Origin of the sequence: Pseudomonas sp. URIL14HWK12:I6, assembly GCF_000514195.1 — a bacterium.
Lineage (GTDB): Bacteria > Pseudomonadota > Gammaproteobacteria > Pseudomonadales > Pseudomonadaceae > Aquipseudomonas > Aquipseudomonas putida_A.
Genome location: NZ_AZVL01000012.1, coordinates 113176 through 216802 on the forward strand (window position 1 = coordinate 113176; position 103627 = coordinate 216802).

Annotated in this window: 96 protein-coding genes (1 of these 96 cut by a window edge); 49 read left to right on the forward strand and 47 right to left on the reverse strand. The window is 61.8% G+C overall.

What is annotated here, in order from left to right; genetic code table 11:
* Positions 1 to 2231: the 5' portion of a hybrid sensor histidine kinase/response regulator gene (locus H043_RS0117205; RefSeq protein ID WP_027612882.1), read on the reverse strand. It extends 124 nt beyond the left edge of the window; only the first 2231 of its 2355 coding nucleotides appear in the window; it begins with the start codon at positions 2229 to 2231; the stop codon falls past the left edge of the window.
* A gap of 304 nt (positions 2232 to 2535) precedes the next feature.
* On the opposite strand from H043_RS0117205, the gene H043_RS0117210 reads away from it, so the two are divergent.
* The 4 genes from H043_RS0117210 (at position 2536) to H043_RS0117225 (ending at position 6054) form a co-directional block, all read left to right on the forward strand.
* Entirely contained in the window at positions 2536 to 3333 is a 798-nt protein-coding gene (locus tag H043_RS0117210) for a hydroxymethylpyrimidine/phosphomethylpyrimidine kinase (protein ID WP_007960553.1), read from the forward strand.
* 18 nt (positions 3334 to 3351) lie between these two features.
* Positions 3352 to 3975: a thiamine phosphate synthase gene (thiE, locus tag H043_RS0117215; protein ID WP_007960555.1), complete on the forward strand. Its 624-nt coding sequence runs from the start codon at positions 3352 to 3354 to the stop codon at positions 3973 to 3975.
* 15 nt (positions 3976 to 3990) lie between these two features.
* Entirely contained in the window at positions 3991 to 5274 is a 1284-nt protein-coding gene (gene hemL / locus H043_RS0117220) for a glutamate-1-semialdehyde 2,1-aminomutase (protein ID WP_003228515.1), read from the forward strand.
* 225 nt (positions 5275 to 5499) lie between these two features.
* Positions 5500 to 6054: a tetratricopeptide repeat protein gene (locus H043_RS0117225; protein ID WP_003228518.1), complete on the forward strand. Its 555-nt coding sequence runs from the start codon at positions 5500 to 5502 to the stop codon at positions 6052 to 6054.
* A 124-nt stretch (positions 6055 to 6178) separates the two neighbouring features.
* Here H043_RS0117225 and H043_RS0117230 read toward each other — a convergent pair whose 3' ends face one another.
* Positions 6179 to 6508 (reverse strand): DUF1820 family protein, encoded by a 330-nt coding sequence (locus H043_RS0117230; protein WP_003185742.1) that lies wholly within the window; start codon positions 6506 to 6508, stop codon positions 6179 to 6181.
* Between the two features lie 133 nt (positions 6509 to 6641).
* On the opposite strand from H043_RS0117230, the gene miaB reads away from it, so the two are divergent.
* The 5 genes from miaB to lnt all read left to right on the forward strand — a co-directional run bounded on the left by miaB (position 6642) and on the right by lnt (position 12317).
* Positions 6642 to 7970, forward strand: a complete 1329-nt coding sequence (miaB, locus tag H043_RS0117235; protein WP_027612883.1) for a tRNA (N6-isopentenyl adenosine(37)-C2)-methylthiotransferase MiaB — start codon at positions 6642 to 6644, stop codon at positions 7968 to 7970.
* Between the two features lie 215 nt (positions 7971 to 8185).
* Positions 8186 to 9184 carry a PhoH family protein gene (locus H043_RS0117240; protein WP_027612884.1) on the forward strand — a complete coding sequence of 333 codons (999 nt, stop codon included), beginning with the start codon at positions 8186 to 8188 and terminating at the stop codon, positions 9182 to 9184.
* Positions 9177 to 9671 (forward strand): rRNA maturation RNase YbeY, encoded by a 495-nt coding sequence (ybeY, locus tag H043_RS0117245; protein ID WP_027612885.1) that lies wholly within the window; start codon positions 9177 to 9179, stop codon positions 9669 to 9671. Before H043_RS0117240 ends, ybeY begins: the two co-directional genes overlap by 8 nt.
* Positions 9672 to 9676: 5 nt before the next feature.
* On the forward strand, positions 9677 to 10516 hold the full coding sequence (locus H043_RS0117250) for an HlyC/CorC family transporter (RefSeq protein WP_027612886.1): 840 nt from the start codon (positions 9677 to 9679) through the stop codon (positions 10514 to 10516).
* A 277-nt stretch (positions 10517 to 10793) separates the two neighbouring features.
* Complete coding sequence (gene lnt / locus H043_RS0117255) at positions 10794 to 12317, forward strand: apolipoprotein N-acyltransferase (RefSeq protein WP_027612887.1); 1524 nt, start codon at positions 10794 to 10796, stop codon at positions 12315 to 12317.
* A gap of 172 nt (positions 12318 to 12489) precedes the next feature.
* Here the strand turns inward: lnt and H043_RS0117260 are convergent, their stop codons facing one another.
* Both H043_RS0117260 and H043_RS0117265 read right to left on the reverse strand, forming a co-directional pair.
* On the reverse strand, positions 12490 to 13251 hold the full coding sequence (locus tag H043_RS0117260) for a YdcF family protein (RefSeq protein WP_027612888.1): 762 nt from the start codon (positions 13249 to 13251) through the stop codon (positions 12490 to 12492).
* 105 nt (positions 13252 to 13356) lie between these two features.
* Complete coding sequence (locus H043_RS0117265) at positions 13357 to 13680, reverse strand: hypothetical protein (protein WP_027612889.1); 324 nt, start codon at positions 13678 to 13680, stop codon at positions 13357 to 13359.
* A 256-nt stretch (positions 13681 to 13936) separates the two neighbouring features.
* On the opposite strand from H043_RS0117265, the gene leuS reads away from it, so the two are divergent.
* The 5 genes from leuS (at position 13937) to H043_RS0117290 (ending at position 20062) form a co-directional block, all read left to right on the forward strand.
* The gene (leuS, locus tag H043_RS0117270) at positions 13937 to 16543 is read left to right on the forward strand and encodes a leucine--tRNA ligase (RefSeq protein ID WP_027612890.1); all 2607 of its coding nucleotides are present in this window, start codon (positions 13937 to 13939) and stop codon (positions 16541 to 16543) included.
* An 88-nt stretch (positions 16544 to 16631) separates the two neighbouring features.
* Positions 16632 to 17237, forward strand: coding sequence for an LPS assembly lipoprotein LptE (lptE, locus tag H043_RS0117275; RefSeq protein WP_007960576.1), 606 nt, complete (start codon positions 16632 to 16634; stop codon positions 17235 to 17237).
* Between the two features lie 39 nt (positions 17238 to 17276).
* Complete coding sequence (gene holA / locus H043_RS0117280) at positions 17277 to 18314, forward strand: DNA polymerase III subunit delta (protein ID WP_003228535.1); 1038 nt, start codon at positions 17277 to 17279, stop codon at positions 18312 to 18314.
* Positions 18315 to 18513: 199 nt separating this feature from the next.
* Positions 18514 to 18678 (forward strand): alternative ribosome rescue factor ArfA, encoded by a 165-nt coding sequence (gene arfA / locus H043_RS0117285; protein WP_027612891.1) that lies wholly within the window; start codon positions 18514 to 18516, stop codon positions 18676 to 18678.
* 61 nt (positions 18679 to 18739) lie between these two features.
* Positions 18740 to 20062 carry a lytic murein transglycosylase gene (locus H043_RS0117290; RefSeq protein ID WP_027612892.1) on the forward strand — a complete coding sequence of 441 codons (1323 nt, stop codon included), beginning with the start codon at positions 18740 to 18742 and terminating at the stop codon, positions 20060 to 20062.
* A gap of 125 nt (positions 20063 to 20187) precedes the next feature.
* On the opposite strand, the gene H043_RS0117295 is transcribed toward H043_RS0117290, so the two are convergent.
* The 13 genes from H043_RS0117295 to H043_RS0117355 form a co-directional block, all read right to left on the reverse strand.
* On the reverse strand, positions 20188 to 21138 hold the full coding sequence (locus H043_RS0117295; RefSeq protein ID WP_027612893.1) for an LD-carboxypeptidase: 951 nt from the start codon (positions 21136 to 21138) through the stop codon (positions 20188 to 20190).
* A 129-nt stretch (positions 21139 to 21267) separates the two neighbouring features.
* Complete coding sequence (lipA, locus tag H043_RS0117300) at positions 21268 to 22266, reverse strand: lipoyl synthase (protein WP_160768663.1); 999 nt, start codon at positions 22264 to 22266, stop codon at positions 21268 to 21270.
* A gap of 25 nt (positions 22267 to 22291) precedes the next feature.
* Positions 22292 to 22939, reverse strand: coding sequence for a lipoyl(octanoyl) transferase LipB (gene lipB, locus H043_RS0117305; protein WP_027612894.1), 648 nt, complete (start codon positions 22937 to 22939; stop codon positions 22292 to 22294).
* A complete protein-coding gene (locus tag H043_RS0117310) occupies positions 22939 to 23214 on the reverse strand; it encodes a DUF493 domain-containing protein (RefSeq protein WP_027612895.1) in 276 nt (91 codons plus the stop codon). The genes lipB and H043_RS0117310 overlap by 1 nt, the downstream gene beginning before the upstream one ends.
* Positions 23215 to 23299: 85 nt before the next feature.
* Complete coding sequence (locus tag H043_RS0117315) at positions 23300 to 24457, reverse strand: D-alanyl-D-alanine carboxypeptidase family protein (RefSeq protein ID WP_003228546.1); 1158 nt, start codon at positions 24455 to 24457, stop codon at positions 23300 to 23302.
* Positions 24458 to 24644: 187 nt separating this feature from the next.
* Entirely contained in the window at positions 24645 to 25655 is a 1011-nt protein-coding gene (locus H043_RS0117320) for a septal ring lytic transglycosylase RlpA family protein (protein WP_007960588.1), read from the reverse strand.
* Positions 25655 to 26665: a lytic murein transglycosylase B gene (gene mltB / locus H043_RS0117325; protein WP_007960589.1), complete on the reverse strand. Its 1011-nt coding sequence runs from the start codon at positions 26663 to 26665 to the stop codon at positions 25655 to 25657. The genes H043_RS0117320 and mltB overlap by 1 nt, the downstream gene beginning before the upstream one ends.
* Before the next feature lie 17 nt (positions 26666 to 26682).
* Positions 26683 to 27786 carry a rod shape-determining protein RodA gene (gene rodA, locus H043_RS0117330; RefSeq protein ID WP_047296919.1) on the reverse strand — a complete coding sequence of 368 codons (1104 nt, stop codon included), beginning with the start codon at positions 27784 to 27786 and terminating at the stop codon, positions 26683 to 26685.
* Positions 27787 to 27817: 31 nt separating this feature from the next.
* A complete protein-coding gene (gene mrdA, locus H043_RS0117335) occupies positions 27818 to 29713 on the reverse strand; it encodes a penicillin-binding protein 2 (protein WP_027612897.1) in 1896 nt (631 codons plus the stop codon).
* Positions 29714 to 29723: 10 nt separating this feature from the next.
* Positions 29724 to 30191, reverse strand: a complete 468-nt coding sequence (rlmH, locus tag H043_RS0117340; RefSeq protein ID WP_027612898.1) for a 23S rRNA (pseudouridine(1915)-N(3))-methyltransferase RlmH — start codon at positions 30189 to 30191, stop codon at positions 29724 to 29726.
* A gap of 9 nt (positions 30192 to 30200) precedes the next feature.
* Entirely contained in the window at positions 30201 to 30695 is a 495-nt protein-coding gene (gene rsfS / locus H043_RS0117345) for a ribosome silencing factor (protein WP_007960601.1), read from the reverse strand.
* A gap of 72 nt (positions 30696 to 30767) precedes the next feature.
* Positions 30768 to 31490 (reverse strand): nicotinate-nucleotide adenylyltransferase, encoded by a 723-nt coding sequence (nadD, locus tag H043_RS0117350; protein ID WP_049827899.1) that lies wholly within the window; start codon positions 31488 to 31490, stop codon positions 30768 to 30770.
* Positions 31459 to 32730 (reverse strand): glutamate-5-semialdehyde dehydrogenase, encoded by a 1272-nt coding sequence (locus H043_RS0117355; RefSeq protein WP_027612900.1) that lies wholly within the window; start codon positions 32728 to 32730, stop codon positions 31459 to 31461. Before H043_RS0117355 ends, nadD begins: the two co-directional genes overlap by 32 nt.
* A gap of 177 nt (positions 32731 to 32907) precedes the next feature.
* Between H043_RS0117355 and H043_RS0117360 the strand changes: the two genes are divergently transcribed.
* Both H043_RS0117360 and H043_RS0117365 read left to right on the forward strand, forming a co-directional pair.
* Entirely contained in the window at positions 32908 to 33606 is a 699-nt protein-coding gene (locus H043_RS0117360) for a DNA-3-methyladenine glycosylase (RefSeq protein WP_027612901.1), read from the forward strand.
* A 110-nt stretch (positions 33607 to 33716) separates the two neighbouring features.
* Positions 33717 to 35033, forward strand: a complete 1317-nt coding sequence (locus H043_RS0117365; protein ID WP_027612902.1) for a bifunctional DedA family/phosphatase PAP2 family protein — start codon at positions 33717 to 33719, stop codon at positions 35031 to 35033.
* Between the two features lie 3 nt (positions 35034 to 35036).
* On the opposite strand, the gene H043_RS0117370 is transcribed toward H043_RS0117365, so the two are convergent.
* Genes H043_RS0117370 through H043_RS0117380 form a run of 3 tightly spaced genes read right to left on the reverse strand, consistent with a single transcriptional unit; the run spans position 35037 to position 36716 of the window.
* Positions 35037 to 35627 carry an LON peptidase substrate-binding domain-containing protein gene (locus H043_RS0117370; protein ID WP_007960613.1) on the reverse strand — a complete coding sequence of 197 codons (591 nt, stop codon included), beginning with the start codon at positions 35625 to 35627 and terminating at the stop codon, positions 35037 to 35039.
* A gap of 10 nt (positions 35628 to 35637) precedes the next feature.
* Positions 35638 to 36354 (reverse strand): LrgB family protein, encoded by a 717-nt coding sequence (locus H043_RS0117375; protein ID WP_027612903.1) that lies wholly within the window; start codon positions 36352 to 36354, stop codon positions 35638 to 35640.
* Positions 36354 to 36716: a CidA/LrgA family protein gene (locus tag H043_RS0117380; protein ID WP_027612904.1), complete on the reverse strand. Its 363-nt coding sequence runs from the start codon at positions 36714 to 36716 to the stop codon at positions 36354 to 36356. The genes H043_RS0117375 and H043_RS0117380 overlap by 1 nt, the downstream gene beginning before the upstream one ends.
* A gap of 180 nt (positions 36717 to 36896) precedes the next feature.
* On the opposite strand from H043_RS0117380, the gene H043_RS0117385 reads away from it, so the two are divergent.
* The 3 genes from H043_RS0117385 (at position 36897) to H043_RS0117395 (ending at position 39859) form a co-directional block, all read left to right on the forward strand.
* Entirely contained in the window at positions 36897 to 37352 is a 456-nt protein-coding gene (locus H043_RS0117385) for a MaoC family dehydratase (RefSeq protein WP_003228575.1), read from the forward strand.
* Between the two features lie 110 nt (positions 37353 to 37462).
* Positions 37463 to 39190 carry a C13 family peptidase gene (locus H043_RS0117390; protein ID WP_027612905.1) on the forward strand — a complete coding sequence of 576 codons (1728 nt, stop codon included), beginning with the start codon at positions 37463 to 37465 and terminating at the stop codon, positions 39188 to 39190.
* A gap of 27 nt (positions 39191 to 39217) precedes the next feature.
* The gene (locus tag H043_RS0117395; RefSeq protein WP_007968134.1) at positions 39218 to 39859 is read left to right on the forward strand and encodes an oxidoreductase; all 642 of its coding nucleotides are present in this window, start codon (positions 39218 to 39220) and stop codon (positions 39857 to 39859) included.
* 107 nt (positions 39860 to 39966) lie between these two features.
* On the opposite strand, the gene H043_RS0117400 is transcribed toward H043_RS0117395, so the two are convergent.
* The 4 genes from H043_RS0117400 to H043_RS0117415 form a co-directional block, all read right to left on the reverse strand.
* Positions 39967 to 40251: a YceK/YidQ family lipoprotein gene (locus H043_RS0117400; RefSeq protein ID WP_027612906.1), complete on the reverse strand. Its 285-nt coding sequence runs from the start codon at positions 40249 to 40251 to the stop codon at positions 39967 to 39969.
* Positions 40244 to 40891 carry a flavin prenyltransferase UbiX gene (gene ubiX, locus H043_RS0117405; protein ID WP_007968137.1) on the reverse strand — a complete coding sequence of 216 codons (648 nt, stop codon included), beginning with the start codon at positions 40889 to 40891 and terminating at the stop codon, positions 40244 to 40246. The genes H043_RS0117400 and ubiX overlap by 8 nt, the downstream gene beginning before the upstream one ends.
* On the reverse strand, positions 40888 to 42237 hold the full coding sequence (gene mpl, locus H043_RS0117410; RefSeq protein WP_027612907.1) for a UDP-N-acetylmuramate:L-alanyl-gamma-D-glutamyl-meso-diaminopimelate ligase: 1350 nt from the start codon (positions 42235 to 42237) through the stop codon (positions 40888 to 40890). The genes ubiX and mpl overlap by 4 nt, the downstream gene beginning before the upstream one ends.
* 157 nt (positions 42238 to 42394) lie before the next feature.
* Positions 42395 to 44302 (reverse strand): sigma-54-dependent Fis family transcriptional regulator, encoded by a 1908-nt coding sequence (locus tag H043_RS0117415; RefSeq protein WP_027612908.1) that lies wholly within the window; start codon positions 44300 to 44302, stop codon positions 42395 to 42397.
* Positions 44303 to 44603: 301 nt separating this feature from the next.
* On the opposite strand from H043_RS0117415, the gene H043_RS0117420 reads away from it, so the two are divergent.
* From H043_RS0117420 to H043_RS0117470, 11 genes are all read left to right on the forward strand, one after another.
* The gene (locus H043_RS0117420; RefSeq protein WP_025108675.1) at positions 44604 to 46124 is read left to right on the forward strand and encodes an aldehyde dehydrogenase family protein; all 1521 of its coding nucleotides are present in this window, start codon (positions 44604 to 44606) and stop codon (positions 46122 to 46124) included.
* A 306-nt stretch (positions 46125 to 46430) separates the two neighbouring features.
* Positions 46431 to 47801 carry an ethanolamine permease gene (eat, locus tag H043_RS0117425; RefSeq protein WP_027612909.1) on the forward strand — a complete coding sequence of 457 codons (1371 nt, stop codon included), beginning with the start codon at positions 46431 to 46433 and terminating at the stop codon, positions 47799 to 47801.
* Between the two features lie 191 nt (positions 47802 to 47992).
* Entirely contained in the window at positions 47993 to 49387 is a 1395-nt protein-coding gene (locus H043_RS0117430; protein ID WP_027612910.1) for an ethanolamine ammonia-lyase subunit EutB, read from the forward strand.
* Between the two features lie 5 nt (positions 49388 to 49392).
* Entirely contained in the window at positions 49393 to 50217 is an 825-nt protein-coding gene (eutC, locus tag H043_RS0117435; RefSeq protein ID WP_049827902.1) for an ethanolamine ammonia-lyase subunit EutC, read from the forward strand.
* Between the two features lie 114 nt (positions 50218 to 50331).
* Positions 50332 to 50793, forward strand: coding sequence for an N-acetyltransferase (locus tag H043_RS0117440; protein ID WP_003228592.1), 462 nt, complete (start codon positions 50332 to 50334; stop codon positions 50791 to 50793).
* Positions 50794 to 51075: 282 nt separating this feature from the next.
* Positions 51076 to 51732, forward strand: a complete 657-nt coding sequence (locus H043_RS0117445) for a DedA family protein (protein ID WP_027612912.1) — start codon at positions 51076 to 51078, stop codon at positions 51730 to 51732.
* A gap of 4 nt (positions 51733 to 51736) precedes the next feature.
* Positions 51737 to 52549, forward strand: a complete 813-nt coding sequence (locus H043_RS0117450; protein ID WP_027612913.1) for a zinc-dependent peptidase — start codon at positions 51737 to 51739, stop codon at positions 52547 to 52549.
* Between the two features lie 112 nt (positions 52550 to 52661).
* Positions 52662 to 53189 carry an inorganic diphosphatase gene (ppa, locus tag H043_RS0117455; protein WP_027612914.1) on the forward strand — a complete coding sequence of 176 codons (528 nt, stop codon included), beginning with the start codon at positions 52662 to 52664 and terminating at the stop codon, positions 53187 to 53189.
* A gap of 223 nt (positions 53190 to 53412) precedes the next feature.
* Positions 53413 to 54159: a helix-turn-helix transcriptional regulator gene (locus tag H043_RS0117460; RefSeq protein ID WP_027612915.1), complete on the forward strand. Its 747-nt coding sequence runs from the start codon at positions 53413 to 53415 to the stop codon at positions 54157 to 54159.
* A gap of 518 nt (positions 54160 to 54677) precedes the next feature.
* Positions 54678 to 55238 (forward strand): hypothetical protein, encoded by a 561-nt coding sequence (locus tag H043_RS0117465; RefSeq protein WP_027612916.1) that lies wholly within the window; start codon positions 54678 to 54680, stop codon positions 55236 to 55238.
* Between the two features lie 15 nt (positions 55239 to 55253).
* Positions 55254 to 55688: a hypothetical protein gene (locus H043_RS0117470; RefSeq protein WP_027612917.1), complete on the forward strand. Its 435-nt coding sequence runs from the start codon at positions 55254 to 55256 to the stop codon at positions 55686 to 55688.
* Between the two features lie 23 nt (positions 55689 to 55711).
* Here H043_RS0117470 and H043_RS0117475 read toward each other — a convergent pair whose 3' ends face one another.
* From H043_RS0117475 to H043_RS0117500, 6 genes are read right to left on the reverse strand one after another with little or no spacing between them, the layout of a single operon-like run.
* Entirely contained in the window at positions 55712 to 56524 is an 813-nt protein-coding gene (locus H043_RS0117475; RefSeq protein WP_027612918.1) for a YfaP family protein, read from the reverse strand.
* A 3-nt stretch (positions 56525 to 56527) separates the two neighbouring features.
* A complete protein-coding gene (locus tag H043_RS0117480) occupies positions 56528 to 58147 on the reverse strand; it encodes a DUF2300 domain-containing protein (protein WP_027612919.1) in 1620 nt (539 codons plus the stop codon).
* Between the two features lies 1 nt (position 58148).
* Complete coding sequence (locus tag H043_RS0117485; RefSeq protein ID WP_081730248.1) at positions 58149 to 62723, reverse strand: alpha-2-macroglobulin; 4575 nt, start codon at positions 62721 to 62723, stop codon at positions 58149 to 58151.
* Positions 62720 to 63385, reverse strand: a complete 666-nt coding sequence (locus tag H043_RS0117490; RefSeq protein WP_049827900.1) for a DUF1175 domain-containing protein — start codon at positions 63383 to 63385, stop codon at positions 62720 to 62722. The genes H043_RS0117485 and H043_RS0117490 overlap by 4 nt, the downstream gene beginning before the upstream one ends.
* Positions 63355 to 65067: a DUF2138 domain-containing protein gene (locus H043_RS0117495; RefSeq protein WP_027612922.1), complete on the reverse strand. Its 1713-nt coding sequence runs from the start codon at positions 65065 to 65067 to the stop codon at positions 63355 to 63357. The genes H043_RS0117490 and H043_RS0117495 overlap by 31 nt, the downstream gene beginning before the upstream one ends.
* 38 nt (positions 65068 to 65105) lie before the next feature.
* On the reverse strand, positions 65106 to 65897 hold the full coding sequence (locus H043_RS0117500) for a YfaP family protein (protein ID WP_027612923.1): 792 nt from the start codon (positions 65895 to 65897) through the stop codon (positions 65106 to 65108).
* 277 nt (positions 65898 to 66174) lie between these two features.
* Between H043_RS0117500 and H043_RS0117505 the strand changes: the two genes are divergently transcribed.
* From H043_RS0117505 to H043_RS0117525, 5 genes are all read left to right on the forward strand, one after another.
* Positions 66175 to 67320 carry a Fic family protein gene (locus tag H043_RS0117505; protein WP_027612924.1) on the forward strand — a complete coding sequence of 382 codons (1146 nt, stop codon included), beginning with the start codon at positions 66175 to 66177 and terminating at the stop codon, positions 67318 to 67320.
* 88 nt (positions 67321 to 67408) lie between these two features.
* A complete protein-coding gene (locus H043_RS0117510; RefSeq protein WP_027612925.1) occupies positions 67409 to 67651 on the forward strand; it encodes an exodeoxyribonuclease VII small subunit in 243 nt (80 codons plus the stop codon).
* Positions 67648 to 68535 carry a (2E,6E)-farnesyl diphosphate synthase gene (gene ispA, locus H043_RS0117515; protein ID WP_027612926.1) on the forward strand — a complete coding sequence of 296 codons (888 nt, stop codon included), beginning with the start codon at positions 67648 to 67650 and terminating at the stop codon, positions 68533 to 68535. The genes H043_RS0117510 and ispA overlap by 4 nt, the downstream gene beginning before the upstream one ends.
* 91 nt (positions 68536 to 68626) lie before the next feature.
* Positions 68627 to 70525, forward strand: a complete 1899-nt coding sequence (gene dxs / locus H043_RS0117520) for a 1-deoxy-D-xylulose-5-phosphate synthase (RefSeq protein WP_027612927.1) — start codon at positions 68627 to 68629, stop codon at positions 70523 to 70525.
* A 141-nt stretch (positions 70526 to 70666) separates the two neighbouring features.
* Positions 70667 to 72550 (forward strand): TonB-dependent receptor, encoded by a 1884-nt coding sequence (locus H043_RS0117525; RefSeq protein ID WP_027612928.1) that lies wholly within the window; start codon positions 70667 to 70669, stop codon positions 72548 to 72550.
* A 110-nt stretch (positions 72551 to 72660) separates the two neighbouring features.
* On the opposite strand, the gene H043_RS0117530 is transcribed toward H043_RS0117525, so the two are convergent.
* The 12 genes from H043_RS0117530 to nrdR form a co-directional block, all read right to left on the reverse strand.
* Complete coding sequence (locus tag H043_RS0117530) at positions 72661 to 73461, reverse strand: cobalamin-binding protein (protein WP_027612929.1); 801 nt, start codon at positions 73459 to 73461, stop codon at positions 72661 to 72663.
* A complete protein-coding gene (locus H043_RS0117535) occupies positions 73461 to 73880 on the reverse strand; it encodes a hypothetical protein (protein WP_027612930.1) in 420 nt (139 codons plus the stop codon). The genes H043_RS0117530 and H043_RS0117535 overlap by 1 nt, the downstream gene beginning before the upstream one ends.
* Positions 73877 to 74494, reverse strand: a complete 618-nt coding sequence (gene ribA, locus H043_RS0117540; protein WP_027612931.1) for a GTP cyclohydrolase II — start codon at positions 74492 to 74494, stop codon at positions 73877 to 73879. Before ribA ends, H043_RS0117535 begins: the two co-directional genes overlap by 4 nt.
* A gap of 239 nt (positions 74495 to 74733) precedes the next feature.
* Positions 74734 to 75471: an ABC transporter substrate-binding protein gene (locus H043_RS0117545; RefSeq protein ID WP_027612932.1), complete on the reverse strand. Its 738-nt coding sequence runs from the start codon at positions 75469 to 75471 to the stop codon at positions 74734 to 74736.
* Between the two features lie 34 nt (positions 75472 to 75505).
* Positions 75506 to 76009, reverse strand: a complete 504-nt coding sequence (locus H043_RS0117550; protein WP_007910933.1) for a phosphatidylglycerophosphatase A — start codon at positions 76007 to 76009, stop codon at positions 75506 to 75508.
* On the reverse strand, positions 76006 to 76971 hold the full coding sequence (gene thiL, locus H043_RS0117555) for a thiamine-phosphate kinase (RefSeq protein WP_027612933.1): 966 nt from the start codon (positions 76969 to 76971) through the stop codon (positions 76006 to 76008). The genes H043_RS0117550 and thiL overlap by 4 nt, the downstream gene beginning before the upstream one ends.
* A gap of 17 nt (positions 76972 to 76988) precedes the next feature.
* On the reverse strand, positions 76989 to 77489 hold the full coding sequence (gene nusB / locus H043_RS0117560; protein ID WP_003228643.1) for a transcription antitermination factor NusB: 501 nt from the start codon (positions 77487 to 77489) through the stop codon (positions 76989 to 76991).
* The gene (gene ribE / locus H043_RS0117565) at positions 77486 to 77962 is read right to left on the reverse strand and encodes a 6,7-dimethyl-8-ribityllumazine synthase (RefSeq protein ID WP_003228649.1); all 477 of its coding nucleotides are present in this window, start codon (positions 77960 to 77962) and stop codon (positions 77486 to 77488) included. Before ribE ends, nusB begins: the two co-directional genes overlap by 4 nt.
* A 236-nt stretch (positions 77963 to 78198) precedes the next feature.
* Complete coding sequence (ribBA, locus tag H043_RS0117570; protein WP_003228650.1) at positions 78199 to 79290, reverse strand: bifunctional 3,4-dihydroxy-2-butanone-4-phosphate synthase/GTP cyclohydrolase II; 1092 nt, start codon at positions 79288 to 79290, stop codon at positions 78199 to 78201.
* A gap of 16 nt (positions 79291 to 79306) precedes the next feature.
* Complete coding sequence (locus H043_RS0117575; protein ID WP_027612934.1) at positions 79307 to 79969, reverse strand: riboflavin synthase; 663 nt, start codon at positions 79967 to 79969, stop codon at positions 79307 to 79309.
* A gap of 47 nt (positions 79970 to 80016) precedes the next feature.
* Positions 80017 to 81150 (reverse strand): bifunctional diaminohydroxyphosphoribosylaminopyrimidine deaminase/5-amino-6-(5-phosphoribosylamino)uracil reductase RibD, encoded by a 1134-nt coding sequence (gene ribD / locus H043_RS0117580; protein WP_027612935.1) that lies wholly within the window; start codon positions 81148 to 81150, stop codon positions 80017 to 80019.
* Positions 81147 to 81611 carry a transcriptional regulator NrdR gene (nrdR, locus tag H043_RS0117585; RefSeq protein WP_003228656.1) on the reverse strand — a complete coding sequence of 155 codons (465 nt, stop codon included), beginning with the start codon at positions 81609 to 81611 and terminating at the stop codon, positions 81147 to 81149. Before nrdR ends, ribD begins: the two co-directional genes overlap by 4 nt.
* A 127-nt stretch (positions 81612 to 81738) precedes the next feature.
* Here nrdR and H043_RS0117590 point away from each other — a divergent pair, with 127 nt between their 5' ends.
* From H043_RS0117590 to trxA, 3 genes are all read left to right on the forward strand, one after another.
* On the forward strand, positions 81739 to 82203 hold the full coding sequence (locus H043_RS0117590; RefSeq protein ID WP_027612936.1) for a YbaY family lipoprotein: 465 nt from the start codon (positions 81739 to 81741) through the stop codon (positions 82201 to 82203).
* On the forward strand, positions 82200 to 82856 hold the full coding sequence (locus tag H043_RS0117595) for a methyltransferase (RefSeq protein ID WP_027612937.1): 657 nt from the start codon (positions 82200 to 82202) through the stop codon (positions 82854 to 82856). Before H043_RS0117590 ends, H043_RS0117595 begins: the two co-directional genes overlap by 4 nt.
* Positions 82857 to 83026: 170 nt before the next feature.
* Positions 83027 to 83899, forward strand: a complete 873-nt coding sequence (gene trxA, locus H043_RS0117600; RefSeq protein ID WP_027612938.1) for a thioredoxin — start codon at positions 83027 to 83029, stop codon at positions 83897 to 83899.
* Between the two features lie 4 nt (positions 83900 to 83903).
* Here trxA and H043_RS0117605 read toward each other — a convergent pair whose 3' ends face one another.
* Positions 83904 to 84263 carry a hypothetical protein gene (locus tag H043_RS0117605; RefSeq protein WP_027612939.1) on the reverse strand — a complete coding sequence of 120 codons (360 nt, stop codon included), beginning with the start codon at positions 84261 to 84263 and terminating at the stop codon, positions 83904 to 83906.
* Between the two features lie 135 nt (positions 84264 to 84398).
* Here H043_RS0117605 and H043_RS0117610 point away from each other — a divergent pair, with 135 nt between their 5' ends.
* The 5 genes from H043_RS0117610 (at position 84399) to H043_RS0117630 (ending at position 88570) form a co-directional block, all read left to right on the forward strand.
* Positions 84399 to 85001: a DUF2796 domain-containing protein gene (locus tag H043_RS0117610; protein ID WP_027612940.1), complete on the forward strand. Its 603-nt coding sequence runs from the start codon at positions 84399 to 84401 to the stop codon at positions 84999 to 85001.
* A 138-nt stretch (positions 85002 to 85139) separates the two neighbouring features.
* Positions 85140 to 85850: an ABC transporter ATP-binding protein gene (locus H043_RS0117615; RefSeq protein ID WP_003228669.1), complete on the forward strand. Its 711-nt coding sequence runs from the start codon at positions 85140 to 85142 to the stop codon at positions 85848 to 85850.
* A 1-nt stretch (position 85851) separates the two neighbouring features.
* Positions 85852 to 87117 (forward strand): ABC transporter permease, encoded by a 1266-nt coding sequence (locus tag H043_RS0117620; RefSeq protein ID WP_027612941.1) that lies wholly within the window; start codon positions 85852 to 85854, stop codon positions 87115 to 87117.
* 11 nt (positions 87118 to 87128) lie between these two features.
* Entirely contained in the window at positions 87129 to 87647 is a 519-nt protein-coding gene (locus H043_RS0117625; protein ID WP_027612942.1) for a DUF3299 domain-containing protein, read from the forward strand.
* Between the two features lie 224 nt (positions 87648 to 87871).
* Positions 87872 to 88570 (forward strand): OmpW family protein, encoded by a 699-nt coding sequence (locus H043_RS0117630; protein ID WP_027612943.1) that lies wholly within the window; start codon positions 87872 to 87874, stop codon positions 88568 to 88570.
* Positions 88571 to 88753: 183 nt separating this feature from the next.
* Here the strand turns inward: H043_RS0117630 and H043_RS0117635 are convergent, their stop codons facing one another.
* Positions 88754 to 89683 (reverse strand): NAD-dependent epimerase/dehydratase family protein, encoded by a 930-nt coding sequence (locus H043_RS0117635; protein WP_027612944.1) that lies wholly within the window; start codon positions 89681 to 89683, stop codon positions 88754 to 88756.
* The gene (locus H043_RS0117640; RefSeq protein ID WP_027612945.1) at positions 89676 to 90560 is read right to left on the reverse strand and encodes a sugar nucleotide-binding protein; all 885 of its coding nucleotides are present in this window, start codon (positions 90558 to 90560) and stop codon (positions 89676 to 89678) included. Before H043_RS0117640 ends, H043_RS0117635 begins: the two co-directional genes overlap by 8 nt.
* 297 nt (positions 90561 to 90857) lie before the next feature.
* On the opposite strand from H043_RS0117640, the gene H043_RS0117645 reads away from it, so the two are divergent.
* Entirely contained in the window at positions 90858 to 95291 is a 4434-nt protein-coding gene (locus H043_RS0117645) for a DEAD/DEAH box helicase (RefSeq protein WP_027612946.1), read from the forward strand.
* Between the two features lie 115 nt (positions 95292 to 95406).
* Here H043_RS0117645 and H043_RS0117650 read toward each other — a convergent pair whose 3' ends face one another.
* The gene (locus tag H043_RS0117650) at positions 95407 to 97500 is read right to left on the reverse strand and encodes a mechanosensitive ion channel family protein (RefSeq protein WP_027612947.1); all 2094 of its coding nucleotides are present in this window, start codon (positions 97498 to 97500) and stop codon (positions 95407 to 95409) included.
* 339 nt (positions 97501 to 97839) lie between these two features.
* Between H043_RS0117650 and H043_RS0117655 the strand changes: the two genes are divergently transcribed.
* From H043_RS0117655 to H043_RS0117675, 5 genes are all read left to right on the forward strand, one after another.
* Complete coding sequence (locus tag H043_RS0117655) at positions 97840 to 99045, forward strand: MFS transporter (protein WP_027612948.1); 1206 nt, start codon at positions 97840 to 97842, stop codon at positions 99043 to 99045.
* 213 nt (positions 99046 to 99258) lie between these two features.
* The gene (locus tag H043_RS0117660) at positions 99259 to 100185 is read left to right on the forward strand and encodes a DUF72 domain-containing protein (RefSeq protein ID WP_027612949.1); all 927 of its coding nucleotides are present in this window, start codon (positions 99259 to 99261) and stop codon (positions 100183 to 100185) included.
* Positions 100182 to 100979, forward strand: coding sequence for an endonuclease/exonuclease/phosphatase family protein (locus H043_RS0117665; protein WP_027612950.1), 798 nt, complete (start codon positions 100182 to 100184; stop codon positions 100977 to 100979). Before H043_RS0117660 ends, H043_RS0117665 begins: the two co-directional genes overlap by 4 nt.
* The gene (gene clsB, locus H043_RS0117670; RefSeq protein ID WP_027612951.1) at positions 100976 to 102250 is read left to right on the forward strand and encodes a cardiolipin synthase ClsB; all 1275 of its coding nucleotides are present in this window, start codon (positions 100976 to 100978) and stop codon (positions 102248 to 102250) included. The genes H043_RS0117665 and clsB overlap by 4 nt, the downstream gene beginning before the upstream one ends.
* Complete coding sequence (locus H043_RS0117675; RefSeq protein ID WP_027612952.1) at positions 102247 to 103221, forward strand: lysylphosphatidylglycerol synthase domain-containing protein; 975 nt, start codon at positions 102247 to 102249, stop codon at positions 103219 to 103221. Before clsB ends, H043_RS0117675 begins: the two co-directional genes overlap by 4 nt.
* Before the next feature lie 99 nt (positions 103222 to 103320).
* Here H043_RS0117675 and H043_RS29180 read toward each other — a convergent pair.
* Positions 103321 to 103627 (reverse strand): transposase (locus H043_RS29180; RefSeq protein WP_143503110.1); only part of this gene is annotated, 307 nt, incomplete at its 5' end.

A 103627-nucleotide genomic window follows, 5' to 3' on the forward strand; every position in this document is an offset into this window, starting at 1 on the left:
AACACCGGCAGATTGGCGCAGCCGGGCAACCCATGAATCTGGCAGCACAACGACGCGCCTTCATGATTGGGCAACTGGCAATCAATCAGCACCGCGTCGAAGGTTTCCCGTTGCAGACACTCCAGCGCCGCCACGCCGTTGTCCGCAGTGCGTACGCGGAATCCCAGTTTGAGCAGCATGCCGCGCATCACCAATTGGTTGACGCTGTTGTCGTCCACCAGCAACACCGTGCAGTCCTGCGGTGCACGGCTGCGCTCGTGCAGCGCTTCCGGAGTTGGCGCCGCTTCGAGCTGCGGTAGCTCGAACTCGACATCCAGTTGAAAACGGCTGCCGCTGCCAGGCTGGGAGCGGTGAGTCAGCTTGCCGCCGAGCAGTTCCACCAGTTGCCGACAGATCGCCAGCCCCACGCCCAGGCCGCCGTATTCGCGGGTCATCGAGCCGTCGAGCTGGAAGAAGCGCTGATACATCGTCGCCTCGCCCAGATCGGTGAAACCTATGCCGGTATCGATGACCGCAAACGACAGCGCCAGGCGGTTGTCCGTCGCCGGTTTGCCAGTGACCCGCAGCGCCAGACCGCCGACCCGGGTGAACTTGATCGCGTTGTCCAGCAGGCACTCCAGGCATTGCGCCAGTTTTGCGCTGTCGCCGTGCAAGCGATCCGGCAGGGTCGGCAGCACCTCGACTTTGAAGTCCAGCGACTTGCTCGCCGCGTTGCCGTCGAACTGCACGCGCAAGGCCTCGACCACCGCGCGCAGACTGAAGCTGCCCGGCGTCGCCTTGAGCTTGCCGGCCTGCAATTCGGTGAGGGTGAGGATGCCGTTGACCATGCGCATCATGTCCCGGGCGGAGCCGGCAGCGGTTTGCTGGTATTGCTCCAGTTCAGGCTCCAGCTCGACGGTCTGCATCAGTTCCAGCGAACCGATCACACCGTTCATCGGCGTGCGCAATTCGTGGGTCAGGGTCGCGAGGAATTCATCCTTGAGCTTGTTGCTGTGGGCCAGTTGCTGGTTGAGCACTTCGAGCTTCTGCCCGGCATCGAACAGGGTTTGCGCCTGTTGTTCGCGCATCGCGTTGATGCGATCAGCCAGCGCCAGCGACAGCAGCGCGACTTCGATCGCCGAACCGATCTGACTGGCGTACATGGTCAGGAACACGTTCGGCAGCAGGCCCAGCACCATCAGCGTATTGACGATGCCGCCGAGCAGGAATGCCGACCAGGCAATGATGAAATAACGCGCCACCCGCAAGCCACGCCACCAGGCGAGAATCCCCGCGGCGAAGATCACCACGGTGAACACCAGCGCCAACAGGGTCGCCAGGCGCAACGACAATGCGTAACTGGTCATCAGCGACAACCCGACCACCAGCGCGCCGAACGCGATCAGGGCGATCAGCAGATAGTCGAGCCAGCGGCTGTGGGTTCTGGTCTGCAGGAAACTGCGGGCGAACTGGCTGCCGAACAACCCGGCGCAACCGATGAAAAACGGTGTGGCGGCGTTGGCCCACCACGGATTGTCCGGCCAGAAATACTCGACCGCCGCGCCGTTTACCGACAGTTGATAAAGGCCGAACGAGGCGATGTAGAAGATGTAATAGAGGTAGCTGGTGTCGCGCACGCTCAGGTAGATGAACAGGTTGTAGACCAGCATCCCCAGCAGCACGCCATAGATGATCCCCAGCACATACAGGCGCACCGGTTGATCTTCGAGGTACGCGGTGCTCGACCATAACGTCACCGGCGCCTGAATCGAACCTTCACTGGCCAAGCGCAGGTACACGGTTTTTTGCTGGTCAGGGGCGAAGGTCAGGTCGAACAGGTAATTGTTCTGGCGGATCTCGCGGCTGGCAAAGGGCAAGGCGTCGCCGGTCTGCCGGATCAGCCGATAGTCGCCATTGGCATCGGCCATATAAAGGTCGAGGTGATCGAGCGGCGGATACGCCAGCTCCAGCAGCCAGGTGCGCTGCGCGGCCGGGTTGTTCGGACGGTAATGCAGGTCGATCTTCAGCCAGAACGCCGAGCGCGAGTAACCGGCATTGAGCGTGGCTTTGTCATGGGGTTTGAAATTGCCCGCCGCCGCTTGAGCGCGGACGTCGGCGATGTTCGCCTGACCGCTCGGGTCTTCGAACACTTGCAAGGAGCGGCCCAGGGGAAGGCTCTGGGTATTTTCGTCGAACTCGACGGCGCTTGCGAGGAGGGGCAAGCAGAACAGCAACATCAGCAAATAGCGCATTGAAGCCCCAGCGTGGCTCGTCCGGTTGTGTCAGGAAGCCCCCCCATTCCCTTTGAGTAGACGTAAAACCGGTATTACCTGTTATTGGTTTGGATCCAGACTAGCATAGCCGTTGATGGCCATTGAGCACCATCGAAATTTTTCCTACAAAGGCTCTAGAACGGGCGTTTCAGAGCAAAGCAGCGGGCTAGAGCTGTTGAGTTGGTCAACTCAGCAAAGCAGCAGACATTGTGAATGCTTTTGTGATGACAAGCTCGATCGGGACTGAACCCCAAATTCAGCTTTGGTGGTAAGCTCGCGCACCATGAATATCTACAGCTCCCGCCCCGTTGTCCTCTGTCTCTCCGGCCACGACCCCAGTGGTGGCGCCGGCTTGCAGGCAGATATCGAAGCCCTGCTTGCGCAGGGTTGCCATGCGGCTCCGGCCGTCACCGCCCTGACCGTGCAAGACACCGTCAACGTCACTGACTTCCGCGTCCTCGACCGTGAGTGGGTACTGGCCCAGGCCAATGCCGTGCTCAACGACTCCGAAGTCGCTGCGGTCAAACTGGGCATGCTCGGCTCGCTGGAAATGGTCGACACCGTGGTCGAACTGCTTTCGGCGCACCCGCACCTGCCGGTAGTCTGCGACCCGGTGCTGCGTGCCGGCGGCGGCGGACGCCTGGGCAAGGACGAAGTCGGTTATGCGATGCGCGAGCGTCTGCTGCCGCTGTCGATCATTGCCACCCCCAACCTGCCCGAAGCGCGGATTCTCGCCGAACTGCCCGAAGGCACCGCGGATGAGTGCGCTGAAAAACTCCTGCCGTTCGTCAAAAACCTGCTGATCACCGGCGGCCATGGCGACGAAACTGAAATCCACAATCGCCTGTACAGCCGTGACGGCCTGCGTGAAACCTTCTATTGCCAGCGTTTACCGGGCAGTTATCACGGTTCCGGCTGCACATTAGCCAGCGCCCTCGCCGGTCGGCTGGCCCAAGGTGAAAACCTCGCCAGCGCGGTGCGTACTGCACTGGATTACACCTGGCGCACCCTGCGCGATGCCGAACAACTGGGCAAAGGCCAGTTCGTGCCGCGTCGCCTGCCGCTGGATTTTTGCTCGTAACGTCGTGAGGTCTGCCTGATGAAACTCCGTGGCCTGTACGCCATCACCGACAGCCAATTGCTGGCGGGCAAGTTTCTGTCGTATGTGGAGGCGGCGCTGGAAGGCGGCGTCACCCTGCTGCAATACCGCGACAAAAGCAGCGACGAGGCCCGCCGTCTGCGCGAGGCCGAAGCGCTGCGCGATCTGTGCGAACGCTACAAGACGCAGTTGATCATCAACGATGACGCCGAGCTGGCCGCGCGCCTCAACGTCGGCGTGCACCTGGGGCAGACCGATGGCCCGCTGTCGCCGACCCGCGCCCTGCTCGGCTCCAAGGCCATCATCGGGTCGACCTGCCACGCGCAGCTTGAATTGGCTGAACAGGCCGCCAAGGAAGGCGCGAGCTATGTCGCCTTCGGTCGCTTCTTCAATTCCAACACCAAACCCGGCGCGCCAAGCTGCAGCCTCGATCTGCTCGACGAGGCCAAACGCAAGCTGCATCTGCCGGTCTGCGCGATTGGCGGCATCACCCTCGACAACGCCGCGCCGCTGGTGGCCCACGGGGTCGACCTGCTGGCGGTGGTCCACGGTTTGTTCGGTGCCGAAAGCACCGCCGAAGTGACCCGCCGCGCCCGCGCCTTCAACGAACTTCTGAAAATCTGATTTGAGAGCCCGAACATGTCTCGTTCCGAAACCCTGTTTGCCAATGCCCAGAAACACATTCCCGGTGGCGTGAACTCGCCGGTTCGCGCGTTCAAGAGCGTGGGCGGCACGCCGCTGTTCTTCAAGCATGCCGAAGGCGCCTACGTCACTGACGAAGACGACAAGCGTTATGTGGATTACGTCGGTTCGTGGGGGCCGATGATCCTCGGCCACAGCCACCCGGACGTGCTCGACGCAGTGCGCAATCAACTGCAACACGGCCTGTCCTACGGCGCGCCGACCGCGATGGAAACCGAGATGGCCGACCTGGTCTGCTCGCTGGTACCGTCGATGGACATGGTGCGCATGGTCAGCTCCGGCACCGAAGCGACCATGAGCGCGATTCGTCTGGCCCGTGGTTACACCGGTCGTGACAGCATCATCAAGTTCGAAGGTTGCTACCACGGTCACTCCGACAGCCTGCTGGTCAAGGCCGGTTCCGGCGCGCTGACCCAGGGCGTGCCAAGCTCCGCCGGTGTACCGGCCGCGTTCGCCAAACACACCCTGACCCTGCCGTTCAACGACATCGACGCCGTGGAGAAGATGCTCGCCGAAGTCGGTCAGGACGTCGCCTGCATCATCGTCGAGCCAGTCGCTGGCAACATGAACTGCGTACCGCCAGCACCGGGTTTTCTCGAAGGCCTGCGTGCGCTGTGCGACAAGCATGGCGTGGTGCTGATTTTCGACGAAGTGATGACCGGTTTCCGCGTCGCCCTCGGCGGTGCCCAGGCGCACTACGGCGTAACCCCGGATCTGACCACCTTCGGCAAGATCATCGGCGGCGGCATGCCGGTCGGCTGCTTCGGCGGCAAGCGTGAAATCATGGAACGCATCGCGCCGCTGGGCCCGGTGTATCAGGCCGGCACCCTGTCGGGTAACCCACTGGCGATGGCCGCCGGTCTGACCACGCTGCGTCTGATCAGCCGTCCGGGTTTCCACGCCGAGCTGACCGACTACACCACCCGCCTGCTCGACGGTCTGCAACAACGCGCTGATGCCGCGGGCATTCCGTTCGTGACCACGCAAGCGGGTGGCATGTTCGGCCTGTACTTCAGCGGCGCCGACGACATCGTCACCTTTGAAGACGTGATGGCCAGCGACGCAGCACTGTTCGGTCGCTTCTTCCACCTGATGCTGGAAGGTGGCGTGTACCTGGCACCGAGTGCATTCGAAGCCGGTTTCACCTCGATCGCCCACGGCGAAACCGAGCTGAAAATCACTCTGGACGCTGCCGAACGTGCCTTCGCTGCACTGAAGTAATCGCCGTACCGCTGACGTTGGCCATGGCCAGCGTCAGCTTTCACCTACACCCAAGCTCTTTTTCCCACGCCTCTGCTAAAAATCCAGCAGAAAGTGGCCGATATATTCCCCGCGCAGCAGAAAAACGAGTAAAGACTTTGTAAGGTTGGCCCTGCTTATTTCATAATGCGCGCTTATTGGATCCCTCGATGGGTCCGCGTGCCCTTCAGAGGTAAGTCGATTCCCATGAACCGCACCGGCCGCACCCTTGCCTTGGGCTGCCTGTTGCTCCTTCAGCCCCTGCTCGCGCATGCACAAGCAGGCGGCAACTCGTTGTTGATCCCGGCGATGGGTCGTTGCACCCTCAACACTCAGCCGCAAGACGTCACGCAGGCACTGGCCGCCTGTCAGAAAGCGGCGGACGAAGGGGATGCGCAAGCGCAATACGAGTTGGGTGAGTTCTACTACGACGGCAAGAATGCGCCACGCGATCTCAATCAAGCCCTGAGCTATTTCGAAAAAGCCTCGCTGCAAGGCCACGCTCAGGCGCAGTTCAAGCTTGGCACCATGTTCTTCCACGGCGAAGGCGTGCAGGCCAACAACATTCAGGCGTACATCGTGCTGAAGATGGCCGCGGTCAACGGCGCCGAAGATGCGCTGGACACCGCCGACGAAGTCTCCGAAAAAATGTCCCGCGAAGACCTCGAAACCGCGACTCAGGTGCTCGGGCAAATTTTCCGTAAATACCTGATGGAACTGCAGAGCGCAGATGGGCGTACGCCGTTTTCGCCACTTCCCTGATTTCTGCTTTGCTCTGACTATCCCCATTCGCGAGCAGGCTCGCTCCCACATTTGATCTCCAGCGCTGCGAAGATCTTTTGTGGGAGCGAGCCTGCTCGCGAAGGGGGCGACGCGGTTCTGAGCCCTACTTCTCAGGCATCGGCATCGGAAACGGCATCACATTGCCGACCGCGCCACGGGCTTCGCTGATTTTCGGGGTGCCCAGACGTTCCACCTCGTCGATGCGCACGATCGAATGCATCGGCACGAAGCTGCGCACCACGCCTTCGAACTGCGCCTTGAGCTTCTCTTCGCTCGGATCGACCACCACTTGCGTGCGCTCGCCAAAGACGAACTCTTCCACTTCCAGAAAACCCCACAGATCACTTTGATAGATCTGCTTGGCGTACATTTCGAACACCTGGCCCTGGTTGAGGAAAATCACCTTATAGATTGGAGCTTCGCGTTTGGTCATGGCGGGGGGATAACATCGGGGATAAAAATGAGGGCGCAAACTATAGCATAGCCACCGGACGCACAGCGGTAGGAACCTGAGGGCTTGTTCCCTATAATGCGCGGTTCTTTGAATCAGGTGACGACCTTACTCCATGGCCAAGAAGCTTTACATCGAAACCCACGGTTGCCAGATGAACGAGTACGACAGCTCGCGCATGGTCGATCTGCTGGGCGAACATCAGGCCCTGGAAGTCACCGCCCGTGCCGAAGACGCCGACGTGATTCTGCTCAACACCTGCTCGATCCGCGAACGTGCTCAGGATCGGGTGTACTCGCAGCTCGGCCGCTGGCGCGAACTGAAACTGGCCAACCCGGACATGGTGATCGCCGTCGGTGGTTGCGTCGCCAGCCAGGAAGGTGCGGCGATCCGTGATCGCGCCCCGTATGTCGACGTGGTCTTCGGCCCGCAGACCCTGCACCGTCTGCCGGAAATGATCGACGCCGCACGCAGCAGCAAGTTGCCGCAAGTCGACGTCTCGTTCCCGGAAATCGAAAAATTCGACCACCTGCCCGAGCCGCGCATCGACGGCCCGAGCGCTTACGTGTCGGTGATGGAAGGCTGCAGCAAATACTGCACGTTCTGCGTGGTGCCCTACACCCGTGGCGAAGAAGTCAGCCGGCCGTTCGATGACGTGATCGCCGAGATCATCCACCTCGCCGAGAACGGCGTGCGTGAAGTCACCTTGCTCGGGCAGAACGTCAACGGCTATCGCGGCCTGACCCACGAAGGGCGTCTGGCCGATCTGGCCGAGCTGATCCGCGTGGTCGCCGCTGTCGACGGCATCGACCGCATCCGCTACACCACTTCGCACCCGCTGGAGTTCTCCGACAGCCTGATCCAGGCCCACGCCGAAGTGCCGGAGCTGGTCAAACACCTGCACTTGCCGGTGCAGTCGGGTTCCGACCGGATCCTCGCGGCGATGAAGCGCAACCACACCGCGCTGGAGTACAAATCCAAGCTGCGTAAACTGCGCGCTGCCGTGCCGGGCATCTGCATCAGTTCGGACTTCATCGTCGGCTTCCCTGGCGAGACCGAGAAAGACTTCGAACAGACCATGAAGCTGATTGCCGACGTCGGTTTCGACTTCTCCTACTCGTTCGTCTATAGCCAGCGCCCGGGCACCCCGGCGGCCGATCTGGCCGACGACACCCCGGAAGAGCTGAAGAAAGAACGCCTGAACGCCTTGCAGCATCGTTTGAATCAGCAAGGGTTCGAGATCAGCCGACAAATGGTCGGTTCGATCCAGCGCATTCTGGTCACCGACTACTCGAAGAAAGACCCGGGCGAGCTGCAAGGGCGTACCGAGAATAATCGTATCGTCAACTTCCGCTGCGATAATCCGACCCTGATCGGCCAGTTCGCCGACGTGCACATCGACGCGGCGCAACCGCACTCGCTGCGCGGCTCGTTGATTCAATAACACCGCATATCCCTGTGGGAGCGAGCCTGCTCGCGAAAGCGGTCTGTCAGACACCTCAATGTTGAATGTGTCGCCGCCTTCGCGAGCAGGCTCGCTCCCACAGGTACAGCGCCAGGGGCATGAATCGGGCGAGTTCATATAAGAGCTTTCGCACCCACGCCACTGGCGTTATCCTTGATTTCATCTTAATTGCCCCAGGGCGGCTAAATACGACCTTGAACGCACCCATAGAACCACATCGTTTTATCCTCGAGCCCTTTGAGGCTCGCCGCTTCGCCAATCTGTGCGGGCAATTCGACGAGCATCTGCGCTTGATCGAACAGCGCCTGGCCATCGAGATCCGCAATCGCGGAAACCAGTTCGAGCTGATCGGCGACCCCAAGCACACCACGTCTGCGGAAAACCTGCTGCGCCGCCTGTACCGCGAAACCAAGGGTACCGAGCTGTCGCCAGACATGGTGCACCTGTTCCTCCAGGAATCGGCCGTGGTCGAACTGGACAACCACGCCCCCGCCGAAGCCTACGTCGCCCTGCGCACCAAGAAAGGCATGATTCGCCCACGCGGCTTGAATCAGCTGCGCTACGTGAAGGAAATCCTCGGCAACGACATCAACTTCGGCATTGGTCCGGCCGGTACCGGCAAGACCTATCTGGCCGTGGCTTGCGCCGTCGATGCCCTGGAGCGCGAGCAGATCCGCCGCATCCTGCTGGTACGTCCGGCGGTTGAAGCGGGTGAAAAACTCGGCTTCCTGCCCGGCGACCTGAGCCAGAAGATCGACCCGTACCTGCGCCCGCTGTACGACGCCCTCTACGAAATGCTCGGCTTCGAATATGTGGCCAAGCTGATCGAGCGCCAGGTGATCGAAGTCGCGCCGCTGGCCTACATGCGCGGTCGTACGCTGAACAACAGCTTCATCATTCTCGACGAAAGCCAGAACACCACCGTCGAGCAGATGAAAATGTTCCTGACCCGGATCGGCTTTGGCTCCACCGCGGTCATCACCGGCGACATCACCCAGGTCGACCTGCCGCGCGGCACCAAGTCCGGGCTGCATCATGTGATCGAAGTACTCAAGGATGTCCCGGGCATCAGTTTCACCCACTTCCAGCCTAAAGACGTCGTGCGCCATCCATTGGTGCAGCGGATCGTCGAGGCCTACGAGCGCTTCGAGACCCGTGCCGAAGCCGCCAGGGAAACCTCGCGCGATGCTTGAGCTGGATCTGCAAATCGCTACCGAAGCGAACGCCCCGAGTGAAGCCGACTTCCGCAAATGGTGCGAACTGGCCCTGCGCCAGCGCAGCGCCGACTCGGAAATGACCATTCGTCTGGTCGACGAGGAAGAAGGTCGTGAGCTCAATCACACCTGGCGCCATAAGGATTACGCGACCAACGTCCTGTCGTTCCCGGCCGAAGTCCCTGACGAGTTTCTCGACATCCCGCTGCTCGGCGATCTGGTGATCTGCGTGGCCGTGGTCGAGCGCGAAGCTGCCGAGCAAGGCAAGGAACTCCAGGCCCATTGGGCACATCTAGTCATTCACGGCTGCTTGCATCTGCTCGGTTACGACCATATAGATGACGACGAAGCCGAAGAAATGGAAGCACTGGAACGCGAGTTGCTTGCCGAACTGGGCTATCCCGATCCGTACGCGGACGACGAAGCCGATACATCCCCTATCGTTACAACAAAGGATTCAGAGTAATCGCTATGAGCGAAGATCGATCGAGCAACGGGCAGAAGTCATGGCTGGGTAAACTGACCCAGGCTTTTGCCCACGAGCCGAAGAACCGTCAGGAGCTGCTTGAGCTGCTGCGTGATGCACATCAGAACAAACTGCTGGACAGCGAAGCGCTGGCCATCGTCGAAGGCGCCATTCAGGTGGCTGACCTGCAAGTCCGCGACATCATGGTGCCGCGCTCGCAGATGATCAGCATCAAGGCGAACCAGACACCCCGTGAATTCCTCCCGGCCGTGGTCGACTCGGCCCACTCGCGCTATCCGGTCATCGGCGAAAGCCACGACGACGTGATGGGCGTGCTGCTGGCCAAGGATCTGCTGCCGCTGATCCTCAAGGAGAACGGCGACAGCTTCAACATCAAGGACCTGCTGCGCCCGGCCACCTTCGTGCCCGAGTCCAAGCGTCTGAACGTGTTGCTGCGTGAATTCCGCGCCAACCACAACCACATGGCCATCGTCATCGACGAATACGGCGGCGTCGCCGGCCTGGTGACGATTGAAGACGTGTTGGAACAGATCGTCGGCGACATCGAAGACGAGCACGACGTCGAAGAAGACAGCTACATCAAGCCGCTGCCCAGCGGTGATTTCCTGATCAAGGCCCTGACACCGATCGAGAACTTCAACGAGTTCTTCGACAGCGAATTCTCCGACGACGAGTTCGACACCGTCGGCGGTCTGGTGATGAGCGCGTTCGGGCACTTGCCAAAACGCAACGAAATCACTGAAATCGGCGCCTATCGTTTCCGCATCCTGAACGCCGACAGCCGTCGGATTCATTTGCTGCGACTGACACCCATCGCCCGGTAATCATTAAGGATTGGGGTATGTCATCAGCTATTTCCTGCATCGCGTTGCGCCTGAAAGCGGGCCAGGCAAGGCGCAGTCCGCAGGGAGTGGCATTCCCTTTCCAAGGACTGCAACGCAGCATGGCCCGCTTTCAGGCGTAACCCGGAGGGCCGGGCCTGCTGTTACGCAGGGCTGCGTTGCTCGTCGTTCATTTGAAAAACCAAACTTCACTCCTCGCGCCTTGCCCTGCGTAACAGCAGACCCGGCGCGATACAGGAAATAGCTGATGACATACCCCCTGCGCTGGACAACCCGCCCCGGCTGGCCCGGTAACCTGCTGGCCGTGGCGGCCGGTGCAATCACCACCTTCGCCCTCGCCCCGTTCAACATCTGGCCGCTGGCTTTGCTGGCGGTTGGGCTGTTCTACGCCGGCCTGCGCGAGCTGAAACCGCGTCAGGCGCTGGGCCGTGGCTGGTGTTTCGGTTTCGGCCTGTTCGGCGCCGGCACCAGCTGGATCTACTACAGCATCCACCATTTCGGTGGCGCCTCGGTGCTGCTGGCCGGGTTCCTGATGCTGCTATTTACCGCTGCGATCGCGTTTTTCTTCGCCCTGCCCGCCTGGGTCTGGGCGCGCTGGTTGCGCCGCAATGAAGCACCGCTGGCCGATGCGCTGGCGTTTGCCGCGCTGTGGGTCGGCCAGGAAGCGTTTCGTGGCTGGTTCCTCACCGGTTTCCCGTGGCTCTACTCCGGCTACAGCCAGCTCGACGGCCCATTGGCCGGGCTCGCGCCGGTAGGCGGCATGTGGCTGGTGTCGTTCGTTCTGGCGCTGACTGCCGCGCTGATCTACAACGCACCGCGCCTGCTGCAATCCGGTCGCAAAGGCTTTATCGCGGCCGGTTTGGTGTTGCTGGTCGGGCCGTGGGTGGCGGGTATTGCGCTCAAGGGTCACGCCTGGACCAGTCCCTCCGGCCCGGCACTGAGCGTCGCCGCGATTCAGGGCAACGTCGAACAAAGCATGAAGTGGGATCCGGCGCAGCTCAATGCGCAACTGGCGCTGTATCGCGACCTGAGTTTTCGCTCGAAGCCGGTGGACCTGCTGATCTGGCCGGAAACCGCGGTACCGGTGCTCAAGGAGTCCGCCGAGGGCTACTTGAACATGATGGGCAACTTCGCCGCCGAGCGTAAATCGGCGCTGATCACCGGGGTGCCGATCCGCGAGACGGTTCGTCACGAAAAACGCTTCTTCAACGGCATCACCGTGGTCGGCGAAGGCGATGGCACCTACCTCAAGCAGAAACTGGTGCCGTTCGGTGAGTATGTACCGTTGCAGGATCTGCTGCGCGGGTTGATCGCGTTCTTTGACTTGCCGATGTCCGACTTCGCTCGCGGTCCGGCGGATCAGCCGCTGCTGCAGGCCAAGGGTTATCAAATCGCGCCATTCATCTGCTACGAAGTGGTGTACCCGGAATTCGCCGCTGGGCTGTCGGCACGCAGCGATCTGCTGCTGACAATCAGCAACGACACCTGGTTCGGCACCTCGATCGGCCCGCTGCAACACCTGCAAATGGCGCAAATGCGCGCACTTGAGGCCGGCCGCTGGATGATCCGAGCTACGAACAATGGCGTGACTGGGCTGATCAACCCGTTCGGGCAGATCACCGAGCAGATCCCGCAGTTCGAACAGGGCATTCTGTATGGCGAAGTGGTGCCGATGCACAACCTGACGCCGTACCTGCAATGGCGTTCATGGCCGCTGATCATCGTCTGTGTGCTGCTGTTTGGCTGGGCGCTGATGGCAAGCCGGATGTCGAAAACCCTTTAAAAGCGATCCATAAACACTGTGGTGAGGGGATTTATCCCCGATCGATGACGCAGTCATCGCAAATCCATTGCACTCGATTTACCTGAAAGGCCGAGATGCAGGTTTTGGTGCGGCTTCGCCACCCATCGGGGATAAATCCCCTCACCACAGAAGTCCTCTCAAAACAGTGCTCTTAGCGGTAAAACAACGAATACCCCACCTGCCCCACCGCCTCATTCAGCAACTGTCCGCTCTGCCAGATCGACTTGAACTCCGGCAGCCAGCCACCAAACGGGCGCGCATTATCGGTTCCGAGAAACCCGACGGGCGCCGGCACCACTTCGAATCCTGCCTGCTGGAAACACCACACGGCGCGCGGCATGTGCCAGGCCTGCGTGACCACCACGACGCGCTTGATGCCTTGGGGCAACAAGATGTCGGCGCTGAATTTGGCGTTTTCCCAGGTGGTACGGCTCTCGCCTTCCTGCCAGCGCGTGGTCACGCCGAAATCATCGCGCAACGAATCGGCCATCAGCTTCGCCTCGGTCGGCGGCGTGCCGTAATGCAGGCCACCGCTGGTCAGAATCGGCAGCCCGGAGGCCTTGGCCAGTCGCGCCGCATAGCGCTGACGCTCCAGCCCCACGCCGGTTGGCTGGTCCTCGCCCCAGGCCAGATCGCCGCGCTCGCGCCCGGAACCCAGCACCACGATGGCATCGGCGCGCTGCGCCAATATCGACCACGACTCACGGGGCAGCGGCGGCTCACGCTCCAGCGCTTTGGCGCCCCATTGCACCACCACCGGCAGGCTCATCAGCCAGAAACCACCCAGGCCAAGGGCAAAACACAGACCGGCCAGCCGTGGCCGGGAGCGGCGCAGCCACCAGGCGACCAGCAACAGCAGCAAAAGAATGCCAGGCGGCAATAGAAGTTGTTTGATGAAGTAACGCAAAGGCATCGGGGCATCTCCAGAGATGCCCGAAGCCTAAGAGTGTTAATGAAACGTTACAACCGATAGGTAGGATCCTGTTGGAAAAGATCCGTTACTTGACCTGCCATGCGATTACTTGGCCTGCACAGAACGAACCTTTACGATGTCTCTGCCGGGCGCCTTGTCCTTGAGCCAGATGACCTTGGCTGAATGTGCTGCATCGAGCTGTTTCACTGCCTGCGACAGGTATCCATGCGATTCACGCTCACTGCGATCCAGATAGGCCTTGACCAGTTTGAACTCGGCGGGGCTCAAGCCACGCAATTCCAGTTCCACGGGGCGCTCATCGCGCAGCCGGCCAGCGGTTTTTGCAGCGTCGAGCGCCATGCCCAGACGATCCATCAACCGTTCGTACAACTCGGGTTTCGTCACGTTTTTTTGCCGTTGCTCCACCATCCCTCACCTCATTGAAGATAAGACTCACTCCCCAATAAGAGCTTAGCTCCGCTGCACAAACCGGCTGAACGCCGCGACCAACGGCCCTCGCCACGGTTTTCCGGGGCCAGACAGCTGTAATCAGGGTTTCCCTAGGCCAAGCGCGGTCATGTATGCTACGGCGCTTCCTGTCATTCCACTTCCAGCCTGTCCGGAGCATCCCCCGGAGGGCGCGTTGAAGAGGATTAGGCCACCCCTATCCAGTACAAAAGTAGCCATGCACGAACAATATCAGCCCCGTGAAATCGAAGCCGCCGCCCAGTCGTTCTGGGACGAGCAAAAGTCCTTTGAAGTCAGTGAACAGCCAGGCAAGGAAACCTACTACTGCCTGTCGATGTTCCCTTACCCCAGCGGCAAGCTACACATGGGGCACGTGCGCAACTACACCATCGGCGACGTGATCTCCCGCTACCAGCGCATGCAAGGCAAGAACGTTCTGCAACCGATGGGTTGGGACGCCTTCGGCATGCCGGCGGAAAACGCCGCGATGAAGAACAATGTGGCGCCCGCCAAGTGGACCTACGAAAACATCGCCTACATGAAGTCCCAGCTGCGCAGTCTGGGCCTGGCGGTGGACTGGTCCCGTGAAGTGACCACCTGCAAGCCGGATTACTACCGCTGGGAACAATGGCTGTTCACTCGCCTGTTCGAAAAAGGCGTGATCTACCGCAAGAACGGCACCGTGAACTGGGACCCGGTCGACCAGACCGTGCTGGCCAACGAACAGGTGATCGATGGTCGCGGCTGGCGCTCCGGCGCGCTGATCGAAAAGCGCGAAATCCCGATGTACTACTTCAAGATCACCGCTTACGCGGATGAGCTGCTGGAGAGCCTCGACGAACTGACTGGCTGGCCGGAACAGGTCAAGACCATGCAGCGCAACTGGATCGGCAAATCCCGCGGCATGGAAGTACAGTTCCCGTACAACGTCGACTCGATCGGCGCAGCAGGCACCCTCAAGGTCTTCACCACCCGTCCGGACACCCTGATGGGCGCGACCTACGTTGCCGTGGCAGCCGAGCACCCGCTGGCCACCCAGGCAGCGCAGAACAACCCAGAGCTGCAAGCCTTCATCGCCGAATGCAAGGGCGGCAGCGTGGCTGAAGCCGACGTCGCCACTCAAGAGAAAAAAGGCCTGCCGACCGGCCTGTTCGTCGAGCACCCGCTGACCGGTGAAAAACTTCCGGTATGGGTCGCCAACTACGTGCTGATGCACTACGGCGACGGCGCCGTGATGGCAGTTCCGGCGCACGACGAGCGCGATTTCGAATTCGCCCACAAGTACAACCTGCCAGTCAAATCGGTGGTGCGCACCAGCTCCGGTGACACCAACCCGGCTCCGTGGCAAGACGCCTACGGCGAGCACGGCACGCTGATCAACTCCGGCGAGTTCGACGGTCTGGACTTCGCTGGCGCGTTCGATGCCATGGAAGTTGCACTGATCAAGAAAAACCTCGGCGCCTCGCGTACCCAGTTCCGCCTGCGCGACTGGGGCATCAGCCGTCAGCGCTACTGGGGTTGCCCGATTCCGATCATCCACTGCGCCACCTGCGGTGACGTGCCGGTGCCGGAAGACCAGTTGCCGGTGGTGCTGCCGGAAGACGTAGTGCCGGACGGCGCCGGTTCGCCGCTGGCGCGCATGCCGGAATTCTACGAGTGCAGCTGCCCGAAATGCGGCCAGCCTGCCAAGCGTGAAACCGACACCATGGACACCTTCGTCGAGTCCTCGTGGTACTACGCCCGTTACGCCTCGCCGCACTTCGAAGGTGGCCTGGTGGAAAAATCCGCGGCCGACCACTGGTTGCCGGTGGATCAGTACATCGGCGGTATCGAACACGCCATTCTTCACCTGCTGTACGCGCGTTTCTTCCACAAGCTGATGCGTGACGAAGGTCTGGTCAGCTCCAACGAGCCGTTCAAGAACCTGCTGACCCAGGGCATGGTGATCGCCGAGACTTACTATCGTCGCGAAGCCAACGGTGCCTACACCTGGTTCAACCCGGCGGACGTGGAACTCGAGCGTGACAGCAAGGCCAAGGTCATCAGCGCCAAATTGAAATCCGACGGCTTGCCGGTGGAAATCGGTGGCACCGAGAAAATGGCCAAGTCGAAGAACAACGGCGTCGACCCACAGTCGATGATCGATCAGTTCGGCGCCGACACCTGCCGCCTGTTCATGATGTTCGCTTCGCCGCCGGACATGAGCGCCGAATGGTCGGACTCCGGCGTTGAAGGCTCGCACCGTTTCCTCAAGCGCGTCTGGCGCCTGGCGCAGGCCCACGTCACTCAGGGCCTGCCGGGCAAGCTGGACATCGCCGGCCTGAACGACGAGCAGAAAGCCGTGCGCCGCGCCATCCACCTGGCCATCAAACAGGCCAGCCATGACGTCGGCCAGAACCACAAATTCAACACCGCCATCGCTCAGGTGATGACGCTGATGAACGTGCTGGAAAAAGTCGCGCAAGGCTCCGAACAGGACCGCGCGCTGATTCACGAAGGTCTGGAAGCCGTGACGTTGCTGCTGGCTCCAATCACGCCGCACATCAGCCATGAGCTGTGGAATCAACTGGGCCACGCTGACCCGGTGATCGATGCCGGCTGGCCTGCGGTCGATGAAAGCGCACTGGTGCAGGACAGCCTGCAACTGGTCATTCAAGTGAACGGCAAGCTGCGTGGCCAGATCGAAATGCCGGCCAGCGCCACCCGCGAAGAAGTTGAAGCGGCGGCCCGCGCAAACGAAAACGTGCTGCGTTTCGTCGACGGTCTGACCATTCGCAAAGTGATCGTTGTACCAGGGAAACTGGTTAACATCGTCGCCAGCTAAATTGGATTGGGCGTCAGGTTCGCCTGACGCACTGTAAAACCTTTCGGGCCGCAGGGTCGGCCCACATGGTTTCAAGGGGAGCAACACAATGATCAAACGCAATCTGCTGGTGATGGGCCTCGCCGTTCTGCTGAGCGCCTGCGGTTTCCAGCTGCGTGGCACCGGCACCAACGAACTGTCGATCAAGGAGCTCGATCTGAGCGCCCGTAACGCTTATGGCGAGACCGTCACCCAGCTGCGTCAGGTGCTCGAGTCCAGCGGCGTCAAGGTCTACAGCGGTGCACCGTATAAGCTGTATCTGGCTGACGAACAGGAAAACCAGCGCATCCTCAGCTACGCCGGCGCCGGTCGTACGGGTGAGTACCAAGTGACCACCGTGCTGAACTACGACATCGTAGGCGAACACAATCTGAACCTGCTGAGCGACAAGCTTGAAGTGCAGAAAGTGTTCATCCACGACGGCAACAACCTCGTCGGCTCCGATCAGGAAGCCAACGACGCCCGTCGCGAAACCCGTCGCGAACTGGTTCAACGCATGATGCTGCGCCTGCAACAGCTGACGCCGGGCCAACTGCAGCAATTGCAGCAAGCGGCCAACGACCGTGCCCGGGCTGAAGCCGACGCGCTGAAGGCGGCACAGAAGGCTGAAGCGGAAACCCCGCGTCAGTCGCCGCTCGAACTGCCGCAGCAGTAAGACGTACGGGGCGCTCAGGCGCCCCGTTCGTTCTCTCTTATGAAGCTCGCTCCCGCTCAACTCGGCAAACACCTGCAAGGCGCGCTCGCGCCCGTCTATATCATCAGCGGCGATGACCCGCTGTTGTGCCAGGAAGCCGCCGACGCCATTCGCAGTGCTGCCCGCCAGCAAGGTTTCGACGAACGCCAGGTGTTCGCCGCCGACGCCAATTTCGATTGGGGGACCTTGTTGCAGGCCGGCGCCAGCATGTCGCTGTTCGCCGAAAAACGCCTACTGGAACTGCGCCTGCCTTCGGGCAAGCCCGGTGACAAGGGCGCTGCCGCGCTGATCGAATACTGCTCGCGCCCCGCTGAAGACACGGTGCTGCTGATCAGCTTGCCCAAGCTCGACGGCAGTGCGCAGAAAACCAAGTGGGGCAAGGCCCTGGTCGAAGGCCAGCAGACCCAGTTCATCCAGATCTGGCCGGTGGATGCCAACCAGTTGCCGAGCTGGATCCGCCAGCGTCTGTCGCAAGCCGGTTTGTCGGCCAGCCAGGATGCGGTCGAACTGATCGCCGCACGCGTCGAGGGCAACCTGCTCGCCGCCGCGCAGGAAATCGAAAAGCTCAAGTTGATGGCCGAAGGTGGGCAGATCACCGTCGAAACCGTGCAGGCCGCGGTGGCCGACAGTGCGCGCTTCGACGTGTTTGGCCTGACCGACGCCGTACTCAACGGCGAACCGGCCCACGCCTTGCGCATGCTTGAAGGCCTGCGCGGTGAAGGCGTCGAGCCACCGGTGATTCTCTGGGCACTGGCGCGGGAGTTGCGCCTGCTGGCCAATATCTCGCTGCAGTACAGCCAGGGCACGCCGCTGGACAAGTGCTTCAGCCAGGCGAAACCTCCGGTCTGGGACAAGCGCAAACCGCTGATGAGCAAAGCCCTGCAACGCTACTCGGCGCAACGCTGGGCGCAGTTGTTGCTCGAAGCCCAGCGCATCGATGCGCAGATCAAGGGTCAGGCCGCCGGTTCGCCGTGGATGAGCCTGAGCCGGTTGGCGCTGTTGATGTCCGGCCAGCGTCTTTCACTGCCCGCCGAGTAAGACGTTCAACCGCATAACGCCCTTTCGCGAGCAAGCCCGCTCCCACAGTCGATCGCATTCACATGATAGAACTCGGTCGACTGTGGGAGCGGGCTTGCTCGCGAAGGCGTCAGAATATTCCTACGCAATAGAGGCTGGACAGACGCGCGGCTTCGGCAGATTATTCGCCCCGCAGCACCCACCTACCGAGAGAACCCTCATGAGCAAAAAGCCATCGAAACATGGCCCGAACAAGGCCAAATCCATCATCGCCCAACCCCTGTTCCGCAGTCGCCAGGAACGACCAACCAAGGGTAAAGGCAGCTACCGCCGCGAAGCCTTCCAGTCTAATAGCTGGGAGGCTTCTTACTTTCTGGCTGCCTGAAGCACAGCACCCCCTGGTCATGTTAAGGTCTGCACCTGATTCGTATCCCCTGGAACTGTGCATGCCCTTCAGTCTTTCCCGTCGTTGGCCCGTTCGCCAACTGATCGCTGCCTCCAGCTTCATTCTGCTTGTCGCCTGCGCGGAAAAACCTACCGCCGCCGATGCGCAACCCCTTCAAGCCGCCCCTGTCGCAACAGCCCCGGCAATCATCCCGCCGGTAGTGCCGTCCGCTGACCCGCTTGATCTTCAGCCAACCCAGACCTTTGCCGAATGGCAGGCGGGTTTCCGCAAGGATGCCTTGGCAGCCGGGATCCGCGCCGATCTGTTCGACCGCGCGTTTGCCAATGTCAGCTTCGATGCCAGTGTGATCAAAGCCGACCGCAGCCAGCCGGAGTTCTCTCGTCCAGTATGGGAATACCTCGATGGCGCCCTGTCGCCGCTGCGAGTGCGCAAGGGGCAGGCGCTGATCAGTCAGTACGCCGACATCCTGCAAAGCATCGAACAGCGTTATGGCGTGGATCGCCAGGCACTGGTGTCGGTATGGGGCATGGAAAGCAACTTCGGTCAGTTCCAGGGCAGCAAATCGGTGATCAACTCGCTGGCGACCCTGGCCTACGAAGGCCGTCGCCCCGCATTTGCTCATGCACAACTGATCGCGGCGCTGCAGATCCTGCAACAGGGCGACATCACGCCAGAAAAGATGCTTGGCTCGTGGGCCGGCGCGATGGGCCAGACCCAGTTCATTCCGACGACCTACAACACCCACGCCGTGGATTTCGACGGTGACGGTCGCCGCGACATCTGGAGCAGCCCGGCCGATGCACTGGCCTCCACCGCGCACTACCTGCAAAGCTCAGGCTGGCAGCGTGGTCAGCCGTGGGGCTTCGAAGTGCAACTGCCGAGCGGATTCAACTACACCCTGGCCGATGGCGCGATGCGCAAGACCGTTGCCGAATGGCGTCAACTGGGCGTGATCCTGCCTAATGGCGGTCAGGCCCCGGCCGGCTCGGAACAGCTGTCTGCCGCCCTGCTGCTGCCGGCCGGCTACCGTGGCCCGGCGTTCCTGATCCTCGATAACTTCCGGGCGATCCTCAAGTACAACAACTCGTCGTCCTATGCACTGGCAGTCAGCCTGTTGTCCGAGCGCTTCAATGGCGCAGGCCTGATCAATGGCACCTGGCCGAAAGACGATCTGCCACTGAGCCGCACCGAGCGTATCGAATTGCAGAACCTGCTGAGCGCGCGTAACTACGATGCGGGAACGGCGGACGGGATTATCGGCGCCAATACACGCAAGGCGATCCGCAGTGCCCAGCAGGCGCTGGGTTGGCCGGCGGACGGGTATCCGACGCATAAGTTGCTTGAGAGCCTGCGTACTCAATAGAAGATAGCCGCATGGCTGATGCCGCCTTCGCGAGCAAGCCCGCTCCCACATTGGTTCTGTGTACGACACGAATCAAATGTGGGAGGGGGCTTGCTCCCGAAGACTGACTCAATGGCAACCAAACCCTAGCGTCTGATCACTACATCCTGTTCCAACATCAATTCCTTTTTCCCCGCATCCAGTCGAACCAGCGCCCCCATCGGTAGCGTCAGGTTCGGATCACAATGCCCGCTGCGCCACCCCGACAGCACCGGAATCCGTAACGGCTCGAACGTCTGCTTGAGCAAGCGATTCAGCGCCTCGACATCGACCCCGGCGACATCCCCCACCAGCACACCGCGCAATCTGGCCAGCTTGCCGGCCAGACGCATCTGCGTGAGCAAACGGTCGATGCGGTACAGCGGCTCGTTGACGTCCTCGATCAGCAGAATCACGCCCTCGACATCAATCTCATACGGTGTGCCCAGCGTTGCGGCGATCATCGCCAGATTGCCGCCGAGCAAACGCCCGTGCGCAATGCCCGGTTCGACGGTGGTCAAGGGATAAGCCACCGGATGGCTCAACACACTCCCCGCCTTCAACTGACCGCGCAGCATGGCGAAGAATGAAGTGACAGTCGGCGGCTCCTTGTCGCCCAGCAAATCGGCGTTGAGCAGCGGGCCGTGGAAGGTCACGAACCCGGCGTAGCGACTGATCGCCAGATGCAGCGCGGTGATGTCGCTGTAGCCGACAAACGGCTTGGCGTGGCGGCTGAGCAGATCGTAATCGATCCGGTCCAGCAGGCGCGGCGTACCGTAGCCGCCGCGCAGGCAAATGATCGCGTCGACTTCAGGGTCGGCGAACGCGGCATGCAGGTCGTTGAGGCGTACGTCATCGCTGCCGGCCAGATAGCCGTCCTTCTCGTAGACGCCGGGGAACACTTTCAGCGCATAGCCGCGGGCGCGCATCCACTGCACAGCCTTTTCCGTGTCCAGCGCACCGGGGCCAGCAGGGGCGATCAAGCCGATCAGCCCTTCGGATGGCAGCGCCGGTACGGGTTTATGCGGAAAAAGGCTGTGGGTCGGTCGAACGGTCATCCATGGGTCTCCCTGTGTGAAGTCTTGCAGACACAGTAGTCAGGTCCAGAGACAAACAAAAGAGTGCGCGGCAGACCCAAACAAAAATACCCGCCGAGGCGGGTATTTTTCGAGCCTATCAGCGCCGGATCAGGAACCGAGCAACTCGGCCTTGACCAGTTTCGCCTGCTCGTCAGCGTGATACGACGAACGTACCAGCGGGCCGGAAGCAACGTTCTTGAAGCCCATCTTGTAACCTTCTTCGGCGAACCAGGCGAAGGTGTCCGGGTGCACGAAACGCTGCACCGGCAAGTGGCTACGCGACGGTTGCAGGTACTGGCCGAGGGTCAGCATGTCGATGTCGTGTTCGCGCATGCGCTTCATGACTTCGATGACTTCTTCGTCAGTCTCGCCAAGACCCAGCATCAGGCCGGACTTGGTCGGAATGTGCGGCATCATCTGCTTGAAGCGTTGCAGCAGGGTCAGCGACCACTGGTAGTCCGAACCCGGACGCGCAGCCTTGTACAGGCGCGGCACGGTTTCCAGGTTGTGGTTGAACACATCCGGCGGCTCGGCAGCGGTGATTTCCAGGGCGATGTCCATGCGGCCACGGTAGTCCGGGACCAGGGTTTCCAGCTGCACGTTCGGCGACAGCTTGCGGATCTCGCGGATGCAGTCGGCAAAGTGCTGGGCACCGCCGTCGCGCAGGTCGTCGCGGTCAACCGAGGTGATCACCACGTACTTGAGCTTGAGGTCGGCAATGGCGATCGCCAGGCTTTCCGGCTCGTTGACGTCCAGCGGCTTCGGACGGCCGTGGCCAACGTCGCAGAACGGGCAGCGACGGGTGCAGATGTCGCCCATGATCATGAAGGTCGCGGTGCCGCCGGAGAAGCACTCGCCCAGGTTCGGGCAGGAGGCTTCTTCGCAGACGCTGTGCAGCTTGTGCTTGCGCAGCAGGCTCTTGATCCGGTCGACTTCCGGCGAAACCGGGATACGCACGCGAATCCAGTCGGGTTTCTTCGGCAGTTCGGTGGTCGGAATTATCTTTACCGGGATGCGTGCAACCTTCTCGGCGCCGCGCAGCTTGACGCCGGCTTCAACCTTGGGACGCGGGGCCGGGCGCTCGGTCACGTCGAGCGTCGGGATCATGGTTTGCACTGCATCAGTAGTCATATCAGTCGATTCCGCCCGTCAGGGTCGTCTGCTCAGCATAGTCGAGGTGTTTGACGAGCTGCGCGCGCAGCCGGGCACTTACCTCGGCAAATTCAATCGATCCTGCGTGATCGCTCAGCTGGGTCATCGCCAGCCCGGCATAGCCGCAGGGATTAATCCGTCGAAACGGCTCCAGGTTCATATCCACGTTCAGGGCCAGGCCATGAAAGGAGCAACCGTGGCGAATCCGCAAACCCAGAGAAGCGATTTTCGCTCCGTCGACGTAGACGCCGGGAGCATCTGGCTTGGCGGCGGCGGTGACGCCGTAGCTGGCCAGCAGTTCGATCAGGCACTGTTCCATGCGCGTGACCAGATCACGTACGCCGAAACCCAGCTTGCGCACATCCAGCAACAGGTAAGCCACCAATTGGCCCGGGCCATGATAAGTCACCTGCCCGCCGCGATCGACCTGTACCACCGGGATATCGCCCGGCAACAACAGGTGTTCGGCCTTGCCGGCCTGGCCTTGGGTGAACACCGGAGGGTGCTCGACCAGCCAGATTTCGTCGGCGGCATCGCTGCCGCGTTCGTTGGTGAAGCGTTGCATGGCATGCCAGACCGGCTCGTAAGCCATCTGGCCAAGTTCGCGAAAGCCCAGCGTGCCCGGCATCACAACACCATGTGCACGAAACCGGAAGCCCGCAGTTCGCTGTTGATGTTGTACAGCTGATCCTGGTCTGTCGCGACGATGTGCAGCTGGATGGTGGTGTACTTGCCGTTGCTGCTTTGACGCTCGTCGATGCGCTCATCATTGATGGTTGCGTGTTTCTTGACGATGTCGATGATTTTGTCTTTGTTGCCGACGCCCGTATCGCTGATCACCTTAATCGGATAATCAGTCTGCGGAAATTCGATCTTTGGCGCCTTTACTTCGGTATCGGTCATGGCGTAACGGCCTCTAGAGCGCAAGCCGTGGTAACGCACATGGCCCCGCACCGGATCGGGGCGGGGCCATGCAGGTCAACACAAATCAGTTGAACAAGCCGTAGAAGAATAGACGGATGCTATCCCACATGCGGCGGAAGATACCACCCTCCTCGACAGCGTCCAGAGCGATCAGGTCGGCGCTGTGCACCACCTTGTCGTCCAGTTTCACTTCGACTTTACCGATCACGTCGCCCTTGGCGATTGGCGCGGTCAGTTGCGGGTTCATGGTCATGCTGGCAGCGAGCTTTTTCAGCTGGCCTTTTGGCAGGGTCATGGTCAGGTCTTCAGCCAGGCCGGCCTTGACTTGACTGGTGGTGCCTTTCCACACCGGGGCCTGAGCCAGTTCGGTGCCCTTCTGGTAGAAGGTCTGGGTTTCGAAGAAACGGAAACCGTAGGTCAGCAGCTTCTGGGTTTCAGCGGCACGCGCCACTTCGCTGTTGGTGCCGAACACCACGGCGATCAGACGCTGGCCATCACGTACAGCCGAGGACACCATGCAGTAGCCGGCTTCGTCGGTGTGACCGGTTTTCAGACCGTCAACGGTCTTGTCGCGCCACAGCAGCAGGTTGCGGTTAGGCTGCTTGATGCCGTTCCAGAAGAACTCTTTCTGCGAGTAGATCGCGTAGTGAGCCGGGTCTTCGTGGATGATCGCACGGGCCAGGATCGCCATGTCATGAGCCGACGAGTAGTGCTCAGGGTTCGGCAGACCGGTCGGGTTCATGAAGTGCGAGTTGGTCATGCCCAGATCGGCGACCGTCTTGTTCATCAGGTCGGCGAACGCGTCTTCGCTGCCGGCGATGTGCTCGGACAGCGCCACGCTGGCGTCGTTGCCGGACTGGATGATGATGCCGTGCAGCAGGTCGCTGACGGTCACTTGCGAGCCGACTTTGATGAACATCCGCGAGCCGCCGGTACGCCAGGCGTTTTCGCTGACGGTCACCGGGTCGTTCTCACCGATCTGGCCACGACGGATTTCCAGCGTAGCGATGTACGCGGTCATCAGTTTGGTCAGGCTGGCTGGCGGCAGACGCTGGTCACCGTTGTTCTCCACCAGCACGTTGCCGCTGCTGGCGTCCATGAGCACGTAGGCTTTTGCAGCCAGTTGAGGTGGCGACGGCATCATCTCGGCCGCGAAAGCGGCTGGCGAGAGGAGCAGCGGGACTAGCAGACACAGGCGTTTGGCAAAGGTGGTGATGTTCATCCGTCTCTCGAAATCGCTAATGGAAACTTGCCCGAAGGCAAAACTATTCAGACAGCCTTCTAACGGGCCATCGCGTGTTCAGTTGCTCACTCCAGTCACCCTTGCCGGGCTTTTGTTCTTCGACGAGCCAACAACCTGGTTCACCCCCCAAAACCGCAAGTGAACCGTCAATCAAGTGCTACGTTTCTTACTCGGTGACCACGCTCGGCGAGCCGAGATTGGCCAGGCGCACGCTGTTCTGCACCTGGGCGATCTCACCCGGCGAACCGATCGGCCCCAGGCGTACCCGGTGCAGGGTCTGCTGATTGCGCACGATCGAGCTGATGAACACCGGAGCGCTCACCATCCCGCTGAGCTTCGACCTCAGGAGTTCTGCAGCGTCCGGGTTGGCGAACGCGCCCACCTGCAGATACTGGCCAGACGCTGGTGCAGAAGCGTTTTTTTTTGCGCTGATCTGTACAGGGACAGTGTCAGAAGCATGTTGCTGCGGCGGCGGGGTCCACTGCTCGATGGTACCGGCCGACGCCGTGATCACCGGGGCGCTATTTTGCGCGACTTGCGGCTCGTTGAGCATCAGCGGCGCCGGACGGCCCTTGGCGGCCCACCATTGCTGCGGATCGATGCCCTCGACCTTGACCCGCGCGGTGCCGATTTCGGCATAACCGAGCTTCTTCGCGGCCGCGTAGGACAAGTCGATGATCCGGTCCGAATAGAACGGCCCGCGATCGTTGACCCGCAGGATCACGCTCTTGTTGTTGTCCAGGTTGGTCACCCGAACGTAACTTGGCAGTGGCAGAGTCTTGTGAGCGGCACTCATGCCGTACAGGTCATACACTTCGCCGTTGGCGGTGTTCTGCCCGTGGAACTTGGTGCCGTACCAGGACGCCGTGCCCGAGGCGACGTAGGTCTTGGATTCCTGCAACGGGAAATAGGTCTTGCCCAGCACGGTGTAAGGGTTGGCCTTGTACGGGCCGGTGTGCAGGGTCGGCGTGGCGTCCGGGATCCGCGAAACATCGACATCCCACCACGGCGCGCCGTCTTTGTGCGCGCGGTTAATGTCCAGCCCCGGCTGCGCACGTACGGCGGTAGACGAGGTCTTCTGGGTTGGCGCGCGGCTGGTCGAACAGCTGGCGACCAGCACCGCCAACGCGGCGAATGCCACCAGCTTCAGGGGTTTATTGATAGGCAATGCCCGCATTACTTGACGCCCCGTGCTTTTACCAGCTCTTCAGACAGTTGATGTACGGCCATGGCGTACATCACGCTGCGGTTATAACGCGTGATCGCGTAGAAATTCTTCAGGCCCATCCAGTATTCAGGGCCGTTGTCGCCTTCGAGGCGAAATGCAGTAACCGGCATATCATCGCGCAGCGCATCATGACTTGACCAGCCCAGCGCCCGCAACTCTCCGACCGTTTTCGTCGGCTCGATGCCGGTGGTCAGGCCTTCATCGACCTGCTCGCCGCGCACATCGGCGCGACTGACCACTGGTTCCCCGGCGACCCAGCCATGCCGTTTGAAGTAACTGGCCACGCTGCCGATCGCATCGTCCGGATTGGTCCAGATATTGATGTGACCGTCACCGTCGAAATCCACCGCATAGGCGCGAAAGCTGCTCGGCATGAATTGCGGCAAGCCCATCGCCCCGGCGTACGAGCCTTTGAGGGTCAATGGATCGACCTGTTCTTCACGGGCCAGCAGCAGGAACTCACGCAATTCCTTGCGGAAAAATTCGGCACGGGGAGGATAGTCGAAACCGAGCGTGGACAATGCATCAATCACCCGGTAATTGCCGGTATTACGTCCGAAAAAGGTCTCGACGCCGATGATCGACACGATGACTTGTGCCGGTACACCGTACTCCTGCTCGGCACGGGCCAGCACGGCCTCGTGCTGGCGCCAGAAGTCCACACCACGGGCGATGCGCGCGTCGGTGATGAACATCGGGCGATATTCTTTCCACTGCTTGACCCGCTCGGCGGGTTTGGAGATGGCGTCGAGAATCGCCTGCTTGCGCTGCGCCTCGCGGAACACCGCCATCAGTTGCTCGCCGGCAAAACCGTAGTCGCGGGTCATTTCACCGACGAATTCGGCCACCTGCGGTGAGCCTTCGTAATCGCCGGCCAGCGCTTCCTGCGCGCTGCCAAGGATGCCGACCAGGCCGACCCACGGCGCGTAACGAGTCGCCCAGCTGCGCATGACTTGCATTGAACTCTTCACCTTATTCAAACCTGTGCGATCCACTTGCGATGCGTATGAATCGACATCAAAACCCCAAACGCTGACAGCAGTGTCACCAGCGAAGTTCCTCCGTAGCTAATGAAGGGCAACGGCACCCCCACCACCGGCAACAGGCCACTGACCATACCGATGTTGACGAAAACATAAACAAAAAACGTCATGGTCAGCGCGCCGGCGAGCAATTTGCCGAACAGCGTCTGCGCCTGGGCGGTAATCACCAGGCCGCGACCGATCAGCAACAGATAGATCAGCAGCAGCGCGCAGATGCCCACCAGACCGAACTCCTCGCCCAGTACGGCGATGATGAAGTCGGTGTGGCTTTCCGGCAAAAAGTCCAGGTGCGACTGGGTGCCCAGCAGCCAGCCCTTGCCGAACACGCCCCCGGAACCGATCGCGGCTTTCGACTGGATGATGTTCCAGCCGGTGCCGAGCGGATCGCTTTCCGGGTCGAGGAACGTGAGGATCCGCTGCTTCTGGTAGTCGTGCATAATGAAGAACCACATGGCGATCGCCACCGGTACGGCGGCGGCCAGCACGCTGAGGATCCAGCGCCAGCGCAGTCCGCCCATGAACAGCACGAACGCGCCGCCGGCCAGAATCAGCAGCGACGTGCCGAGGTCGGGCTGGCGCACGATCAGAATGAACGGCACACCGATCAGCATCAGGCTGATGCCGACGTGCTTGAGTTGCGGTGGCAGCGTGCGTTTGGACAGATACCAGGCAATCGTCGCCGGCATCAGAATCTTCATGAACTCCGAGGGCTGGAAGCGGATCACCCCGGGGATGTTGATCCAGCGAGTTGCGCCCATGGCGTTGTGGCCCATGATGTCCACCACCATCAGCAGCACCACGCCGACCACGTAACCGAGCGGCACCCAACGCGCCATGAACCGTGGTTCGAACTGGGCGATGACAATCATCGACACCAGGCCGATGCCGAACGACGTGGCTTGTTTGCCCAGCAGATCCCAGCTCTTGCCACTGGCCGAATACAGCACGAACAGACTGCCTGCGGCGAGGATCAGCAGCAGGATCAACAGCGGGCCATCGATATGCAGACGTTGCAGCAGCGTCGCCCGGCGACGCATCACATCCTCGCTGGAGAGCATGCGATCAAAATTATTCATCACGGGCCGTAGCCTCCGCACTGATAGGACCGGCGTATTCGGCCTTCAATCGACCATCCTGATCCAGAAGCCAGGCGTCCATCACCTGACGCACCACTGGCGCGGCGACCCCGGAGCCGGACTCACCGTTCTCGACCATCACCGAAACCACTATTTTCGGGTTGTCGGCCGGGGCGAAACCGACGAACAAGGCGTGGTCGCGGTGGCGTTCCTGAACCTTGGAGCGGTCGTATTTTTCACCTTGTTTGATCGCGACGACCTGAGCGGTACCGGACTTGCCGGCGATGCGGTATTGCGCACCGATTGCTGCCTTGCGCGCAGTACCCCGGGCGCCGTGCATCACCTGCTGCATGCCGTGGTTGACCTTGGTCCAGTCCGACGGATCGCGCAGGACGATGTCCGGCATCGGGTTCTCGTCTACCGGTTTGGCGCCCTCAATGGTCTTGGCCAGGTGCGGCCGGTTCCAGATGCCTTTGTTGGCGACCAGCGCCGTGGCCTGCGCCAGTTGCAACGGTGTGGACTGCATATAACCCTGGCCAATCCCCAGAATCAGGGTTTCACCCGGGAACCACGCCTGCTTGCGCGTCGCACGCTTCCACTCGCGGGACGGCATCAGGCCGGGGGATTCTTCGAACATGTCCAGCGAGACCTTCTGGCCGATGCCGAACTTGTTCATGTAGGCCGACAACCGATCGATGCCCAGCTTGTGCGCCAGGTCATAGAAGTAGGTGTCGTTGGAACGCATGATCGCCGTGTCGAGATCGACGAAGCCGTCACCGGTGCGGTTCCAGTTGCGGTACTTGTGATCGTAGTTGGGCAGCATGTAGTAACCGGGGTCGAACACCCGGCTCGACGCTGTCACTACGCCAGAATCGAGACCGGCAATCGCCACCGCCGGCTTGATCGTCGAACCCGGCGGGTACAGGCCGCGCAGCACGCGGTTGAACAGCGGCCGGTCGATGGAATCGCGCAGTTCGGCATAGGCCTTGAAGCTGATGCCGGTGACGAACAGGTTCGGGTCGAAACTCGGCTGGCTGACCATCGCCAGCACTTCGCCAGTCTTCGGATCGAGCGCCACCACCGCGCCACGTCGCCCGCCCAGCGCAGCTTCGGCCGCTTCCTGCAGTTTGATGTCCAGGCTCAGGACGATGTCCTTGCCGGGAATCGGATCGGTACGCTTGAGCACGCGCAATACGCGGCCCCGAGCGTTGGTTTCGACTTCCTCGTACCCCACCTGCCCGTGCAGCTCCGGCTCGTAGAAACGCTCGATGCCGGTCTTGCCGATGTGGTGGGTGCCGCTGTAGTTGACCGGGTCGAGGGTCTTCAGCTCTTTCTCGTTGATGCGCCCCATGTAACCCACCGAGTGCGCAAAATGCGCGCCCTGCGGGTAGTGGCGCACCAGTTGCGCGACCACTTCCACCCCAGGCAGGCGGAACTGGTTAACCGCGATCCGGGCGATCTGCTCTTCGGTCAACTCAAACAGGATCGGCACCGGCTCGAATGGCCGACGCCCCTGACGCATGCGTTTCTCGAAGATCACCCGGTCCTCGGGCGTCAGTTGCAGCACTTCGACGATCACGTCGAGCACTTGCTGCCAGTCGCCGGAACGCTCGCGGGTCATGCTCAGGCTGAAGCTCGGACGGTTGTCCGCCACCACCACGCCGTTGCGGTCGAAGATCAAGCCGCGGGTCGGTGGAATCGGCTGCACGTGGACGCGGTTGTTTTCCGAGAGTGTCGAGTGGTACTCGTACTGGATCACCTGCAAGTAGTACAGCCGCGCAATCAGCACGCAGATCAACAGCATGACCGCAATGGCCCCGAACACGACGCGGCTGCGCACCAGGCGGGCGTCCTTTTCGTGGTCCTTGATGCGGATCGGCTGAGACATGAGGGCAGGACTACTTGTGGTAAGGGTGACCGGACAGCACGGTCCAGGCACGGTACAGCTGTTCGCCGATCAGGATCCGCACCAGCGGGTGTGGCAAGGTCAGCGGCGACAACGACCAGCGCTGATCGGCGCGGGCACAGACTTCCGGCGCCAGCCCTTCGGGGCCACCGACCATGAAATTGACCGTGCGCGAATCCAGCCGCCAACGGTCGAGTTCGACCGCCAGTTGCTCGGTGCTCCAGGGCTTGCCGTGGACTTCCAGCGTGACGATCCGCTCGTTCGGCCCGACCTTGGCCAGCATGGCTTCGCCTTCCTGGCGGATGAAACGGGCCACGTCGGCGTTCTTGCCACGGGTATTGAGCGGAATTTCCACCAGTTCCAGCGCCAGCTCGGACGGAAGACGCCTGGCATATTCATGCCAGCCTTCTTCCACCCACTTGGGCATGCGTGAACCGACGGCGATCAGTCGCAGTCGCACAGCAATCCCTTACAGCTGGTCTTTGTTGAGCTTGGTGAAATGCTCGTGGGTGTTTTCCGGGCTGTGGTGCTTGGCGTCTGCCGCACGGCTTTGCTCGGCACCGGCCCACAGGCGTTCCAGGTCGTAGAACTGACGCGCCGAGGCAGTCATCATGTGCACGATCACCAGGTCCAGGTCGAGCAGCACCCAGTCGCTGTCGCCCTTGCCTTCTTCGCCCAGCGGCTTGGCGCCCTGCTTTTTGACTTCTTCACGGACCTTGTCCAGCATCGCGTTGATCTGGCGATTGGACGTACCGGTGGCGATGATCATGTAGTCGGTGATGCTCTGCTTGTCGCGCACATCGATGATCTGGATGTCTTGTGCCTTGACGTCTTCCAGAGCTGCCACGGCAACCTTGACCAGCTCGTCGCCCTTGAGCGGCTCGTTGGTGTTGGCGACTTCCGGCAGCGGTGCGCTCTTGAACGTGCCTTTGCGCTTAACTTTGCTTACGTCTTTGTCAGTCATATAAAACTCGTTTTGCTCGTATATTCGGCGGCTTGGCGATACGTGGATTCGTATCAGTGAAGCACGCCTTGTTCAGTTCGACGCACGGTACAGACCGTGCGCATCGATGTAGGCCAGGACCGCGTCGGGCACCAGGAAACGTACCGACTTACCGCTGGCCAGCAGTTGACGGATCTGGGTGGCGGAAACCGCGAGCGGTGTCTGCCAGACGAATGCAATCTGTCCGCTCGGCCCTTTCAGGGCCAGCGGGTCGCTCACCGAACGCGCTGCCAGCAGGTTGCGCAAGGCATCCGGCGGTTCGCTGTCGGCGTCCGGGCGCTGTAGCACCAGGATGTGGCAATGCTGGAGCAACTCTTCCCAGCGATGCCAAGTGGGCAGGCCGCAAAATGCGTCCCAGCCCAAAAGCAGAAAAACCTGGGTCTCGGCGGCCATTTCGGCACGCATCAACTCCAGGGTATCAATGGTGTAAGACGGCTTGTCCCGCTGCAATTCGCGGGCGTCCACCACCAGCGGCGGCACTCCGGCCACCGCGCACTCAACCATTGCCAACCGATCCTGCGCCGACACCTGCGGCGTATCGCGGTGCGGCGGCCGGGCGCTGGGCATCATGCGCAGCTCGTCGAGCAGCAGCGCTTCGGCGACTTCCAGCGCACCACGCAAATGGCCGATGTGCACCGGGTCGAACGTGCCGCCCAGTACGCCGATGCGCCGGGGTCGGAGTTCGCCGTCAGGCAGCGGCGCTGTCAAGTCGAGGTCGGTCAAGTCAGACCGTCGCCTGGCCGCGCAACTGGCCATCACCGACCACGATGTACTTCTCGCAGGTCAGTCCTTCGAGGCCCACCGGGCCGCGGGCGTGCAGCTTATCAGTAGAAATGCCGATCTCGGCACCCAATCCGTATTCGAATCCATCGGCGAAGCAGGTCGGGGTGTTGATCATCACCGACGCCGAGTCGACTTCCGCGACGAAACGCCGGGTGTCGGCGAGGTTTTCGCTGACGATCGAGTCGGTGTGATGCGAGCCGTAATGGTTGATGTGTTCGATGGCCTGATCCAGTCCGTCGACCACACGGATCGACAGGATCGGCGCCAGATACTCGGTGCTCCAGTCGTCTTCGCTGGCCGCTACCACGTCGATGATCGCCCGGGTGCGTTCGCAGCCACGCAGCTCGACGCCTTTCTCGCGGAACTGGGCAGCCATCGACGGCAGGAAATCCTTCGCAACACTTTGATCAACCAGCAAGGTCTCCATCGCGCCACAGATGCCATAACGGTAAGTCTTGGCATTGAAGGCGATGCGCTGGGCTTTGGCCAGATCGGCGTGCTCGCTGACAAATACGTGGCAGATACCGTCCAGGTGCTTGATCACCGGCACCCGGGCATCACGGCTGATACGTTCGATCAGGCCACGGCCACCGCGCGGCACGATCACGTCGACATACTCGGGCATGCTGATCATCGCGCCGACGGCGGCACGGTCGGTGGTTTCGACCACTTGCACCACGGCTGCCGGCAATTCGGCCTCGGCCAGACCGCGCTGAATGCACGCGGCAATCGCCCGGTTGGAATGAATCGCCTCGGAGCCACCGCGCAGGATGGTCGCGTTACCGGACTTCAGGCACAGGCTGGCGGCATCGATGGTCACGTTGGGCCGGGATTCGTAGATGATCCCGATCACACCCAGCGGTACGCGCATCTTGCCGACCTGAATCCCGGACGGGCGGAAGCTCATGTCACGGATCGCACCGACCGGATCGGGCAGTGCCGCCACCTGACGCAGGCCGACGATCATGCCGTCGATGCGCGCCGGGGTCAGTTCCAGACGCTCCAGCAAGGCCGGCTCCAGACCGTTGGCGCGACCAGCCGCCAGATCCTGTTCATTGGCTGCGGCCAGCTCGGCGCGAGCAGCGTCCAGCGCATTGGCAGCAGCCTGCAAGGCGCGGTTTTTCTGCGCGGTGCTGGCACGGCCGATGACCCGGGAAGCTTCGCGGGCGGCGCGACCCAATCGGGTCATGTAGTCAAGAACGGACTCAGTCATGGTCTGCTGGGGTCTTGGCAAAGAGGAAAGCGGCAGATTATAGCTGTCGCGTCCCGGGACTAACAGCGGTGACAGGCGGATGGTCGAAATGGACTGCAATTTGCCGACGTTCAGCCGTAATTAAGCCGCGGATTGTTATCATCACGACCTCCTTCGCCTGGATAAACACCGTTTGCCATGTCCAACCTGACCGATCGCGCCATCGCCGAGCGCCTGCCACTGGGCCTCCCGGACGCTTTTTTCGACCGTGACGCGCAAGTGCTGGCCCGCGATCTGCTCGGCAAAGTCATCCGCCACCGGGTCGGCGATCTGTGGCTCAGCGCCCGGATCATCGAAACCGAAGCCTATTACTGCGCGGAAAAAGGCAGTCATGCATCGCTCGGCTACACGGAAAAACGTAAGGCTTTGTTTCTGGATGGCGGGCACATCTATATGTATTACGCCCGCGGTGGCGATTCGCTGAACTTCAGCGCTCAGGGGCCCGGCAATGCGGTGCTGATCAAGTCCGCCTACCCGTGGGTCGATGAAATCAGTGGGCCGGCGAGTCTGGCGCAGATGCTGCTGAACAACCCCGATGCCCAAGGCCGGCCGCGCCCTTCGCAAAAGCTTTGCGCCGGGCAGACGCTGCTGTGCAAGGCGCTGGGGTTGAAGGTGCCGATGTGGGACGCCAAGCGTTTCGATCACGAGCTGATGCTGGTGGAAGACACCGGGCCGGCGCCGACCCAGATTATCCAGACCACCCGCCTGGGCATCCCCCATGGCCGCGACGAACACCTGATGTACCGTTTCGTCGACGCCGCGTATGCCCAGTGGTGCACGCGGAACCCGCTGCGCCGGGGCCAGGTCGAAGGTCGCGATTATTTTTTGCTGTCCTGAAGTGACACAGGTTTTGAACCCAATGCGCCCGCTCCCACAGGGGTACTGAGTGATTGCTGAAATTTTGTGCAGCCTTCGGGACTTATTGAAGATTTGATGGAGTTGTGTGTATGGGCCCATGGCTCGATAGCGTGACCGGGTGGCTCGCCGCCAATCCGCAGTGGCTGGCCGCTGCGGTATTTATCGTCGCTTGCGTGGAGTGCCTGGCAATTGCCGGGCTGATCGTGCCCGGCACGGTGTTGCTGTTTGCCGTGGCCGTACTCGCCGGCAGCGGCGCACTGTCGTTGAGTGAAACCCTGCTGCTGGGCTTTCTCGGCGGGATACTCGGCGATGTGATCTCGTACTTCCTCGGCCGCCATTTCCATCAGAACATCCGCCGCCTGCCGGGACTGCGCCACCATCCGGAATGGATGGCCGGGGCCGAAACCTACTTCCAGCGTTACGGCATCGCCAGCCTGCTGGTCGGGCGCTTCATCGGCCCGTTGCGGCCGATGTTGCCGATGGTTGCCGGGATGTGCGACATGCCCTTCCCGCGTTTCGCCGCCGTCAGCCTGCTGGCCGCCGCTGGCTGGAGCGTCGCCTACCTGCTGCCGGGTTGGGCCACCGGCGCGGCGATCCGCTTGCCGCTGCCGGAAGGTTTCTGGCTGCAGGCCGGCATCGTTGCCGCCAGTATTGCGGTGATGGTCGGCATGAGCGTCAACAGCAGCTTGCGCCAGCATCGCCGGGCGACGATCTGGATCAGCAGCATGAGCCTGATGATTCTGATCGGCCTGTTTATTGGCTATCCGTACCTGCACGCCCTCGACCAGGGCGTGATGACCCTGGTGCAGGAACATCGCCAGCCGATGCTCGATGAAATCGCAGTGACCTTCACCCTGATCGGTGAATTCCGCAATATGTTGATGTTCAGCGCCCTGCTCACCGGTCTGTTGCTGCTGTGCCGGCAATGGCGTCAGGCGATTTTTGCCGGCGGTACACTGCTGTGCACCGCGCTGCTCAATACCGTCACCAAACAGTTTTTCGCCCGGGTCCGCCCGGAAGTGCTGACCGATCCGCTGACCAGCTACAGCATGCCCAGCGGCCATGCCTCCGGTTCGTTTGCGCTGTTTCTGGTGCTGGCGGTTCTCGCCGGTCGCGGCCAACCGCCGCGCATGCGCCTGACCTGGCTGCTGCTCGGCTGTATTCCGGCGCTGTCGATTGCTTTGTCACGGGTTTATCTGGGGGCGCACTGGCCGACGGATATTCTGGCCGGCGCAATGCTGGCGGCATGCGTATGTGCGGCGGGCTTGTGGCTGAGTCAGCGCAAGGCGCCGCTCAATGCTATGCCGTTCAAGGTCTGGTGGCTGATTCTGCCGGCACTGCTGGTGCTGTTCAGCCTGTTCGTTCTGCGGCATCTGCCGGACACGATGTTGCGTTACGCCTACTGATACTTAGGCGAACAGCTCGCCCTGCAGCTCATCGAGCAGCGCCTGGATCGCATCCAGTCGCTGCTGCGGATCGTCGAGTTGCAGCAGGTCGATCTTGTCTTCTTCGGCGAACGGCAGCAGATACGCCAGCTGATTGGCCAGCGACTGCTGCCCCAACGCTTCGGTGCCCATGTTCAACGCCTCGACCATTGGGTGCTCGGCCAAGGCCTTGAGCAGCGCCACCAGATCGGCGTCTTCGTCCTGCAACGGTTGCTCCGGCTCATCGTCCAGCCACTCGACGTCGGCGAGGATCAACTGATCGCGCTGCACCTCTGTGCGCAACACCTGAAAACGCCGCCCGCCCTGCACCCGGATCCCCAGCAGACCGTTGTCCTGTTGCTGGAAATCGGTGATCCGCGCCTCGCAGCCGACCAGGGCAAAGCCCTCTGGCGCAACGCCGACTTCGTGGCCGTCAAGAATGCACACCACGCCGAAACCGCCACCCTGTTTCATGCAGCGGCCGATCATGTCCAGGTAGCGCGCCTCGAAGATCTGCAAGTCGAGGTTGCAGCCGGGGAACAGCACTGTGTTGAGCGGAAAAAGCGGCAGACTCATAGACATTTCCTTACACCACCATCGACACCGCCAACGGCAGGAACACCGCCGTGGCCACGCCCATCAGACTCATCGCCAGCGCCGCGAAGGCGCCGCACTCATCGCTTTCCTGCAACGCCACCGAAGTGCCGACCGCGTGCGCGGTCATGCCCAGCGCCATGCCGCGCGCCTCGGGGCTGTGCACGCCGAGCCGGGTCAGCAGCGCCGGGCCGAAGATCGCGCCGATCACCCCGGTGATCAGCACGAACACCGCCGCCAGCGCCGCCACGCCACCGATCTGCTCGGCCACCAGCATGGCAATTGGCGAGGTCACCGACTTCGGCGCCATGGTCATCAGAATCATGTGCTCGGCACCGAACCACCAGCCGAGCAACACGCCCATGCCCGTGGCGACCACGCCGCCTATCACCAGCGTAGTAAAAATCGGCCAGAACAATTGGCGGATGCGCTTTAGGTTGAGATACAACGGCACCGCCAGCGCCACCGTCGCCGGGCCCAGCAGAATGCTGAGGATTTCGGTGCTCTTGCGGTACTCGGCGTAGGTCAGGCCGCAGCCGACCAGCACGCCGATCACCACCAGCATCGAGACCAGCACCGGTTGCAGAAAGATCCAGCGGGTTTTCTCGAACGCCGCCAGTACCAGTTGATAGGCACCGAGGGTGATGCCGATGCCGAACAGCGGATGATGGATCACCGACGCCCAGGCACCTTGCCAATCGAAGAGCATCACGACTCCTCCGAGTGCGGCGCATGGCGCTTGACCAGCCGTTGCATCAGCACCCCGGCGAAGGCCATCGACAGGATCAACGACAGCACCAGCGCGCCGACAATCGCCCAGAAATCGGCGGCAATGTCGCTCGCATAAACCATCACGCCCACCGCCGGCGGCACCAGCAGCAACGGCAGATAGCGCAGCAGGCTGCCGGCCGCGAGGTTCAGCGGCTCGCCGACTTCACCGCGAATGATCAGGAACACCAGCGACAGCAGCAGACCGATGATCGGCCCCGGCAGCACCGGCAACAGCAAATGGTTGAGTGCCGTGCCGAGCAATTGGAACAGCACCAGCATGGTCAGGCCACGTAACAACATCAGACATCTCCCCCGGCAAGTCCTCGGCATTATAAGCACGGCAGCGCTATGGATCGGCATTCGCCAAAAGCATGGTCGGTTGACCGGAGCAAATCGCCATGTTGATCTACAGTGGTTCGCAGGGCGGTCAAATCCCCCACCTGAAAAACTATAAAACCGATGAACCCAAGGAGAGTCTCAATGCCCTATGTTCCCGTTGCAGAGCTCAAAGATTATGTCGGCAAGGAACTCGGACGTTCCGAATGGCTCACCATCGATCAGGAGCGCATCAACCTGTTCGCCGAAGCCACCGGGGATTATCAGTTCATCCATGTCGATCCGGTCAAAGCCGCGCAAACGCCTTTTGGCAGCACCATTGCCCACGGTTTCCTGTCGTTGTCGCTGATCCCGAAACTGATGGAAGACATCCTCGTGCTGCCGCAAGGCCTGAAGATGGTGGTCAATTACGGCCTGGACAGCGTGCGTTTCATCCAGCCGGTGAAGGTCAATTCAAAAGTGCGCCTGAAAGTCGATCTGGCCGAAGTGACCGAGAAAAAACCCGGTCAATGGCTGCTCAAGGCCACCGCAACGCTTGAGATAGAAGGCTCGGACAAACCGGCCTATATCGCCGAACCGCTGTCGCTCTGCTTCGTTTGAGTCACGGGATGCGAAACAGCGCACGCTGTTTCGCATCAGCGCTGTTTTCCCGGCTGTATAAGGTCACATAGCTGCGGCATACTCGGTCGCCTAATTGCCCGGATCCCGCTATGCGCCCACTCGCTTCTCTTGCACCCCTTGCCCTGACCCTGATGCTCACCGCGTGCGGCGACGGCGAATCGCTGTTGCCCCCGGATGCACGGCTGCCGGACGGCGGACGCTATCGCGGTGAACTGGTCAATGGCTTGCTGCAAGGCCAGGGCCGGGTCGACTACCCCAACGGCAGTTGGTACGCCGGGCAGTTCGACAAGGGCCAATGGCATGGCCAGGGCGAGTGGCACGGCAGCAACGGCGAGGTCTATCGCGGCCAGTTCCAGCAGGGCCTGTTCGATGGCCAGGGCAGCCTGACCACCAACGCCAGCAGTTACACCGGCGGTTTCAAGCAGGGCCGACGCGACGGCGAAGGCACCCTCAAGGAAAACGCCATGACCTACCGTGGCGAGTTCAAGGCTGACCAGTATTCCGGGCTGGGTCGTCTGGAAATGGACGACGGCAGTTCCTATCAGGGCCAGTTCGCCCACGGCAAACCCAACGGCGAAGGCCAGCGCGGCGACTCTAGCGGCAATACCTTCAGCGGCCACTTCGTCAACGGCCAGCTCGAAGGCAATGGCACGTTCAACAGTGCCGATGGCGACATCTATGTCGGCGGCTTCAAGAACAGCCAACTGCACGGCAAGGGCCGCTACGAGAACGCCGACGGCGACGTGTGGCTCGGCCAGTTCAAGGAAGGTGCGCTGACCGGCAAGGGCGAACTGATCGGTGCCGACGGCAGCCACTACATCGGCTACTTCAACGACTGGCGCTTCAGCGGCCAGGGCCGTTTGAGCCTGTCTGACGGCAGCTTCTACATCGGCGGGTTCGACGGCGACAGCTACGCCGGACGCGGCACTCTGGTGCTGACTGACGGCACCGTGCTCAGCGGCACGTGGATCAACGGCCAGCGCGTACGTGACGCCGACGGCAAGCTGTTGCCCGACACCCTCGAACTCGGCTTGCTGGCCCAAGGGCGTCTGCTCGATGACGCACTGGCCGCCGTGCCTGCCTCAACTCCGGCAGTCGAGCTGTACACCCTGACCCTCGGTGGCGACGGCAAGCAAAGCGTGTTCCTGCGCGAGTCCGATTACGTCGCCAACATGCTCACTACGCGTTTCGGCGCTTTTGGCCAGATTCGTCTGGCCAACCACCGCGAGCATCTCGCCGACCGGCCGATGGCCACCCGCGAAAACCTGCGCCGCGCCGCGCAGACCCTCGCTGAACGCAGCGGCCCGGAAGACCTGGTGTTCATCTACCTGACCAGCCACGGCACCGCCGAACACGAGCTGGTGCTCGATCAGCCGCGCATGGAGCTCGCCGATCTGCCCGCCGACGAACTCGCCGCCGTGCTCGCGCCACTGAAAAATCGCGACAAGGTGATCGTGATTTCATCGTGTTATTCCGGTGGTTTCATCCCCGCGCTGAAAGATGAGCGCACACTGATCATGACCGCCTCGCGTGCCGATCGCGTGTCGTTCGGTTGCTCGGAAGAAGCCAACTTCACCTACTTCGGCGACGCTCTGTTCGCTCAGGCCCTGAACCAGACCGACGATCTGGAGCAAGCCTTCAAACTGGCCAAGGCCACCGTCGCCGAGCGCGAACTGGCGGACAACTTCGAAGCCTCGGAGCCACAGATCTGGGCACCGAAAACCGTGCTGGCGCACTGGCAACTGCTGCGTAAACAGCAGGCAAGAAAAGCGTTGCAGAGTGCTGCATTGAACGACGGAGCAACAAACAGCAACTAAGCTGAACAGTATCAAGGGAGAAACACTATGTACTTGACGCCTCAGCACGTATTGCTTGCCGGAGCCACCGGACTGACCGGTGAACATCTGCTCGACCGTTTGCTCAACGAGCCGACGATCACCCGCGTGCTCGCCCCGTCCCGTCGTCCATTGGCGGAGCATCCGCACCTGGAAAACCCGGTGGGCGACCCACAGGCGTTTCTGCCGCAACTCAGTGGTCGCGTCGATATCGCCTATTGCTGCCTCGGCACCACCATCAAACAGGCGGGTTCCGAAGCCGCGTTCCGCGCGGTGGATCTGGACATGGTGGTGGCCTTCGCCAAACGTGCGCGGGAGATGGGCGCGCGGCACCTGATCGTGATCAGCGCGCTGGGCGCCGATCCGAAATCGTCGATTTTCTACAACCGGGTCAAAGGCGAGATGGAGCAGGCGTTGCGCGCGCAGGACTGGCCGCAACTGACCATCTGCCGACCATCGCTATTGCTGGGAGATCGCACCGAGCCGCGCTTGGGCGAACAACTGGCGGCGCCGTTCTCCAAACTGATTCCCGGCAAATATCGCGGCATCGAAGCCTGCCAACTGGCCCGGGCGATGTGGCGCCTGGCGTTGGAAGAACAGGATGGGGTGCGGATCGTCGAGTCGGATGAGCTGCGAAAGCTCGGCAAATAATCTATAGCGTCTGGAAGAAAGCTTTCGCGAGCAGGCTCGCTCCCACAATTGCACCGCGCTCTCCTGTGGGAGCGAGCCTGCTCGCGAATGGAGTGCGCAGCACTCCCCTACAACCCACCAGTCGCCTGAAACCCCACGCCAATCACGGTCAGCAAAGACAACGGCAACAGCAGCGTATCAAGCAACGCACTCGCCGGCAGGTCCACTCCCGGATAACTCGGCGCCTCAGCCCCGAAGCGGTCCATCGCACAGCACCCGCCATTCATCGCGTACAAATCCAGGCGTGTCCCGGAATACACCACCGGCGCCCCCAGCTTGGCCGCATCCAGCGTGCGCGCGGTGGCGCAGCCGGCCAGTTGCAGCGCCAGCGCAATCATCAACAGCTTATTCATCGCTGCTCAGATGATGCTCGCCCCAACGCGGCAGCATGTCCTGTGGAATGCCCAGCAGATTGAGAATCCGCGCCACGACGAAATCGATCAGGTCATCGATGGTCTGCGGCTGGTGATAGAAACCCGGCGAAGCCGGCAGGATGGTCACGCCCATGTTCGACAACTTGAGCATGTGTTCCAGATGAATGCTCGAATACGGTGCCTCGCGTGGCACCAGAATCAACTGGCGCCGCTCCTTCAAGGTGACGTCCGCCGCGCGCTCGATCAGGTTGTTGCACGCGCCCGTCGCAATCGCCGACAAGGTACCGGTGGAACACGGCACCACGACCATCGCCGCTGGTGCGCCGGAGCCCGAGGCTACCGGCGACATCCAGTCTTCCTTGCCGTACACGCGGATCTGCCCGGCGGCCGCCCCGGTGTACTCGGTGAGGAACGCCTGCATCATCTGCGGCTTGGGCGGCAGCGTGACATCGGTCTCGGTGGCCATCACCAGTTGCGCAGCCTTGGAGATCAGGAAGTGCACTTCGCGATCTTCCCGTACCAGGCAGTCGAGCAGGCGCAATCCATACTGCGCGCCGGACGCGCCGGTCATCGCCAGCGTGATGCGTTCCGGGCCGCCGCTCTGGGCAAAAGTGTTCATTGCAGTGCCTCGGCGAGTTTGCCGTGCAGACCGCCAAAGCCACCGTTGCTCATGATCACCACGTGAGTGCCGGGCTGGGCCTGGCTCTTCACGCGTTCGATGATGCCTTCTAGCGAATCGCTGACAATCGACGGCACGCTGCACAGTGCGGCAGTGGCGCCCAGATCCCAACCGAGGTTGGCCGGGGCGTACCAGATCACCTGATCGGCATCGACTACGCTGTCCGGCAGACCGTCACGGTGTGCGCCGAGCTTCATCGAGTTGGAGCGCGGCTCGATGATCGCGATCAGCGGTGCGTCGCCGATGCGCTTGCGCAAGCCATCGAGGGTGGTGGCAATGGCGGTCGGGTGGTGGGCGAAGTCGTCGTAGATGGTGATGCCGCGTACTTCGGCGACTTTCTCCATCCGGCGTTTGACGTTCTTGAATGCGCTCAACCCGGCGATGCCCATCGCTGGCACCACACCGACATGCCGCGCCGCTGCCAGCGCAGCCAAGGCGTTGGCGACGTTGTGCTGACCGGTCAACTCCCATTCGACCGTGCCCTGGGACACGCCTTCGAACATTACTTCGAACGCCGAGCCATCGTCTTTGAGCAACTTGACCTGCCACTGACCGCCGACGCCGGTGGTCTGCACCGGGGTCCAGCAGCCCATTTCGATCACGCGCTGCAAGGCCGGTTCGGTGGTCGGGTGGATCACCAGACCTTCGCTCGGAATAGTCCGCACCAAGTGGTGGAACTGCCGCTCGATCGCCGGCAGATCGGGGAAGATGTCGGCGTGATCGAACTCAAGGTTGTTGAGGATCGCGGTACGCGGACGGTAGTGGACGAACTTCGAACGCTTATCGAAAAACGCGCTGTCGTACTCGTCGGCCTCGATCACGAAGAACGGCGTGCCGCCCAGACGTGCGGACACCGAGAAATTCTGCGGCACCCCGCCGATCAGGAACCCCGGGCTCATCCCGGCATGTTCCAGCACCCAGGCGAGCATGCTGCTGGTGGTGGTCTTGCCGTGCGTGCCGGCAACCGCCAGCACCCAGCGCCCTTGCAGCACGTGATCGGCCAGCCATTGCGGGCCGGATACGTACGGCAGGCCTTTGTTCAGCACATATTCCACCGCTGGGTTGCCGCGGGACATGGCGTTGCCGATCACCACCAGATCCGGTGCCGGATCGAGCTGGGCCGGGTCGTAGCCCTGGGTCAACTGAATGCCCTGGGCCTCAAGCTGCGTGCTCATCGGCGGATAGACGTTGGCGTCGGAGCCGGTCACGTGATGGCCCAGCTCTTTGGCCAGAACCGCCATCGAGCCCATGAAAGTCCCGCAGATACCCAGAATATGAATGTGCATAGTCGACCTCGTAAAACATGGCCGCAGGTTAGCGCAGGGAGGGGGAAATCGCACCTTGTGTTTCGCCTTTGCCGACGCCTTCGCGAGCAGGCTCGCTCCCACAAGATAGGCGCTAACCCTGTGGGAGCGAGCCTGCTCGCGAACGGTGCGGCGCGGTTTAACGGGTGATCGCGTGTTTACGCAGCTTTCTGTAGAGCGTATTACGGCTGACCCCGAGCTGCTGCGCGGTCTGGGTCATATGCCAGCGCGTTTGCTCCAGCACATCGAGCAACGCCAGACGTTCAGCGTCTTCCAGCGGATGCTCGGACTCAACCGACTTCAGCTCCAGCGTTGGCCGCCCCTGCCGAATCATCGCCGGCAAATCCTCCAGCCCGATTCGCCCTTCATCACACAATGCCGCCAATGTGCGCAAGACATTGCGCAACTGCCGAACGTTGCCCGGCCAGTTGAAGGCCAGCAACGCCTGACGCGCCGGTTCGTCGATCACAATTGTTTCGCCGCCGGCCTCCTCGGCCAGCAGGAAATCCAGCAACTGCGATTTATCACTGCGTTCGCGCAACGTCGGTAGCGCAACTTCGAGGCCATTGAGCCGGTAATACAGATCTTCGCGGAAGCTGCCGCCTTCGACCCGTTCCAGCAGATTGCGGTGAGTGGCGCTGATGATCCGCACGTTGACCGCCTCCGGCTCGCCGCCAATCGGCACCACCTGCCGGTCTTCCAGCACCCGCAACAACCGGGTTTGCAGCGCCAGCGGCATGTCGCCGATTTCATCGAGGAACAACGTGCCGCCATCGGCCTGCTGCAGCTTGCCGCGCATGCCGTCCTTGCGCGCGCCGGTGAAACTGCCGCCGCGATAACCGAACAGCTCGCTCTCGATCAGGCTTTCCGGGATCGCCGCGCAATTGAGGGCGACGAAGGCTTTGTTGGCGCGCTGGCTGGCGTGATGCACAGCCTTGGCAAAGGCTTCCTTGCCGGAGCCGGTTTCGCCATTGATCAGCAGCGGCACGTCGCGTTCGAACACCCGCAGCGCCTTGCGGAAATCCGCTTGCAGCGCCGTGTCGCCGAGGCAAATGCCCGCCAGCGCTTGCGGCTTGGCCACGACCGGAGCCGGCAGGATCGGTGCCGGCTTGCGCGATTCGCCGCGCAACAAGGCAAACAGATGCCGTCCGTCGCGGGTGCGCAGCGGCCAACTGGCGCTGGCATTGGCGCTGGCCCGACCGAGCAGCTCATCCAGCGAACAATCGAAAAACGCTTCCACCGGTTTGCCGAGCAAACCACCGCGAATATGCCCGAGCAGGTTCAGCGCACTCTGGTTGACCGCACTGATCCGCCCTTCCCCGTCAAACGCCAGCAGCCCTTCGCTGAACAAGCCGACGGACTCGGCCTGCAAGTGAAAACGCAGCAGCCACTGGTTATCAAAGCAGCGCAGGAAATAGCAGCTCTCGATCATCTTCGCCGACAGGTTGACCAGCGCCATGGTGTGGAACTGGCTCTGCCGCGAGACATCGTGGCGCGCCGAGGACACGTCGAGCACCGCCAGCAGTTCGCCGTGCGGGTCGAACACCGGGCTCGCCGAGCAGGTCAGGCCGGTGTGGCGGCCGCGAAAGTGTTCGTCCTGATGGATGGTCAGTGCCTGGCGCTCGACCAGACAGGTGCCGATGCCGTTGGTGCCTTCGCAGGCTTCGCTCCAGTCGGCGCCGAGCCAGAGACCGGCGCGTTCGAAAATCTTGCGCTCGGCCGGCGCGGTGACGCAGTTGAGGATCACCCCGCGCGCGTCGGTCAGCAGCACCGCATGACCGGCGCCGGAGAGTTGTTGATGCAGGCTGCTCATTTCATTACCGGCGATCTGCAACACCTGTTGCAGGCGTTCGCGGCTTTCAAGCACGCGCCCGTGTTCGAGCACGGTGGGCGCCATGGTCAGGGCCGGATCGAGGTGATAGTCCTCAAGACAGCGCAGCCACGAGCGGGCAATCGACGGATCGGCACCGGGCCCGTGCAGGTGCGGCTTGCCCTGACTGACGGTGAGAACCTGCTGGGCATGGCGACTCAAATGGTTGTCGTGCATTTCTTATTATTCTCCCCGAGGCTCGATGGCCCAATGCTGAGGTGAGGCCCAGCATCCTCCAGCCGCCCCGGCATTGCAATGCTGGCAAGACCAGCCGGTCAGTGGCTGTGCCAAAAGCGGTACAAACTGTCACCCCCTCTGTACCGAAACCATCACAGGCTGCGTCCGCCCGTCCGACACAAACCGCGCAAAGCCTTGATTTGCCTGCCCTGCACGGCAGTGGCCCGACCTTTGCTCTACGCTTATAGCAAGCGCACTTGCGCGTTTCTCTAATAAGTACAAAGCCAAGGAGAACAACATCATGCGTTACGCTCACCCCGGTACTGAAGGCGCCAAAGTCTCGTTCAAGAGCAAGTACGGTAACTACATCGGCGGCGAGTTCGTCGCACCTGTCAAAGGTCAGTACTTCACCAACACCTCGCCAGTGAATGGCCAGCCAATTGCCGAATTCCCTCGCTCCACTGCCGAAGACATCGACAAGGCACTGGACGCCGCCCACGCCGCTGCCGATGCGTGGGGCGCGACCTCTGTGCAGGCGCGCTCGCTGATCCTGCTGAAAATCGCCGACCGCATCGAACAGAACCTCGAACTGCTGGCGATCACCGAAACCTGGGACAACGGCAAAGCCATCCGCGAGACCCTCAACGCCGACATCCCGCTGGCCGCCGACCATTTCCGCTACTTCGCCGGCTGCCTGCGCGCGCAGGAAGGAAGCGCTGCCGAAATCGACGGCAACACCGTGGCCTATCACATCCATGAACCGCTGGGTGTGGTCGGGCAGATCATCCCGTGGAACTTCCCGCTGCTGATGGCCGCGTGGAAACTCGCCCCGGCACTGGCCGCCGGCAACTGCGTGGTACTCAAGCCTGCCGAGCAAACCCCGCTGGGCATCTGCGTGCTGATGGAGCTGATCGGTGATCTGCTGCCACCGGGCGTGCTCAACGTGGTGCAAGGTTTCGGCAAAGAAGCCGGCGAAGCCCTGGCCACCAGCAAACGCATCGCCAAGATCGCTTTCACCGGTTCGACCCCGGTCGGCTCGCACATCATGAAATGCGCGGCCGAGAACATCATTCCGTCCACCGTGGAACTGGGCGGCAAGTCGCCGAACATCTTCTTCGAAGACATCATGCAGGCCGAACCGACCTTCATCGAGAAGGCTGCCGAAGGTCTGGTGCTGGCATTCTTCAATCAGGGCGAAGTCTGCACCTGCCCGTCCCGCGCACTGGTACAGGAATCGATCTACGACGAATTCATGCAAGTGGTGATGAAGAAAGTCCTGCAGATCAAACGCGGCGACCCGCTGGACACCGACACCATGGTTGGCGCGCAGGCGTCCGAGCAGCAATTCGACAAGATCCTTTCGTACCTGGAAATCGCCAAGGGTGAAGGCGCCGAGCTGCTGACCGGCGGCAAGGTGGAAAAACTCGAGGGCAATCTGGCAACCGGCTATTACATCCAGCCGACCCTGCTCAAGGGCACCAACAAAATGCGTGTGTTCCAGGAAGAAATCTTCGGCCCGGTGGTGAGCATCACCACCTTCAAGGACGAAGCCGAAGCCCTGGCCATCGCCAACGACACCGAGTTCGGCCTCGGCGCCGGTCTGTGGACCCGCGACATCAACCGCGCCTATCGCATGGGCCGCGCGATCAAGGCCGGTCGCGTATGGACCAACTGCTACCACCTGTACCCGGCGCACGCCGCGTTCGGCGGGTACAAGAAGTCCGGCGTCGGCCGTGAAACCCACAAGATGATGCTCGATCACTACCAGCAGACGAAAAACCTGCTGGTGAGCTACGACATCAATCCGTTGGGCTTCTTCTAAAACCCGGGGGCGATACAGATATTTCTGTGTCGCCCTTTCGACCGCTTTCGCGAGCAGGCTCGCTCCCACAGGGGAGTCGTGTCGCATCACATACACAGGCTCGGCACAAATCCACTGTGGGAGCGAGCCTGCTCGCGATGGCGTCCTCAATGACACAACACAAGGCCTGGCCGCTCTGGCACGGCCCTTGCGTACCCGTCATTCAGGTTTTGCACAAAAACTGCCGCTGCGTGAACAGCATCCATCCACCTCAACCACTGCACCCGAAAGTCCAACAGATCGAACAATAAAAAACAGAGAGGACTTATGACTTCCACCACACAGCTCAAACCCACACTCGGCACCCTGCACCTCTGGGGTATTGCCGTCGGCCTGGTGATTTCCGGCGAATACTTCGGCTGGAGTTACGGCTGGGGCACCGCGGGCACCCTCGGATTTCTGGTCACGGCGCTAATGGTCGCGACCATGTACACCTGCTTCATCTTCAGCTTCACCGAACTGACCACCGCGATTCCCCACGCAGGCGGACCGTTTGCCTACAGCCGCCGGGCGTTTGGCGAAAAAGGCGGGTTGATTGCCGGCATCGCCACGCTGATCGAATTCGTTTTTGCCCCACCGGCGATCGCCATGGCCATCGGCGCCTACCTCAACGTGCAGTACCCGGAGCTTGATCCGAAGGTCGCGGCGGTCGGCGCGTATTTCGTGTTCATGACCCTGAACATCCTCGGCGTCAGCATCGCCGCGACTTTTGAGCTGGTGGTCACCGTGCTGGCGGTCGCCGAACTGCTGGTGTTCATGGGCGTGGTCGCGCCGGGCTTTAGCTTCAGCAACTTCGTGCTCAACGGCTGGTCGGGTGCCAACGAGTTCACCCTGGGCTCGATCCCCGGAATCTTTGCCGCGATCCCGTTCGCGATCTGGTTCTTCCTCGCCATCGAAGGCGCGGCCATGGCCGCCGAAGAAGCGAAGGATCCGAAACGCACGATTCCCAAGGCCTACGTCAGCGGCATTCTGACCCTGGTGTTCCTTGCCATCGGCGTGATGGTGATGGCCGGCGGCGTCGGCGACTGGCGTCAACTGTCGAACATCAATGACCCGCTGCCGCAGGCGATGAAAGCGGTGGTCGGCAACAACTCATCTTGGATGCACATGTTGGTGTGGATCGGCCTGTTCGGCCTGGTGGCGAGTTTCCACGGGATCATCCTCGGCTACTCGCGACAGTTCTTCGCCCTCGCCCGCGCCGGTTATCTGCCGAAAAGCCTGGCCAAACTGTCGCGCTTCCAGACCCCGCATCGGGCGATTCTGGCTGGTGGTGTGATCGGTATCGCGGCGATTTACAGCGATGGACTGGTCAATCTGCAAGGCATGACCCTGACTGCTGCGATGATCACCATGTCGGTGTTCGGCGCAATCGTGATGTACATCATCAGCATGCTCAGCCTGTTCAGACTGCGTAAGACCGAGCCGAATCTGGAGCGCACCTTCCGCGCCCCGGGCTATCCGGTGGTGCCGGCCATTGCGCTGTTTCTGGCGGTGGTGTGCCTGATCGCGATGGCGTGGTTCAACACGCTGATCGGTTGTGTGTTCCTGGGCTTTATGGCCGCCGGCTACCTGTATTTCCAGCTGACCGCCAAGCAACGCTCAGAAGCGCCGGCAGACGCTATGCTCGAAGGTATCTAGTTGCACCGGCACCGGGCCTTTCGTCCGGTGCCCGCTATATAGAAGTGCATGAAGATCCAATGTGGGAGCGGGCTTGCTCGCGAAGGCGTCGTGTCATCCAACATCGATGTCGTCTGACACGACGCTTTCGCGAGCAAGCCCGCTCCCACAGGGAGACCGAGTTACCCACAGAATCAGGAGGACACCGCCCCATGGCCGCATTTGCCCATTCCGTCGGCGCCCAGACCTACCGCTTCGACAGCCTCAAGGACGTCATGGCCAAGGCCAGCCCGGCGCGCTCCGGTGACTTTCTGGCCGGCGTTGCCGCGCTCAATGACGGCGAACGCGTGGCTGCACAAATGGCGCTGGCCGACATCCCGCTCACGCATTTTTTGCAGGAAGCGCTGATTCCTTACGAGACCGATGAAGTCACCCGACTGATCATCGACACCCACGACAAACAAGCCTTTGCCGTGGTCAGCCACCTCACCGTAGGCGGCTTCCGCGACTGGCTGCTCAGCGACGCGGCGGACGAAACCAGCCTGCGCACCCTCGCCCCCGGTCTAACCCCGGAAATGGTCGCCGCCGTGTCGAAAATCATGCGCGTGCAGGATCTGGTGCTGGTGGCGCAGAAGATCCGCGTGGTCACAAAATTTCGCGGCACCCTCGGCCTGCGCGGGCGCTTGTCGACCCGGCTGCAACCGAACCATCCGACCGACGAGCCCTCCGGCATCGCCGCGAGCATTCTCGACGGTCTGCTGTACGGCAATGGCGACGCGATGATCGGGATCAACCCGGCCACCGACAGCATCGCCTCGATCTGCGCGATGCTGGAAATGCTCGACGCGATCATCCAGCGCTATGACATCCCGACCCAGGCCTGCGTGCTGACGCACGTCACCACCTCGATCGAGGCAATCAACCGGGGTGTGCCGCTGGATCTGGTGTTCCAGTCGATTGCCGGCACCGAAGCGGCCAACGCCAGTTTCGGCATCAACCTCAATGTATTGCAGGAAGGCTATGACGCCGGGCTGAGCCTCAAACGCGGCACCCTCGGACAGAACCTGATGTATTTCGAGACTGGTCAGGGCAGCGCGCTGTCGGCCAACGCCCACCACGGTGTCGACCAGCAGACCTGCGAAACCCGGGCCTATGCCGTGGCGCGGCACTTCAAGCCGTTTCTGGTGAACACCGTCGTAGGATTTATCGGCCCGGAATACCTCTACAACGGCAAACAGATCATCCGCGCCGGCCTCGAAGACCATTTCTGCGGCAAGTTGCTCGGCGTGCCGATGGGTTGCGACATCTGCTACACCAACCACGCCGAAGCCGATCAGGACGACATGGACACCCTGCTGACCCTGCTCGGTGTGGCCGGGATCAACTTCATCATGGGCATCCCCGGCTCCGACGACATCATGCTCAACTACCAGACCACCTCGTTTCACGACGCGCTCTACGCCCGTCAGACCTTGGGCCTGAAACCGGCGCCGGAGTTCGAGCAATGGCTGGCGAACATGGGCATTTTCACCCAGGCGAACGGCAAGGTTCGCTTTGGCAACAACCTGCCGCCGGCCTTCCGCCAGGCGCTGGCGCAACTGGGATGAGTGTGATGGAAAAACCGCCTGTCGACCCGCAAAACCCATGGTTGGAGCTGCGCCGCCTGACCCCGGCGCGCATCGCTCTGGGCCGTACCGGCACCAGCCTGCCAACCAGCGCCCAGCTGGATTTCCAGTTCGCCCACGCCCAGGCGCGGGATGCGGTGCATCTGCCGTTCGATCATGCCGGGCTCAGCGCGCAACTGAGCGAGCGCGGGCGCGAGACCTTGTTGCTGCACAGCGCGGCGACCGATCGCAACAGCTACCTGCAACGCCCGGATCTGGGGCGCAAGCTCAGCGACACCTCGGCGCAGAGCCTGCGGGATTACGCGCAGGCCAACCCCGGCGGGGTCGATCTGACGATTGTGGTGGCGGACGGTCTGTCGGCACTGGCGGTGCATCGGCATACCCTGCCGTTTCTGACCCGCCTGGAGGAGCAGATGAGCGCCGACGGCTGGTCGCTTGCCCCCGTGGTGTTGGTGGAGCAGGGTCGAGTGGCCATCGGTGACGAGATCGGTCAGTTGCTGGGTGCAAAAATGGTCGTGATGCTGATCGGAGAGCGTCCGGGCCTCAGCTCGCCCGACAGCCTCGGTTTATATTTCACCTACAATCCAAAAGTCGGGCTGACCGATGCCTACCGCAATTGCATCTCCAACGTGCGGCTTGAGGGCTTGAGCTACGGCATGGCGGCGCATCGCTTGCTGTATCTGATGCGCGAAGCCTGCCGGCGGCAGCTGTCGGGGGTCAATCTGAAGGACGAAGCACAGGTGCAGACGCTGGAGTCGGACGCCGGTGCGGACATGAAGGGAAATTTCCTGCTTGATCCGCCCACAACCTGAACCGTTTCCGCATTGCGTTTCTGCGCTGCTTTCAGGCAGGATCGACGCACGGCCGCAGGGTTTCCCATCGCCGTCAGAGCAGTTGAAGACAGCCACTTGAAGACGAGACCTATCATGCGGATTATTCAAGCGACCCTCGAACACCTGGATTTGTTGACCCCGTTGTTCGTCAAATATCGCGAGTTCTACGGTTCCCTGCCCTACCCGGATTCCTCCCGCGCGTTTCTCGAAAAACGCCTGCGTCGCAAGGAGTCGGTGATTTATCTGGCCCTGGCCGATGATGACGACAAGAAGCTCATGGGTTTCTGCCAGCTGTATCCAAGCTTTTCCTCGCTGTCGCTCAAGCGCGTGTGGATCCTCAACGACATCTATGTCGCCGAAGACGCCCGCCGCCAACTGGTGGCCGACAACCTGATCCGCACCGCGAAGAAAATGGCTAAGGAAACCCAGGCCGTGCGCATGCGCGTTTCCACCAGCAGCAACAACGAGGTGGCGCAGAAAACCTACGAATCCATCGGATTCAAGGAAGACACCGAGTTCAAGAACTACGTGCTGCCGATCAGCGACGAGCTCTGAAATCAAAAGATCGCAGCCTGCGGCAGCTCCTACAGGGATAACGCATTCCATGGTAGGAGCTGCCGCAGGCTGCGATCTTTTGATCTTTTATCAAACCCGAAGTCTGCCTGACATTTGTTCACACCCCGACATCCCTCGCTACAAAACCAACGCGCTTTTCACCTCTCAGACCGTATAATCCCGAGCTTTCCGGCTTGTAAGAAAAACTACACCCCGCTGTAGGCTTACACCCGAATCATCCGCACAGGCCTGCCGAGTCGGGCCGTCACCACAGGTGCCCCCATGGATTTCAACCCGCTCGACCTTATCCTGCATCTCGATGTGTACCTCGATTTGCTGGTCACCAACTACGGGCCGTGGATCTACGCGATTCTGTTCGCTGTCATCTTCTGTGAAACCGGTCTGGTGGTGATGCCGTTCCTGCCGGGTGATTCGCTGTTGTTCATCGCCGGTGCCGTGGCGGCGGGCGGTGGCATGGATCCGGTGCTGTTGGGCGGGCTGCTGATGCTCGCGGCGATCCTTGGCGATAGCACCAACTATGTGATTGGACGAACGGCGGGCGAAAAACTCTTCAGCAACCCGAATTCGAAAATCTTCCGTCGCGATTACCTGCAAAAAACCCACGATTTCTACGACAAGCACGGCGGCAAAACCGTGACCCTGGCGCGCTTCCTGCCGATCATCCGCACGTTTGCCCCGTTCGTCGCCGGCGTCGGGAAAATGCCCTACCCGCGTTTCTTCGCGTTCAGCGTGTTCGGCACCATCCTCTGGGTCGGCGGCCTGGTGACCCTGGGTTACTTCTTCGGCAACGTGCCGTTCATCAAGAAGAACCTGTCGTTGCTGGTGGTTGGCATCATCCTGCTGTCGCTGGTGCCGATGATCATCGGCGTGGTGCGCAGCCGTTTCGGCGGCTCCAGCTCCAAAGCCGAAACCCACTGATCCGATGTGGTCACTGAGCGCCTGGCGTCGCCGGCGCATTCTGGCCAGGCACCCGATTGCCGACGACCTCTGGCAACGGGTGCGCCATCACCTGAGCTTTCTCGATGGCATCAGCGCCGCCGAAGACCAATGGTTGCGTGAAGCCAGCGTGCTGTTCCTCGAAGAAAAACACCTGACCGCCCTGCCTGGTGTCGAACTGCATCAGGAACAGCGCCTGCTGCTCGCCGCGCAGGCCCAGTTGCCGCTGCTCAATCTGGGCGACTTGAACTGGTATCAGGGGTTCCACGAAATCGTCCTCTACCCCGACGACTTTCTCAGCCCGCAACGGCATCGCGATGCCAGCGGCGTCGAGCACGAGTGGGACGGTGAACACAGCGGCGAAGCCTGGCAACAGGGCCCGATCATCCTCGCCTGGCCAGGCGTGATGGCCAGTGGGGGCTGGGAAGGTTACAACCTGGTGATCCACGAACTGGCGCACAAACTCGACATGCTCAACGGCGACGCCAACGGTCTGCCGCCACTGCACGCCGACATGCGCGTCAGCGACTGGGCCGAAGTCATGCAGCACGCCTACGACGACCTCAACCGCCAGCTCGACCGCAACCCCGACGCCGAAACCGCCATCGACCCGTACGCCGCGGAGAACCCGGCGGAGTTCTTTGCGGTCACCAGCGAATACTTCTTTAGCGCTCCGGATCTGCTGCACGCGGCTTATCCACAGGTCTACTTGCAACTGCAGCTTTTCTACCGGCAGGATCCGTTGGGCAGGCTGCGGCAACTTCAGGCCACAGACCCGGTCTATCAGGCGCACGAGTAAGCGCTGCACGACTTCTGGTACGTGGCGTCGACGTAGGAATATGCCTATAATCGCCGCCACTTTTTGGTCAATCCGGCCAAGTGTTTTTGGTCAACTACGGGGGCAACGCCCAATGAGCTACAGCAAGATTCCGGCTGGCAAAGACCTGCCGAACGACATCTACGTCGCGATCGAGATCCCGGCCAACCACGCGCCGATCAAATACGAAATCGACAAAGACAGCGATTGCCTGTTCGTTGACCGTTTCATGGCCACCCCAATGTTCTACCCGGCCAACTACGGTTACATCCCGAACACCCTGGCTGACGACGGTGATCCCCTCGACGTGCTGGTTGTGACCCCTTACCCGGTTGCTCCAGGCTCGGTGATCCGCGCGCGTCCAGTCGGCATCCTGAACATGACCGACGACGGCGGCGGCGATGCCAAAGTCATCGCAGTCCCACACGACAAGCTGTCCCAGCTGTACGTCGACGTGAAGGAATACACCGACCTGCCACCGCTGCTGATCCAGCAGATCGAGCACTTCTTCACGAACTACAAGGATCTCGAAAAAGGCAAGTGGGTCAAGATCGAAGGCTGGGCTGGCGCTGATGCCGCTCGCGACGCGATCACCAAGTCGGTTGCTGCCTACAAGGGCTAAGCGCCGGCTGGCTGCATGACGCTTGAAGAAAACCCCGGTTGATCCGGGGTTTTTTGTGCCTGAGAAACGCCGCTTTAAACAGTGTGTTTATTGCGGACTACAGAAAAGTTTCGAAGTGAGTGATTTCCCACAAGCACGGCTTACATCCAGTCGCAAAATACAGGCTTTTTTTGAACAGCCGGTTTATTCAAACCGCTCTGGCACGGCCGTAGACTCGGTGTTTATGAGAAAGAACACTAGCGGTCCAAGATTCAAGGCACTCCTGGAAGCAGCGAACATCACCACCACGGGATTCGCAAAGTTCTGGGGCACGGAAGCCCAAAACATTCATAACTGGTACACCCGGGGCGTCCCGGCGTATCGCATGGAGGAAGTCTCGCGCCTGCTCTCGGTCAACAGCGAGTGGCTGAAAACCGGCGAAGGCAGCAAAGAGTCACCCCGCCTGCAAACGCCTGCCAGCAACGGCGACACCTTCGACGCGCAGTCCGTCAACGGCGTCTATTCCATCATCAACCCCAACGACATCGAACTGCCGTTTTTCAAGGAAACACCGCTCAGCGCCGGCGCCGACAAAACACACGTCATCCTCGACCCCGAGCAGACCGTCCGCCTGCCCCGGGCCCATCTCGCCCAACTGGAAATCCGCCCAAGCGACGCCATCTGCGCGCACATGATCGGCAACAGCATGGCCGAGCGCATCGAAGACGGCTCCATCGTCGGCATCGACCGCGGCCTGACCCAGGTGGTCGACGGCGAAATCTACGCCATCGAACACGACGGCATGCTGCGCATCAAATACCTGCACCGCATGCCCGGCAACGCCCTGCGCCTGCGCAGCCACAACAGCGCCGAATACCCGGACGAAATCTTCCGCGCAGCGCAGATCGATGAGCAGCGGATCCATATTCTGGGCTGGGTATTCTGGTGGTCGACCCTGGGCAAACGCCGGCCGGTGGTACCGTTTCTCTGATCGGATACGGATCTTCAACCCTGCACCAAACCCTGTGGGAGCGAGCCTGCTCGCGGAGAGGCCCCGAAAATCAGTACAAATTGCGAATTTTGCCCCCCGCGGTGGCTCTATTCCGCAGTTGAGGCTGGGAATCCCCAACAAAACTCAGTATCCTGCGCCCCACATTTGCGCATCGCCCCGCTCCCGCGGCTCAGATGACGCCTGACGCGGCAGACCAACGTCTGACCAAGTCCCACAGCCGGACGCAGATCCGGGTGTACGTTTTGAAGGCTGACGCGGTTTACCAAAAATAAACCAAGCCAGTCCCCGAGAAGCCGGCCACAAGCCGGCTTTTTAATGCCTGCCTGAAAGCAACGTTATCTTGACGAGCTCGACAGATTAACCGGGCAGCACCCGCCACTCAGGCATCGCAATAAGCCATTAGCACATCCGCCCTAATTGCCCCGCGCCCAACCTCACCACTAAATTTCCATTCTGTTTTTGTGCATTACAAAAGCGCCAAGGAATGGAGCAACACCATGTCGTCGTTTTTCAAACTCAATCAATCCGTTGTTCTACTGACCGCACTCCTGACCGCTACCTCTTCAGCCATGGCAGAGGAGCAGAAGCTCGTCGGTGACTGGTGGATCATTTACGGCAACGGTGTTCCCCACAAGAACATCATGTATGTCGCCGACAGCACTTCAGTCGTGCCGTCGAAGCAGACCAAGGGGGCCAAGTTGGTCGCCGTGACGCTGGTGTATGAGGAACCCGGCAAACCGATGATCGATGCCTACAACCTCGAAGTTCAGTGTTCGACGAACAAGGTCCGAATGCTCAATGGCCAGTCGGTTGATCGCATCGCCTACATGATGCGCAACCTGAAAGTTAATGACCAATGGCAGCAGCCGAAAGAGTTCTGGGTGCAGCGCACCAGCGAGTTCGTTTGCTCACCTGCCAAAAAGGACATGATCGCGCTGGGCAAGATGGAGTACTTGCAGATGATTCAGGGCCTGCAGCAGATGTTCTTCAAACTGGCGCCGATTCAGGAGAAAGGCCAGATGATGGATAACCTCGACTCGATCCTGGGCAACAAGTAAGCGGCGGGAATTACGATGAACCCATGGACTAAAACGTTATTGGCGCTGCTGATAACGCCCGCTGTTTTGCTGATCAATGGTTGCCACTTGATTGCCCAGTCGCGCTGGGAAGGACGCGATGTGCAGGAAGCGCTCGATCTGTTCGGCAAACCTGACTCGATGAAAAAACAGACCGGGGCCAACGGCGAGAATCTGGCTGTGCTCACCTGGTACAAATCGTCCAGTTGGACCACCACGGAAGCGGCCGGTACTTCAATGAATCACACCGGTAACGGCATGGTTTACACCGAGTACTACGAGACGGTCGGTCACAGTTCCGATTGCAAACTCGAAGCCACCGTCAACAAGGCGAAAAAGATCGTGCTGTTCAGGATCGAGGACGGAAAGATCATTCACGGCAAGTGCATCAACGTGCCGTTCGTGCCTGGTTACATTCCGCCTGGTTTCTAGTGCAACCCTGAGCAGGCTGCTGCTCAGGGATAGCTGAACGACTTCACAAGCGTCAGTTCACCCACCGCCCGCATCGGCACCACAAACGTCTCCATCTTCTCGCTCGGCGTGCCTTCCTCGGTAATCACCGTCACCTGCGCCGTGGTCAGCGGCTGCACCGCCTCCTCCCCGCCTTCATCATCCCCCCGATAACCTCCGCCGAAGTAGTTCACATACACCAGATATTGGCCCTTGATCGGCGCCGGCATGGCGAAGATTTCCGGGCCATAGCCGGTGGTGACGTCGACGTCGAGCGCGGCGCCGTTGGGTGCGACGCGGTCGCCGTACCAGATGTGCGCGCCGTCGGGGGTGATCAGGTGCAGGTCGAGGTCGGTGCCATCGCTGTCCCACGACAGCAGCACGCGCAGTTTGGCCGGGGTGGCGCCGCCGCTGGCGTTGAGGAACTGCGTGCGATGGCGTTGCTGGCCGTCGGGGCTGCGCACTTCGACGCTGTTGCTGCCGTTGGGGAAGGAGAACGGGCGGTCGAAGCGGCCACTGTCGTCGATTTTCAGCGGCATGCTGACGCCGTTGACGATCAGCCGGCCGGGATCCTTGCTCTTGGGAGAGGCTTTGATTTCGCCGTTGATGCGCGCGGTGTTGGCTTGGCCGACCGGGGTGTTGACCGAGGAGGCCGGGTAGTTGACGGTCTGGCGGAAGCTCTCGCCTTCGCCCTCGGGCGCGCCGGTGCGCCAGCCGCCGACCGGGGTGTCGAGTTTGACGCTGTCAGCGGCCATTGCCATCGGCCATGCATTGAACGCGCAGAGCAACAGCAAGACCTGTGGATAACGGAGTGTCATGGTCTATTCCAGCAAGAGGTGACGGGCGAGCCCTTCGATGTAGGTTTCATCCTGGCCATTGGGATGTGCTTCAAAGGCCAGGTGCAGGTATTCGTGAGTCAGGTCGAGGCGATCCTGCAGCGTGAGCACGCCGCGCACGTAAATGCGCTGGCGTTCGCGATCGACAAACGGGCGGCCGAACGCCAGTTTGCACACGGCGAACGAGCTGACTTCGTTGTAGCCGGTTTCGCTTTCCAGCGTCGGACGCCAGCCGCGACGCTGCTTTTGCAGCCAGTCCTGTGCGGCGGGCAGTGCTTCGCAGGAAGCAACCGGGTTGTCCCAACGGCTGAGGCTGGCGCGCGGATAGGCGTGCAGCAGAATCGCGTCGTAGCGCTGGCCGGCGTTGGCCTGCTCGACGGCTTGTTGCCAGGCGAGTTTGTCCGGGCCGGGTTGATCGGAGTGATAGGTGACGGTGCTGCCGGCCAGCACCAGATCCGCTGTCCATGCGGCGATGTTGCGCGACTCGGCGGAGGCCGGACGCGGAGCGACGCGCTGACGGTTGCTGCTGTCGTCGATGCTCAGGCAATCGCCGTTGCGCGTGGCGTTTTGCAGCAGATAGGTGCGGATCGCCACGGCCAGTGCCTTGGCAGCTTCGGCGGGTTCAGGTTTGGCTTCGCGCTCAAGGACGCGGGCGACGTATTCTTCGCGATCGAGCCGTGCAACGAGTTTGCCGTTGAGCAGAAACAGTTCGCCGGCGCTGTGGATATCCAGCGAATTGCCGTTGGCGAATTCGACGCGGTAGTCGCCTTGCAACGGGCCGGAAGACACCACCCGATCACCGGCCAGAACCCGGGAAACGGGATAACGCGAAAACAGACCGACCTCAACGCAACGCCCTGCTTCCGCCGGCCACGAAGAAGGCAGCACCGTCGCCAGCGCCTGACCGTAATGGCGCAAAACCATCTGACTGGTACCACGCCCACTGGCCCAGATCGGCGAGCCGTCCGCCGTCCAACCGGCGAAACCGCCCTGCCGCGATTGCGGATCCTGATCACCGAGCCAGCTCCAGGTTTTCACCCGCAGGCGCCCACCGAGATCACCGACGACATTGCCGTCCGCCGCATTCAGCACGACGTCGAGCAACACGCGGCGCATCTGCTCCTGCGCCGGCAACACCGACAACACCTTCAGCAAGTCAGTCACGGAAACCCGGGTAGCCGGCTGCACGCCTGGCAAATCCAGCAACCACGAAGGCGCCTGCCGCACCTGCCAATACGTGCGCCAATCGGCAGCAGCGATGCCCAATCGCGCCGGCTCAAAGTACAACCCGCAGGATTTGACCAACGCCTGATCACGCTCGATCCTGCCGCCCGCCGAGCAGCAATAAACCTCCTCCTTGGATTGCCCGCGACATTCATACGCTGGCTCGCGCGCGCCGGTATCCACCAGCCACGCATAGACGAACAATTTCCACAGGCTGCCCAGCGGGGTATCCAGCGTCGACGGCAACGGCTCGCGAGCGATCAGTTGCGTCTGATTCAACGACAGCAACTCGCCCTTGTACGCCAGCCGCAGCGGCTCATCCTGCGCCGTCGCCAGCGCAGGCATCACACACATCAGCAGCCACAGCAGCGGCCGGTTCATGTCAGTTGACCGTGACCTGACCGAGGGCGGCTTTCGCTTCCCGGGCCTGATGCTGCGGCGCGTAGACCTGAGTGAAGCGCACCGGCGGCAGGTTGAACTGGCCCTTCTGCGAGAACCGCACCAGATGGCGCAGGCGCAATTCGCCGCTCAGCGCATCCACCGGCACCGCGTAGGCCAATTGCCCCGGTTCGAAGCGCGCCTTTTCCAGCGCGGTCGGTTCGGTGCCGTCCTTGCCTTGCAACTTGATGCCCCAGGTGGTGCGCTCGACGTCGGCGCCCGGTGGCAGCGGCACTTCGAGCATGCCGTAGCGCAGCGGTTTCGGCGCCTTGCTGGTGAGGATCACTTCGTCCAGATACAGGCTGTCACTGGAGAGCGGTTTGCTGCCGACCGGCTCCAGTTTGAAGGTGAACGCTTCGTCGCCCGGCACCAGCCGCGACAAACGGCGGGTGATGGTCACGGCCATTGGATCGAAGGCCGGTTGCTGGGTCTGGAAGCTCAGCGCCGCGCGCAGCGGTCGCTCCTGAGTGCCGGACACCGACAACACGCTCGGCACCGGCGTCGCACCCTGCCAGGTCCAGAACATCTCACCGGTTGCGCCGTAGTTTTTCTTCCAGCCTTCACCCGGCAGCAGCGCGATGGTCGGCGAGGCCTGAGCGATGCTGCGTTGCAACCAGCTCAGCGCCAAGGCGCGTTCGAGGGTCGATTGCTGTGGCAACAGACGTTGCAACAACGCCGTCGCCCGCGCTTGATCAAACGGTTGCAGCGACAGGTTCAGCGCTTCGGCAAACGGCTGCGAACTGACCGCCAGACGCTGTTGCGCCGCGCCGACCTGACGGTTGAATGCGTCCGGCAACGCAACTTTCGACTGCGTGGCCAGCGCCGCGGTCAACACCCGCGCCGCCGCCAAACCGAGCGCCGAATCCGGGTCGCTCATCACCAGGCTGTCTTCACCGTCGTCCATCAGGTTTTCGGCATTGCCCTCACCGGCCTTGGTCAGATCGTCCATCAAACCGCTGAGCAGGGTATTCACCGGCAGGTGCATCTGCTTGGCGAACGACAGAATCAGTGCCCGCTGCAGCAGCGGCGTGTTCGGCGCTTGCTTGGCGTAGACCTCCAGCACTCGCTGCCAGTGCTCCGGTGGCAAGGTCAGTTCCAGCACCTGACTGGCGTTCCAGTCGGCGTAGTAGGCGTAAGCGGTGAGGAACGCGTCCGGCTCGCCGTCGAAGCCCCACCAGGTGAAGCTCGCCGACGGCCCGGCCATTTGCACCAGACGCAGACGGCTGTTCTGCATGATCAGGCGCAGGCGATCGCGGATCTGCGGGCTCGATGCCAGCGACGGATAGGCGATGCTCAGCGGCAGCAAACGGCTGGCGGTCTGCTCGACGCCGCCGTACGGGTAGCTCAGCAGATCGTCGAGCGCGGAACGGAACAGCGCTTGCGGACTGTCATCCAGACGCAGGCGAATGTCGGTGGCGTCGGCCGGCAGGCTCAACGGGGTGTCGCCGCTGGCTACGTCGAGGCTCTGGGTTTGCGTGACTTGCCAGCCGTCACCGGTCGCGCTCAGGCGCACGGCGAGGGCGTCAGCGGTTTTGCCATCCTGCACCAGCTCGGCGGTCCACTCACCCGAGGCCAGGGCGAACGCTGGCAGCGGCACGTAGTTGATGCCGTTGTTCAGGATTACCGGCAGGCGTTGTTCGGCGCCAGCGTAATGGGTGACCAGCTCAGCCTTGACCGGTTTTTCGGCCTGGCTGAAGGCAAACACACCGAGTTGCGGCTGATCACCCTTGCGGAATTTGCTCGGCCCGCTCCACTTCAGGTACAGCGGTTTTTCCGAACGGACGAACTGCTTCTTCTGCCCGACCTGACCGTCATCGGCAATGGCCCGGGCGGTGATGCGCCAGCGGGTCAGCGAGTCCGGCATCTTGAAGGTGAAACGGGTTTTGCCGTCGGCACCTGTGAGCAATTCCGGCTGCCACGCGGCGGTGTCGACGTCTTCACGACGTGGGCGCTCCAGCACTTTCACCCCACGTTCGCTGCGGTTGGCCTTGCCCGGCGCGCCGGGGCTGCCCGGCAACGCCACGTCATAACTGATGAACGACAGGCTGGCGCTGGTGCGCACATTATTGCGACGCGGGTGGTAGAAGAACTGGTCGATGGTCGGCGCGACTTCCGGTTGCAGCGCGTAGACCATTTCATCGACAACACTCACCGTCAGATGCGCCGGAACTGCTTTACCGGCGAACTGCGTAGTCAGGTCGACGGTCACCGTGTCGCCCGGCAGATACACCTGTTTGTCGGTGCTGATCGCCACGTCGATTTGCGGGGCAATCACTTTGATCCCGGCGTTCTGGAAGCTGTACTGCCCGCCCTTGGTGTAGAGCACCGAGAAGGTCAGGTTCGGCGCGAAGTTGTCCTTCACCGGAATGCGCGCGCGGTATTGGGTGTCGCTGAGTTTTTCCAGTTTCAGCCAGTCGCCGCCCTTGGCCAGCAGCGCGGTGGCTTCGACCTTGTCGCGCTCCAGCGACAGCAGTGCATCGCTGACCGGCTCCGGGAAGGTGATCAGTGCCAGCGCTTCATCGCCGGCCTTGTACTCGGGCTTGTCGAGGACGATTTCCACAGTGCCCGGCACCGCTTTGACACCGTCGCCGGTGACCGAATGGCCGGTGGCGCCGAGGACGCGACCGTGTTGATCTTTCAGCGTCAGGTTGTAAGTACCCGGACGCTCGAAGGCCAGACTAAAGCCTTTGTCAGTCGCCGCGAGTTTGCCTTCGCCAGTGCTCTGGTCTTCCAGACGCACCCAGCTGTAGCTGCTTGGGGTCACAGCTTTGCTCTGCTCGCTGCCGCCCTCGTTGGCGTAGCTGAACGCGACTTTGTCGTTGACTGCGCTGAAACGTTGCGGCGCACTCAGGCGGAAGCTCGCGGCGCCACGGTCGATGAGGATTTCCTTGGTGGTCTTGACCCGATACGCCGCGCCATCGCTGGCAAACACGGTGAGCATGTAACGGCTCGGTTTGTCGGCGGCCGGCAGGTCGAGGGTCGCGTTGCCCTTGCTGTCGGTGGTCAGTTCAGTGCTGGTCAACTCCACCGGGAATTGCCCGAGGTATTGCAGCTCGTTGTCGACCATCGACAGTTGCTGGGCACGCAGGCTCAGGCTCAGTTTGGCGTTGGCCACCGGTTTGCCGTCCGGGTACAGCAGCACCAGACTGCCCTTCACCGGCTCGCCGGTGCGGTAATCCTGCTTGGCCAGATTCAGCGAAATTTCGAAGTGCGGCTTGATGTACTCGGCCACGCGGAAGGCGCTGCTGTAGGCCTGATCCTTGTAGTTGAAGCGGATCTCGTAACCACCGGCCACAGCGTTGTCCGGCAACTGGAACCGGCCCTGGGTACCAGCCTTGGAATCGAGTTTCAGGTCGAGGCGTTGCAGCTCGGTGCCGGTGGCATCAAGCACACTGACGTTGACGTCAGCAGCGCCCGGCAGCACCGAATCCCGCGCATTCTTGAACTCGCGACCGACGATTTTCAGCGACACCCAATCCCCCGGGCGATACAGCGGTCGGTCGGTGAACGCATAGAGTTTGGTGTCGTAGATTTCGCTGTCGTAATAGAAGTTTTCCGAGACGAACACCCCGCCCTCTTCGTCCTCGCCAATGACGAACGAGCGCTCGGGGCTGACGTGTTTCAGGCGCAGCAAACCATCGGCATCAGTGGCACCGCTGCTCATCACGCCGAGGCCGTCAGTCCACAGCACATTGACCTTCGGCACCGAACTGCCTTCGTGTTTGCGTGCGGCCCAGACCAGCAATTCATCACCGGCAATCTTGCTCACCGCCACGGTGTTGGAGACGAAAACCATGGAGGTCGCGCGGTACTTGCCGATCAGCGCTTCGACCAGATACAGGCCCGGTTTCAGCTTGCCCAACGGGATGTACACGTTACCCGGTGCAACGCTGACGAACTCGCTGGAAGACCCGGCCAGATTGACCCCGGCCGGCGGCTGGATCGGTTTGGCCTGCCACAGTGGATAACGGAACTGGCTGACCACCGGCAGACCCGGAATCAACGCGAATTGCGGCTGTGCGTCGTACGGGGTCGGCGCGGCGATGGCGTTACCCATCTTCAGTTCCGGTACTTCCTCGGTGACCTGCTTGCGCGACTCGTAGGAGAACGCGCGCTGCATCACCCGCCGCGATTTGCGGTACCAGTTGTCCCACAGGTACGCGAGGGTGTTGGACAAGCCCTCGCCCTTGAACTGACCGTCGCTGACCACGCGGTGCAGGTTCTTCTGACGTTTGAGGAAATCCAGCGGCTTTTCGATGCGATACACGCGAATGTCGGCGCCGCCGTAAGGCTCCATGCGGAAACGGCGGTAGTCGCGGCCCGGTGCTTCGAGACGCACCATCGCCTGCTCGTCGGCGGCGAAACTGCTGTCGGCCAGCAGGAAGAAGCTTTCACCGGCGACCGGCGTGTAGCCGCTCGGCTCCACCGAATCTTCAGCGTTGACGGTCGCCAATGGCAGCAACAACGCCAGCAGCAGGGGAATTCGAGCGCAGAGTCGCAGCATGCGGGCACCGGTCATTGGGAGAGAAAGTTCAGTCGATAGACGCCGATGAAGTTGGGGTTGGCTGCGTCGGGTATCCATCGGGTGTCCTTCCATGTCATGAGTTGCTGCAGGCTTGCCGAACGCATGCCGTTGTCAGTGGGGGTGGTCGTGCCGGTGTGATAGGCGATGTAGCGGCCCATCCAGATCATCAGGTGCTGGTCGTCGCCCTGATCGAAAAACATCAGGTCGCCAGGGCGTGCCTGGGACACGTCGCGGCTGACCAGATGGCTGTTGAACTGAATCAGTTTGATCGCGTTGACGTACGGCCCGACCTTGCCGCCGCCCTGCTGCCATTGCTGGGCGAGCTTGCGCTGCTCATCGCTGAGCGTCAGCTCTGGCGGCAGGTAGCGATTGGACAGGCCATTGCTGCGCAGCCACTTGTCGTCGTGAACCTTCAGCGCTTCGTTGGCGGCGAAACGCACCAGCCCCGCGCAGTCCTGCTGATACCAGCGCGGGCTCGGGCCCTGACTCAGTTGCTCCTGAGCGATGCGCACGAACCAGGCGCGGAACACCTGGGACTGCGCCGGATCGAGTGCCGGTGCTTCGACGGCGCGGGCGCCCGCGCTGAGCAGTAGCGCGAGCAGGCCGAGGCTGCGGATCAATGCCGTCACAGCGCTTTCCACTCCAGCGGCAGCCATTGCCAGTGGCCGTCAGGCTCGCTGCCTTCCGGCAGGGTCAGGGCGTATTTGCCGTAGCCGCCGAGGGTGCGCAGTTTCGGAATCAGGTAGGTTTGCGCGGCGTTGTAGAACACCGGCTCCATGTCCTGCGGCAGGCTGTCGAGGGTTTCCTGCTGCATCAGTTGCGCCATCGAATCGGGGCCGAAGTAGATCGGCATCAGCACGTCTTTGGGCAGTACGTCGGCCATCGGCGGGAAGCGTTTGTCGAGCGTGCCGAGGGCCTTGTCGACCAGTTTGTCGTCGAGGGAAAACAGCAGCGTCGAACCGTGACGGGCGAGGCTGACATTCATGAACGCTTTACCGCTGATCGCATCCGGATTCTCGGCAGTCTTGGCGGCGTACGGGCCGAAGTTGGAGCTGACCTGACGCTGCCAGACATGACTCTGGCCTTCCTGTTTCTCGACCACCGGGAATGCGTGTTCATCGACATTCGTCTCGTAGGCGCCCACCATCGAACCGAACAACGTGCCCAGATCGCCATCGAGCTTGCCGCTGTCCTCGTCCTTCAGGCTGGCAACCAGCAACGGCGTGTACAACCGCGAATCGGCGTACCAGCACAGGCCCGCCGCGCCGGCCACATGCTCGGTGAGTTTCTGCGCCACCGCTTCGTCGGCGCCGAGTTTCACCAGCAGCGGTTTCTGCGGTTCGGCCGCCACCGGCAAGGTCACGCAGGCACTGGCGCCCAAGGGCATGGCTTGCCACACCGGTTTGAAATCGAAGTCCGGCTGATTATCCAGTTCGTCCATGGCGAGGTAGCTGTGCCAGCCCTTGTCGTCCATATCGAAGCGCAGCCCGGCGAAGTTCGGGATGAAGCGCTGGTAACCCATCGCAAGGACGCTGGAATTGACCGACAGACGCTGTTTGATCTCCGGCGCCTTGGCCGGCAGACCGAAGGCCTCGGGGAACAGTTTGTCGCCGTTGAGCAGCGCTGCCAGCGCTTGCGGCGAGACGTGCCCGTACTCTTCCGATTCGCCACTGGCCGGGTCGTAATATTTGTTCGGGTTGGACAGCACCACCAGTTTGTCGCCGCGCGACGCGAACAACAGCGATTTGCTGGCGTTGTAGCTGAGCTGGTACAGCGGTACTTCGTCACCGCCGACCTTGAGGCTGCCGAAGACACTGAGTTGCGAATCGTCCAGCGCCACTTTCGCCAACGGTTCGAGCAGTTTCGCCAGGCCGCCGCGGTCCATCACCAGCAGAAAATCCTTGAGCCGGCCATCGGCGCCACGCCACAACGCGACGTCGGCCGGTTGATCGAAAAGCTGTTCGATCAGGCTGTCCTGCAGCTTCAGATCGTGTTCGTAGATGATCCGCCGCAGGCTGCCGATCAGCCCCAGGCGATCGGCGTGGGTTTCGTAATAGAAGACGAAATCCTCGGTGAGCGTGGCCTTGAGGAACGGCACCGTCAGCAGGTCCTTGGGCAACTGGCTCAGGGAGCGGGTTTCCAGCAGCGCATCCGGACGGCTCAGGCCGAGCTTGTCACTGGCCAGTGCCGCCGCCGGCACCTTGGGCTTGAGCAGCAGCCAGCCAAGACCACCGGCCACCCCGGCTACCAGGACCAGGCCGATCAGCAGCGCCGGCCAGCGCCGGGAGGTTTGGCCGGCAGGTGTCGGGACGGCCGGAGAAGCAGCGTTATCACTCATGTTCACAAAACCCGAAGTTCATCCGTGGTGCGGGATGCTTAATAGTTGAAAGTCTTGACCAGCAGCAGATCACCGATTGCCCGCAGGGGCACGATGAACGTTTCACGTTTTTCGTCGACCGTGTTTTCGTTGAGCACCAGCGTGATTTGCGAGGTGATCACCTCGTTCTGATTGCTGGCCTCCTCGAAGTTATAGCCGCCGTCGCCGAAGTTGCCCCAATAGTTGACGTAAACCAGATAGGTGCCATGCAGCGGCGCGGTCATGGTGAACATTTCCGGGCCGGGGCCATCGACACCATCCGGGTCCAGACCGCCGCCGTTGGTCAGCGCCGTGTGGGCGAAAAACGCGTGCTGGCCGTCCGGGGTGATGATGTGCAGGTCGAGCTCGGCCTTGGGATCGTCCCAACCCAGCACCACACGGATTTTCGCCGGCGTGCGCAGGTTGTTCGCTTCGTAGAACTGCACACGCTTGAGCGACTGGCCCTCGGCACTGCGCACTTCGACACTGTTGGAACCGGCGCCGAACGCATACGGCCGGGCGAACCGCCCGTCATCGTCGGTGTACAGATTCAATGGATTGCCGTTGACCGCCAGCGTATGCGGCCCGCGCTGATTGCCGATGGCCTTGAGCTGGCCCTGAATCATCGTGCGATTGCGCTGAATGCCGCGATTGATCGGCGGCGTGGGGTAGGCGACTTGCGGGTTTTCACTGCGGTCGAGCAGACCGTTATAGCGCCAACCGCCCACCGGTTCCGACAGCTCGGCATTCGGCGCTGCCAGCAGCGCAGGCGCGCAGGCCAAACCGATCAGCAGCCAAAGAAATGAACGCATGTAATGCCTCCTGCCATGCCTGAACGAAACCTTGCACCCGATCCTCGGTACTTCACAGCGGTGGAAACTGCGTTTCGTCTGAAAGACCCGTGACTATGGGGTCGTAGAAGGCGCGAAGATTAGCGATTCGGCAGTTTTTTAACAATCGGATACATCTTGAAATGCGGTAGGAATCACGCCCTCGGGTGGACGATGAGCCGAATAGGCGTCATATTCGGCTCACGAAATGAGCCGAATAGCGTTTCTATTCGGCTCACGCACTCAGGAATGGCATTTCATGGCAACTCACTGGATCTGGCAGCAGCCCGACTGGCCCGACTTCAACTGGCAGGCAGAGCGTCTCACTGCGCTGTTGCGCGAATGCGTTCAGGCGCAGGGACAATTGATGGGCATGGCGGGATCAGTGGGCAATTCATTGAGCGCTCAGACTGAACTGGACGCGTTGCTGCAAAACATCGTGACCTCCTCGGCCATCGAGGGGGAACAATTGAATGTTGAATCCGTGCGTTCTTCACTGGCACGACGCCTGGGGCTGGAATCGCCTGATGGCGACAACGTCAGCAAGCGCAGCGAAGGGCTCGCGCAACTGATGCTCGATGCCACTCAACGCTTTGCCGAACCGCTGACACTGCAACGATTGCTGGAATGGCATTCATGGCTGTTTCCAGAACAGGAGAGTGGTTTCCTTTCGCGTGCAATCAATGTCGGCGCATTACGCGGCGATGAGCCGATGCAGGTGGTTTCAGGACGAATCGACCGTCCGACCGTGCACTTCGAGGCGCCACCGCGACAAGGCCTTGAGCGGCAACTCGACAGTTTTCTCAAGTGGTTCGACGCCAGTCGGCAACAGGCAGGCCTCGATCCATTCTTGCGAGCTGGCATCGCACATTTCTGGTTCGTCACCTTGCATCCGTTCGACGACGGCAATGGACGCCTGACTCGCACCCTTACCGATCTGGCACTGGCTCAGAGCGAAGCGCAGGCGATTCGTTTTTATGCGATGTCCGCCAGCATCCTCGATGATCGTGCGGGCTATTACCGGATTCTCGAATCCAGTCAGAAAGCCACGCTGGACATTACCGACTGGCTCACATGGTTCCTGCAAACCTTACTGCGCAGTCTGCAACAGGCCATTGCGCGGATTGAAAGTGTGTTGGGAAAATCACGCTTCTGGCAGGCGCACCGCGAATCCGGGCTGTCGGCGGAGCAGATCAAAGTGCTCAATCGTTTGCTCGACGGTGGTGAGCGTGGTTTCGAGCACGGTATCAGTGCAGCGCAATACCAGAGTGTGGCCAAGGTTTCCAAAGCCACGGCCACCCGACATCTGGCGGAACTGCTGGAAAAAGGCTGCCTGCAACGTCTTCCGGGCGGGGGGCGGAGCACTCGGTATCAGATTCAATATCCGGGTGACTCGACCGACTGACACCCTTGTCCGTCGGCCCACTCATTTGCCCATAAACCCCCTATCTGCTAGTGTCGCGCCGGTTTAACGTCAACCGGAAATCGCCGCCATGGCCCGCAAAAAAGCTGCACTGGATTTCGAACAGTCCCTCGCCGACCTGCAAACACTGGTCGAGCGTCTGGAGAACGGTGAATTGTCGCTGGAAGACTCGCTGACCGCTTTCGAGCAGGGCATCGGTCTGACCCGTGACTGCCAGACAGCGCTGGCCCAGGCCGAGCAGAAGGTGCAAGTGCTGCTGGAGCGCGATGGCGAACTCGCCGAGGAACCCTTCGACGCGGAACAGCCAGAATGATTGCGGCGTATTCGGCGACCAGCCAGGCGCGGGTCAATGCGACACTGGAAATCCTCTTCAAGGCTCCGCTGCCGGAACTGTCGCGCCTGTATGAGGCGATGCACTACAGCGTGATGATCGGCGGCAAACGCGTACGTCCGCTACTCGCCTACGCTGCGTGCGAAGCGCTGGGCGGCAAGGCTGAGCAAGCCAACGGTGCGGCTTGCGCGGTGGAGCTGATCCACGCTTATTCGCTGGTGCACGACGATTTGCCGGCGATGGACGACGACGATCTGCGTCGCGGCCAGCCCACCACCCACAAGAAATTCGACGAAGCCTGCGCGATTCTCGCCGGTGACGGCTTGCAGAGCCTGGCCTTCAGCGCCCTGCTCGACCCGCGCCTGAGCAACCTCGACGCTGACATCCGTCTGCAACAGGTCACGGCGCTGGCGCACGCGGCCGGCCCGGCAGGCATGGTCGGCGGTCAGGCCATCGACCTCGGTTCGGTCGGTCTGAAGCTGGATCAGCAAGCGCTGGAGCAAATGCACCGGCACAAGACCGGCGCGTTGATCGAAGTCAGCGTCAAGCTCGGCGCCCTGGCCAGCGGCCGCGCCGAGCAGGATCAACTCAAAGCCCTGCAGACTTATGCACAGGCCATCGGTCTGGCCTTCCAGGTGCAGGACGACATTCTCGACGTCGAAAGCGATACCGAAACCCTCGGCAAACGCCAGGGCGCCGACATCGCTCGCGACAAACCGACCTACCCGGCCCTGCTGGGACTGGACGCGGCCAAGGTCTACGCTCTGGAACTGCGCGATCAGGCCCTGCACGCGCTGCGACCGTTTGACGCGGCAGCCGAGCCTTTGCGCGACCTGGCCCGGTATATCGTCGAGCGGCGCAACTGAACGCCAACCTGCCAAAAAAGACCAACGCGTGGGCAGGGGGCGATGCATCAGGTAAACTGCCGCATCTTTTATACCTATAACGATTCGCCTGATGCCCACGACGTTTCATGAGATTCCCCGCAAGCGCCCGACCACGCCCCTGCTCGACCGCGCGAACACGCCGGACGGCCTGCGCCGGTTAGGCGAAGCCGAGCTGGAAACCCTGGCCGATGAGTTGCGCCTGGAATTGCTCTACACGGTCGGCCAGACCGGTGGGCATTTCGGTGCCGGCCTGGGCGTCATCGAGCTGACCATCGCGTTGCATTACGTCTTCGACACCCCGGATGACCGGTTGGTGTGGGACGTCGGTCATCAGGCGTATCCGCACAAGATCCTCACCGGTCGCCGCCAGCGCATGGAAACCCTGCGTCAGAAGGACGGCATCGCCGCCTTCCCGCGTCGCGCCGAGAGCGAGTACGACACCTTTGGCGTCGGCCACTCCAGCACCTCGATCAGCGCCGCGCTGGGTATGGCGATTGCCGCCCGCCTGCAGAACAGCGATCGCAAGGCGATTGCGGTGATCGGTGACGGCGCGCTGACTGCCGGCATGGCCTTCGAGGCGCTGAACCACGCGCCGGAAGTCAACGCCAATATGCTGGTGATCCTCAACGACAACGACATGTCGATCTCGCGCAACGTCGGTGGCCTGTCCAATTATCTGGCGAAGATTCTTTCCAGCCGTACTTACGCGAGCATGCGTGAGGGCAGCAAGAAAGTCCTGTCGCGCCTGCCCGGCGCTTGGGAAATCGCCCGTCGCACCGAAGAATATGCCAAGGGCATGCTGGTTCCCGGCACCCTGTTCGAAGAGCTGGGCTGGAACTACATCGGCCCGATCGATGGCCACGACCTGCCGACCCTGATCGCCACCCTGCGCAACATGCGCGATCTGAAGGGCCCGCAGTTTCTGCACATCGTCACCAAGAAAGGCAAAGGCTTCGCCCCGGCGGAAGTCGACCCGATCGGTTACCACGCGATCACCAAGCTCGAACCGGTCGACGCCCCGGCCGCTGCGCCGAAAAAGGCCGGCGGGCCGAAGTATTCGGCGGTGTTCGGCGAATGGCTGTGCGACATGGCCGCGGCTGATCCGCGCCTGGTCGGGATTACCCCGGCGATGAAGGAAGGCTCGGATCTGGTGGCGTTCAGCGAACGTTTCCCGCTGCGCTACTTCGACGTTGCGATTGCCGAACAGCACGCTGTGACGTTCGCTGCCGGCATGGCCTGCGAAGGCGCCAAACCGGTGGTGGCGATCTACTCGACGTTCCTGCAACGCGGTTACGACCAGTTGGTGCATGACGTCGCGGTGCAGAACCTCGACGTGCTGTTCGCCATCGACCGCGCCGGTCTGGTGGGCGAAGACGGCCCGACTCACGCCGGCAGCTTCGATCTGTCTTACCTGCGCTGCATTCCGGGCATGGTCATCATGACCCCGAGCGATGAAAACGAATTGCGCAAAATGCTCACCACCGGCCACCTGTACAACGGCCCGGCGGCGGTGCGCTACCCGCGTGGCACCGGCCCGAACGCGACCATCGACAAGGATCTCGAGCCGATCGAAATCGGCAAGGGCATCGTCCGCCGCCAGGGCAGCAAAGTCGCCCTGCTGGTGTTCGGCGTGCAACTGACCGAAGCGCTGAAAGTCGCCGAGAAGCTGGATGCGACCGTGGTCGACATGCGCTTCGTCAAGCCGCTGGATGAGGCACTGGTGCGCGAAATCGCCGGCAACCACGAATTGCTGGTGACGATCGAAGAGAACGCGGTCATGGGCGGTGCCGGTGGCGCGGTCAGCGAGTTCCTGGCGCGCGAGAACATCCTCAAGTCGATGCTGCATCTGGGCTTGCCGGACATCTACGTCGAGCACGCCAAACCCGCGCAGATGCTGGCCGAGTGCGGGCTGGACGAAGCGGGAATCGAAGCTTCGATTCGTGAGCGCCTGGAACTGCTCAACAAGTAACACGCAATACCCATGTGGGAGCGGGCTTGCTCGCGAAGGCGTCGGATCAGTCGATGATGAGTGGACTGATACACCGCCTTCGCGAGCAAGCCCGCTCCCACATTTGATTTGTGTACATCAGAAATACCCACGGGAACACCGATGAACCTCTCGCGCCTCGCCCTGCCCTTTCTCCTGCTGCCAGCCGCCAGCGCCCTCGCCGACACCTTCGAACGCGACGAAGCGCTGAAGCTGTCTGACACGCTGATCAGCGCCAACCGCCAGGTCGAAGCGCGCAACGACAGCAGCGCCGCCAACACCGTGTTCACCCGCGAAGACATCGACCGCCTGCAACCGGGCAGCGTCACCGATCTGCTGCAGCGGGTGCCGGGTGTGCAAGTGGCGCAGGCCGGTGGGCGCGGTAGCCTGCCGGGGATCTACATTCGCGGCACGCAATCGGCGCAGAGTCTGGTGCTGGTCGATGGCCAGCGCATTGGCAGTTCGACCTCCGGCGATAGCAATCTGCAGCACCTGAACATCGACCAGATCGAACGCGTGGAAGTGTTGCGCGGTTCGCGTTCGGTGATTTACGGCAGCGATGCGATTGGCGGGGTGATTCAGATCTTCACCCGCCGCGGCACCGAACAAGGCCTGCAGCCGCGCTTGCACGTCGGCTTCGGCAGCAACCAGACCTGGGAACGCAGCCTCGGCCTGTCCGGTGGCGATGACAAGACCCGTTTCAACTTGGGCGCCAGCCTCGATGACACCGCCGGTCTCGACCGCACTCACGAGTCCTATCCCAGCGACAGCGATCATGATGCCTACCGCAATAAATCCGTCAGCCTGAGTCTCAGCCATGCACTGACCGATGACATCGAAGTCGGCGCCAACCTGCTGGATAACCGTGGCAAAAGCGAGTTCGACAACCCGTTCGGCCGCTTCGATACGACTACTTTCGAGTCGGTGCAACAGCAGCCTTACAGCGACTTCAACGTCAGCAGTGTCAGCAGCTACGTCGATGCCCGGGTCAACGAAATCTGGAAAACCCGCGTCGAATTCGGTCACAGCGAAAATCGCGAGAAAACCTTCGACAAGCTCAGCGACGAGCGCACGGTGTTCAATACCTATCGCGATTCGGTGAACTGGCAGAACGACCTGACTCTGGATGCGCGCAACAGCCTGATCCTCGGCGGCGACTGGTACGAAGACCGGGTCAACAGCAGCACCGCGTTCAATGAAGACAGCCGCTGGAACCGCGCCGCGTTCATCCAGCATCGTTATCAGGCCGACAGCTTCTCCACCGAACTGGGTCTGCGCCACGACGACAACCAGCAATTCGGTAGCCAGAACACCTGGAGCGGCACCTTCACCCTGCCGCTGAACCCGGACAACGATCTGTTGCTGAGCTACAGCGAAGGCTTCCGCGCGCCGACCTTCAACGACCTGTACTACCCGGACTTCAGCAACCCTGATCTGAAGCCGGAAACCTCGAAAAGCTACGAGCTGCAATGGCGCAGTCAGTTGAGCGATAGCAGTCGGCTGGAGGCGTCGATTTACCGCACTGATCTGCAAGACGCGATCATCTTTGGCAGCAACTCACGCCCGGAGAACGTGGCCTCGGCGCGGATCAATGGCTTTGAAGCGGCGCTGAAACAGGAACTGTTCGGCTGGCAGAGCAATCTCGGTGTGGCGATTATCGACCCGCGTGATCGCGATAGCGGGCACACGTTGGCGCGTCGTGCGCGGCGCACGATGAGTTGGGATCTGGATCGACAGTTTGACCGGTTGGGCGTCGGCGCGAGCTGGCAATTGGTCAGCAGCAGTTACGACGATCTGAACAACACCCAGCCGTTGGGTGGCTACGGCACGCTTGGACTGCGCAGCAACTGGGCGCTGAATCGCGAGATCAAACTGGATCTGAAGGTCGAGAATCTGCTGGACAAGGGTTACAGCCGTGCGCTGTACAGCTATGACGGCAGCCAGTATGGCTATCGCGAGGAAGGTCGGGCGTGGGTAGTTGGCGTCACCTGGACTCCCCAGCTTTGATTTGAATCTTCGCTGATTTGACTGGCTCCTTCGCGAGCAGGCTCGCTCCCACAATTTGGAATGCAATTCCCTGTGGGAGCGAGCCTGCTCGCGAAGAAGCCACCCCGGCTTCAGCGGTCAGGCGCGATCAATTGGCAGAGTTTGGCGGTGGCATCGATCATTTGGCCGCTTGGGCGCTCAAGGCCTTTATCGGTAACCAACAGCAGTTTCCCCTGCTTCACTGCTGCCACCTGCGGCCAGTCTTTCCATGCATCGAGCTGGGCCTGCTCACCGGCCAGTATCACCTGCGGATCGCGCTGCAGCACTGCTTCGATACTCACCTGCGGCGCCGGCAAACTCAGGTCGGCAAACACATTGCGTGCGCCACAGACTTCGAGCGCATCGCTGATGATCTGCCCGCCACCGACGGTGTACAGCGGCTTGTCCCAGACTTGATAGAACACCTTCAGCGGCGTGTCCCGGCGATAGCGCTGGCGCAGGTCATCGAGCTTCTGGCGCAGGTCCGCCGCCAGTTTCGTCCCACGCTCAGGTCGCCCCAGTTGCGCGGCAATCGTCTCGATCTGCGCAGACAGCTGTTCGAGATTGTGCGGCTCGGCGACGTAGGTCGGAATGTTCAGGCGTTTGAGCTGATCGCGTTGTGCCGGGCCGACACTGCCGGGCCACAGCAGCAGCAAATCCGGCTTGAGACTGAGCAGGCGCTCCATGTCGAGTTGGCCATAACGACCCACCGAGGGAACATCGGCAACGGCTGCCGGACGCTCGCCGGCATCGAGCACGCCAACCAGCAGATCGGCCGAGCCCAGCTCGATAACGATTTCAGACAGAGAAGGCGCGAGACTGACCACTCGCAGACTCGCCAGCACCGGGCCGGCGCAGGCCAGCAGCAGAACCGCCAGCCACAGACGACGCATCAGCCGAGTTGACGCGGGATGCGATAGAGGTAGAACAGTACCGCCGTGGACAACGCCAGCAGCATCAGCGGTACGGCTTCGAGGCCGACGAACACCGCCAGCGCACCGATCCATGCCGGCAATGCGGCCGCGAGGAATGCACTGCGACGCTGGGCCGCCAAGGCAATCCAGGCCGCCGGTTCGTCGGGGGTATCAAGGGCTTTTTGCGTGGCGATCAGCGCGTGCTTGTAGCGGCCGAAAAACTTCAGACTGACAAACATCGAGGCCACGCCGGCAATGAACAACGGCATGGCCAGCACCGGCAGAATGCCTTCGCCTTGGCCGAACAGGCCATTGAGGACAAACAGCGGCAGCAGCGCCAGCGCCAGGTATTTCCACCAGTCGACCGCCAGACGGCGTCGCACCTGACCGCGGGTCACGCGCGGTCGACCTCGCCCTGATGCTCGTTGCCCATCATGTGGTCGAGCTTGCTGGCCTTGGTCGCCAGGTACAGTTTGTTGTGCGGGTTGTGGCCGGTGTGCAGCGGCACGCGCTCGGCGACGACGATGCCCATGTCGGTCAGGGCTTTGACCTTGCGCGGGTTGTTGGTCATCAGACGCAGCGACTTCACGCCCAGATGCTCGAGCATCGGCAGGCACATGGCGTAGTCGCGCTGATCGGCGGCAAAGCCCAGACGTTCGTTGGCTTCAACGGTGTCGGCGCCGCCGTCCTGCAACTCGTAGGCGCGGATCTTGTTCAGCAGACCGATGCCGCGACCTTCCTGACGCAGGTACAGCAGCACGCCACGGCCTTCACGGGCGATGGCCTTGAGCGCCGCTTCGAGTTGCGAGCCGCAGTCGCAGCGCTGGCTGAACAGCGCATCACCGGTCAGGCACTCGGAGTGCAACCGGCCGAGAACCGGGGCACCGTCGGCGAAATCACCCAGGCTCAGCACAACGTGCTCGCGGCCGGTAGCCTCATCGAGAAAACCGTGCATGGTGAATTGCGCAAAAGGCGTTGGCAGCTTGGAAGCGGCGACAAAAACGACAGGCACCGGTGTGCTCCTGATCTAAAAATTCTGAAAATTCGCAGGCCGGCATTGTAACAGCAGGTTCCTGCAGACGCTTAGGCTGAATTATCGGGCATAACGATCAAAAAGTTTGATAACACCCGGGCAGTGCAGAACCCTGTGGGAGCGGGCTTGCTCGCGAAAGCGTCGTGTCAGTCGATCAATAGGCTGGCTGACACACCGCATTCGCGAGCAAGCCCGCTCCCACAGGGGGGACGGCCCTGTCAGTTCGGCTCGAACGGATACGGCTGCCTCCACTGCTCGAAAATCGGCTTCAGCTCGCCGCTCTTGACCAACTGCTCCATGCGCCGGTCGAACACTGCCATCAACATGCGCGATTGCGGTGTGTTGGCGAAGCACAGGTACAGCGGCAGTTCGGCGATATGCGTCTTGCGAAACTGCGTCGGTTCCCTGGCCCGGCCAAGCACGTAATCGATTTCGGTCAAAGCATCGATGTAATAGTCGGCGCGGTTGTGGGTGAGCATCGAGAGGATCCCGGTACGTCGCACGACCTCGTTGAAGTTGCGTACGCCGGGTAGATAATTCTGATAGTCGTAACCGCGCACCCAGGCCAGCCGATATTGACCGAGGGTTTCCGGGGTCGGTGCTGGATTACTTGCCAGGCCCAGGGCGTAGATGTGGTCGGTGTCGAAATTCCAGCGCGGATAGAGCAGGTCGCTGAATTCTTCATGATAAGAACCGACACAAGCATCGACCTCGCCACGCTGGGCCAGCCCAACTGAACGAGTGTACGGTTCGCTGCGAATGTCGAGTTTCACTCCCGCCGGTTCGAACACCTTGCGCAGCACGTCCCAGCCCAGGCCATGACCGTCCGCGGCGGTGTAATCTTCCCAGTCCTCGCTGGCCAGGTGGATGACCGACGGCGCGTGCGCGGTTTCCTGCGCACTGGCGACAGTGCCCAGCAAAGTCAGAAACACCAGCGCCAGCCAGCGTCGAACCATCCCTAGTCTCCTCACTTAACCCTGACGATCTGGATCAGGCGAAAATCCACACCAGTCCCTGCATCGCCAGCCAGGCGAACACGCCGGCCAGCACGTCGTCGAGCATGATGCCGACGCCGCCATGGACATGCCGGTCGATCCAGCGGATCGGCCATGGCTTGAGAATGTCGAAGAAGCGGAACACCAGGAACCCCGCGAGCAACCAGTACCAGCCCTCCGGCACCAGCCACAGGGTGATCCACATCCCGACCATTTCGTCCCAGACGATGCCTTCATGGTCGTGCACCCGCAGATCGTCGGCGACCTTGCCGCACAGCCAGAAGCCGAACAGCATGGTGATTCCGAGCATCAGCCAGTAACCCCAGTCGGGCAACATCTGCCACAACGGGATAAAGGGTAGCGCAACTAACGAACCCCACGTGCCCGGCGCTTTCGGCAAGGTGCCGGAGCCGAAGCCGAACGCGAGGAAATGCCAGGGATTGCGCCAGACCGACGGCGGAACGAATTCGGCCGGAACCTGTTTCGGGTGATCTGTCACGGTGTCTCCTGAAAATGTTGATAACCCCGGATTTTCGGGGTGATGTCGTGTCCTTCGCGATCCAGCAGGACCACACCCTGGCCCTGCGCCACACGCCCGATCACATGGATCGGCCAGCCATCGGCCAGCAGTGCCGGCAACTCGACGGACGGTAGCGTGAAGGCCAGCACATAGTCATCGCCGCCGCTCAACGCCGCCCGTTCCGCGCCGCGCTGACCGAGAAAAGCCACTAAAGCATCGGACAACGGTACGCGCTCACGTTCAACTTCGAGGCGAACCTGCGAGGCCAGAGCGATATGCCCGCAATCGGCGAGCAGGCCGTCAGAGATGTCGAGGGCCGATGTGGCCTTGCCACGCAAGGCCTGACCGAGCGCCAGTTGCGGTTGCGGCGACCAGTAATGATCGAGCAACGGCTGAGCGATACCTGCTTCGGCCTCGCGCTGGCCAAGCACCAGCGGCAAGGCACCGGCGGCATTGCCCAGCTCGCCGCCGACGCAGAGCAGATCGCCCGGTTGTGCGCCGCTGCGGGTCAAGGCCTGCCCGGCCGGCACCCGACCGAACACCGTGACCGTCAGGCTCAACGGCCCGCGCGTGGTGTCGCCGCCGACCAGCGCGATGCTGCAGCTCTGCGCCATGTGGTTCAAACCGTGGGCATAGGCTTGCAGCCAATCGGCGGTCACCGTCGGCACAGTCAGGGCAAGGGTAAAGGCAACGGGCGTGGCGCCCATGGCGGCCAGGTCGCTGACCGCAACGGCCAGCGAGCGCTGACCGAGCAGAAACGGATCGCAGGGATCGGCGAAGTGCACGCCGGCCACCAGCGTATCGGTGGAAATCGCCAGCTGTTCCCCGGGGGGAACCGCCAGCAAGGCGCAGTCGTCGCCAATCCCCAGAGCAACGCCCTCGCCGCCCTGCGCACAAGGCGCGGCGGCGAAGAAATTGCGGATCAGCTCAAACTCGCCCATGAGGTCTCAAGCGCGTATCAGCGCTTGAACGCCTTCACTTCAGCTTCACGCAGGCGCGGAGCCAGCTTGTCGAGTACGCCGTTGACGAACTTGTGGCCGTCGGTCGAACCGAAGACTTTCGCCAGCTCGATACCTTCGTTGATCACCACGCGGTATGGCACGTCGACGCGCTTGAGCAGTTCCCAGGTGGACAGGCGCAGAACCGCCAGTTCAACCGGGTCCAGCTCTTCGATTTCGATGTCCAGGCACGGCTTGAGCGCGGTGTCGATTTCGGTGCGGCTCGCCGGAACCCCGTGGAGGATTTCGCGGAAATACGCGCCGTCGACATCGGTGAAATCGTTATCAACGCGGAACTGCGCTTCGATCTCGTTCAGCGAAGCCTTGGCCATGTGCCACTGATACAGGGCCTGAGTCGCGAGCTGACGGGCTTCGCGACGCTTGACGCTCTTCGATGGCTTGCCGGCATCCGCAGGTTTCGGATCGCGCGGGTTGAAACGATCGCTATCGTCGCTAATCACTTGGCCTCCAACTGCGCCAGCAGGCTGACCATTTCCAGAGCGGACAGGGCAGCTTCAGCACCTTTGTTGCCGGCCTTGGTGCCGGAACGTTCGATGGCTTGCTCGATGGAATCAACGGTCAGGACGCCGAACGCGACCGGTACGCCGAACTCCATGGACACCTGGGCCAGACCCTTGGTGCACTCGCCTGCCACGTATTCGAAGTGTGGAGTGCCGCCACGAATGACCGCGCCGAGGGCGATGATGGCTGCGAACTCGCCTTTCTGGGCGACTTTCTGCGCAACCAGCGGGATTTCGAAGGCGCCAGGCGCGCGGATGATGGTGATGTCGCTTTCGCTCACGCCGTGGCGAACCAGGGCATCAACTGCACCGCTGACCAGGCTTTCAACCACGAAGCTGTTGAAACGGCCCACTACCAGAGCGTAGCGGCCTTTAGGGGCGATGAAGGTACCTTCGATGGTCTTCAGGGTCATTCGTCAGATCTCTTAAAGAGCCGGGACACGTTTCGTACGCATCCCTCAGTGATATTAGCCACAAATTCATGACCGGAAACACCGCATTGCTGTTCGACTACACCCCTGTGGCGAGGGGATTCATCCCCGATGGACTGCGCAGCAGTCCCAACCAAATAGGGCCGCTACGCAGCCCGTCGGGGATGAATCCCCTCACCACAAGGATCTATATCAACAATGCCGAATTCACCGGGTCATTATTCGGAGGGCACGTATTCTACAACTTCCAGATCGAAACCGGATATCGCATTAAATTTCATTGGCGCAGACATCAGGCGCATTTTGCGCACGCCGAGGTCACGCAGGATCTGCGAACCGGCACCGACGATGCTGTAGGTGGTCGGTTTCTTCACCGCTGCCTGCTCACCGGTTTCGCGGATATGCGCCAGCAGCACGTCGCCGTCCAGCGGGTGGCCGAGCAACAGCACCACACCGCTGCCGGCCTCGGCCACCGCAGCCATCGCGGCGCGCAGGCTCCAGCGGCCCGGTTGCTTGACCATCAGCAGGTCGCGCAGCGGATCCATGTTGTGCACGCGAACCAGGGTCGGTTCCTCGGCGCAAACGGTGCCCAGCGTGAGGGCCATGTGCACGTCGCCTTCCACCGAATCACGATAGGTCACCAGGTTGAATTGGCCCAGTTCGCTGTCCAGCGGCTGCTCGGCAATCCGCTGAACGGTACGTTCGTGGATCATCCGGTAGTGAATCAGGTCGGCGATGGTGCCGATCTTGATGTTGTGTTCGGCGGCAAACGCTTCCAGCTCGGCGCGACGGGACATGGTGCCGTCGTCGTTCATCACTTCGCAGATCACGCCGCTTGGTTCGAAACCGGCCATGCGCGCCAGGTCGCAGGCGGCTTCAGTATGACCAGCGCGCGCCAGGGTGCCGCCGGCCTGGGCCATCAGAGGGAAGATGTGGCCCGGGCTGACGATGTCTTCAGCCTTGGCGTCTTTTGCCGCCGCCGCTTGCACGGTGCGCGCACGGTCGGCGGCGGAGATACCGGTGGTGACGCCTTCGGCGGCTTCGATCGATACGGTGAACTTGGTGCCGAAACCGGAACCGTTGCGTGGCGCCATCAGTGGCAGCTTCAACAGCTCGCAACGCTCGCGGCTCATCGGCATGCAGATCAGGCCACGGGCGTGCTTGGCCATGAAGTTGATGTGCTCGGCCTTGCAGCATTCGGCGGCCATGATCAGGTCGCCTTCGTTCTCGCGGTCTTCGTCATCCATGAGGATGACCATCTTGCCTTGGCGGATGTCTTCAACCAGTTCTTCGATGCTATTGAGCGCCACAAGGCACCCCCTTCAGTCAGGATTTGAGATAGCCGTTGGCGGCCAGAAAGCTTTCAGTAATACCGCCAGCGCTTGGCTCAGCAGCCTTGTCGCCGAGGAGCAAACGCTCCAGATAACGCGCCAGCAAATCGACTTCCAGGTTCACCCGGCGGCCCGGCTTGTAGGAAGCCATGATGGTTTCGCTCAAGGTGTGCGGAATGATCGTCAGCAGGAATTCGGCGCCATCGACCGCGTTCACGGTCAGGCTGGTGCCGTCGACGGTGATCGAGCCTTTATGGGCGATGTACTTGGCCAGTTCTTTCGGCGCGCGGATGCGAAATTCGACGGCGCGGGCATTGTCGCTGCGCGACACCACTTCGCCGACACCGTCGACGTGACCGCTGACCAGATGCCCGCCGAGACGGGTGGTCGGGGTCAGGGCTTTTTCCAGATTGACCGGGCTGCCGCTTTTCAGGTCATTCATGGCGGTACAGTCGAGGGTTTCGCGACTGACGTCGGCGGCAAAGCCGTCACCCGGCAGTTCGACGGCGGTCAGGCACACGCCGTTGACCGCGATGCTGTCGCCGAGTTTGACGTCGCTCAGGTCGAGCTTGCCGGTTTCGACATGCACCCGCACATCACCGCCCTTGGGGGTGAGTGCACGGATACTGCCGATGGATTCGATGATGCCGGTAAACATGGGGTTCTCCTTGAGAACGAAGCCAGCGCTAAGGCGATGGCCGGGAATTATACGCTCGCCGAAACGACTGGCGTCGCAGTGACTCGCCAGTCATCGCCAACCGCGCGGATTTCAGTGATTTTCAGCTCGGGGGCGTCCTTCATATAGGCCAGCGGCCAGTCCAGCAACGGTCGCGCCGTGGAGCCGAGGAACTTGCCGGCAATGAAGATCACGAACTCGTCGACCAGACCGAGCTGAGCGAACGCGCCCGCCAGACGCGGGCCGGCCTCGACCAGCACTTCGTTGACGCCACGGTTGGCCAGCTCGATCAGCAGTTGATGCAGATCGACCTGACCGTCATCACCCGGCACGATCAGGCACTCCGGGCCATTGGCGTATTGCTCTTCGACCGCCATGCAGGTGGCGACCAGCGCCGGGCCGGCCTTGAAGAACGGCGCATCCAACGGCACCCGCAAGCGCCCGTCGATCAGCACCCGCAGCGGCGGACGGCTCGTGGCCCGTGCGGTTTGTTCAGCATCCAGACCCAGTTCGTCGGCGCGCACGGTCAGGCGCGCGCCGTCGGCCAGTACGGTGTCGGCGCCGGTCAACACCACGGCCGCCTGCGCGCGCAAACGCTGCACGGCGGAACGCGCGGCCGGGCCGGTGATCCACTGGCTCTCGCCACTTTCCATCGCCGTGCGCCCGTCGAGACTCATCGCCAACTTGACCCGCACGAACGGCAAGCCATGTTCCATGCGTTTCAGGAAACCTTGATTGAGCTGGCGCGCCTCGACTTCCAGCACGCCGCTTTCGGTGGCGATCCCGGCATCGCTCAGACGCTGCAAGCCACGCCCGGCGACCTGTGGGTTCGGATCGCGCATCGCGGCGACCACCCGAGCAACCCCGGCAGTCACCAATGCATCGGCGCACGGCGGTGTGCGGCCATGGTGGCTGCACGGCTCAAGGGTCACGTAAGCCGTGGCGCCCCGGGCCAGTTCACCGGCAGCGCGCAGGGCGTGGACCTCGGCGTGGGGTTCGCCGGCGCGCTCGTGAAAGCCTTCGCCGACAATCTGCCCGTCACGCACGATCACGCAGCCAACCCGTGGATTGGGATGGGTGGTGTAGTGGCCCTTGCGCGCCAGTTCCAGCGCGCGCGCCATGAAGTGGGCGTCGAGGATCGCCTGCTCGGCGGCGCGGGTCATTCTTTCACCGGTTCGCGGGCGAGGCGGTCGATCTCTTCACGGAACTCGTTAAGGTCCTGGAAGCGCCGGTATACCGAAGCGAAACGGATGTAGGCCACTTCATCGAGCTTTTGCAGCTCGGCCATCACCAGTTCGCCGACCACGAGGGATTTGACCTCGCGCTCGCCGGTGGCGCGCAGCTTGTGCTTGATGTGAACCAGAGAGGATTCGAGGCGCTCGACGCTCACCGGACGTTTCTCCAGCGCGCGTTGCATGCCGGCGCGGAGTTTTTCTTCGTCGAACGGTTGGCGGCTGCCGTCGGTTTTGATCAGGCGCGGCAACACCAGTTCGGCCGTCTCGAATGTCGTGAAACGTTCGCCGCAGGCCAGGCATTCACGCCGGCGGCGCACCTGTTCGCCCTCGGCGACCAGACGCGAGTCGATGACCTTGGTGTCGTTGGCACCGCAGAAGGGACAGTGCATGGTGGCTGGCAACAAAAAAAGGGAGGGCCATGGTAGCGCATCCCGGTGGCAAGACAAGCCATAGGGTTTGCGGTATACAGACTGCCATGATCGTTTGATCCACGGATTTCATTTTCTGGAGCTGCCAATGTCGCTACGACCGCTCGTTTTGCTCAGTCTTTTCGCCCTGCTGGTGGCCTGCGGCAGCGACAAGCCCAAACCGCAACCGCCAACACCGGGACCAGCACCACAACAGGCGCAGAAAAAAGCCCGCGAGGCCGCTGATCTTGGTCCGCTGCCGGCCTATCAACGGGAACTGAGTGGCACCCTGCAAGGCGTGCCGGCCGGGGCCGAAGTCGAACTGGCGCTGCTGGTGATCGATGAAAAGTCGCGCCCGCAACAACTGCTCGCCAGTTCCAGCCTGATCGGCAACAACCAGATCCTGCCGTTTCGCCTGCGCTTCAATCCGGAAGCCTTCCCGGCCGGCGCACGGGTTGAGCTGCGCGGTCGTGCCACGCAGTCGGGCCAGTTGATCCTGCACCTGCCGTCGCAAACCATTACCCAGCCGACCACCCAGGCGCTGGGCCAGCTGCAATTTGTCAAAGCACCATGACCGTACCGCTCGACCTGCAACAGGCGTTGGGTGAATTGCTCGGTGATGCGCGGCTCAAGGCCTGTGCATTGCCGGGCACCGATTTGCAGCTGTGGCTGATCGACGGTGACAACATGCACCGCGAGTTCAGCCCGGATGAAACCCGACGCATCCTTCACGAGCCGCCCTATTGGAGTTTCTGCTGGGCCAGCGGCCTGGCGGTGGCGCGCTATCTGGCCGAGTTCCCGGAATGGGTGCGCGGCAAGCGGGTGCTGGATTTCGGCGCCGGCTCCGGGATCGCCGCGATTGCTGCGGTGAAGGCCGGGGCTTTGGAGGTGGTGGCCTGTGATCTGGATCCGCTGGCGATTGCTGCGTGTCGGGCCAACGCTGAACTCAATGATGTGCAGATGAGTTATTCGACGGACTTCTTTGCCGAGGCTGATCGCTTCGATCTGATCCTGGTGGCGGATGTGCTCTACGACCGCGAGAACCTGCCGCTGCTCGATGCGTTTCTCAGCCGTGGCCGCGAGGCGCTGGTGGCGGATTCACGGGTCCGGGATTTTCGCCATCCATTGTATGAGCGAATCGAAATGCTTGAGGCGATGACCTTGCCGGATCTGGCGGAGCCGGAAGAGTTCAGACATGTCAGTCTTTACCATGCGCGGCGTGACTAAAAGCTTCGCGAGCAGGCTCGCTCCCACAGGGGTAACGCATTCCAAATGTGGGAGCGAGCCTGCTCGCGAAAGCATTCTGGCAGGCAACACACCTCTCAAAGACTGACCGCTTCCGGCCACACCCCGCCAAGCCGTATAGTTGCCACATCCACGCTTTTACGAGATCCCCCATGAGTCAGCAAACGCCGTACATCTTCGACGCCACGACTGCCGATTTCGACCAGTCGGTGATCGAAGCCTCCTTCAACAAACCGGTGCTGGTGGATTTCTGGGCCGAGTGGTGTGTGCCGTGCAAGGCGTTGATGCCGATGCTGCAAGGCATTGCCGAGAGCTATCAGGGCGAACTGCTGCTGGCCAAGGTCAACTGCGACATAGAACAGGACATCGTCGCCCGCTTCGGCATCCGCAGCCTGCCAACCGTGGTGCTGTTCAAGGACGGTCAACCGGTGGACGGTTTTGCCGGTGCGCAGCCGGAATCCGCAGTGCGCGCGTTGCTTGAGCCGCATGTGCAAATGCCGCCGCCGGCCGCCGCCGATCCGTTCGAACAGGCGCAGGCGCTGTTCGATGAAGGGCGTTTCGCTGACGCGGAAGCGGCGCTGGTGGTGATGCTCACCGAAGACAACAGCAACGCCAAGGCGCTGATCCTCTACGCCCGTTGCCTGACCGAACGCGGCGAACTGGACGAAGCGCAAGCCGTGCTCGACGCGGTCAAGAGCGCTGAGCACAAGGCTGCACTGGCCGGGGCCAAGGCGCAGATCAAGTTCCTGGGACTTGCCCGTGATCTGCCGGATGCTGCCGACCTCAAGGCGCGTCTGGCCAAAGATCCGCAAGACGACGAAGCGGTGTATCAACTGGCGATCCAGCAACTGGCGCGTCAGCAATACGAAGCGGCGCTGGAGGCGTTGCTCAAGCTGTTCATCCGTAACCGTAGCTACGGCGAAGGGTTGCCGCACAAGACGTTGCTGCAGGTGTTCGAACTGCTGGGCAACGATCATCCGCTGGTGACCGCTTACCGGCGCAAGGTCTTCGCTGCGCTGTACTAACCGCTCACTCGACCCAGCTGTAGAGCGGCGTATCGCCGCCGCTCGCCACTTTCACCTGTGAACTGTGGCGCAAGCGCACCAGCAGGCGTTTGCCTGAGGCCCCGCTGCCGGTCAATCCCTCAAGCTGCTCCAGAAGATCTGGCCCGCTGAGTTGCCCGGCCTTGCGCAACAGATCCTGCGCGACCTGCCACAACGCATCGTCCTGGTTCAGTGGCTTCACTGCCGGCGTGCTCAATGCCGCTTCAGGCTGATCGCCCTGCGGCTGCGCGCCAAGGGCTGCGCCGAGCTTCACCCAATCGCTGTCATCCAGCTCCACCGTCAAATCCACCGGCGTCGCGCCGACGGTTCCGCGTATCCGCAACATCTGCTTCGCTCCTGCACATTTCTGACCTGCATGCTCCCACGGGACTTGTGCAACGCCAAGCGCACGGGCAAACTCTGCGAACTTTCGTTATAAGATTACATAACAAACTCTTCACTTTACTTTCCGGAGACCGCCATGCGTCGTCTGCTGCTCGCTTTGCCGTTTGCCCTGTTGCCGCTGGCCATCGCCCATGCCGCCGATGAGCACGATCATGACCATGAGCACGGCAGCCTCGGCGCCCACGAACATGGCGTCGGCCGCTTGAACGCCGCACTCGACGGCCAGACCCTGGAGCTGGAACTGGAAAGCCCGGCGATGAACCTGGTGGGCTTCGAACACGCCGCCGCCAGCGACGCCGACAAAGCCAAAGTCGTGGCCGCGCGCACCAAACTGGAAAACCCGCTGGCGCTGTTCAGCCTGCCAGCCGCCGCCGGTTGCAAGGTCACCAGCCAGGAACTGGAAAGCCCGCTGTTCGGCGACAAACCGGCTGCCGACGAGCATGACGATGATGACCACGACGAAGATGCCAAGGGTGGTGAAGCGCATCACCACGATCACAGCGAAATCCACGCACACTACCAATTCAGTTGCGCTGCACCAGGTGCCTTGAAGACGCTGGATCTGGCGAACGTCTTCAATACCTTCCCGGCCACTCAGAAAATTCAGGTACAACTGATCGGCCCGAGCGGCCAGCAGGGTACCGAAGTGACGGCCAAGGCGGCTGCCCTGAAATTCTGATCACACCGACAATCCCCTGTGGGAGCGGGCTTGCTCGCGAATGCGGTGTGTCAGTCAACATAGATTTGGCTGATCCACCGCGTTCGCGAGCAAGCCCGCTCCCACAGGGTTATGTGTTCACTCCATGAAACTGGTGCCATGACCCAAGCACTCATCGAACTGTCCGACCTGGGCTTCAACTGGCCCGGTCACCCGCCGCTGCTGGACATCCCGGCGTTTCGCCTGGAACCGGGCGAAACCCTGTTCCTCAAAGGCCCCAGCGGCAGTGGCAAGACCACCCTGCTCGGCCTGCTCGGTGGCGTGCAGAAACCCGGGCGCGGCAGCATTCGCCTGCTCGGCCAGGAACTGACCGAACTCGGTGCCGGCGCCCGCGACCGCTTTCGCGTCGATCACACCGGCTACATCTTCCAGCAGTTCAACCTGCTGCCGTTTCTTTCGGTACGCGAGAACGTCGAGTTGCCGTGCCACTTCTCCAGATTGCGTGCCGAGCGGGCGAAACAGCGTCACGGCAGCGTCGATCAGGCCGCCGCCACCCTGCTCGCCCACTTGGGCCTGAAAGATGAAAGCATCCTCGGTCGTCGCGCCGATTCGCTGTCGATCGGTCAGCAGCAACGGGTCGCCGCCGCTCGTGCCTTGATCGGCCAACCGGAACTGGTGATCGCCGACGAACCGACCTCGGCGCTGGATTACGACGCCCGGGAAAACTTTATCCGTCTGCTGTTCGCCGAATGCCGCGAAGCCGGATCGAGCCTGTTGTTCGTCAGCCACGACCAGAGCCTGGCGCCGCTGTTCGACCGCCACCTGTCCCTGGCCGAGCTCAATCGCGCCGCCACGTCTGCCGAGGTCTGAGATGTATCTGTTTCGTCTGGCCATGGCCAGCCTGGCCAACCGCCGCTTTACCGCCCTGCTCACCGCGTTCGCCATTGCTCTGTCGGTGTGCCTGTTACTTGCCGTCGAGCGCGTGCGCACCGAGGCCAAGGCCAGTTTCGCCAGCACCATCAGCGGCACTGACCTGATCGTCGGCGCCCGCTCCGGTTCGGTGAACCTGCTGTTGTACTCGGTGTTCCGCATCGGTAACGCGACCAACAACATCCGTTGGGACAGCTTCGAACATTTCGCCAGCAACCCGAAAGTGAAATGGGCGATCCCGATGTCCCTCGGCGACTCCCATCGCGGCTATCGGGTGATGGGCACCACCGAAGCCTATTTCGAGCATTACCAGTACGGGCGCCAGCAGCATCTGCAACTGGCTGACGGCAGGGCGTTTGCCACCGATCCGTTCGAAGTGGTGCTCGGCGCCGAAGTCGCCGAAGCGCTACATTACAAGCTCGGCGACCAACTGGTGCTGGCCCATGGTGTGGCGGCTATCAGTCTGGTCAAACACGACGACAAGCCATTCACCGTGGTCGGCATTCTCAAGCGCACCGGCACGCCGGTGGACCGCACGCTGCACATCAGCCTCGGCGGCATGGAGGCGATTCACATCGACTGGCACAACGGCGTGCCGGCCCGGGGCAACGGCCGGATCACCGCAGATCAGGCACGCAACATGGACCTGACGCCACAGGCGATCACTGCGTTCATGCTTGGCCTCAACAGCAAGATTTCCACCTTCGCCCTGCAACGCGAGATCAACGAATACCGCGGTGAGCCGATGTTGGCGATCCTGCCGGGCGTGGCCTTGCAGGAGTTGTGGAGCCTGATGAGTACCGCTGAAAAGGCGCTGTTCGTGGTCTCGCTGTTCGTGGTGCTGACCGGGTTGATCGGCATGCTCACGGCGATTCTCACCAGCCTTAACGAGCGTCGCCGCGAGATGGCGATTCTGCGTTCGGTCGGTGCGCGGCCGTGGCACATCGCGAGCCTGCTGGTGCTAGAAGCCTTTGCCCTGGCGCTGACCGGCGTAATCGCCGGACTGGCATTGCTGTACATCGGCATCGCCGCCGCGCAGGGCTATGTGCAGGCCAATTACGGTTTGTATCTGCCGCTGGCATGGCCGAGCGAGTATGAATGGACGCTGCTCGGTGGCATTCTGGCGGCCGCGCTGCTGATGGGCAGCGTGCCGGCCTGGCGCGCGTATCGCCAATCCTTGGCCGATGGCCTGTCGATCCGTTTATGAGGATGTTCACCATGCCCCGCGCCGTGCTTGCGCTGCTGTTGCTGGTCGCCCTGCCTGTGTCGGCAGCGGCGCCGAAAGACCTGACCTGGTCGGAGATGATCCCGCCAGACGCCGCGCCGGAAGTGCCGAACATGACGCCGTTGCACGACATGTCGAAGATGAGTGATGCGCTCTCGGCCGAGTCGGCGCCAGCCGCCAAGCAGGACATGCCCAACGCGCCGGTGGTGCAGAGTCTAGACGGGCAGAACATCCGCCTGCCGGGCTACATCGTACCGCTGGAAGTCAATGAAGAAGGACGTACCACCGACTTCCTGCTGGTGCCGTACTTCGGCGCCTGCATCCACGTGCCGCCACCGCCGTCTAACCAGATCGTGCATGTGAAAAGCGAGCTGGGCGTGAAGCTCGACGAGCTGTATCAGCCGTACTGGGTCGAGGGACCGTTGCAGGTCAAGGCGTCCACCAGCGAACTGGCCGATGCCGGGTATCAGATGGCGGCGGACAAGATTTATGTGTATGAGCTGCCGGAGTGAATCCCGGTAGTTTTTGTATTGTTTGATCCGTCCTCTTCGCGAGCAAGCCCGCTCCCACAGGTGACCGCGTTCCAAAGTGGGAGCGGGCTTGCTCGCGAAGGGACCGGCCAAGGTTCCACAAAAAACCGCGGCATCACTGTTTCATTGAGCTGAGTCAAAAGACCGTATCAGTTGGCTTCATACCATAGGACATCAGAAGCTTTTAACGTCCTTTTGGAGCCCCCATGAACAAGTCCTTGCTCAGCGCCTCGCTGTTTGCCCTCGCGCTCGCAGCCCCGCTCGCCCACGCTCACGAAGCCGGCGACATCATCGTTCGCGCCGGTGCGATCACCGTCAACCCGAAGGCCGACAGCTCCAACGTCAAGGTCGATCAGGGTCCGTTGAGCGGCACCAACCTGGGCGGCAAGGCGACCATGAGCAGCGACACCCAACTGGGTCTGAACTTCGCCTACATGCTGACCAACAACATCGGGATCGAGTTGCTGGCGGCCTCGCCGTTCGAGCATGACGTTAAAATCAAAGGCACCGCGCTGCCAGCTGCCAACGGCAAACTCGGCACCCTGAAACACCTGCCGCCCACCCTCAGCGTCGTGTACTACCCGCTGGATGCGAAATCGCCATTCCAGCCGTACATCGGTGGCGGCATCAACTACACCTGGATCTACGACGAGCACGTCGGCAGCGAAGCCCAGTCCAACGGCTTCAGCAACTTCAAGGCGAAAAACTCCTGGGGCCTGGCCTGGCAGGTCGGCGCCGACTACATGCTGACCGACAACATCATGCTCAACGCCCAGGTGCGCTACATCGACATCGACACCCGCGCGACTGTCGAGAATAACGCCGTGGCACCGGGCACCCGTGCCAAGGTCAATGTTGATGTCGATCCGTTTGTGTACATGGTGGGTCTGGGCTACAAGTTCTAAGGCAGATTCAACCAGGAACGTTCACGTGGTGGTGGATGAGGCTTTGGGTGAGCAGGCTTAGAACTGACGACGATCACTTCGTGATCGATCGGGGATAAATCCCCTCGCCACAGGATTAGCGACAAATTCCGGCCGTGAAAAAGGCGCCTGTAACAAGGCGCCTTTTTCATGTCTGCGATAAACCTACTTGCCGAGCAACCGCGCCAGCCCCACGCGCATCGGCGTCGGCTCTGGCAGCTTGAAGCATTGCAGCAAACGCGCGTTGTTCGCCCTCGAGTGACGGATGTCGCCGGAGCGCGCCGGGCCGTAGCTGACCGGGGGCAGTTCGCCGACCACTTCCTGCAGCGCTTGCAGCATCTGCTTGAGGTTCATTGCCTGATTCCAGCCGACGTTCATCGCCCCCACTTCCACTTCAGGCTTGTCGATCGCTTGCACCAGCACGTCGACCAGATCCTCGACATAGAGGAAATCGCGGGTCTGCTCGCCATCGCCGAACACGGTGATCGGCAGGCCTTTCTGTGCCCGCTCACTGAAGATGCTGATGACCCCGGAGTACGGCGAAGAGGGATCCTGGCGCGGGCCGAAGATGTTGAAGAAGCGGAAAATTACCGGCTCCAGACCATGCTGGCGACGGTAGAAATCGAAGTAGTGCTCGCCGGCCAGTTTGTCCGAGGCATACGGGGTCAGCGGGGCTTTTGGCGTCTCTTCGTCAATCGACTCGCCTTCACCGTTGTTACCGTACACTGCTGCGCTCGAGGCGTAGAGCACGCGCTTGACCCCGGCCTGACGCATGGCTTCGCAGACATTCAGGGTGCCGATGAAATTGCTCTGGTGGGTCTTCACCGGATCGTCCACCGACGCCTGCACCGAGGCCACCGCCGCCAGATGCGCTACCGCGCTGCAGCCTTGCATGACCTGCGCGACCAGCGCGGCATCGGCGACGTCACCGACGATCAATTCGACCTGCGGGTTGTCCAGCGGCAGGTTGCTGCGTTTGCCGGTCGACAGATCATCGAGAATCCGCACCGAGTGGCCGGTGGCGAGCAACGCGTCAGTCAGGTGCGAGCCGATGAAACCGGCGCCGCCAGTGATTAAAACAGGGCCTTCAGCCATGACGATAAAACCTATCCAGTAAAGCCGGGAGTGCGGCGCGCCAGGCGCGGGGCTTGATCCCGAAAGTGTGCAGAATTTTCTTGCAGGCGAGTACCGCGTGTTGCGGTTCCTCGGCGGCGTCCGGCCGCGCGGCATGGGCCTGAGCGGTCGGCGCTTCGATTGCCAACTGATGCAGGCTGCGCGCCTCGGTCAGAATCGCCTGCCCGAGCGCCAGCGGCGTGGTCGCTTCGTGGCCGGCGTAATGGTAAGTGCCCCACAGCGGCGCTGCGCAATCGAGTTGCTTGAGCACCGAAATGATCACCCGTGCCGCGTCATCCACCGGGGTCGGATTGCCCCGGCGGTCATCGGCCATGAGCAATTCGTCCGGTTGTTCGGCGCGGGCGAGGAAGCGCCCGAGGGTGCCTTCAGGGCTGTCATCGAGCAGCCAGCCGAAGCGCAGCAACACGTGTTGCGGGCAAGTGGCGCGAACACTTTGCTCGATGCGCCACAGCGCCTGACCGCGCAGGCCCAACGGCACCGGCTCGTCTTTTTCGCTGTAGGCGGTCGCCCGCGAACCGTCGAACACCCGATAGCTGGAAGGCTGCACGAGGATGATGTTGTGGTGCTGGCACAGCTCGGCCAGCCGCTCGATGGCGCGTTCTTGCCCGGCCAAACGGCTTTCGCTGACGGTCTCGGCCTGGAACCAGTCGAAATAGTAGGCGAGGTTGATCAACGCATCCGGACGGGTATCGTCGAGCAGTTGCGTCAGGCTCGCGGCATCCCAGCCGTCTTCTGGCGGGCGGGGGGCGAGGAAACCGATGTCTTCTTCCGCACCGAGGCGAATCAGCGCCTGCCCAAGGGCATTTCCGCCGCCCAGTAACATAAGGCGCATTCGCATAGAGTCAGCAGGCCCAGTCTGATTGGAACGATGGCTTTAGCGACGGTACTTGTGACACCCGTCGTCGATAATTGCCGGAATCGTTGCATTTTGCGGGTTTAGTGCGCAACCGTCACCCGTAAAGTGTAGATCCCTGGCATTTGTGGCGTTGCAGCAGGCCTCTTCGCGAGCAAGCCCACTCCCACAGGGGAATGTGGTCAACTGTGGGAGCGGGCTTGCTCGCGAAGAGGCCCGGCCAAACGCTGAAGATCCCAGCGGTACTTGCATCTTGCCGCCCCCACCCGCATAACTTGAGCCATGAATCTGCCCATCCTCAAGGACGCCGCCCTGGCAGGCTTTCACCCCGCCGTCAGCGCCTGGTTCAGCAGCACCTTCCCGACGGTCACCGCCGCCCAGGCCCGCGCATGGCCGTTGATCCGCCAGCGCCGCTCGACACTGATCGCCGCGCCCACCGGCTCCGGCAAAACCCTCACCGCCTTCCTCGCGGTGCTCGACGATCTCGTCCACCGGGGTCTGGAAAACCCCGACGGCCTGCCCGACGAAACCCTGGTGGTCTACGTTTCGCCGCTCAAGGCGTTGTCCAACGACATCCGCATCAACCTGCAGAACCCGCTGGCGGGAATCACCGAGCAGTTGCGCCAGACGGGCCTGCCCGAACTGCAGATCACCACGGCGGTGCGCACCGGCGACACCCCGCAAAAAGACCGCGTCGCCATGCGCAAAAGTGCGCCGCACATCTTGGTGACCACTCCGGAATCGCTGTACGTGCTGCTCGGCTCCGAGTCCGGGCGCAAAATGCTCGGCAGCACGCGCACGGTGATCATCGACGAGATCCACGCCATCGCTGCTGGCAAACGCGGCAGTCATCTGGCGCTGAGCCTCGAACGCCTGCAGGCGCTGTGTGCCGAACCCTTGACCCGCATCGGCTTGTCCGCCACGCAAAAGCCGATCGATGCCGTGGCACGGTTTCTGGTAGGCACCGATCGCCCCTGCGAAATCATCGACATCGGCCACGCCCGGCCACGGGATCTGGGCATCGAGGTGCCGCCGGTGCCGTTGTCGGCAGTGATGGCTAACGACGTCTGGGAACTGGTTTATGACCGGCTCGCCGAACTGGCCCGCGAACACCGCACCACGCTGATTTTCGTCAACACCCGGCGCCTGGCCGAACGCCTTAGCCGACACCTCAGCGAACGGCTGGGCAAACACGCGGTGGCCGCGCATCACGGCAGCCTGGCCAAAGAATTCCGCCTCGACGCCGAACAGCGGCTCAAGCGTGGCGAACTGCAAGTGCTGATCGCCACTGCGTCGCTGGAGTTGGGCATTGATATCGGCGAAGTCGATCTGGTCTGCCAAATATCCTCGCCGCGTTCGATTGCCGGCTTTCTGCAAAGGGTCGGGCGCTCCGGGCACCAAGTCGGCGGCACGCCCAAGGGCCGCTTGTTCGCCACCACCCGCGACGACCTGATCGAGTGCGCCGCCCTGCTCGACTGCGTGCGCCGTGGCGAACTCGACACCCTGCACATCCCCGAGGCGCCGCTGGATGTGCTGGCGCAGCAGATCATCGCCGAAGTCAGTTGCCGGGAATGGGCGGAAAACGCGCTGCTGGCGCTATTCCGCCAAGCCTCGCCCTACCGCGATCTCGACGAAAAACACTATCAAGCGCTGCTGGCGATGCTCGCTGAAGGCTACAACGGTCGTCAGGGCATCCGCAGTGCCTACCTGCACCGCGATGCGGTCAGCCGCACTCTGCGTGGCCGTCGTGGCGCGCGACTGACCGCCGTGACCAGTGGCGGCACCATCCCCGACAACGCCGATTACAGCGTGCTGCTCGAACCGCAAGGCCTGAACATCGGCAGCGTCAACGAAGACTTTGCCGTGGAAAGTATCGCGGGTGATGTGTTCCAGCTCGGCAACACCTCCTACCGAATCCTGCGGGTTGAAACCGGCAAGGTGCGGGTCGAGGATGCTCAGGGCCAGCCGCCGACCATTCCGTTCTGGCTCGGCGAAGCCCCGGGGCGCAGCGATGAATTGTCTGCGGCGGTGGCGCGGCTGCAAGCGACCCTCGACGAACTGCTCGGCGCCAGCCCGGGTGACTTGCAACCGGCGCTCGACTGGCTGACCCAGACCCTTGGCCTGAACCGCGCCAGCGCCGAACAACTGGTGGACTATCTCGCCCGCGCACGCCTGACCCTCGGCGCCCTGCCCTCACAGGACACGCTGCTGATGGAGCGGTTTTTCGATGAGTCCGGCGGCACTCAGTTGATCATCCATTCGCCATTTGGCAGCCGCATCAACCGCGCCTGGGGCTTGGCGCTGCGCAAGCGTTTCTGCCGCACGTTCAATTTCGAGTTGCAGGCTGCCGCCAGTGAGGATGCGATCGTGTTGTCGCTGTCCACCAGCCACAGTTTCGAACTGGACGACGTCTGGCGCTACCTGCACAGCAACAGCGCCGAGCACATCCTGATTCATGCGATTCTCGACGCGCCGTTGTTCGGCGTGCGCTGGCGCTGGAATGCCGGGGTAGCGCTGGCGTTGCCGCGTTTTACCGGCGGGCGCAAAGTCGCGCCGCAGTTGCAGCGGATGAAAAGCGAAGACCTGATTGCCAGCGTGTTCCCCGACCAGATCGCATGCCTGGAAAACCTCGCCGGTGAACGGGAAATTCCCGAGCATCCGCTGATTGAACAGACTCTCGACGATTGCCTGCACGAGGCCATGGACAGCGACGGCTGGCTCAATCTGCTGCGGCGCATGGAGAGTGACGAGGTGCGGTTAATCAGCCGCGATCTGCCGGCGCCGTCACCGCTGGCGGCAGAAATTCTCAGCGCGCGGCCGTACAGCTTTCTCGACGATGCACCGCTGGAGGAACGTCGCACCCAAGCGGTGATCAACCGGCGCTGGAGCGATCCGCAGTCCACTGATGATCTCGGTGCGCTGGACGCAGACGCCATCAACGCGGTGCGTGAAGAGGCATGGCCGACGCCGGCCAACATCGATGAAATGCACGAGGCGATGATGAGCCTTGCCTGCATCAGCGACCTTGAAGTTCAGGCTGGCGAACACTGGCGCGAATGGCTTGACGCGCTGACTGCGAGCGGTCGCGCCTGCCGCTTGGCCGTTCCGCCAGTAACGGCAAAAGAAAAGCTTCGCGAGCAGGCTCGCTCCCACATTCAACCGCGTTCCGCCAGTTGGAACACTGTCAACTGTGGGAGCGAGCCTGCTCGCGAAGACGGCCTCACAGTCACTACACATCCACAGCCTGGCTCGTTGTGGCTGGCGCGAGAACGCCTGACCTGCCTGTTGGCGCTTTATCCACAGGCCACGCTGCAACCGCAGCAAGAGGCCTTGCCCGGTTTCAACGAACCTTGGACGTTAGAGGAAGCGCTGGTCGAAGTGCTCCGCGCGCGACTGGGCGCATTTGGCCCGCTGCCGTTAGCCGCCATTGCCGAACCACTCGTGTTGCCGATACCGCAGGTCAATCAGGCCCTCGCGCAACTGGAGCGCGAAGGCTACGTGCTGCGCGGTAAATTCACCCCGGGCGCGACGGTTGAGGAATGGTGTGAACGGCATCTGCTGGCGCGCATTCATCGCTACACGGTCAAGCGTTTGCGCCGGGAAATCGAGCCGGTGGCGTTGCAGGATTTCATGCGTTTTCTGTTCGACTGGCAGCATCTGTCCTCCGCTACGCGCGCTCAGGGCAGCGCGGTGTTGCCGGCGATTGTCGGCCAGTTTGAAGGTTACCCGGCAGCGGCTTCGGCGTGGGACAGCGACATTCTCCCGGCGCGCCTGAAAGACTACTCGCCGAGCTGGCTGGATGACCTGTGCCGCAACGGCAAACTGGTGTGGACGCGCCTCAGCGCCCGGCAGAAAGTCAGCGGCACGGCGTTGCGCAGCACGCCGATCGTGTTGCTGCCGCGCAGTCAGGTCGGGTTGTGGAGTGCGCTGGCCGAGCAAACGCCGGTCAGCGAACTGTCAGCGAAAACGCAAAAGGTCTACGAGGCGCTGAGTCAGCACGGCGCGCTGTTTTTCGATGAGTTGATTCACGAGGCGCATCTGCTGCGCACCGAGCTGGAAATCGCCTTGCAGGAACTGGTCGGCGCCGGCCTGGTAAACGCCGACAGCTTCGCCGGTTTACGCGCCCTGATCACCCCGGCGAGCAAGCGCCAGCAACACAGCAGTCGACGCCGGCGCGGGGCGTTTGTCGGTGGCATGGACGATGCCGGGCGCTGGGCATTGTTGCGGCGCGGGCCGCCGTTGGAAAGCGCTCAGATGACATCACCCGAAACCCTCGAACATCTCGCCATGACGTTGCTGCGCCGCTACGGCGTGGTGTTCTGGCGTCTGCTGGAGCGCGAGGCAGACTGGCTGCCGAGCTGGCGCGAATTGCTGCGCACGTTTCATCGACTGGAGGCCCGTGGCGAGATTCGCGGCGGGCGCTTTGTCAGTGGTCTGGCGGGGGAACAGTTTGCCTTGCCCGAGGCGATTCCGTTGCTGCGCGAAGTTCGGCGGCGGGCACATGACGGCAGTTTGATCGCGGTGTGCGGGGTGGATCCATTGAACCTGGCGGGGACATTGCTGCCGGGAGCGAAGGTGCCAGCGTTGGTGAGTAATCGGTTGGTGTATCGGGATGGCTTGCCGGTGGCGGCGGAGATTGCCGGCAAGCAGGTTTTCTGGAGTGAACCGGATCAGGTGGTCATGGAGCAGGTGCGGAGCAAGCTGATCCGGCATTGATGTGAGCTGAACTGACGCCTTCGCGAGCAGGCTCGCTCCCACAGTTTGAGCGCCTTCCACCTGTGGGAGCGAGCCTGCTCGCGAAAGGGCCAGTAGCCCTATCCAGAAACCCGCCTTAGGTCCGCGATTCCTGTGGCGCCTCGCTCGCCACCAACTCCCCCTCACCCTGCCGCTTGGGCAACAAGACCTGCTGTGGATAAGTCTGCGCGAAATGCACGTCAGGACTGTTATCCACAAGCTTTTTCAAACGCTGGTTGAACGCCCGGCTCACTGCGTATTGCCCACCCGATACGGTACGGAACTGCGCCGTCAGCACCACGCCGTTCAGGTCCATCCGGTCCACCCCGAACACATCCAGCGGCCCTTGCAGGTTGTACTTGAGGAACGGGTCTTCACGGATCGAGTCGCCAGTCTCGCGGATCAGCTCGATGGCCTTGTCGACGTCGGTGTCGTAGGTGAACTGCACCGAGAAAAATGCGTAGGCAAACTGGCGTGATTGGTTGGTCACTGCCTTGATCTGGCCGAACGGCACCGAATGCACAAACCCCTTGCCGTCACGCAGGCGCAGGGTGCGAATGGTCAGGCCTTCGACGGTGCCGGCGTGCCCGGAATCAAGCACCACCCAGTCGCCGATCGACAGGGTGTCCTCGATGATGATGAACAGCCCGGTGATCACGTCCTGCACCAGTTGCTGCGAACCGAAACCGATCGCCAGACCGACCACCCCGGCACCGGCCAACAGTGGCGCAACGTTGATCCCGAGGTTGGCCATGGTGGTAATCGCGCAGATCACCACCAGGATGATTTTGATCGCGTTGCGCAGCAGCGGCAGGATGGTTTTCACCCGGGTGCTGGGCTGGCGCGACGAGCGTTTGCTGACCGGTGGTTTCAGCGCTTCCTGAATCGCCGTGTCGAGCACCACCCACAGCAGCCAGGTGACGAGGAAGATCAGGCCGATGCTGCTCAACGCGTTGCTGATCGCCCGGCCGATCGTGCTGCTCTGGGCGAAATCAAGCAGTGAAACGCCCCAGATCCGCCCGAGAATATCGATAAAGGCAATCGCAATGACGATCCGCAGCAGCGCGTGCAACAGGCTGAGAAAGCGCTCCTTGTAGGCGCTGCTGCGTTGGATCGCTTCGGCTTTGCGCGACTTGAACAGGTGCTGGAGGATGGTGCTGAGGAACACCGTGCCGATCAGCAGCACCGTGGTGAACAACGCACAGCGCAGGGCCTTTTGATTGTCTTCGCCGATACCAATCAGATTCACCGCCGAAACCAGCACCATCAGCACGATGGGCCAGTACCAGAGCCCGGAAAAAATCCGCAGCGACTCCTGCAGTGAGGGCTGTTTCAGACGTTGCGCCAGTGGCCGATTACGGATCAGGTGCGCCACCGGCCGACGCAGGCGAATCACCAACAGACCGAAGATGATCGAGGCTATCAACCCGGTGAACACCGCAACGCTGCTGGTGATGTTGCCGCCTAATTGACGGGCGATCTGTGGACTGGTCAACGCGTCACTGAGGGCGGCGAGAAAGCCGATCAGGAACAGCGGTTTCGGGCAGTAGTCGCGGATAATCCGCGCGGCCGGCCGTTTGTGGCCGACGTTGAACATCACCACCACACACAACAGCATCGAGGTGGAGAAAATCCCGCTGCTGGTGGCATACGCCAGACACAACGCCAGCGCCCGACCCACCGAGGCTTGCAGAAAGTGGCTGACGTACAGCGTCAGCGGCAGGCAGATCAGCGCCGGCACGGTGTACGGCAGCAGGTAACCCGCCAGATCCTGACTGCGCTGGCGGGTGCGCAGCCAACGACCCTGACTCAGCCGCTTGGCCAGCAGGCTGCCGAGCACCGTGAGCAACGCGAAGGCGCCAAGCCACACGCTGGACAACATCAGGAAATCCCCGGCGACGCTCCAGCCGGAGCGGTTCGACGGCTGGTTGACCAGTCTGTCGACCTCATCCGCCGCCCGGTCGGCACGCAGGCGCCAGGCGTCGACTAGATGCTCGTTGAGATCGAGTTTGTCCTGCACGTCGTCGATGCTCGAACTGATCGCGCCGAGCAGACCACCCTGCACAATCGGCTCGGGTTTGGCCGGTTCTTCAGCAGCGGCCGGAACACCCGGCAGCGTGGCGGCTTCGAGTTCGCTGGCGCCGAGAAACAGCAGCGCTCCCAGCAAAATGGCGATCCTGAACTTGATCAAAACTCCGATCCCTCTTGGCTGAACCTGTAAGGAACTGATCGGTGAATGGCGGACAAGTTCGGTTTTTGCCTGATTAACCCTTCCCCTGTGGCGAGGGGATTTATCCCCGATCGGCTGCGCAGCAGTCGTAAACGCTCGACTTTCACACCCTCTGGACATCGGCAGACCGGTTTAGGGTTGCTTCGCAACCCATCGGGGATGAATCCCCTCACCACAGGGTTCACGGCAGTCGCTGGATATTTGCGCCAGCAGCAAATATCAAATGCCCAACCCTGTATTTTTCCGCACAACCCAAACTCCGACACTGCGCTCCATTCAAACCTCTAACGGAGTGCTGTCATGCCCATTGCCTTGCTCGCGCTGACTCTCAGCGCATTCGCCATCGGGACGACCGAGTTCGTCATCGTTGGCCTGTTGCCCACCATCGGCGCCGATCTCGGCGTCAGCCTGCCGTCAGCCGGGCTGCTGGTCAGTCTGTATGCGTTGGGCGTTGCCATTGGCGCGCCGGTGCTGACCGCCCTCACCGGCAAAGTCCCGCGCAAACTGTTGCTGCTGTCGCTGATGGTGTTGTTCACCCTCGGCAACCTGCTGGCCTGGCTGGCGCCGGGTTATGAATCGCTGGTGCTGGCGCGGATCGTCACGGGTCTGGCCCACGGGGTGTTCTTCTCCATCGGCTCGACCATCGCCACCAGCCTGGTGCCCAAGGAAAAAGCTGCCAGCGCGATTGCCATAATGTTCACCGGCCTCACTGTGGCGTTGGTCACCGGCGTGCCGCTGGGCACGTTCATCGGTCAGCATTTCGGCTGGCGCGAAACCTTCCTCGCCGTCTCGGCGTTGGGTGTGATCGCCTTCATCGGCAGCCTGCTGTATGTGCCGAACAACATCGCCCACAGCAAACCGGCGTCCTTGCTGCAGCAACTGCAAGTGCTGAAACATCCGCGTCTGCTGCTGGTGTACGCCATGACCGCGATCGGTTACGGCGGCTCGTTCATCGCCTTCACCTTCCTCGCGCCGATCCTGCAGGACCTCTCCGGCTTCAGCGCCGGCACCGTCAGCCTGGTGTTGCTGGTGTACGGCGTGTCGGTGGCGGTCGGCAATATCTGGGGCGGCAAACTGGCGGACAAGCGCGGGCCGATCAGCGCCCTGAAAATCATCTTCGCCCTGCTCGCCGCCGTGCTGTTCGTGCTGACCTTCACCGCCGCCAATCCATGGCTGGCGTTGGCGACAGTGCTGGTGTGGGGCGCGGTGGCGTTCGGCAACGTGCCGGGGTTGCAGGTGTATGTGGTGCGTCAGGCTGAACATCACACACCGCAGGCAGTGGACGTGGCATCCGGGCTGAACATTGCTGCGTTCAACCTAGGGATTGCCGGTGGTGCGTGGGGCGGCGGGCTGATCGTCGAGCATCTGGGCCTGATTCACACGGCGTGGATCGGTGGTCTGGTGGTGCTGGTGGCGCTGGCACTCACCGCATGGAGCGGTCGACTGGATCGCCTCGGTCCGGCCTATGCCGAACCGGCTCAAGGCCGAGTATTCACGGGCCACTGAGTAACCCTGTGGGAGGGGGCTTGCTCCCGAAGTCGGTGTATCAGTCGCCATTGATGTTGACTGAACGACCGCCTTCGGGAGCAAGCCCCCTCCCACATTAGCTTTGTGTTGCTCTCAGGGATGTACCGTCCGTAACGCCACCGAAACTTTCCCGAACCGCCCGCAGTCATCAGCAGACACAGGCTGTACGAGGACTGACAACGGGAGGGCGGCATGGCAACGATTCACATCGGTATTTCCGGCTGGCGCTACGTTCCGTGGCGCGGGGATTTCTACCCGAAAGGACTGGCGCAGAAACGCGAATTGCAGTTCGCTTCGCGGGCGGTCAACAGCATCGAAATCAATGGATCGTTCTACGCCCTGCAACGGCCCGAACGTTATGCCCAGTGGTACAGCGAAACGCCCGACGACTTCGTGTTCAGCGTCAAGGCGCCACGCTTCATCACCCACGTCCGGCGCTTGCGCGAGATCGAAAAACCGCTGGCGAATTTCTTCGCCTCCGGGGTGCTGGAGCTCAAGGAAAAACTCGGGCCGATCCTCTGGCAGTTTCCGCCGAACTTCAAATTCGACCCCGAGCGCTTCGAACACTTCCTCTCATTGTTGCCCCACGATACCGAAGCCGCTGCCGCACTCGCCCGCCAGCACGACTCGCATCTGCACGGCCACGCCAGCCTCAAAGCCTGGCGCAAAAAACCGCTGCGCCATGCCGTGGAAGTGCGCAATGACACGTTCATCGACCCCGACTTCGTGCGCTTGTTGAAACGCTACAACACCGCCCTGGTGATCGCCGACACCGCCGGCAAATGGCCGTACCGCGAAGACCTCACCAGCGATTTCGTCTACCTGCGCCTGCACGGTGCCGAAGAGCTTTACGCCAGCGGTTACACCGAGGCCGCGTTGAACAATTGGGCTGAACGCATCGACGCCTGGCATCACGGCCGGCAACCCGGCGATGCGCATCTGATCGCGCCGCGCCTCAAGCCGCGGGCGCGCAAATCCCGCGAAGTGTTCTGTTATTTCGACAACGACATCAAAGTCCGCGCGCCCTACGACGCGCGCAGTTTGCTCCACCGATTCGAGCTGGATAAAACGCTCGCCACCACCCCCGGCGAACCGGCTGACGAAGGGGTGCTGGCATGAGTATTCCAGAGCCGGTCGGGTTCACCGACGAGCAGACCAGCGTTGAAGTGTCGGTGCGTCGTTTCACCGTGCTGACGGTCAACACACACAAGGGTTTCACTGCACTCAATCGACGTTTCATCCTCCCGGAATTGCGCGAAGCGGTGCGCAGCGTGGCCGCCGACGTGGTGTTTCTGCAGGAAGTCCACGGCACCCACGAACATCATCCCAAGCGCTACAGCAACTGGCCGACGATGCCGCAATACGAGTTCCTCGCCGACAGCCTGTGGCCGCAGTTCGCCTACGGGCGCAACGCGGTGTATCCGGAGGGCGATCACGGCAATGCGTTGCTGTCGAAATTCCAGATCATCCGCCACGACAACCTCGACGTCTCGATCAGCGGCCACGAGAACCGCGGACTGCTGCATTGCGTGCTGCGCCTGCCCGGCGATGGCGTCGAAGTGCATGCGATCTGCGTGCATCTGGGTCTGCGCGAAAGCCATCGCAATGCGCAATTGAAACTACTCGGCGAGCGTCTGGCGGAGCTGCCGGATAACGCGCCGGTGATCGTCGCCGGTGACTTCAACGACTGGCGCCAGCGCGCCGACGCGCTGCTCGAACCCTGCGGCCTGCGCGAGGTGTTCGCCGAGCATCACGGCAAACCGGCGCGCAGCTTTCCGGCGCGCCTGCCGACGCTGCGGCTCGATCGTATTTACGTACGCAACCTCAAGGCCAGCCAACCGAAAGTCCTGGCCAACCGGCCTTGGTCACACCTTTCCGACCACGTCCCGTTATCGGTGGAGATCGAACTATGAGCAGCGCACCCCTGGAGAAATCCGCCGTGGAACCGATCAGCATCAACCCGCCGGTACGCGAGCCCGGGCATGTCGATGTCGAGTACGGCTGGCAGGGCAATAACCGCGTCGAGTTGCTGGAAAACGGCGAGGAATATTTCCCCCGGGTGTTCGACGCCATGCGTGCGGCGAAGAGTGAAATTCTGCTGGAGACCTTCATCGTTTTCGAAGACAAGGTCGGTGCAGAGTTGCAACAGATCCTGATCGACGCCGCCCGGCGTGGCGTGCGCACCACTGTCAGCCTCGACGGTTTTGGTTGCGGCGAGTTGACCACCGGTTATCTCGCGGCACTGAGCGAAGCGGGCGTGCATCTGCAGATGTTTGACCCGGCGCCCAAGCACCTGGGCATTCGCACCAACTGGTTCCGCCGCCTGCACCGCAAGATTGTGGTGGTCGACGGACTGATCGCGTTCATTGGCGGGATCAACTTTTCCGGCGATCACCTGGCCGATTTCGGCCCCGAGGCGAAACAGGATTATGCGGTGCAGATTCAAGGGCCAGCGGTCGCTGACATCCATCATTTCGCCCTGCTGCAAAGTGGTCGTCCGGGACGCGCACGGTTCTGGTGGCAGCGCCGGCGTCAGCGCCGGGCGGACATGGCTTTCAACGATCACGACGGTCAGGTACGTCTGGTGTTTCGCGACAACGATCAGCATCACACCGACATCGAAGATGTGTACTTGCACGCATTGCGCCGGGCCAAACGCCGGGTGGTGATCGCCAACGCCTATTTCTTCCCCGGCTACCGCCTGCTGCGCGAGATCCGCAACGCCGCGCGCCGTGGCGTCGAGGTGCGGCTGATCCTGCAAGGTCAACCGGACATGCTGGTGGCCAAACTGGCGGCGCGCATGACCTACGACTACCTGCTCAAGGCCGGCGTGCAGATCCACGAATATTGCCAGCGCCCGCTGCACGGCAAAGTCGCGTTGGTGGATGAGGAATGGAGCACCGTCGGCTCGAGCAATCTCGACCCGCTGAGCCTGTCGCTGAACCTGGAAGCCAACGTGCTGATCCGCGATCGCGCGTTCAATCAGCATTTGTTTCAGCGCCTCGAAGACCTGAGCCAGAACCACTGCAAGGCGATGGACGCCAGCATGTCCCCGCGAGGACGGATCTGGCACATGACCGTAGGGTTTCTGGTGTTTCACTTCCTGCGGCATTTCCCGTCAATGGCCGGATGGTTGCCGGCGCACAAACCGCGGCTCAAGCCGTTTCGGGGGCGCACGTCATGAGCCATTCCCACGCACAGTCTGCGCCCGCCACTCACTCTCGCTGGAGTCGCTGGAAACGCCCACTGACGTTGCTGTTCTTCCTCGCGCTGATCGTGTTGCTGACGATGTTCGCCACCCGTATCGAATGGGCGGAAGTCCTGCAAACCCTGGCCGACTTCAAGGTGCGCACGCTGATCATTGCCGCCAGCCTGACCCTGCTGAGCTTTCTCACCTACGCCAGTTTCGACCTGATCGGCCGCACCTACATTCGTCAGGACCTGACCTGGAAGCAGATCCTCCCGGTGGGGATCATCAGCTATGCGTTCAACCTCAATCTCAGTGCCTGGGTCGGCGGAATCGCCATGCGCTATCGGCTGTACTCGCGCTTGGGCGTCAGTAAAAGCAACATTGCCAAGATTCTCGGACTGAGCCTGGCCACCAACTGGTTCGGTTATATGACGATTGCCGGCGTAGTGTTCAGCAGCGGCCTGGTGAGCATGCCGCCGGGCTGGAAAATCAGCAGCGCCGCGTTGCAGGGCATCGGCGTGCTGCTCTTGTTATTGAGTGCCGGTTACCTCGCCGCGTGCCAGTTCTCCAAGCGCCGCGAGTGGTCGATTCGCGGGGTGGAAATCAACCTGCCATCACTACGCATGGCTGTGCTGCAGTTGCTGCTCGGTGCATTGAACTGGTCGCTGATGGCGGCGGTGATTTTCACTCTGCTGCCGAGCAAACTGGATTATCCGTTGGTGCTCGGCGTGCTGTTGATCAGCGCGATTGCCGGAGTCATCACGCACATTCCGGCGGGGCTTGGAGTGTTGGAAGCGGTGTTTGTCGCGCTGCTGCAGCACGAAGCTTCGCGGGGCAGTCTGGTGGCGGGGTTGCTGGCGTATCGGGCGATTTATTTTCTGTTGCCGTTGTTGATTACGGTGGTGATGTATTTGCTGGTGGAAGCCAAGGCCAAGGCGTTGCGGATCGAGAAGAAACCGTCCTGATTTTGTGGCTATGGCTGATGGCCCCTTCGCGAGCAAGCCCGCTCCCACAGGTAGAACGCATTTCAAATGTGGGAGCAACTGTCTTACTGCCACCGTTCGTCACCGCCACTCTGTGCCGTCTCGCAGCATGGCATTCAATCTGATCAGCAGTATTCGCATACAGGCGATGAGCGCGACTTTCGCGCTCTTGCCCCGTTCTCTTAAGGATTCATAACGGGCCTTGAAGTCGGCCTGGCAACGGATAACGACCCAGCACGACATGTAAAGCGCACGTCTGACGCGCGCTCTCCCTCCGTAAATCTGACGCTTTCCGCTGTGATTACCGCTGTCGTCGTTATAGGGGGCGATTCCCGCCAAGGCGGCGATCTCCCTGCGATCCAGCTCGCCGAGTTCGGGTAGATAAACC

Excerpts from the sequence above, each read along its gene's own strand:
- H043_RS0117210 (WP_007960553.1), top strand. The coding sequence starts at position 2,536 with ATGAATATCTACAGCTCCCGCCCCGTTGTCCTCTGTCTCTCCGGCCAC.
- H043_RS0117290 (WP_027612892.1), top strand. The coding sequence starts at position 18,740 with ATGCCCTTCAGTCTTTCCCGTCGTTGGCCCGTTCGCCAACTGATCGCT.
- H043_RS0117530 (WP_027612929.1), bottom strand. The coding sequence starts at position 73,461 with ATGCGTCGTCTGTGGCTGGCGGTTCTGCTGCTGGCCTGCGCCGGCCCG.
- H043_RS0117365 (WP_027612902.1), top strand. The coding sequence starts at position 33,717 with ATGGGCCCATGGCTCGATAGCGTGACCGGGTGGCTCGCCGCCAATCCG.
- H043_RS0117415 (WP_027612908.1), bottom strand. The coding sequence starts at position 44,302 with ATGCACGACAACCATTTGAGTCGCCATGCCCAGCAGGTTCTCACCGTC.
- lptE (WP_007960576.1), top strand. The coding sequence starts at position 16,632 with ATGATCAAACGCAATCTGCTGGTGATGGGCCTCGCCGTTCTGCTGAGC.
- H043_RS0117490 (WP_049827900.1), bottom strand. The coding sequence starts at position 63,385 with ATGGCTGCCGCTGGAGTGGAAAGCGCTGTGACGGCATTGATCCGCAGC.
- trxA (WP_027612938.1), top strand. The coding sequence starts at position 83,027 with ATGAGTCAGCAAACGCCGTACATCTTCGACGCCACGACTGCCGATTTC.
- H043_RS0117395 (WP_007968134.1), top strand. The coding sequence starts at position 39,218 with ATGTACTTGACGCCTCAGCACGTATTGCTTGCCGGAGCCACCGGACTG.
- H043_RS0117445 (WP_027612912.1), top strand. The coding sequence starts at position 51,076 with ATGGATTTCAACCCGCTCGACCTTATCCTGCATCTCGATGTGTACCTC.
- arfA (WP_027612891.1), top strand. The coding sequence starts at position 18,514 with ATGAGCAAAAAGCCATCGAAACATGGCCCGAACAAGGCCAAATCCATC.
- mltB (WP_007960589.1), bottom strand. The coding sequence starts at position 26,665 with ATGCAAGTCATGCGCAGCTGGGCGACTCGTTACGCGCCGTGGGTCGGC.
- lipA (WP_160768663.1), bottom strand. The coding sequence starts at position 22,266 with ATGATCCCGACGCTCGACGTGACCGAGCGCCCGGCCCCGCGTCCCAAG.
- eutC (WP_049827902.1), top strand. The coding sequence starts at position 49,393 with ATGGAAAAACCGCCTGTCGACCCGCAAAACCCATGGTTGGAGCTGCGC.
- H043_RS0117430 (WP_027612910.1), top strand. The coding sequence starts at position 47,993 with ATGGCCGCATTTGCCCATTCCGTCGGCGCCCAGACCTACCGCTTCGAC.
- H043_RS0117450 (WP_027612913.1), top strand. The coding sequence starts at position 51,737 with ATGTGGTCACTGAGCGCCTGGCGTCGCCGGCGCATTCTGGCCAGGCAC.
- ribE (WP_003228649.1), bottom strand. The coding sequence starts at position 77,962 with ATGACCCTGAAGACCATCGAAGGTACCTTCATCGCCCCTAAAGGCCGC.
- H043_RS0117630 (WP_027612943.1), top strand. The coding sequence starts at position 87,872 with ATGAACAAGTCCTTGCTCAGCGCCTCGCTGTTTGCCCTCGCGCTCGCA.
- leuS (WP_027612890.1), top strand. The coding sequence starts at position 13,937 with ATGCACGAACAATATCAGCCCCGTGAAATCGAAGCCGCCGCCCAGTCG.
- H043_RS0117620 (WP_027612941.1), top strand. The coding sequence starts at position 85,852 with ATGTATCTGTTTCGTCTGGCCATGGCCAGCCTGGCCAACCGCCGCTTT.
- lipB (WP_027612894.1), bottom strand. The coding sequence starts at position 22,939 with ATGCCGGGCACGCTGGGCTTTCGCGAACTTGGCCAGATGGCTTACGAG.
- H043_RS0117640 (WP_027612945.1), bottom strand. The coding sequence starts at position 90,560 with ATGCGAATGCGCCTTATGTTACTGGGCGGCGGAAATGCCCTTGGGCAG.
- H043_RS0117675 (WP_027612952.1), top strand. The coding sequence starts at position 102,247 with ATGAGCCATTCCCACGCACAGTCTGCGCCCGCCACTCACTCTCGCTGG.
- H043_RS0117385 (WP_003228575.1), top strand. The coding sequence starts at position 36,897 with ATGCCCTATGTTCCCGTTGCAGAGCTCAAAGATTATGTCGGCAAGGAA.
- mrdA (WP_027612897.1), bottom strand. The coding sequence starts at position 29,713 with ATGTCTCAGCCGATCCGCATCAAGGACCACGAAAAGGACGCCCGCCTG.
- H043_RS0117665 (WP_027612950.1), top strand. The coding sequence starts at position 100,182 with ATGAGTATTCCAGAGCCGGTCGGGTTCACCGACGAGCAGACCAGCGTT.
- H043_RS0117390 (WP_027612905.1), top strand. The coding sequence starts at position 37,463 with ATGCGCCCACTCGCTTCTCTTGCACCCCTTGCCCTGACCCTGATGCTC.
- H043_RS0117575 (WP_027612934.1), bottom strand. The coding sequence starts at position 79,969 with ATGTTTACCGGCATCATCGAATCCATCGGCAGTATCCGTGCACTCACC.
- H043_RS0117595 (WP_027612937.1), top strand. The coding sequence starts at position 82,200 with ATGACCGTACCGCTCGACCTGCAACAGGCGTTGGGTGAATTGCTCGGT.
- H043_RS0117320 (WP_007960588.1), bottom strand. The coding sequence starts at position 25,655 with ATGCGGGCATTGCCTATCAATAAACCCCTGAAGCTGGTGGCATTCGCC.
- H043_RS0117660 (WP_027612949.1), top strand. The coding sequence starts at position 99,259 with ATGGCAACGATTCACATCGGTATTTCCGGCTGGCGCTACGTTCCGTGG.
- H043_RS0117440 (WP_003228592.1), top strand. The coding sequence starts at position 50,332 with ATGCGGATTATTCAAGCGACCCTCGAACACCTGGATTTGTTGACCCCG.
- H043_RS0117420 (WP_025108675.1), top strand. The coding sequence starts at position 44,604 with ATGCGTTACGCTCACCCCGGTACTGAAGGCGCCAAAGTCTCGTTCAAG.
- H043_RS0117475 (WP_027612918.1), bottom strand. The coding sequence starts at position 56,524 with ATGACACTCCGTTATCCACAGGTCTTGCTGTTGCTCTGCGCGTTCAAT.
- rodA (WP_047296919.1), bottom strand. The coding sequence starts at position 27,786 with ATGCGTCGCCGGGCGACGCTGCTGCAACGTCTGCATATCGATGGCCCG.
- ubiX (WP_007968137.1), bottom strand. The coding sequence starts at position 40,891 with ATGAACACTTTTGCCCAGAGCGGCGGCCCGGAACGCATCACGCTGGCG.
- H043_RS0117295 (WP_027612893.1), bottom strand. The coding sequence starts at position 21,138 with ATGACCGTTCGACCGACCCACAGCCTTTTTCCGCATAAACCCGTACCG.
- H043_RS0117360 (WP_027612901.1), top strand. The coding sequence starts at position 32,908 with ATGTCCAACCTGACCGATCGCGCCATCGCCGAGCGCCTGCCACTGGGC.
- H043_RS0117380 (WP_027612904.1), bottom strand. The coding sequence starts at position 36,716 with ATGTTGTTACGTGGCCTGACCATGCTGGTGCTGTTCCAATTGCTCGGC.
- H043_RS0117460 (WP_027612915.1), top strand. The coding sequence starts at position 53,413 with ATGAGAAAGAACACTAGCGGTCCAAGATTCAAGGCACTCCTGGAAGCA.
- mpl (WP_027612907.1), bottom strand. The coding sequence starts at position 42,237 with ATGCACATTCATATTCTGGGTATCTGCGGGACTTTCATGGGCTCGATG.
- holA (WP_003228535.1), top strand. The coding sequence starts at position 17,277 with ATGAAGCTCGCTCCCGCTCAACTCGGCAAACACCTGCAAGGCGCGCTC.
- H043_RS0117590 (WP_027612936.1), top strand. The coding sequence starts at position 81,739 with ATGTCGCTACGACCGCTCGTTTTGCTCAGTCTTTTCGCCCTGCTGGTG.
- clsB (WP_027612951.1), top strand. The coding sequence starts at position 100,976 with ATGAGCAGCGCACCCCTGGAGAAATCCGCCGTGGAACCGATCAGCATC.
- H043_RS0117505 (WP_027612924.1), top strand. The coding sequence starts at position 66,175 with ATGGCAACTCACTGGATCTGGCAGCAGCCCGACTGGCCCGACTTCAAC.
- ispA (WP_027612926.1), top strand. The coding sequence starts at position 67,648 with ATGATTGCGGCGTATTCGGCGACCAGCCAGGCGCGGGTCAATGCGACA.
- nadD (WP_049827899.1), bottom strand. The coding sequence starts at position 31,490 with ATGGCCAGTTGCGCGGCCAGGCGACGGTCTGACTTGACCGACCTCGAC.
- H043_RS0117260 (WP_027612888.1), bottom strand. The coding sequence starts at position 13,251 with ATGCCTTTGCGTTACTTCATCAAACAACTTCTATTGCCGCCTGGCATT.
- H043_RS0117225 (WP_003228518.1), top strand. The coding sequence starts at position 5,500 with ATGAACCGCACCGGCCGCACCCTTGCCTTGGGCTGCCTGTTGCTCCTT.
- H043_RS0117355 (WP_027612900.1), bottom strand. The coding sequence starts at position 32,730 with ATGACTGAGTCCGTTCTTGACTACATGACCCGATTGGGTCGCGCCGCC.
- H043_RS0117230 (WP_003185742.1), bottom strand. The coding sequence starts at position 6,508 with ATGACCAAACGCGAAGCTCCAATCTATAAGGTGATTTTCCTCAACCAG.
- H043_RS0117265 (WP_027612889.1), bottom strand. The coding sequence starts at position 13,680 with ATGGTGGAGCAACGGCAAAAAAACGTGACGAAACCCGAGTTGTACGAA.
- H043_RS0117655 (WP_027612948.1), top strand. The coding sequence starts at position 97,840 with ATGCCCATTGCCTTGCTCGCGCTGACTCTCAGCGCATTCGCCATCGGG.
- H043_RS0117495 (WP_027612922.1), bottom strand. The coding sequence starts at position 65,067 with ATGAGTGATAACGCTGCTTCTCCGGCCGTCCCGACACCTGCCGGCCAA.
- rsfS (WP_007960601.1), bottom strand. The coding sequence starts at position 30,695 with ATGACTGACAAAGACGTAAGCAAAGTTAAGCGCAAAGGCACGTTCAAG.
- H043_RS0117315 (WP_003228546.1), bottom strand. The coding sequence starts at position 24,457 with ATGAACATCACCACCTTTGCCAAACGCCTGTGTCTGCTAGTCCCGCTG.
- dxs (WP_027612927.1), top strand. The coding sequence starts at position 68,627 with ATGCCCACGACGTTTCATGAGATTCCCCGCAAGCGCCCGACCACGCCC.
- H043_RS0117510 (WP_027612925.1), top strand. The coding sequence starts at position 67,409 with ATGGCCCGCAAAAAAGCTGCACTGGATTTCGAACAGTCCCTCGCCGAC.
- H043_RS0117250 (WP_027612886.1), top strand. The coding sequence starts at position 9,677 with ATGAGCGAAGATCGATCGAGCAACGGGCAGAAGTCATGGCTGGGTAAA.
- miaB (WP_027612883.1), top strand. The coding sequence starts at position 6,642 with ATGGCCAAGAAGCTTTACATCGAAACCCACGGTTGCCAGATGAACGAG.
- H043_RS0117635 (WP_027612944.1), bottom strand. The coding sequence starts at position 89,683 with ATGGCTGAAGGCCCTGTTTTAATCACTGGCGGCGCCGGTTTCATCGGC.
- H043_RS0117625 (WP_027612942.1), top strand. The coding sequence starts at position 87,129 with ATGCCCCGCGCCGTGCTTGCGCTGCTGTTGCTGGTCGCCCTGCCTGTG.
- ribD (WP_027612935.1), bottom strand. The coding sequence starts at position 81,150 with ATGACCCGCGCCGCCGAGCAGGCGATCCTCGACGCCCACTTCATGGCG.
- H043_RS0117485 (WP_081730248.1), bottom strand. The coding sequence starts at position 62,723 with ATGACCGGTGCCCGCATGCTGCGACTCTGCGCTCGAATTCCCCTGCTG.
- nrdR (WP_003228656.1), bottom strand. The coding sequence starts at position 81,611 with ATGCACTGTCCCTTCTGCGGTGCCAACGACACCAAGGTCATCGACTCG.
- H043_RS0117545 (WP_027612932.1), bottom strand. The coding sequence starts at position 75,471 with ATGGTTCGACGCTGGCTGGCGCTGGTGTTTCTGACTTTGCTGGGCACT.
- H043_RS0117500 (WP_027612923.1), bottom strand. The coding sequence starts at position 65,897 with ATGCGTTCATTTCTTTGGCTGCTGATCGGTTTGGCCTGCGCGCCTGCG.
- hemL (WP_003228515.1), top strand. The coding sequence starts at position 3,991 with ATGTCTCGTTCCGAAACCCTGTTTGCCAATGCCCAGAAACACATTCCC.
- H043_RS0117465 (WP_027612916.1), top strand. The coding sequence starts at position 54,678 with ATGTCGTCGTTTTTCAAACTCAATCAATCCGTTGTTCTACTGACCGCA.
- H043_RS0117310 (WP_027612895.1), bottom strand. The coding sequence starts at position 23,214 with ATGACCGATACCGAAGTAAAGGCGCCAAAGATCGAATTTCCGCAGACT.
- H043_RS0117370 (WP_007960613.1), bottom strand. The coding sequence starts at position 35,627 with ATGAGTCTGCCGCTTTTTCCGCTCAACACAGTGCTGTTCCCCGGCTGC.
- H043_RS0117525 (WP_027612928.1), top strand. The coding sequence starts at position 70,667 with ATGAACCTCTCGCGCCTCGCCCTGCCCTTTCTCCTGCTGCCAGCCGCC.
- H043_RS0117615 (WP_003228669.1), top strand. The coding sequence starts at position 85,140 with ATGACCCAAGCACTCATCGAACTGTCCGACCTGGGCTTCAACTGGCCC.
- ybeY (WP_027612885.1), top strand. The coding sequence starts at position 9,177 with ATGCTTGAGCTGGATCTGCAAATCGCTACCGAAGCGAACGCCCCGAGT.
- H043_RS0117610 (WP_027612940.1), top strand. The coding sequence starts at position 84,399 with ATGCGTCGTCTGCTGCTCGCTTTGCCGTTTGCCCTGTTGCCGCTGGCC.
- thiE (WP_007960555.1), top strand. The coding sequence starts at position 3,352 with ATGAAACTCCGTGGCCTGTACGCCATCACCGACAGCCAATTGCTGGCG.
- H043_RS0117400 (WP_027612906.1), bottom strand. The coding sequence starts at position 40,251 with ATGAATAAGCTGTTGATGATTGCGCTGGCGCTGCAACTGGCCGGCTGC.
- thiL (WP_027612933.1), bottom strand. The coding sequence starts at position 76,971 with ATGGGCGAGTTTGAGCTGATCCGCAATTTCTTCGCCGCCGCGCCTTGT.
- H043_RS0117605 (WP_027612939.1), bottom strand. The coding sequence starts at position 84,263 with ATGTTGCGGATACGCGGAACCGTCGGCGCGACGCCGGTGGATTTGACG.
- H043_RS0117470 (WP_027612917.1), top strand. The coding sequence starts at position 55,254 with ATGAACCCATGGACTAAAACGTTATTGGCGCTGCTGATAACGCCCGCT.
- ppa (WP_027612914.1), top strand. The coding sequence starts at position 52,662 with ATGAGCTACAGCAAGATTCCGGCTGGCAAAGACCTGCCGAACGACATC.
- eat (WP_027612909.1), top strand. The coding sequence starts at position 46,431 with ATGACTTCCACCACACAGCTCAAACCCACACTCGGCACCCTGCACCTC.
- H043_RS0117645 (WP_027612946.1), top strand. The coding sequence starts at position 90,858 with ATGAATCTGCCCATCCTCAAGGACGCCGCCCTGGCAGGCTTTCACCCC.
- H043_RS0117375 (WP_027612903.1), bottom strand. The coding sequence starts at position 36,354 with ATGCTCTTCGATTGGCAAGGTGCCTGGGCGTCGGTGATCCATCATCCG.
- H043_RS0117480 (WP_027612919.1), bottom strand. The coding sequence starts at position 58,147 with ATGAACCGGCCGCTGCTGTGGCTGCTGATGTGTGTGATGCCTGCGCTG.